Origin of the sequence: Segatella salivae F0493 (assembly GCF_000477535.1) — a bacterium.
In the GTDB taxonomy this organism is placed as follows: domain Bacteria; phylum Bacteroidota; class Bacteroidia; order Bacteroidales; family Bacteroidaceae; genus Prevotella; species Prevotella salivae.
In genome coordinates, this window is record NZ_AWGW01000015.1 from 1 (window position 1) to 87,790 (window position 87,790).

Annotated in this window: 72 protein-coding genes and 3 tRNA genes; 42 read left to right on the forward strand and 33 right to left on the reverse strand. The window is 39.5% G+C overall.

Annotation, left to right across the window (positions count from 1 at the left end; all coding sequences use genetic code 11):
- The first annotated feature begins 518 nt into the window (after nucleotides 1-518).
- The 17 genes from HMPREF9145_RS05050 (at nucleotide 519) to HMPREF9145_RS05130 (ending at nucleotide 18,676) form a co-directional block, all read left to right on the forward strand.
- Nucleotides 519-1,337 (forward strand): indole-3-glycerol phosphate synthase TrpC, encoded by an 819-nt coding sequence (locus tag HMPREF9145_RS05050; RefSeq protein ID WP_021825310.1) that lies wholly within the window; start codon nucleotides 519-521, stop codon nucleotides 1,335-1,337.
- Nucleotides 1,334-2,047, forward strand: a complete 714-nt coding sequence (locus tag HMPREF9145_RS05055; RefSeq protein WP_021825304.1) for a phosphoribosylanthranilate isomerase — start codon at nucleotides 1,334-1,336, stop codon at nucleotides 2,045-2,047. The genes HMPREF9145_RS05050 and HMPREF9145_RS05055 overlap by 4 nt, the downstream gene beginning before the upstream one ends.
- Before the next feature lie 213 nt (nucleotides 2,048-2,260).
- Nucleotides 2,261-2,692 carry an Hsp20/alpha crystallin family protein gene (locus HMPREF9145_RS05060; protein ID WP_021825282.1) on the forward strand — a complete coding sequence of 144 codons (432 nt, stop codon included), beginning with the start codon at nucleotides 2,261-2,263 and terminating at the stop codon, nucleotides 2,690-2,692.
- A 258-nt stretch (nucleotides 2,693-2,950) separates the two neighbouring features.
- Complete coding sequence (gene fmt / locus HMPREF9145_RS05065; RefSeq protein WP_021825326.1) at nucleotides 2,951-3,931, forward strand: methionyl-tRNA formyltransferase; 981 nt, start codon at nucleotides 2,951-2,953, stop codon at nucleotides 3,929-3,931.
- Nucleotides 3,932-3,994: 63 nt separating this feature from the next.
- Nucleotides 3,995-4,564 carry an L-threonylcarbamoyladenylate synthase gene (locus HMPREF9145_RS05070; protein ID WP_021825299.1) on the forward strand — a complete coding sequence of 190 codons (570 nt, stop codon included), beginning with the start codon at nucleotides 3,995-3,997 and terminating at the stop codon, nucleotides 4,562-4,564.
- Nucleotides 4,565-4,644: 80 nt separating this feature from the next.
- Nucleotides 4,645-6,366: a chloride channel protein gene (locus HMPREF9145_RS05075; protein ID WP_052026743.1), complete on the forward strand. Its 1,722-nt coding sequence runs from the start codon at nucleotides 4,645-4,647 to the stop codon at nucleotides 6,364-6,366.
- Between the two features lie 99 nt (nucleotides 6,367-6,465).
- On the forward strand, nucleotides 6,466-7,446 hold the full coding sequence (locus tag HMPREF9145_RS05080) for an ROK family protein (RefSeq protein WP_021825333.1): 981 nt from the start codon (nucleotides 6,466-6,468) through the stop codon (nucleotides 7,444-7,446).
- 65 nt (nucleotides 7,447-7,511) lie between these two features.
- Complete coding sequence (locus HMPREF9145_RS05085) at nucleotides 7,512-8,204, forward strand: LysE family translocator (RefSeq protein WP_007134063.1); 693 nt, start codon at nucleotides 7,512-7,514, stop codon at nucleotides 8,202-8,204.
- A gap of 33 nt (nucleotides 8,205-8,237) precedes the next feature.
- Nucleotides 8,238-8,789, forward strand: coding sequence for a DUF4924 family protein (locus HMPREF9145_RS05090; protein WP_021825343.1), 552 nt, complete (start codon nucleotides 8,238-8,240; stop codon nucleotides 8,787-8,789).
- Between the two features lie 34 nt (nucleotides 8,790-8,823).
- Nucleotides 8,824-9,696: a dTDP-4-dehydrorhamnose reductase gene (gene rfbD, locus HMPREF9145_RS05095; protein WP_021825331.1), complete on the forward strand. Its 873-nt coding sequence runs from the start codon at nucleotides 8,824-8,826 to the stop codon at nucleotides 9,694-9,696.
- A gap of 45 nt (nucleotides 9,697-9,741) precedes the next feature.
- Nucleotides 9,742-11,328 carry a peptide chain release factor 3 gene (locus tag HMPREF9145_RS05100; protein ID WP_021825309.1) on the forward strand — a complete coding sequence of 529 codons (1,587 nt, stop codon included), beginning with the start codon at nucleotides 9,742-9,744 and terminating at the stop codon, nucleotides 11,326-11,328.
- Nucleotides 11,329-11,349: 21 nt separating this feature from the next.
- Nucleotides 11,350-11,940: a UpxY family transcription antiterminator gene (locus tag HMPREF9145_RS05105; RefSeq protein WP_021825345.1), complete on the forward strand. Its 591-nt coding sequence runs from the start codon at nucleotides 11,350-11,352 to the stop codon at nucleotides 11,938-11,940.
- A gap of 22 nt (nucleotides 11,941-11,962) precedes the next feature.
- The gene (locus HMPREF9145_RS05110) at nucleotides 11,963-13,183 is read left to right on the forward strand and encodes a hypothetical protein (RefSeq protein WP_021825317.1); all 1,221 of its coding nucleotides are present in this window, start codon (nucleotides 11,963-11,965) and stop codon (nucleotides 13,181-13,183) included.
- A gap of 899 nt (nucleotides 13,184-14,082) precedes the next feature.
- A complete protein-coding gene (locus HMPREF9145_RS05115; protein WP_021825327.1) occupies nucleotides 14,083-15,327 on the forward strand; it encodes a DegT/DnrJ/EryC1/StrS family aminotransferase in 1,245 nt (414 codons plus the stop codon).
- 19 nt (nucleotides 15,328-15,346) lie between these two features.
- Nucleotides 15,347-17,284, forward strand: a complete 1,938-nt coding sequence (locus HMPREF9145_RS05120) for a polysaccharide biosynthesis protein (protein WP_036906695.1) — start codon at nucleotides 15,347-15,349, stop codon at nucleotides 17,282-17,284.
- A 36-nt stretch (nucleotides 17,285-17,320) separates the two neighbouring features.
- A complete protein-coding gene (locus HMPREF9145_RS05125; RefSeq protein WP_021825338.1) occupies nucleotides 17,321-18,433 on the forward strand; it encodes a nucleotidyltransferase domain-containing protein in 1,113 nt (370 codons plus the stop codon).
- Between the two features lie 27 nt (nucleotides 18,434-18,460).
- Entirely contained in the window at nucleotides 18,461-18,676 is a 216-nt protein-coding gene (locus tag HMPREF9145_RS05130; RefSeq protein WP_036906698.1) for a hypothetical protein, read from the forward strand.
- A 211-nt stretch (nucleotides 18,677-18,887) separates the two neighbouring features.
- Here the strand turns inward: HMPREF9145_RS05130 and HMPREF9145_RS05135 are convergent, their stop codons facing one another.
- From HMPREF9145_RS05135 to HMPREF9145_RS05150, 4 genes are read right to left on the reverse strand one after another with little or no spacing between them, the layout of a single operon-like run.
- Nucleotides 18,888-19,316 carry a BT0820 family HAD-type phosphatase gene (locus HMPREF9145_RS05135; RefSeq protein ID WP_021825336.1) on the reverse strand — a complete coding sequence of 143 codons (429 nt, stop codon included), beginning with the start codon at nucleotides 19,314-19,316 and terminating at the stop codon, nucleotides 18,888-18,890.
- Nucleotides 19,316-21,853 carry a GumC family protein gene (locus HMPREF9145_RS05140; protein WP_021825344.1) on the reverse strand — a complete coding sequence of 846 codons (2,538 nt, stop codon included), beginning with the start codon at nucleotides 21,851-21,853 and terminating at the stop codon, nucleotides 19,316-19,318. The genes HMPREF9145_RS05135 and HMPREF9145_RS05140 overlap by 1 nt, the downstream gene beginning before the upstream one ends.
- Before the next feature lie 56 nt (nucleotides 21,854-21,909).
- Entirely contained in the window at nucleotides 21,910-22,794 is an 885-nt protein-coding gene (gene rfbA, locus HMPREF9145_RS05145; protein WP_021825311.1) for a glucose-1-phosphate thymidylyltransferase RfbA, read from the reverse strand.
- Nucleotides 22,795-22,828: 34 nt separating this feature from the next.
- Complete coding sequence (locus HMPREF9145_RS05150) at nucleotides 22,829-24,235, reverse strand: undecaprenyl-phosphate glucose phosphotransferase (protein ID WP_052026744.1); 1,407 nt, start codon at nucleotides 24,233-24,235, stop codon at nucleotides 22,829-22,831.
- A gap of 1,060 nt (nucleotides 24,236-25,295) precedes the next feature.
- On the opposite strand from HMPREF9145_RS05150, the gene HMPREF9145_RS05155 reads away from it, so the two are divergent.
- From HMPREF9145_RS05155 to rny, 4 genes are all read left to right on the forward strand, one after another.
- Entirely contained in the window at nucleotides 25,296-25,928 is a 633-nt protein-coding gene (locus HMPREF9145_RS05155; protein WP_021825322.1) for a hypothetical protein, read from the forward strand.
- Nucleotides 25,929-26,116: 188 nt separating this feature from the next.
- A complete protein-coding gene (locus tag HMPREF9145_RS05160; RefSeq protein ID WP_021825278.1) occupies nucleotides 26,117-26,410 on the forward strand; it encodes a hypothetical protein in 294 nt (97 codons plus the stop codon).
- Nucleotides 26,411-26,417: 7 nt separating this feature from the next.
- Nucleotides 26,418-26,717, forward strand: coding sequence for a cell division protein ZapA (locus HMPREF9145_RS05165; protein WP_021825286.1), 300 nt, complete (start codon nucleotides 26,418-26,420; stop codon nucleotides 26,715-26,717).
- Between the two features lie 33 nt (nucleotides 26,718-26,750).
- The gene (gene rny / locus HMPREF9145_RS05170; protein ID WP_007134045.1) at nucleotides 26,751-28,289 is read left to right on the forward strand and encodes a ribonuclease Y; all 1,539 of its coding nucleotides are present in this window, start codon (nucleotides 26,751-26,753) and stop codon (nucleotides 28,287-28,289) included.
- A gap of 78 nt (nucleotides 28,290-28,367) precedes the next feature.
- Here the strand turns inward: rny and HMPREF9145_RS05175 are convergent, their stop codons facing one another.
- The 5 genes from HMPREF9145_RS05175 to HMPREF9145_RS05195 all read right to left on the reverse strand — a co-directional run bounded on the left by HMPREF9145_RS05175 (nucleotide 28,368) and on the right by HMPREF9145_RS05195 (nucleotide 34,534).
- Nucleotides 28,368-29,012, reverse strand: coding sequence for a response regulator transcription factor (locus HMPREF9145_RS05175; protein ID WP_021825308.1), 645 nt, complete (start codon nucleotides 29,010-29,012; stop codon nucleotides 28,368-28,370).
- A 26-nt stretch (nucleotides 29,013-29,038) separates the two neighbouring features.
- The gene (gene cls, locus HMPREF9145_RS05180; protein WP_021825342.1) at nucleotides 29,039-30,337 is read right to left on the reverse strand and encodes a cardiolipin synthase; all 1,299 of its coding nucleotides are present in this window, start codon (nucleotides 30,335-30,337) and stop codon (nucleotides 29,039-29,041) included.
- Nucleotides 30,321-31,301 (reverse strand): KpsF/GutQ family sugar-phosphate isomerase, encoded by a 981-nt coding sequence (locus tag HMPREF9145_RS05185; protein WP_036906701.1) that lies wholly within the window; start codon nucleotides 31,299-31,301, stop codon nucleotides 30,321-30,323. Before HMPREF9145_RS05185 ends, cls begins: the two co-directional genes overlap by 17 nt.
- Nucleotides 31,302-32,057, reverse strand: coding sequence for a 3-deoxy-8-phosphooctulonate synthase (gene kdsA, locus HMPREF9145_RS05190; protein WP_021825294.1), 756 nt, complete (start codon nucleotides 32,055-32,057; stop codon nucleotides 31,302-31,304).
- 95 nt (nucleotides 32,058-32,152) lie between these two features.
- The gene (locus HMPREF9145_RS05195; protein ID WP_021825325.1) at nucleotides 32,153-34,534 is read right to left on the reverse strand and encodes a mechanosensitive ion channel family protein; all 2,382 of its coding nucleotides are present in this window, start codon (nucleotides 34,532-34,534) and stop codon (nucleotides 32,153-32,155) included.
- A 215-nt stretch (nucleotides 34,535-34,749) separates the two neighbouring features.
- Here HMPREF9145_RS05195 and HMPREF9145_RS05200 point away from each other — a divergent pair, with 215 nt between their 5' ends.
- From HMPREF9145_RS05200 to HMPREF9145_RS05210, 4 genes are all read left to right on the forward strand, one after another.
- Nucleotides 34,750-35,721, forward strand: coding sequence for a tyrosine-type recombinase/integrase (locus HMPREF9145_RS05200; RefSeq protein ID WP_021825341.1), 972 nt, complete (start codon nucleotides 34,750-34,752; stop codon nucleotides 35,719-35,721).
- Nucleotides 35,722-35,955: 234 nt separating this feature from the next.
- Nucleotides 35,956-36,126: a hypothetical protein gene (locus HMPREF9145_RS13415; RefSeq protein ID WP_021825293.1), complete on the forward strand. Its 171-nt coding sequence runs from the start codon at nucleotides 35,956-35,958 to the stop codon at nucleotides 36,124-36,126.
- 18 nt (nucleotides 36,127-36,144) lie between these two features.
- Entirely contained in the window at nucleotides 36,145-37,854 is a 1,710-nt protein-coding gene (locus tag HMPREF9145_RS05205; RefSeq protein WP_021825280.1) for a hypothetical protein, read from the forward strand.
- A gap of 424 nt (nucleotides 37,855-38,278) precedes the next feature.
- The gene (locus HMPREF9145_RS05210; RefSeq protein WP_155945270.1) at nucleotides 38,279-39,316 is read left to right on the forward strand and encodes a DUF6261 family protein; all 1,038 of its coding nucleotides are present in this window, start codon (nucleotides 38,279-38,281) and stop codon (nucleotides 39,314-39,316) included.
- A 172-nt stretch (nucleotides 39,317-39,488) separates the two neighbouring features.
- On the opposite strand, the gene HMPREF9145_RS13420 is transcribed toward HMPREF9145_RS05210, so the two are convergent.
- Genes HMPREF9145_RS13420 through HMPREF9145_RS12745 form a run of 4 tightly spaced genes read right to left on the reverse strand, consistent with a single transcriptional unit; the run spans nucleotide 39,489 to nucleotide 40,422 of the window.
- Entirely contained in the window at nucleotides 39,489-39,677 is a 189-nt protein-coding gene (locus HMPREF9145_RS13420) for a hypothetical protein (RefSeq protein WP_155945271.1), read from the reverse strand.
- Between the two features lie 17 nt (nucleotides 39,678-39,694).
- A complete protein-coding gene (locus HMPREF9145_RS14105; protein WP_262502497.1) occupies nucleotides 39,695-39,829 on the reverse strand; it encodes a hypothetical protein in 135 nt (44 codons plus the stop codon).
- A gap of 43 nt (nucleotides 39,830-39,872) precedes the next feature.
- Entirely contained in the window at nucleotides 39,873-40,019 is a 147-nt protein-coding gene (locus HMPREF9145_RS13680) for a hypothetical protein (RefSeq protein ID WP_196809743.1), read from the reverse strand.
- Nucleotides 40,020-40,077: 58 nt separating this feature from the next.
- Nucleotides 40,078-40,422 carry a tetrahydrofolate synthase gene (locus HMPREF9145_RS12745; protein WP_231369756.1) on the reverse strand — a complete coding sequence of 115 codons (345 nt, stop codon included), beginning with the start codon at nucleotides 40,420-40,422 and terminating at the stop codon, nucleotides 40,078-40,080.
- Nucleotides 40,423-40,659: 237 nt separating this feature from the next.
- On the opposite strand from HMPREF9145_RS12745, the gene gyrA reads away from it, so the two are divergent.
- The 10 genes from gyrA (at nucleotide 40,660) to HMPREF9145_RS05270 (ending at nucleotide 52,724) form a co-directional block, all read left to right on the forward strand.
- A complete protein-coding gene (gene gyrA / locus HMPREF9145_RS05220) occupies nucleotides 40,660-43,263 on the forward strand; it encodes a DNA gyrase subunit A (RefSeq protein WP_021825296.1) in 2,604 nt (867 codons plus the stop codon).
- 25 nt (nucleotides 43,264-43,288) lie between these two features.
- Nucleotides 43,289-44,512 carry a tetratricopeptide repeat protein gene (locus HMPREF9145_RS05225; protein WP_036906725.1) on the forward strand — a complete coding sequence of 408 codons (1,224 nt, stop codon included), beginning with the start codon at nucleotides 43,289-43,291 and terminating at the stop codon, nucleotides 44,510-44,512.
- A 69-nt stretch (nucleotides 44,513-44,581) separates the two neighbouring features.
- A complete protein-coding gene (locus tag HMPREF9145_RS05230; protein WP_021825318.1) occupies nucleotides 44,582-45,658 on the forward strand; it encodes a tetratricopeptide repeat protein in 1,077 nt (358 codons plus the stop codon).
- The gene (locus HMPREF9145_RS05235; RefSeq protein WP_021825321.1) at nucleotides 45,655-46,857 is read left to right on the forward strand and encodes a tetratricopeptide repeat protein; all 1,203 of its coding nucleotides are present in this window, start codon (nucleotides 45,655-45,657) and stop codon (nucleotides 46,855-46,857) included. The genes HMPREF9145_RS05230 and HMPREF9145_RS05235 overlap by 4 nt, the downstream gene beginning before the upstream one ends.
- Complete coding sequence (locus HMPREF9145_RS05240; protein ID WP_021825290.1) at nucleotides 46,854-48,179, forward strand: DEAD/DEAH box helicase; 1,326 nt, start codon at nucleotides 46,854-46,856, stop codon at nucleotides 48,177-48,179. Before HMPREF9145_RS05235 ends, HMPREF9145_RS05240 begins: the two co-directional genes overlap by 4 nt.
- Nucleotides 48,180-48,557: 378 nt before the next feature.
- Nucleotides 48,558-49,631 carry a 3-phosphoserine/phosphohydroxythreonine transaminase gene (serC, locus tag HMPREF9145_RS05250; RefSeq protein ID WP_021825323.1) on the forward strand — a complete coding sequence of 358 codons (1,074 nt, stop codon included), beginning with the start codon at nucleotides 48,558-48,560 and terminating at the stop codon, nucleotides 49,629-49,631.
- 62 nt (nucleotides 49,632-49,693) lie between these two features.
- On the forward strand, nucleotides 49,694-50,611 hold the full coding sequence (locus HMPREF9145_RS05255; RefSeq protein ID WP_021825328.1) for an NAD(P)-dependent oxidoreductase: 918 nt from the start codon (nucleotides 49,694-49,696) through the stop codon (nucleotides 50,609-50,611).
- A gap of 93 nt (nucleotides 50,612-50,704) precedes the next feature.
- Nucleotides 50,705-51,952, forward strand: a complete 1,248-nt coding sequence (locus HMPREF9145_RS05260; protein ID WP_021825287.1) for a DUF1015 domain-containing protein — start codon at nucleotides 50,705-50,707, stop codon at nucleotides 51,950-51,952.
- Nucleotides 51,953-52,549, forward strand: a complete 597-nt coding sequence (locus HMPREF9145_RS05265; RefSeq protein ID WP_021825298.1) for an IMPACT family protein — start codon at nucleotides 51,953-51,955, stop codon at nucleotides 52,547-52,549.
- Between the two features lie 87 nt (nucleotides 52,550-52,636).
- A tRNA-Ser gene (locus tag HMPREF9145_RS05270) sits at nucleotides 52,637-52,724 on the forward strand.
- 226 nt (nucleotides 52,725-52,950) lie between these two features.
- On the opposite strand, the gene HMPREF9145_RS05275 is transcribed toward HMPREF9145_RS05270, so the two are convergent.
- Nucleotides 52,951-54,438, reverse strand: coding sequence for a PepSY domain-containing protein (locus HMPREF9145_RS05275; RefSeq protein ID WP_021825283.1), 1,488 nt, complete (start codon nucleotides 54,436-54,438; stop codon nucleotides 52,951-52,953).
- A 417-nt stretch (nucleotides 54,439-54,855) separates the two neighbouring features.
- On the opposite strand from HMPREF9145_RS05275, the gene HMPREF9145_RS05280 reads away from it, so the two are divergent.
- Together HMPREF9145_RS05280 and HMPREF9145_RS05285 are read left to right on the forward strand one after the other, a co-directional pair.
- A complete protein-coding gene (locus tag HMPREF9145_RS05280; protein ID WP_036906709.1) occupies nucleotides 54,856-55,335 on the forward strand; it encodes a MarR family winged helix-turn-helix transcriptional regulator in 480 nt (159 codons plus the stop codon).
- Nucleotides 55,336-55,780: 445 nt separating this feature from the next.
- A complete protein-coding gene (locus HMPREF9145_RS05285) occupies nucleotides 55,781-56,386 on the forward strand; it encodes a glutathione peroxidase (protein ID WP_021825291.1) in 606 nt (201 codons plus the stop codon).
- 110 nt (nucleotides 56,387-56,496) lie between these two features.
- Here HMPREF9145_RS05285 and HMPREF9145_RS05290 read toward each other — a convergent pair whose 3' ends face one another.
- From HMPREF9145_RS05290 to lon, 5 genes are all read right to left on the reverse strand, one after another.
- Nucleotides 56,497-57,828: an NADP-specific glutamate dehydrogenase gene (locus HMPREF9145_RS05290; RefSeq protein ID WP_021825314.1), complete on the reverse strand. Its 1,332-nt coding sequence runs from the start codon at nucleotides 57,826-57,828 to the stop codon at nucleotides 56,497-56,499.
- A 243-nt stretch (nucleotides 57,829-58,071) separates the two neighbouring features.
- Nucleotides 58,072-59,700 (reverse strand): DEAD/DEAH box helicase, encoded by a 1,629-nt coding sequence (locus HMPREF9145_RS05295; RefSeq protein ID WP_021825306.1) that lies wholly within the window; start codon nucleotides 59,698-59,700, stop codon nucleotides 58,072-58,074.
- Nucleotides 59,701-59,706: 6 nt separating this feature from the next.
- Nucleotides 59,707-60,981 carry an LptF/LptG family permease gene (locus tag HMPREF9145_RS05300; RefSeq protein WP_036906711.1) on the reverse strand — a complete coding sequence of 425 codons (1,275 nt, stop codon included), beginning with the start codon at nucleotides 60,979-60,981 and terminating at the stop codon, nucleotides 59,707-59,709.
- Between the two features lie 7 nt (nucleotides 60,982-60,988).
- On the reverse strand, nucleotides 60,989-62,116 hold the full coding sequence (gene tgt / locus HMPREF9145_RS05305; protein WP_007134016.1) for a tRNA guanosine(34) transglycosylase Tgt: 1,128 nt from the start codon (nucleotides 62,114-62,116) through the stop codon (nucleotides 60,989-60,991).
- Nucleotides 62,113-64,575 carry an endopeptidase La gene (gene lon / locus HMPREF9145_RS05310; RefSeq protein ID WP_036906712.1) on the reverse strand — a complete coding sequence of 821 codons (2,463 nt, stop codon included), beginning with the start codon at nucleotides 64,573-64,575 and terminating at the stop codon, nucleotides 62,113-62,115. Before lon ends, tgt begins: the two co-directional genes overlap by 4 nt.
- A gap of 146 nt (nucleotides 64,576-64,721) precedes the next feature.
- On the opposite strand from lon, the gene HMPREF9145_RS05315 reads away from it, so the two are divergent.
- Nucleotides 64,722-65,417 (forward strand): tRNA1(Val) (adenine(37)-N6)-methyltransferase, encoded by a 696-nt coding sequence (locus HMPREF9145_RS05315; RefSeq protein WP_021825334.1) that lies wholly within the window; start codon nucleotides 64,722-64,724, stop codon nucleotides 65,415-65,417.
- Between the two features lie 755 nt (nucleotides 65,418-66,172).
- On the opposite strand, the gene HMPREF9145_RS05320 is transcribed toward HMPREF9145_RS05315, so the two are convergent.
- The gene (locus HMPREF9145_RS05320) at nucleotides 66,173-67,204 is read right to left on the reverse strand and encodes a diacylglycerol/lipid kinase family protein (RefSeq protein WP_021825335.1); all 1,032 of its coding nucleotides are present in this window, start codon (nucleotides 67,202-67,204) and stop codon (nucleotides 66,173-66,175) included.
- A gap of 364 nt (nucleotides 67,205-67,568) precedes the next feature.
- Here HMPREF9145_RS05320 and spt point away from each other — a divergent pair, with 364 nt between their 5' ends.
- From spt to HMPREF9145_RS05335, 3 genes are all read left to right on the forward strand, one after another.
- The gene (gene spt, locus HMPREF9145_RS05325; RefSeq protein WP_021825307.1) at nucleotides 67,569-68,756 is read left to right on the forward strand and encodes a serine palmitoyltransferase; all 1,188 of its coding nucleotides are present in this window, start codon (nucleotides 67,569-67,571) and stop codon (nucleotides 68,754-68,756) included.
- Between the two features lie 149 nt (nucleotides 68,757-68,905).
- A tRNA-Pro gene (locus HMPREF9145_RS05330) sits at nucleotides 68,906-68,979 on the forward strand.
- Between the two features lie 26 nt (nucleotides 68,980-69,005).
- Nucleotides 69,006-69,079, forward strand: a tRNA-Pro gene (locus HMPREF9145_RS05335).
- Between the two features lie 77 nt (nucleotides 69,080-69,156).
- Here the strand turns inward: HMPREF9145_RS05335 and HMPREF9145_RS05340 are convergent.
- The 4 genes from HMPREF9145_RS05340 to mltG form a co-directional block, all read right to left on the reverse strand.
- Nucleotides 69,157-69,792 (reverse strand): DedA family protein, encoded by a 636-nt coding sequence (locus tag HMPREF9145_RS05340; RefSeq protein WP_021825300.1) that lies wholly within the window; start codon nucleotides 69,790-69,792, stop codon nucleotides 69,157-69,159.
- Entirely contained in the window at nucleotides 69,789-71,216 is a 1,428-nt protein-coding gene (locus HMPREF9145_RS05345; RefSeq protein ID WP_021825329.1) for a tetratricopeptide repeat protein, read from the reverse strand. The genes HMPREF9145_RS05340 and HMPREF9145_RS05345 overlap by 4 nt, the downstream gene beginning before the upstream one ends.
- 27 nt (nucleotides 71,217-71,243) lie before the next feature.
- Nucleotides 71,244-72,962, reverse strand: coding sequence for a glutamine--tRNA ligase/YqeY domain fusion protein (locus HMPREF9145_RS05350; RefSeq protein ID WP_021825301.1), 1,719 nt, complete (start codon nucleotides 72,960-72,962; stop codon nucleotides 71,244-71,246).
- A 337-nt stretch (nucleotides 72,963-73,299) separates the two neighbouring features.
- On the reverse strand, nucleotides 73,300-74,346 hold the full coding sequence (mltG, locus tag HMPREF9145_RS05355; protein WP_036906727.1) for an endolytic transglycosylase MltG: 1,047 nt from the start codon (nucleotides 74,344-74,346) through the stop codon (nucleotides 73,300-73,302).
- Nucleotides 74,347-74,528: 182 nt separating this feature from the next.
- On the opposite strand from mltG, the gene HMPREF9145_RS05360 reads away from it, so the two are divergent.
- The gene (locus HMPREF9145_RS05360; RefSeq protein ID WP_036906730.1) at nucleotides 74,529-75,170 is read left to right on the forward strand and encodes an HAD family hydrolase; all 642 of its coding nucleotides are present in this window, start codon (nucleotides 74,529-74,531) and stop codon (nucleotides 75,168-75,170) included.
- Between the two features lie 12 nt (nucleotides 75,171-75,182).
- Here the strand turns inward: HMPREF9145_RS05360 and HMPREF9145_RS05365 are convergent, their stop codons facing one another.
- From HMPREF9145_RS05365 to HMPREF9145_RS05405, 9 genes are all read right to left on the reverse strand, one after another.
- Nucleotides 75,183-75,896, reverse strand: coding sequence for a LytR/AlgR family response regulator transcription factor (locus HMPREF9145_RS05365; RefSeq protein WP_007134004.1), 714 nt, complete (start codon nucleotides 75,894-75,896; stop codon nucleotides 75,183-75,185).
- A 31-nt stretch (nucleotides 75,897-75,927) separates the two neighbouring features.
- Complete coding sequence (locus HMPREF9145_RS05370) at nucleotides 75,928-77,271, reverse strand: TolC family protein (RefSeq protein ID WP_021825330.1); 1,344 nt, start codon at nucleotides 77,269-77,271, stop codon at nucleotides 75,928-75,930.
- Nucleotides 77,272-77,626: 355 nt separating this feature from the next.
- Nucleotides 77,627-78,226 (reverse strand): riboflavin synthase, encoded by a 600-nt coding sequence (locus HMPREF9145_RS05375; RefSeq protein ID WP_021825319.1) that lies wholly within the window; start codon nucleotides 78,224-78,226, stop codon nucleotides 77,627-77,629.
- Between the two features lie 309 nt (nucleotides 78,227-78,535).
- Entirely contained in the window at nucleotides 78,536-80,149 is a 1,614-nt protein-coding gene (locus HMPREF9145_RS05380) for a glycoside hydrolase family 10 protein (RefSeq protein ID WP_036906713.1), read from the reverse strand.
- Between the two features lie 35 nt (nucleotides 80,150-80,184).
- Entirely contained in the window at nucleotides 80,185-81,012 is an 828-nt protein-coding gene (gene coaW, locus HMPREF9145_RS05385) for a type II pantothenate kinase (RefSeq protein WP_007133999.1), read from the reverse strand.
- Nucleotides 81,013-81,023: 11 nt separating this feature from the next.
- Nucleotides 81,024-81,356 (reverse strand): cupin domain-containing protein, encoded by a 333-nt coding sequence (locus tag HMPREF9145_RS05390; protein WP_021825324.1) that lies wholly within the window; start codon nucleotides 81,354-81,356, stop codon nucleotides 81,024-81,026.
- A 101-nt stretch (nucleotides 81,357-81,457) separates the two neighbouring features.
- Nucleotides 81,458-84,730, reverse strand: coding sequence for an outer membrane beta-barrel protein (locus HMPREF9145_RS05395; protein ID WP_036906715.1), 3,273 nt, complete (start codon nucleotides 84,728-84,730; stop codon nucleotides 81,458-81,460).
- A 334-nt stretch (nucleotides 84,731-85,064) separates the two neighbouring features.
- Nucleotides 85,065-85,772, reverse strand: a complete 708-nt coding sequence (locus HMPREF9145_RS05400; RefSeq protein WP_021825315.1) for an ankyrin repeat domain-containing protein — start codon at nucleotides 85,770-85,772, stop codon at nucleotides 85,065-85,067.
- Nucleotides 85,765-87,015 (reverse strand): hypothetical protein, encoded by a 1,251-nt coding sequence (locus HMPREF9145_RS05405; RefSeq protein WP_021825339.1) that lies wholly within the window; start codon nucleotides 87,013-87,015, stop codon nucleotides 85,765-85,767. Before HMPREF9145_RS05405 ends, HMPREF9145_RS05400 begins: the two co-directional genes overlap by 8 nt.
- Nucleotides 87,016-87,790 lie beyond the last annotated feature (775 nt).

The following is an 87,790-nucleotide window of genomic DNA, read 5'->3' on the forward strand; positions in this document are numbered from 1 at the left end:
AATGATAGGAAACATGGTTCGTTTCTATATGATTGATAATCAGTTTGTTCGGTGATTGTGTTCGGAGATGTAATGTGTTGGTAGATAAGTTTACTTCGAATTATTTAGCGTGTGATAGCCTTTGCGTATACGGACCATCGTTTTTGCGCTTTCAATTGATAGAACTTGGCAAAATCTTTCCGTCGCTTTGCTTCTGTTTTTGTATGGCTTTACAGGGTTCATGCAATCAATGTGGAATGTAATCTCTCTTGTTTTGGAATAAGAAAAGTGTTTTGTTATGCAGTTTCTTTGTTCAAAAAATCTTCTTATAACTACTTTTTTGTGTATTTTGTCGATAGATTTCAGAAAATAATGTATATTTGTAATTGTTTCATTTCAGCGGTGTTTAGATGAACGAACGACATATATTATAAGGTTATGTCATTTGAAGTCTGATGCCACCCTATGATTTTCTATTCATAAAGAAACTGAAAACAGGGTGAAGAATGAGATGTTGTGCAGAATAGAATAGATTAGAGATGAATTTATTAGAAGAGATTATAGCTCACAAACACATAGAAATTGACCAACGCAAACGCTTTATTTCTCCGCGTCAACTATATGCTTTGGTTGCTCAACAGATGGATAATCTATCACATAAGCCTTTAAAAGAAGAAGGTTTGTCATTTGCTTTGCAACACTCGGACATGGGAATCATAGCTGAATTTAAGCGTAAATCGCCTGTAAAAGGGTGGATAAACGAGGCTGTTAAGGCTTCGGGTGTGTGCTTGGCCTATGAAAAGAGTGGGGCTACGGCTTTGAGTGTAGTCACCGATATCGATTATTTTGCAGGCTATGATGAGTTTGTGCAAGAGGCAAGAGCGGTTGGAGTGCAACTTCCTATCCTTTATAATAACTTCATAGTTGACGATTATCAGCTTCTGCAAGCACGTTTTTGTGGTGCTTCGGCGATAGTACTGATAGCAGAGGTGCTATCGAAAGACGAGTGCAAACGCATGATATCGCTGGCTCATCAGTTGGAATTAGAGGTGATGATTGAACTGCATGAAGAGCGTAGTTTGGACTATCTTGAGCTTGAACCAGACTTGTGTGGTGTGAATAACTGCGACCTTCGAACCTTTGTTTCGGATGTAAACACCAGTTTAACCCTGGCAGACCATCTTCCAAAAGGACTCTGCAAGGTGAGTGAAAATGGTATTCCTGATGCGTCAACTGCCGCACGTTTGCGGTCGGCAGGCTACGATGGGCTGCTTGTTTCAGATGTGTTGATGAAACAACCTGTCCCCGGTGAAGCCCTGAAACAATTTATTCATGAACTTAAAAATACATCAATATGAACACAAAAAAGAGATTTTTAATTAGTGTTTGCGGTGTTTGTGATGGAGAAAACATCAGAGAACTGCTCGCAACGGATATTGATATACTGGGTTTTGTGTTTTGTTCTGACTCGCCACAAGTTGTGAAAATGATTCCCAGTAATTCCGGACTTATTCCAGATTACAGTCGGGATCGTTATCTGCAACAACGCGGTCAGGAGATAAATGATGTAGAAACTCAGCGTGTAAAGCGTCTTGGTATCTTTGCAGATGATATGCCACAGAATATCATCACACGCATTTATAACTATGATCTCGATTATGTGCAATTGCAAGGAGACGAGAGTCCTGTGATGATTGATAATCTCAGGCGGTCTGTTGACCCTGATATTAGGCGTGGAATCAAGATTATTAAGACTCTTGATATAGCTACTTTGGCTGATTTTGAAAGGTGCAAGTCTTTTGAAGGTCATGCTGATTTATTGTGCTTTCGCATAAAACGAGAAGGACAAAATCAAGAAGTTGTGTCATGGAATGAAACCTTGCTCGCGGCCTATCATGGCGAACTGCCTTTTATTTTGAGTGGAAATATCGGACTTAATGATGCTGAAGCTCTCCAAACAATTCGTTGTTCTAAATGTGTTGGCATAGAAATTAATCATGCGTTTGAACTGACTCCAGGCGTGAAAGATATCCAAGGAATCAATCGTTTTATCTCTTTAATAGAATAAGTCAACAGGTTCTGTTCTTTTAAAGCATAGCTATTTTCTGTCAAAATTGCAGACATTTCCTGGTAAAAGCTATAAAAATGGCTTAAAACTGCCATTTTGACACAAAATATTCAACGGCATATTAGTTGCATTTTAGGTAGCGGATTTCGAAGCTAATGGCTGAGAATCCAATACAAAAAGATTAAGTTGAATAAAAAATAGGAGGTATTTATTATGTTGTTTCCAGTAATTAGAACTAATAATGATTGGTTAGACAATGCTTTTAATGATTTCTTTAGTGACAACGCTCTATCGAGAATGAACGCTACTGCGCCAGCAGTTAACGTGAAAGTCAATGAGAATGGTTATGTGATGGAAGTCGCAGTGCCTGGCATTAAGAAAGAGTTTTGCCGTGTAAACATTGATGATAAGGGCAACCTTGAAATCGCTATAGAGAATAAGTTGGAGCATAAAGAAGAAGAAAAGAAAGAACATTATCTTCGCAGAGAGTTCTCTTATTCAAATTATCAGCAGAGTTATGTTCTCCCTGATGATGTAGATCGCGAGAAGGTTAGTGCTAAAGTGCTTGATGGTGTGCTTGAAATCGTGTTGCCAAGAGTGCGTAAAGAGGAACAGAAAGTACAGCGAAATATTGAAATTAAATAAGTATTGACATGCGCAGAGACTGAGTTTTATGGCTCAGCCTCTTGGGTATGATTTTATGAAGACCTTTGAATGGGGGGACGTTTTATGTCCTTTGAATATGGATAGTCGCCGTATTCAAAGGTCTTTTTTTATTTTATTATTTACTAATCGAGCTGGATTGGTGAGCATGAAACACACAAAATGTGACAAAAATCAATAGTTCTTGTCATGGCTTTTACAAAGAAATTTATTACTTTTGCGTAATAAACAATTTGCAGAATGAAAAAAGAAGAACTGAGAATTGTCTTCATGGGTACGCCCGAATTTGCCGTTGCATCACTCCAACGACTTGTAGAAGGCGGATATAATGTTGTGGCTGTGGTGACACAACCCGACAAACCAGTGGGCCGCCACCAACAACAAGTGCAAGCTTCACCTGTTAAACAATATGCAGAAGCACATGGTTTGCCAGTTCTACAGCCTGTAAAGATGAAAGATCCTGTATTTGTTGAGCAGTTGGCACAATATAAAGCAGACCTTCAAGTGGTTGTAGCTTTTCGCATATTACCCGAGATAGTATGGGCTATGCCACGCTTTGGAACCTTTAATGTGCATGCCGCTTTGCTCCCACAATATAGGGGTGCTGCTCCAATCAATTGGGCAGTGATTAACGGAGAGACAGAAACGGGTGTGACAACTTTCTTTCTTGATAAGAATATTGATACGGGACGAATTATCATGCAGAAGCATTTTAGCATACCAGATGATGCAGATGTGGAGTATGTTTATAACGGCTTAATGAATCTTGGGGCCGATATTGCTACGGAAACAATTGATAAGATGCTTGAGAACGATGGCAATATAGATAGTATTGCACAAAGTAACTTCATGCAATTCAAAGAAGACGAGTTACTGCCTGCACCAAAGATATTCAAGGAAACGTGTGAGATTGATTGGCACCTGCCAGTTAAACGTGTCTATGACTTTGTGCGTGGACTGAGTCCTTATCCTGGAACCTGGACGACAATCGATGAAAATGGTCAGCGAAGTGTGATGAAAATCTTTAAGACAGCAAAGACTTCAGAGACTTGGGAAGGTGAACTTGGGAGTGTAAGGACGTTGAAAGGCCGTCTGTTTGTAAGGTGTAGTGATGGTTGGTTGGAGCTATTGGAGTTGCAACCGGTAGGAAAGAAACGTATGACTGCACGTGATTTCTTAAATGGAATGCGTGATAGGCAGTTTAAATTTGTGTCAAAATGAGTAAGCTGTTATAGTAAAAAGATATTCATAACAGTATATATAGATAAAAAAATAACTAAGAAGATGACAAAAGAAGAGGATATTCGTAATGCAGTTGAATGCATGAGAAAAGGTGGAGTCATATTATATCCCACAGACACGGTATGGGGAATAGGGTGTGATGCGACCAATAAGGAGGCGGTAGCTAAGGTATATGCAATCAAGAAACGAGATGATTCGAAGGCGCTTATCTGTCTTGTTGATTCGGATGCACGTTTGCAACGTTGTTTCAGAAACGTGCCAGCAGTGGCTTGGGAGTTATTAGATGCGGCTGTAAAGCCTACGACAGTTATCCTTGATGATGCGGTAAATGTCGCTGAAAACCTTGTGGCAGAAGATGGAAGTTTAGCTGTTCGCATTACAAATGAACCTTTTAGTAAGGAACTTTGTTTTCGTTTTCAGAAACCGATTGTTAGTACAAGTGCAAATGTTAGTGGCGAACCTGCAGCAGCAAACTATGGAGATATTAGTGAAGAGATATTGAAAGCCGTGGACTATGTATGTTGGAGTAGACGTCAGGAGCATAAGCCTCATGTGCCAAGCTCTATTATAAAACTTGGTCGTGATGGTGAGGTTACCGTGATTCGAAAGTAGAATTATCGTTCAAAGCTATATTAAAATTGAAGATAATAGATTTAAGAAAGTGGTGTAAGGAACATTTGTCAGATCGACAAATGACCCTTATCCTTGCTTTTGTCATAGGCTTTTTTGCTTCTGTTGCAGGCTATGTGCTGCACAGTATGATAAAAGAGATTCAGCATTTACTAACGGCTGGCTTTGATAGAACAACCTTTAACTGGCTTTATCTGCTTTTCCCAATAATGGGAATCTACTTGACTTCGCTCTTTATTAAATATGTTGTAAAGGACAATATCTCGCATGGTATAACGCGTGTACTTTATGCTATCTCAACGAAACAATCGCGTTTAAAGGGTCATAACTGTTGGTCTTCGGTTGTAGCATCAAGTATTACCATTGGATTTGGTGGGTCTGTAGGAGCAGAAGCGCCTATTGTGCTTACGGGATCTGCCATTGGTAGTAACCTGGCTAAGCTTTTTAAGATGGATGCCCGGACTGCAATGTTGCTCGTAGGATGTGGTGCTACTGCAGCAATTTCAGGTATTTTTAAAGCTCCAATAGCTGGTTTGGTGTTCACACTTGAGGTATTAATGCTCGACTTGACAATGGCTTCATTGCTTCCTATCTTAATAGCGAGTGTCACAGCTACGTGTTTCAGCTATATCTTTGTAGGCAGCGAATCACTCTTCTCCTATCATATGGATAGTTCATGGGATATCCAGCGTGTCCCACCTTATATTATATTAGGTGTGTTTTGTGGTATCGTTGGCCTTTATTTCATGCGTACTATGACAGCATGCGAAAACATGTTTGCCAACATGAAGCGTCATCCTTATCTAAAACTCGCATTGGGTGGTCTGACACTTAGTGTGTTAATCTTCTTCTTTCCTTCGCTTTATGGAGAAGGTTACAATATGGTTAACATCTTCCTTGATGGGAAAACCGTTGCAGATTGGGAGCAAGTGATGAATGGTTCGATGTTTTATGGACATAGTAATCTGTTAGTTGTTTATGTCGGTCTTGTCGTTTTTACAAAAGTTTTCGCTACATCGGCCACCAATGGAGCAGGAGGTTGTGGAGGAACCTTTGCCCCGGCATTGTTTATCGGAGGCTTCTCGGGATTCTTCTTTGCTCGAATTTGGAATATATATCAACTTGGAGTGTATGCTCCAGAGAAGAATTTTGCACTCATGGGTATGGCTGGTGTTATGGCTGGAGTAATGCAAGCGCCTCTTACTGGCATATTCCTCATCGCCGAACTAACAGCGGGTTATCAGCTGTTTATCCCTTTAATGATTGTTTGTATCTGTGCATATCTGACCATAAATATCTTTGAACAGCACAGCATCTACGGCATGCGATTGGCTCGAGAGGGTAAGTTGTTGACGCATCATACCGACCAAGCCATCCTAACCTTAATGAGTTTAGACAGTATTATCGACCGACAGTTTACCTCAGTTGACCCAGATATGCAGCTTGGTAAATTGATTAATGCCATTAGTAAAAGCCATACGAGCTTCCTTCCTGTACTTGATAATGCAGGTACCTTGCTTGGAGAGATTGATATAACAAAGATTCGTCACATCATGTTTAGATCCGAATTATATAATCGGTTCACGGTAAAAGACATCATGACTCCTGTCCCTTCGTCACTTGTAAGAGAGGATAAGATGATCGATGTAATGAGGAAATTTGAGAAAGCTAATTGCAATTTCCTTCCTGTTGTCGATGTAAATGGGCACTTAGAAGGCTATGTTTCTCGCACACGTATGTATAGTATGTATCGTCATCTCGTAGCAGATTTCAGTTCAGAGTAATGTTTTTATCAAAAAATTTGCTACAATCAGAGAAATATAATATCTTTGCTTAGCGTTTAACTACTAACGATTGATAATAAACAATATAAATAATAGAACATGAACACAAACGAAACAATGAAACCGTATGTAATTGGTCTTGATCTTGGTGGAACCAATTCTGTCTTTGGTATCGTAGATTCACGAGGTGAAATCAAGGCTACTACTGCGATTAAAACGCAGGGATTTCCTAATGTTGAGGATTATGTTGATGCTTCAGTAGAGGCATTAAATATTATCATTGATCAGGTTGGAGGCATTGATACCATTAAAGCTATGGGTATAGGTGCACCAAATGGCAACTACTATACAGGTACAATAGAGTTTGCTCCCAATCTTTCTTGGGGACGAAGTGGTATAGTTCCATTGGCTGATATGTTCAGTAAGCGACTTGGAGGCATTCCTGTCGGTTTGACAAATGACGCAAATGCGGCAGCCATTGGTGAGATGACCTATGGTGTTGCGCGTGGAATGAAGAACTTTATTGTTATTACTTTGGGTACAGGTGTAGGCTCTGGAATCGTTGTTAATGGTCAAATGGTCTATGGTTGTGATGGATTTGCCGGTGAACTTGGCCATGTAATAGTTCGTCCAACCGATGGACGTTCATGTGGATGTGGTCGTAATGGCTGCCTTGAGGCTTATTGTTCAGCAACTGGTGTGGCTCGCACTGCACGTGAGTTCCTTTCAAAGAGTGATGAACCTTCATTGCTTCGAGACATGAATGCAGATGATATTACATCATTGGATGTTAGTATTGCTGCTGAAAAGGGTGATGCTTTAGCCAACCGAGTATACGAGTTTACCGGAGAGATGTTAGGCGAAGCATGTGCTAATTTCACTGCATTTTCGAGCCCTGAAGCCTTTATCTTCTTTGGTGGTTTGACAAAAGCGGGAAACTTGTTAATGAGACCTTTGCTTGAAAGTTATAACAAACATGTGCTTCCTGTGTTTAAGAATAAGGCAAAGTTCCTTATTAGTGGTCTCGAAGGTTCAAGTGCAGCAGTGCTTGGAGCGAGTGCCGTTGGTTGGGAATTATAAATTTTTCATATTTAAGCAGGTTGCTTTTTGCAATCTGTCTTTTTTTTTTTAACTTTGTGCCCTGTATGGATATGTCACTCCCTTTTCAAATAGATATCTTGGAACTCATATTCAAGGGAATCGTTATTGGAATATTAGCATCGGCTCCTATGGGTCCAGTTGGTATTCTATGTATTAATCGTACCCTTAAGAAAGGACGCTGGTTTGGGTTTGTAACGGGTGTAGGAGCAGCATTAAGTGATTTAATTTATGCTATTCTTACAGGTGTTGGAATGAGTTTTGTAATTGATTTCGTGAAAAATCCAAATACAAAATTCTATCTACAGATATTTGGAGCAGTGCTTATTTTGCTTTTTGGTATCTATAGTTTCCGTAGCAATCCTATGCAAAATGCACATACAAGTAATGGTAATAATCGTGGTTCCTTATGGCATAATGCCTTGACTGCCTTTGTTGTTACATTCAGTAATTTGCTTATTGTGCCTTATTTTATGATGCTATTTGCCTTGTTTGCATTCGTTACTCCAGCCCATAAGATTGAAATGTGCGTGGGATATATAAGTGTGTTATTTGGTGCATTACTTTGGTGGTACGGCCTAACGTGGTTGGTAGATAGGATTCGTGGTAAGTTTGATGATAACGGAATAGTTATCATTAACAAGGTAATTGGCTGCATAGTTATTATATTTTCTTTGATAGCGCTTGTCGGTACAATCTTTAATTTGTATCATCTTCCCGAACTTGCTTCGTTGATGTAGGAATGAAATCGACTCAAACAGTATTTATTCAACATGTTTATAGCAAAAGAATTAAGAACGAAATCTATCGCAGAATACTTGCTTTATATGTGGCAGATAGAAGATATCATCCGAGCAATGGGCTGTTCTCTTCCTTTGATTCGTAAGGCATATATCAGTAAATTTACTGATTATACTGATGAACAAAAGGAAGATGAGATTGACTGGTTTGGCAATTTGGTTCGCATGATGAATGAAGAAGGAAAGCGAGATCAGGGCCATCTCAATATCAATGATATCATTGTTCGTGATTTAGTAGACCTTCATCAACGCTTATTACAGAGTAATAGATTCCCCATTTATAACGCAGAGTATTATAAAGTGTTACCCTTTATCGTTGAATTACGTGGTAAAGGAGACAAGAATATAAGTGAAATCGAAACATGTCTTGATGCACTTTATGGTATTATGATGTTGAGAATGCAGAAAAAAGAGATATCTCCTGAAACAGAACATGCTATTAAAGAGATATCAACTTTTATAGGAATGCTAAGCGATTACTGTCTGAAAAATGAAACAGAAGGCTTGGATTTTGGTGAAGAATAGATTATACTAAACGATATAAAAGACCTAAAAATATATGAATATCTTAGTTACGGGTGCAAACGGACAGTTGGGTAACGAAATACAAAAGGTTTCCAAACATAGTCAAGACCATTATATCTTTACAGATGTATGTGATGGTTATGAGAAATTGGATATCACAAATCTTGATGCTATTCGTCAGATGGTAGCTCAATTAGATGTAAAGTGTATTATCAATTGTGCTGCTTGGACAAATGTTGACGCAGCCGAGACAGCGGGAGATATCGTAGAACAGCTCAATGCTAAGGCTCCAGAGAACCTCGCTATGGCTATGAGAGAGGTAGGAGGCCTATTGGTTCACATCAGCACAGACTATGTTTTCGGGGGCGACCCCTATAATACTCCATGCCGAGAAGACCAAAAGGGTAGTCCGACTGGGGTGTATGGACTGACTAAATTGCATGGAGAGCAGCGTATCTTAGCTACAGGAGTAAAGCATATCATTATCAGAACGGCATGGCTATACTCTGAGTTTGGAAAGAATTTCGTTAAGACTATGCTCTCACTTACAGCTACAAAGCCTCAATTAAAGGTTGTTTTTGATCAGTGTGGCACACCAACTTACGCTGGAGATCTTGCCGATGTGATTTATGATATCATAGAAAACAGAAAGTTTGATAACAATGAAGGAATCTACCATTTCAGTAATGAAGGAGTATGTTCCTGGTATGATTTCACTAAGGTTATCGCTCAAATGGCTGGTCATACGACATGCGACATCCAACCTTGTCACAGTGATGAATTCCCAAGTCCTGTGAAACGTCCCGCCTATTCAGTACTTGATAAGTCCAAAATAAAAGATACTTTCGGTATAACTATTCCTTATTGGACAGATAGTTTGAAGAAATGTATTGCTGCTTTGCAATAATATCATGATGCGGAAAAGCATGTAATACAAGGTAACAGAATTGATATGAACGAGATACAAAGAAGACGTACATTCGCCATTATATCCCATCCGGATGCTGGTAAGACTACGTTAACAGAAAAATTCCTGCTTTTCGGTGGACAGATTCAAGTGGCCGGAGCAGTTAAAAACAATAAGATTCGCAAGACAGCAACGTCAGACTGGATGGACATAGAGAAGCAACGTGGTATCTCTGTGTCTACTTCTGTGATGGAATTCGACTATCTTCCCGATGGAGAATCAGGAGAACCATATAAGGTTAACATTCTTGATACGCCGGGACACCAAGACTTTGCTGAGGATACTTACCGCACATTGACAGCTGTTGACTCTGCAATCATTGTCGTAGATGGAGCAAAAGGTGTCGAGACTCAAACGAGAAAACTCATGGAAGTGTGTCGAATGCGCAACACTCCTGTTATCATCTTCATCAATAAAATGGACCGGGAGGGGCGCGATCCCTTTGATTTACTCGACGAACTTGAAGAGGAATTACAGATTAAAGTGCGTCCTCTCTCATGGCCGATAGGGCAAGGTCAGCGTTTCAAAGGTGTCTATAATATCTATGAACAGCAATTAAACCTGTTCACACCCAATAAGCAGCGTGTCACGGAAAAGGTTGCTGTAGACATCAATTCCAAAGAGTTGGATGAAAAGGTCGGTGAACGTGAAGCACAACAACTGAGAGATGATCTTGAGTTGGTTGATGGAGTATATCCTGTTTTCGTTAAAGAAACCTACCGAAGTGCCGAGGTTGCCCCCGTTTTCTTTGGTTCGGCTCTCAATAACTTTGGTGTACAGGAGTTGTTAGACTGCTTTGTTGACATCGCACCAAGCCCCAAACCAACAAAGGCTGAAGAGCGAATGGTTGAACCAACAGAACCAAAATTCACAGGTTTTATATTTAAGATTACCGCCAATATCGACCCAAACCATCGCAGTTGTATAGCTTTCTGCAAGGTTTGTTCGGGCAAGTTTGTGCGTAATCAGCCTTATCTTCATGTGAGACAAGGCAAGACTGTGCGCTTCTCTTCCCCCACTCAGTTCATGGCACAGCGTAAAAGTACTGTGGAAGAAGCCTATCCTGGTGACATTGTTGGACTGCCAGATAATGGTATTTTTAAGATTGGTGACACGCTCACTGAGGGCGAATTGCTTCATTTCCGCGGTCTTCCCAGCTTCTCTCCGCTGTTGTTTAAGTATATCGAAAACGACGATCCAATGAAGAGTAAGCAATTCCAGAAGGGCTTAGACCAGTTGATGGACGAAGGTGTTGCACAGCTTTTTGTCAATCAATTCAATGGACGCAAGGTTGTGGGAACGGTTGGTCAGTTGCAGTTTGAAGTTATACAATATCGCCTTGAGCATGAATATAATGCAAAATGTCGTTGGGAACCTGTTCACCTTTATAAGGCTTGTTGGGTTGAAGCCGATGATGTGACCGAGTTTGATAACTTTAAGAAGCGCAAGTATCAGTACATGGCAAAAGATACTGAGGGACGGGATGTCTTTCTTGCAGATAGTAGTTATGTACTCTCTATGGCGCAACAAGACTTTAAGAACATTCGTTTCCACTTTACAAGTGAATTTTAATCTTTTTTGATTAGAAAGCCAATGTTAGAAGAAAACTCATCATTCAAGGAGCCGATGCGTGCCGATTTGTCGACAGAAGAAGACGAACGAGATAATCGTCCGTGGTATGCTATCAGACTTTTTACTGTTCGTCAGAAGGCGGTTGCTGAATTTTTTAAGGAAAATCAGTTTGAAGTCTTTATTCCAGAAGAGTATGTTGACGTCGAAGATAGCGACCATCATATCAAACATGTGCTTCGTCCTGTTGTACGCAATCTGCTGTTTATCAAGAAGGATAGAGACGAAAAGGAAGTCAAAAAGATTGTTACCGAGTCGTCATATAAGATGAGTGTTGTCACAAAAACACGCGAAGACCGGCGTTATTCAGAGATTCCTGCTCATCAAATGTATGAGTTCCAGGCCATGTGTAACCCTGAGTTAACGATGAAAAAGTTTCTAAGTGAACAACAGGCACACTTGAAAAAGGGAGATAAAGTACTTGTAAAACATGGTCCTTTGAAAGGGCTGACAGGACGATTGGTGCGTTCCAACAAAAAATACTATCTGTTAAAAGAGATTCCTGGCATGGCAATCATGCTCAAAGTAACACGTTGGTGTTGCGAAGCGCTATAACAATCACTTAAAAATTTATAACATGAAACACTATTTTTTCTTATTCCTCATGATTTGCTTTTGTCCTTTCTATGTGATGGGGCAAGACGATTCTTCTGTAAAAATGACTGAACTTACAGACGAAAGTCAGCTGGTAGATGGGGGAATCTATATCATGACAGGTTATGCTGACAATCAATATTTTGGGTCACAATATAAATTATTCAATGCAAGTTATTATTTCTCATCAGGTATAAAAGAGGGAAATAGGCCCTCTACTAAACTTAGTGACCTTCTTCCTTATTGCGATTTATTGTGTTTTGAACGTCACGAAGATGGCTGGTATGTACGGAATCTGACCTCTGAACGCATGGGGGTTAATCGTCGTTACTTATGTGCTGATAAAGATTATAAGGGTTTTCTGAAGCTCAATTATATGCCAAATAACCATAATATTCTTTCATTTAAGAAAGAAAATGGTAAACTTGAGGCGCTCATTGGAGGAGAAAAAATCCGTTATGATAAAAATTCAGGTCGCTATTTGCTGGGAAAGAATGTTGCAACAACATCGCCAGTATCATTCTATCAACTTGAAAATGCATCATTATTGCTGTGTGATACACTCGATATTTATAGCATTCATACAACTGCTCATGTTCGTTTGAAACGCCACTTCAAGTCTGATTGCTTCAATACCTTAATACTTCCGTTTAAGGTTGATAATTATAAGAAGGTGTTTGGAGAGGGAGCTTTAGCCTACCTTCCAATGGGAATATCTGACGGAAAGCTGCATTTTAAGAAGGTGGATGGACCATTGGAGGCGAACAAACCTTATCTTCTTTGTGGTAAGTTGGATGCAGTTGAAGATGATATCCATGATTTTGGGCTTGTGAAACTGTCTTATAATCAGGGTGTTTCTTTAGTATATCAGAAACAGGGGATTACTTGTCATGGCGTTTATAAGGCTGATGAATATAGGCCAAAGAGAGGAACTTATTTCTTTGGAGATAGTAAATTGTATAAGCAAGAAGCGGATGTGAAGATTAAAATGAAGGCTTTTCGATGGAGTTTTACAAGTAATGAGACCTTCAATGCTAAGGCTTTTTCTATGGAAGAGATTCTATCAATAATAAAAATCTCCAGTACTTTCAAGACCGAGTCTGCTAAAATCTATACGCTCGAGGGGCTATTTGTTGGTACTTCACTAAGAGCTTTGCCCAAAGGAATATACATTTCTCAGGGTCGAAAGATTGTGATAAAGTAGCATTGGTGAATGTTTTATTGGATGGTTAATAGTGGTTTACTTTCTATCAGAATAATGGTTTCATCGTATTTTCTTATAGCCGTTACAGAGTTTTTTGGGCTCAAAGATAATATGTTAAATCTTATCATATAACTTTACAATCTATCTTATAGAATGCTCCCATTCTTGTTGAGGAGTTATGCTGGGTAAAAGAAGTCCTATTTTCTTGTGTTTTATAAGATATTTATAGTCACAAAGTTAGAAGATTAAAGCTGAAACAAACTGTAAAATGATATGAAAAATTCATGCGTTTTGCGTCAAATGAGGGTTTAATTACATGGGTTTTGTCGTGTAGAATGACAGATTTAGCAGTGTGATTTGCCTTAGATTGCAACGAGGGTATATTCTTTTCTTTGATAAAAGTCAAAGAAAGGGGAATTTAAAGTCTTTTTTTCAATGTTTATTTCTCTATTTCAAGAGAAAATAAAATGTTAAATATTAGACCTTAATTTTACAGAATTAAGTTGATGTGTGAATATCTTTTCTTCATTCGTCGAATGAATATCAAATGATGGTGAGCTTGCTCTCTTATTGTGTTTAAACAGTGCTGAATTAATGATTCCATTCTAATTTTTGTTTAAAAATATGTTTTTAATTCGATAAAGCTAAGTATAAATTTGCATTTTACATTAAAAAAATCTAACTTTGTAAAATCATATAAGATTCAGATATGAAAGTTTAGGAAGTGGGATATCAGTGCGCACGAAAGGCAAATTACAAGTCTTCGTTTAGCAATATAAAATTTGTCAGGACTTGATTATTTTGTATTTTGAGCGCGATGAATATCTCGCGTAGTGACAGAGAAGAAATAGTAATTATACTAATAATTATTTTTCTATTGATTATAAGATTTTTATAATATGACACAGAAACGCATTTTGTTGTGTTTGGCCCATATGAGTGGCCATGAAATGAAGTTTATTCAGGAAGCCTTTGATACGAACTGGGTGGTACCATTAGGCCCAAATGTGAATGGATTTGAAAAGGATTTAGAGCAATATATGGGGCAAAATAAACGAGTAGTAGCCCTATCTGCTGGTACAGCTGCAGTTCATTTGGCTCTGATAGCATGTGGCGTTGGCCCCGGAGACGAGGTCATTGTGCAGACATTTACCTTCTGTGCATCTTCCCATCCTATAACATATTTGGGTGCAACTCCAGTGTTTGTAGACTCTGAAAGCGAAACATGGAACATGTCTCCTGAGCTTCTTGAAGAGACGATTAAAGACAGAATAGCGAAGACAGGACGTAAACCTAAGGCCATTATTCCCGTCTATTTATATGGTATGCCGGGTAAAATCGAAGAACTTTTAGACGTTGCTTCACGTTATGATATCCCTGTAATTGAAGATGCAGCAGAGGGATTTGGCTCACGTTATAATGGTCAAATGGTGGGCACGTTTGGCCGATTTGGCGTGCTAAGTTTCAATGGAAATAAGATGATTACGACATCGGGTGGGGGCGCGTTAGTATGTCCTGATGACGAAAGCTATAACAGAATAATGTATTTTGCAACGCAAGCTCGTGAGTCATATCCATACTATCAACACACTGAAATCGGTTATAACTATCGTATGAGTAATATCTGTGCTGGTATAGGTAGAGGCCAAATGATGATTCTTGACGAGCATATTAAACATCATCAACATATCGCTGAGCTTTATAGGGAAGCCTTTAAGCAAGTTGATGGGATAGAGTTTCATGACAATCCAGACGTGAAAATGAGTAGTAACTTCTGGTTAAATACAATTACAATTGCCCCAAATGTGAAAGTCAAAGGACAGGAAAATGCTTATAAAACAATTGTAAAAGGCGCCGTTGGTGGGGCTGCTGGCGTTGTACATCAGGCGTTAACAGCGCATACCGACTGTGAACCTAACGACAATGTTGAGGCAATGCGTGTTTGTCTTGATACAAATAACATCGAAAGTAGACCGCTTTGGAAACCTATGCACAAGCAACCTGTTTATAAAGATGCACCAGCATATATCAATGGAGTGAGTGAAAGTTTGTTCCGTCAAGGGCTATGTTTGCCAAGTGGTCCTATGGTTACAGATGATGATGTGGCACGGATTGTGAGCACAATCAAGGACTCTCTTTGTTAAACCTATAATCTTTTATCGTATGATAGTATTCAATAAATTAACAAATTGGTATTTTACCAAGCGCTCTTTGCCTTATTGGGCCATCCTTGCTATGGATATCTTGATTTGCTATTTGTCAGGAATCTTTGTGTTTTGGATGTATTATCGTGGTGCAGTAACATTGAAAAATATCGAGCTGTTGTCGAAAACGATATTTATGTATATGTGCTTTAACCTTATCGGTTTTAAGCTTTTTCATACCTATTCAGGCATCATTAGATACTCAAGTTTTGTTGATTTAAAGCGTGTGGGCTATGCCATGGTCGTGTCATTAGGTGTAGCTGAGGTGATGCATTATGTCATTTATAGTTGGGAATTAGATTTTGTTCGTCTACAAGGTCGTCAACTTGTGGTCATGTATGTAGTCGCAACGATGGCTATGTGGACTGCACGTGTTTTAATAAAATCGGTCTATGACATTTCATTTGCTAATGATGGTGCATCAAAAACATTGATTTATGGTGTTAGAGATGGAGGAATCGGCTTGGCAAAGAGCATTCGTAATGAGAAGCCATCACGCTATTTATTGAAAGGTTTTATCAGTCATAACCCGCAATACAAGTCGCATTTGTTGCTGGGTGAACACGTTTATCAAGTAAACGAGGGGTTACGTGCGTTCTTAGAAAGGGGGCATATCTCTACGGTTCTCGTCTCTCCATTGCAGAATGAGCGTTTTCGTAATGACCATTTTTTGCAGGATATGTTGATTGATGCAGGCATAAAGATTTTGATGTTGCCTGAAACGAAGGAGTGGGGGGCTGAAAGTGATGTGAAGGATCTACAGCCTGTGAGCATTAATGACCTGTTACCTCGGAGCGAGATCTCTGTAGATTTGAAGTCTGTTGGTGACATGTTGAAAGACAAGAAGATTTTAATCACAGGGTCAGCTGGTAGCATCGGAAGTGAGATGGTACGTCAGATTGCGTCGTTTAAGCCATGTAGTATGATGCTGATTGATCAGGCAGAAACTCCACAACATGACATTAAACTCTTGATGAAGAATAAGTATCCAGACATTAAATGTACGATAGTTCTCACCAGTATTACTAAGCAATCGCGAATGGAAAGGCTATTTAGCGAGTTCCGACCAGACTATGTTTTTCATGCAGCTGCCTACAAACATGTACCCATGATGGAGGATAATCCGAGCGAAAGTATACAGAATAATGTGTATGGAACAAAGGTAGTTGCAGACTTAAGTGTGAAGTATGGTGTGAAGAAATTCGTCATGATTAGCACAGATAAGGCTGTAAATCCGACCAATGTAATGGGATGTTCGAAGCGAATTTGTGAGATTTATACGCAAGCTTTGAATGAAAAGATTTTGAACGATTATAATAATGGTGGTATGAAAGGAGAGGCTCCGACTCAGTTTGTGACTACACGCTTTGGCAATGTATTGGGTTCTACGGGGTCGGTTATACCTTTGTTTGAGAAGCAAATAAAGGCAGGTGGCCCAGTAACCGTTACAGATCCGAACATCATTCGATTCTTTATGTTGATTCCTGAAGCTTGTAAACTTGTGCTTGAAGCAGGAACTCATGGAAAAGGAGGTGAGATCTTTGTTTTCGATATGGGTGAGCCTGTGAGGATTGCTGACTTGGCCCATCGCATGATTCAATTGAGTGGAGCTAAAGATGTGAAGATTGTATACACAGGTTTGCGTCCTGGTGAGAAACTATATGAAGAGGTCTTGGGTAATGCAGAAGACACTTTACCAAGTTTCCACAAGAAGATTAGGATAGCAAAAGTTAAGGAATACGACTTTAATCAAGTTAGTTCAGAGATTGACCAGCTTATAGAACTTGCAAAATCTTTTGATGAAATGAGTATTGTTCGAAAGATGAAAGAAATAGTTCCAGAATATATCTCGCAGAATTCTGTGTATTCTATGCTTGATACTACTAAAGATGTATAAAACTGATTTAGCTTACTAAGTTGTATAAATAATGATATGGAAAAGAAAGACGATGCTCTTCTGAAGATTGTTCGATCTGCTCTTTGGAAAAGAAGCTTGGCAGATGAGGATTTGTCGGGAATTGTTTTTCAAGATATACAGAGTGCTGCAATACGACAAACTGTTTTAGGTTTATTTATTCAAAGTCTGTTAGAAGAGCATCATAACATTAAACTAACAAAACAAGATGTTTTTAACATAATCGCATATCAAAATAAAATTCGTAGACAAAATATAAAGACTAATGCTGTTTTAGAAGAACTTTGTGATTTGTTAAAGTCACATTCTATCGATTTTTTGATTGTAAAAGGGCAGATTTTAGCACAATTTTATCCGGATTCTCTTATGAGACAATCTGGAGATATAGATTTCTACTGTAGTGAAAAAGATTTTGAGCGTGCACGTACTGTGATTTCTGAGGCGTGGAATGTAGTCTTTCATGAAAATGAAGAAGGTGATAATGAACAACATATAGCATTTGAATATAAAGACATAATGTTTGAAATGCATTTTTGTTTGCTTCGTTTTGCCTCGTCTAAGATACAGGAGAGTTTTGATAGAATGATTAAAGAGAGTACTCCATATACAATAAAGGTGGGAAAAACGAATGTTCCAACGTTGTCACCTGTTGAAAATATAGTCTTTACCTTCCTACATTTATATCATCATTTCATAGAACTTGGGATAGGATTGCGTCAGATTTGTGATATGACATTATTATTATATGGATATCGAAATATTTTATGTGAAGGAAAAGAAAAAGATGATTTATCGTATTGGCTTAGGCAGCTTGGGTACTATAATGCTTTCAATGCCTTTGGGAATATATGTGTAAAAGACTTAGGATTAGCAAAACCTGAGTATCCGTTTCCAATAACAAAACATATAGATTCGTATAGGAAGCCAATCTTAAATATTGTATTTAAACGTGGTAATTTCGGTATGTATGGACGTAGAAATAAGGTGCGTTCGGGAATTCTTTATTATTTAGAGACCTTTTATATAAAGTTGAATCATTATATAAGATTTTATACTTTATCTCGCAAAGAAAATCTTTTTGTTTTAATTTATGGCATCCCAAAGAAAATAATTTATGCGATTAAACGTTGAATAATAATAAACCATTTAATTAAAACCATGAAGAAACCTTATCTAAAACCAGTATCCATAGTGTACGCATTGGCTTATGAAGCAGTTTTGTTAACAGGAACAAATTTACAAACAAGTGGAGGAACACAAAGTAATGCAACAGAAGAATTAAACATAGATGTTTCTAATGCAGACAGGTTGCCTAAAAAATTTGAACCAAATGCAAAATCTTTTGAAGGGGCATCTGATTTTAATTGGGAATAAAAGAATGTCATATAGAATACAACACCAAAAGAGATCTTGAGTGCAAGAATGCGTAAGTCTATGTAATAAGAATCGAATATGGGAGTGAGAATGTATGTTCTGTTAAACTGAGATATACTCTAAAAGGCTATTATAAACTTGAGATCGTTGGAATTAAGCTAACTAATAAAAATGGAATCTGGATTTCTCCAGACTCCACAAATATTTATTTTTAGAACTGCCACCAATGTTTTTTATGATGTTTATGATGGGGAAATCCTTGAGATAATTGATCTTTTAGAAGATGATAATAGCTAACCCGATCATGAATCATTCTGTAGATCTGTCCCCAATCGGGTAAACCTCCTACATTTCTATCATCAATAAACATATCTACTTTAAGTTTTCTTGAGTAGTGATTGTTATTTTCAATTCTTTCTTCTGGATAATCTCGGTTTATAGCCCAAAACTCAATACCACGTTGTTTGCACCATTCAACTGCTTCATCTAAGGTTTTTCCCTCTCTGACGCTCCATAGGATAAGTTGATGTCCGTCTGCAATAAGTTGGCGAAGTGTATCTATTGCAAACGGAATCTCTTCTCCTATAGCTGGATATTCATGTGTAACAATTGTACCGTCAAAATCTACTGCTATCTTCATTACTGTTTAATCGAATTATCATTTTTATCTCGGTATGCTCCATCATCATTGTCGTAAGAACCATAACTGCTATAAGAGTTATATGATTTAGCCATGTATGCCCCGTTATGATAAGTGCCATAACCATATTTAGCATATTTACCATATTTGCTATATCGGCCATATCCATAGTAATAACCATACTTTTTCTTCGTCATATCAAGTCCATTGATGACGATAGACATATTTGGGAGTTTCTTTTCAGTAGCCAAATCATTTACTAAAATGAAGCTATCTTTAGGTGTATAATCGGCTCTACATAGGTATACTGTGGCATTAATGATACGAGAAACCTGTAGTGTATCTGTCACCAATCCTACGGGGGCAGTATCTATAATGATGTAATCATACATTTCCTTTAGGTTATCTATGATGTGATCGAGACTTTCTCTTGCCAACAACTCAGATGGGTTGGGAGGGATAGGACCTGACATTAACAGATCCAAACGCTCGTTTACACCCGATGGTAAGATTTGAGCTTTAATCTCTTCTTGCGTAGAATGACTGTGTGTTAATAGTCGAGTGATGCCATGATGATGATCTTTTATCTCAAACAACTCAGCTAAACGAGGTTTACGAATGTCGAGACCTACAAGGATAACTTTCCTTCCTAAAAGTGCGAAACTAACAGCAAGGTTAGCTGCAATAAACGTTTTTCCTTCTCCTGATGTTGTCGAAGTAAATGCTATTACCTTTTCATTCTCTTTGAGCATAAACTGTAGATTCGTTCGCATTCCACGGAAAATCTCTTCCATTAAGTTATTCTTATTCTCATGAACTACGATATCTGCTTTCATTTTTGCTTGTTCACTTGCAATAGGAACATCACCTAAGATTGGCAGTTTTGTTAGTTTAAGTACATCATTTCTACCTTCAATCTTATAATGGAAGAACTCTAAAATAATGATGATAACAGCAGGAATAGATAGTCCAATGATTAGAGCAATAAGATAAATCATTGAGTTATTCGGACTAACTTTACCACCAAATTCAGGTTCATCAATTAATTTTCCTTTGTCAGCTATTGCTGCAAGTGAGATAGAATTCTCTTCTCTCTTCTGTAATAACATTAAAAGTAGCCCGGATTTTACCTCTTGTTGTCTTCCTATTTGAGTTAGAATACGTTCCTGTTCTGGCGTTTCTCCAACCTGTCCACTGTACTTGTTGTATTGATTTAATATAGCATCTCTTTGTATCTCTAATCCCTTTTTGGCTTGTATTGAAGCCCGACGAATACTATTGTTTAAATCGTCAAGTTGTGCAGTTAGCGGTTGAATAATAGGACTTTTCTCGCTTGCACTACGAAGAAGACGATTTCTTTCTAAGGCAATCTCATTGTATTTCGTAATTAACGAAGAAGTACTCTGGTCTGAAAGTCCAATGTTCTCTGGAATCGGTTCATAGCGATTGATAGCTTTATTTTGATAGCTTGTAACTTCATTCAATAGAGCTATTTGCGTGTTTGCTTGCGTGAGGCGTTGACTAAACTCGTTTTGGTTGCTGAAAGCATTGCCTGCATTCATCTTCAGTTCAACCATATTATTACGCTTCTTGAAGCTCTCAAGCTGTCCCTCTGTAAGTCCTAATTCTGCACTTATCTTCTCTAAACGAGAGTTGATGAATTTATCCGTACGCAAAGCAATCTGATTTTTATCCTCATTTGCTTGTCGATTATAGCAAATTGAAAGTTGTTTCAGGTAGTCTATTGCTCTTTGTTGGTTCACATCTCTCAACGTTAGTTGTGCTATTGTTGTAGACTTTGCAGTCTGAGAGACGGTTAAAGCCTGTTGATATTGATAGGCTGCGATGTTTGGAGACGTTAGGAGGATATGTATTTTTGCATCGGGAGTCATCTTTACTGCATCGAGAGCAAGATTCTCTGTGATGGTCATTATACCAGCCTTTGTATAGATAATCGTTGGAAATCTATTGAAAGTCTTGTTCAATGTGTATGGACCTTTGGAGTGAGTATCATCAATTGGTACAGAGTAGGTACCTGTTAGATGATACTTTCCATCGTTATATGTGAGCTGCATGTTGAATGGACTATTGATCTTTTCTAAATTAACGGGATCAAGATCAATCTTTATCGGCTCGTTTTTATAAAGCAAAACCTCTTTAAATTTGCCTTCTGTTGTGTAAGTCACATATAGTTTTAAGTCTCTTACAACACTTTGTGCCAGCGTGTGAGAAGTAAGAATTTCCATCTCATTATCAATGCCGGTAGAATTTGAAATCACTCCAAGATTACTGGAATTTTGGATAGAATACCCTCTTCTTCCACTCTGTTCTTCCTTAATTAAGAGTTTTGCATACGCCTGATAAACAGGTGTTGTATACCTTAAATAAAGGTAAGCACATGCCAAACAGATAAGGGCTGATGCGACAAACCATGTCCAGTTCAAAATGAGCGATGTGTATATCGCCCTCAGATCAAAGAGTGTTTTTGTTACTTCTTGCTGATTTACCTCAGCTGTTTTTACTTTGTTATCGTCCATATGTCTACATTTAATCGTGTAGTGTTATCTCTAAATACGTTTAATTACTTTATATTTTATATTCGGTTCTCGTCTATAACCTCCATGAGATATTGCCCATAAGCATTCTTTAGCATAGGTTTTGCATCTTCAATCAGTTGCTCTTTGCTAATCCATCCTTGCTGATAAGCAATCTCTTCAAGACAAGCTATCTTCAATCCTTGACGCTTTTCTATAACCTCAATGAATGTACTTGCCTCTGAAAGACTATCATGTGTGCCCGTGTCCAACCATGCAAAGCCACGCTGAAGCGGTTTTACTTTCAGGCTGTCTCGCTTCAAATACTCTTGGTTGACCGTAGTAATCTCTAATTCTCCGCGGGCACTTGGTTTTATGTTTTTTGCAATTTCAACCACACTATTGGGGTAGAAATACAAGCCAACCACGGCATAATTGCTCTTCGGATGCTCTGGTTTTTCTTCTATACTCAGGCATTTGCCCTGAGAATCAAATTCAGCTACGCCATAACGCTGTGGATCATTGACATAATATCCAAAGACACTGGCTTGTTGTTTCTGTTCCGCATCAATGACACTCTCCTTGAGTAATCCCGTGAAGCCAGCCCCATGGAAGATATTATCGCCAAGAACCAAGCTCACAGCATCGTCACCAATAAACTTTTCTCCAATGATAAAAGCTTGTGCAAGACCATCAGGCGAAGGTTGTTCTGCATATTCAAATCTCACGCCAAGCTCATGTCCATCACCTAATAGGCGTTTAAATCCCGGCAAATCAAAAGGAGTTGATATAATCAAGATATCTTTAATACCAGCCAACATCAATACAGATATCGGATAGTAAATCATCGGTTTATCAAAAATAGGAATCAATTGTTTACTGACGCCCTTTGTAATGGGGTACAGACGCGTGCCTGAGCCACCAGCCAAAACAATACCTTTCATAACTTTCTATTTTATATATATAACTTTCTTTCTATTAATATGCATGCTTGTCTGGTTTAATGATGCTGAAAGCTGTTTTGAAAATGATTCGTAAATCCAGCCAGAATGTCCAGTGTTCAATATACCAAATGTCGTGTTCTACACGCTCCTGCATCTGCCAAAGTTCTTTAGTCTCGCCACGATAGCCTGTTACTTGTGCCCAACCTGTTATGCCCGGTTTGCAGAAATGACGTACCATGTACTTGTCTATCAAGTCACTATATATCTCCGTATGACGCAACATGTGGGGGCGAGGACCAACAATACTCATGTCGCCTTTTAGCACATTCCAAAACTGTGGCAATTCATCGATGTTCGTTTTACGCATGAATTTTCCGAAAGCAAATTTGCGAGGGTCATCCAAGGTGGCTTGCATCGTGTCTGCATTCTTATTCACATGCATGCTTCTGAATTTGTAACACTTAAATGATTTGCCTTCAAATCCCGTACGCATTTGCGTGAAGAAGATAGGACCTGGACTCTGAATCTTAATCAATAGGGCTATAATAGGGATTAATGGAAGCATACAAAGGCAGGCGATGAGCGACACTGCAATATCAAAACTCCGCTTAATAATGCGATTACTCATAATTGTAAGCGGTTCAACATGATTGGTATAGAGCAGCGTTTCGCCCATGAACTCGGGCTTTAAGCGCAATCGATAGGTACCAAACATTCGTGGAATATAATAGAAACGAATAACCCTTGCATCACAAAACTTCATGATTTGTGCAATAAAATCATTAAAATCATGACTTAAACAGCAAAAGATTTCGTCTGCAATCGATTGGTTTTCATGATGTATGATGTTGTTAAAGTCATCAAGTGTTCCTATGTGTTGAAGTGCTTGCGGACAATTTTCTATCTCCTTATTTGCATAATAACCTTTTATGTGATAGCCCATTGCAGCGTCTCCCGCCATAGTCTTGTAGAGCCCGATAAGTGCTGGATCATGTCCCACGAAAATCACTTTATGTGAATTGTAACCCTTCTGTCGGAAATAATTCAATACCCCACGTTCTGCAAAACGACTTAACATAACTACAAAAAAACTTATGATTCCGTAGAGAACTGATATATGGAAGAAGTTTTCTTCAGGGCAAATAAAACTCAAAAATATATAAGTTAGAATCACATGTGTAGTCACAAGTTGAAGTGTTCTGACAAAGATTTTATCGAAATCTATCTTGCGAACATGGACAATCGTACGGAAAAAATATTGTGCAACGCCCATCGCTGCGTTGGCAGCGAATAGAGTTATCTTGGTAGCAGTATGGAAATAAGAAGGAACATTCTTTGGTATTAGCAGAATGAAACAAACGAAAATGATATTGATAATCATAAAATCGTTTAGGGTTACCAGTCTACGTACGAAGTCGTTCCTGCTAAGATTCTGACTCATCGTGCACTATTTTTTATTTGAATATAAATTCGTTATCACTAATATTGTATAGTAACGTGCAAATATAATAAAAAAAACACAATTAAAAAACAATTGTTCTGTTTTTTGTTTTAATTGTACTAAAGTTTTGTATTCATTATCTTTATCTCATCAAAAACGATGTGTTATTCAATGTTTCCATTGGATTCTATTTTAGAAAAGAATCATTATGTCGATGAAAATAAAATAGAGGGTTGTTTTGTTTGTATTTATATTCATTTTGTTTGTTAATTCTTTTATTTTTGTAATGATATTCTTTTGGTTATTAATTTAGATTGTTAATCTTGTTTTTTGTGTAAAGTTTGATGATAGTTTTTAACATTTTTCGAAATCATAAAAGAGAAATTCTGAGGCCATAAAAATGGAGTTTTATATCAATTTTAGGTATCTTGAATTATACTTGCAGTCACTTTGTAATATGATATGATGTTATTCACTCTGTAAAGTGAGTCGTTTTGTCTGCTTAAATGAGATGTTTTACATTGGGAAAGTCTGTGTTTGCTTGCGTGGATAATTATGATTTGGCTTCTTTTATGATTCAATATGGGTGATTTTGTCATTGATTTTATTCTGCAAAATGATGCTGATTTTCTATTGTGTTGATATTCATAGTGTTACAATCCTATGAAATTTGGTCTGATTCTCCACAATATTGATGGTGTAATCAAATTTTAAGAATGTTGTGAAGTGTTTTGTAAAAACTAATGATAGAATTTAACATATACAATAATAGGAATGTTTGGGTATGTTGGATGGATTTGTTGTTGGGATTGTTTTGTATAGATATGTATTATGAATTGGAGTAGGGGATGACAGGGAAGATATCTTTAAGTACCATATTTTGTATACTATCTGAGTAAATGAATACGTAGTTGTTGTTTTGAAATGCCAGGTTTGTTGGTTTGTTTTAAATTGATTCTACCTATATTCTCCATGTAAAAATTAGGTTTATTGGTAAGAATATCGTACCTTTGCAAAGCATTTTAACAATAAAGTTCAATAACAAAGAATATTAAACAATATGGCATTTTTTTCTAAACTGTTTGGAAAGAAGGAATCAGAAGTTAAAGTTGGTGGCATGGAAGACTTCATGACACTGATTCGTGTGTATTTTGAGGCTTCACTTGCAGTTAATCTTGGCATCAATAATTTAGGCATGTTGCCTGATCTTCGCACTTTTAAGACAACGCTACGAGTACCTACTTTGAATAACAAATTAGGCTTAGGTGAGAAGAATCAATGTCGAAAGATGATGCGAGAAATGTATGGATTAGGAGACGATTTCTTTAAGGAGATTGATCAAAGTATGCGGAAAAACTGTCGGAAAATACAGGATGTACAACCTTATATGGTTCAGTTCCAGGGCTTTTCTCAAGACTTGATGATGCTCGTTGGTAATCTAATGAAGTTCAAGTTGCGTCTGCCTTCTTTTATGAAAAAGGCTATCTATACAATGACGGAGAAGACAGTGTCTGATTTATTCACAAAGAATGATTATACAGATCCTGGAGTTATTAAAGCAGTTATGGCTGTAAGGCAGTATGACAAGCGTTTAGGCTTCAGTCAGAAATGGATTACCGACTTTGTTTATCAAGTCGTGATGCTGGCTAAGAAAGAACCTCGTCAGGCTGATAATGATGCAAAACAAAAATAGAATGCACTGCGCTACTGATATATGTTTGTAGCGATTGCATTATAATGTTTGAAATAAGGTCGCTGAACGGCATGTTTTTTAGAATTTCACATGATGCTAATATCGTACATAAGGATGTGATAAAATGTGAAATTAAAATTTGGTTATTCCGATAAAATCAATTAAATTTGTAACCAAATTGTAAATTTATGGATGCAACTGAGCATGCTCTTAATTTGTTTTCTACGCGAGTAAGGCAGATGATTCTTCAGTATAAAGAGCTGAAGAAAGAGAATATTGAGCTTTATTCTATGGTAGATGAGCGTGACGAACAAATCAAAATGCTCAACAAAAAGCTTGTTCAGGCGCAGAATGATTACAATAGTCTCAAGATGGCTAAGATGTTAGAAGTAACTGATGGTGACTTAGAAAGTGCTCAGAAACGACTGCAACGGCTCATCAGAGACGTGAATAAATGTATAACGCTACTGAGTGAAAGATAACAGAGCGATGGCAGATGAGAATACAGATAAGTTGCATATAAAGCTGCATGTCTATGATACGGAGTTGTCGGTGAACATTGTTCGCGAAGACGAAAAACTCTATCGGGACGCTGCAAAGCTTATTACAACAACAGTAAATAATTATGCCAATGTGTTCAAAGGACGCAAAGGAGATAAAGATTTATTGTATATGGCCCTTATAGATATAGCTTTGCGCTATGAGCGTGAAGCCTTGCGCAATGATACAGAGCCTTTTAAGGATATTCTCGGAAAGCTTACTTCTGAAATCGAGGATGCGTTGAAATGAACGAACGAGAATATTATCAAAATCTAAATTATAATGAATGTAGTAACTATCATAATTGCTATTGTGGCCCTTTTGGCTGGATGTGCGATTGGATATGCCATTTTCCGTTATGTTATTAAAGGAAAATACAATGATTTAATTGAGGCTGCCAGCAAAGAGGCGGAGGTCATTAAGGAAAAGAAACTCTTAGAGGTTAAGGAGAAGTTCCTAAATAAGAAGAGTGAACTTGAGAAGGAAGTACAGCAACGAAACCTGAAGTTTCAGCAGAATGAAAACCGCTTAAAGCAGCGTGAAATCACATTAAATCAGCGTCAAGAAGAACTTGGTCGTCGCAAGATGGATGTTGATCAAGAACAAGTTCGGATTGATAATGAGAAGAAGTTGTTGTCTGTGAAGCAGCAAGAACTTGAGAAAATGCAGAAGCAAGAGCAAGCAAAACTTGAGGAACTCTCTGGACTTAGTGCTGAAGAAGCAAAGAAACGACTGGTTGAAAGCTTGAAAGATCAGGCAAAGCTTGATGCTGCAAGTTACATCAATGAGATTATGGACGATGCGAAACTCAATGCAAATCAGCAGGCGAAGAAAATCGTAATCCAAACCATTCAGCGTGTAGCAACGGAGACAGCTATCGAGAATTCGGTCAGTGTTTTCCATATAGATAACGATGAAGTTAAAGGCAGAATTATCGGTAGAGAAGGTCGAAACATCCGAGCTTTAGAGGCAGCTACTGGAGTGGAAATCGTCGTAGATGACACTCCTGAGGCTATTGTGATTAGCGCTTTCGACCCAATTCGTCGTGAAGTTTGTCGTTTGGCATTGCACCAGTTAGTAGCAGATGGGCGTATACATCCGGCTCGAATAGAAGAGGTTGTAGCTAAGGTGAAAAAACAACTTGACAATGAAGTAATCGAAACGGGTAAGCGTACAGCAATTGATTTGGGTATTCATGGCTTGCATCCAGAATTGATTCGTATCATCGGTAAGATGAAATATCGTTCAAGTTATGGTCAGAACCTTTTACAGCATGCACGCGAAACAGCCAATCTTTGCGCAGTAATGGCGTCAGAACTTGGCTTGAATCCAAAGAAGGCTAAGCGTGCAGGCTTGCTTCATGACATTGGAAAGGTGCCAGACGAAGAAAGCGAATTGCCGCACGCTTTATATGGAGCGAAGATTGCAGAGAAGTATAAGGAGAAACCAGATATCTGTAATGCCATCGCAGCTCACCATGATGAGGAGGAGATGACGACGCTTCTTGCACCGATAGTACAGGTTTGTGATGCCATCTCTGGTGCTCGTCCAGGTGCACGTCGAGAGATAGTTGAGGCCTATATCAAGCGTCTCAATGACCTTGAGGCAATAGCAATGAGTTATCCAGGAGTAACCAAGACTTATGCAATTCAAGCTGGTCGAGAGCTTCGTGTCATTGTAGGTGCGGATAAGATGAATGATGAAGAGAGCATCAAGCTCAGTGATGAGATTGCTACGAAGATTCAAAATGAGATGACATATCCTGGTCAAGTGAAGATCACTGTTATCAGAGAGACGCGCTCAATAGCCTATGCAAAATAATACTTTGAGTTTATATAGAAAAAAGGATGCATTCAAATGCATCCTTTTTTTATGACCTTTATAAAGAAAGTTGTTATCTTAAATCTTATTGATGTCTACATATCCGTGCATGACGGCATAGATTGTAAGTGCGCTAACACTTTTCATTCCAAGCTTTTCTACAATGTTTTTCCGATGACTGATAACGGTTGTAAGTCCTATATTCAGCTGGTTTGCAATTTCTTTATTGATAAATCCCTGTGCAATGAGAGATAAAACCTCAATCTCTCTGTCGCTAAGTAGCTTTGTCTTCAATGCTTTGGGCATAACGGGAAGATTCTTTCCACCAGCATGTCCATATTGTTCTAACTGGAGGAGAGCCTTCACAAGTTGTTCTTCTGATGTGTTTATGCAAAGACTTTTGAAGTCAGAAAGCTGTGAATTTGGGTTTGAAGAGGTTGTCAGTACTATTGTTTTATACTTGTGTTCAAGAAAGAAGTTACGATTTTCAAGCACAAATTTAATGGCAACAAAATAGTGCATGAACTTCTCTGGGTTACCTGCCTCAAGCTCATTAAACGAGCAAAAGGTCTCTATATCGGCAATAGGCATGACATTTTGTAACATGGTTTTCAGTCCAATCATAGCCAACATGTTATTGTCTATGATAGCTAATTTTGGTCTTCCTGTAGGCTTTTCGCCCATAGGATGATGTGGCATGTTATGTAAAACGTTCTCTTCCATATCTTAAGAATTTATATTTTTGATAATTAGAGGAATGGAGCAAGCAGGTGACTAAGCCAGCCTCGCATTCTTTGCCAAGGTGTTCGCCATTCTTTCCACTTCTTTTCGGTGAGATAAAAACAATCTTTCTTCTCGCCATCGAATAAATTGTCTAATTGCCGTGTCGTACATTTATCGAGGATAACAGCATTTTCTTCGTAGTCCCAATTAAGGCTTCGGGCATTTAAGTTTGCACTGCCAACAGTACAAACTTGTCCATCTACCATTATAATCTTTGTATGGTGGAAGCCTGGTGTGTACATCCAAAGGTTGCATCCAGCCTTCATCAGTTTGTGTGCATTATAGAAACCGCAGTCTGGAGTCAATGGAATATCACTCTTTGTACTCAGCATGATTTCCACTTTTACGCCGCGTTGAACAGCTTTTTTCAACGCCTTTTTGAGTTGATGGTTAAGCGTAAAATATGGATTTATTATCTTTATGCTGTCTTTTGCACGATTAATTGCAGATAGATAGAATTGTCGAATGATAGCATTACTTGTCCTTGGCTCACGATTTATGATACCAACAGTCTTGTGATATGCTGATTTGCAGCTATCTTCCTTTAAGCCTTTTATATATTCTGCCTTATTCCCTCCATGATAATATTGCTCACCATGAATATTTTGTTTTGACACTTTGTTCCAAATTTTAAGGAAAATGGCTTGTAAAGTATTGACTGCATCTCCCTCAATTCGGCAGTGCATATCATGCCATTCACCGACAACTTCCGTACCTTTAATATAATAGTCGGCAACATTCATTCCTCCTGTATAAGCTATTCTTCCATCAATAACAACAATCTTTCGATGGTCTCGTGAAAACACATGATTGACCCAAGGGAATGTTATAGGGTCGAATTTATAAATCTCTACACCCGAATCGCGAATGGTTTTGAGATGTTTCTCTTTCAAAGGACGATTGTTTGAAGAGTTACCGAAGGCATCAAATAGCGCACGAACCTCAACACCTTCTTTTGCCTTTTGTTCCAGAATATGAAATAAAAGACCTGCTATGGAGTCGTTGCGAAAATTAAAATATTCGAGATGTATACTTTTCTTGGCTTGTTGAATAGCCTTAAACATATCATCAAACTTCTCTTGTCCCGTTGTGAGTAAAGTCACAGAGTTGTTAGAAGAGAATTTAACCCCATATTGTTTAAGGTCGTGTGCTACCAGGGAGTCAGTCGTTTGAGCCACGCATGTCCCAATACTGAGCACCCCAAATATAATATATAATAATAGTTGTTTCAATCTATTCCTTTTTGTTTCAGACCATACAAGCATAATGATCGACAACGCCTAAGAGGTGTTTCTCTTCATCTACGACGAGAACGGTGTGTATCTTATGACGATGCATAATGCGTTGAATCTCGGTAATCTTTGTTGTTGGCAATACGAACTTTGGTGTCTTAGTCATGATATCGCTAACCGTGTGGTCGAAAAATTTAGCTTGCCATCGTTCCATTGCACGTCTGATGTCTCCATCTGTAATTAATCCAATAACTCGTTTGTCATCACCTAATGAAACGCCTAATCCCAATAAACCTTTACTTACGCAAATAATGGCTTCCCCTAAGTGCATATCTTGTGGAATGATAGGTAGGTCATTGGTTCGCATTACGTCTGCTGCCGTGGTAAGAAGTCGTTTCCCTAATTCTCCTCCAGGATGGAATTGAGCAAAGTCTTGTGGACGGAAATCACGCACTTGCATTAGTGCAATAGCCAAAGCATCGCCCATAGCGAGAGCTGCTGTAGTACTGCTTGTCGGTGCAAGATTAAGTGGACAAGCTTCCTTCTTGACATAAACCTTTATATGAACTTTACTATATTTGGCCAAAAGTGAATTGGAATTAGCCGTCATAGAGATAATCGGTATGTTCATGTGTAGCACCATAGGGATAAATCGAAGAAGTTCATCCGTCTGGCCAGAGTTGCTTAATGCCAACACAACATCATCTGGAGTCATGACCCCTAAGTCGCCATGATACACGTCCAAAGGATTGATAAAGAAAGCTGGAGTGCCAGTGGATGCTAATGTAGCTGCTATCTTTGCACCTATATTCCCACTTTTTCCTACGCCTGTTACGATAATCTTCCCATGACAATGAGCCATCATTTCGACAGCCTTTGTGAAGTTTTCATCGAGTTGTGGAATAAGATCAAGAATAGCTTGTGCCTCTTCTTTCAAGGCTTGACAGCCCCATTGGCAAACCATTCCCAATCTGTTATCAATATCAGTATTATTCATTTACTTTAATAATTGACCTATTAAATTCTCTAATTTATCAAGTTCCAGCATATTCGGGCCATCACTTAGTCCTTTATCGGGATTGGGATGAACTTCAAAGAAATAGCCTGTTGCACCAAAAGCTTTAGCTGCTAATGCCATAGAAGGAACAAATTTCCTATCCCCAGAAGTCTTTCCTTTGCCTGCACCTGGGCGCTGAACGCTATGCGTGCAATCCATAATCACCGTCGGAACAATTTCTTTCATGTCAGGAATATTGCGGAAATCAACAACCAGATTGTTATATCCAAAAGTGTTACCACGTTCTGTTAACCACACTTCTTTAGCTCCGCTTTGCAATGCTTTCTCCACAGGATAGAGCATGTCTGCACCACTTAAGAACTGTGCTTTCTTTATATTAACAATCTTTCCTGTCTTTGCTGCTGCAATCAAGAGATCTGTTTGACGACACAAGAAAGCTGGAATCTGCAACACATCACAAACTTCTCCTGCTGCTTTGGCTTGGTAACTTTCATGGATATCCGTTAATATCTTCAAGCCATATTTGGCCTTTACATCTGCAAGCATCTTTAATCCTTTCTCTAATCCTGGTCCACGAAAAGAGAGAATTGACGTGCGATTGGCTTTGTCAAATGAGGCTTTGAAGATAATATCAATGCCGTATTTGTGGTTTAATCTTACTAATTCTTCGGCAACAGTATTTAATAAATCTGCCGATTCTATAACGCAGGGACCTGCTATAAATATGGGTTGCATATTCGTTTCATTTTGCTTACCATGCAAAGGTAGACAAAAAGGAGGAAAATGACAAACTTTCTTATATATATTTATAAGGTGTAGGTGTCGTGCTGTTATGCATCTTTTTCCTCACTTAATATCTTCTCCACTTGCTCTGGCTTTGGGTGAATGATATGTATGTCACGTTGTGGGAATGGAATCTCAATGTTATTGGCATTCAATGTTTCGTAGATACATTCCATGATTCGGCCATCATCAACGTATTGAGTCATGACAGATACCCACACAAGTATCTTTAATGTAATGGCATTATCACCAAACTCTTTCAACACAATCTTTACTTCTCTCTTCTTTGAAGTAATCTTTAAGGCTGTGATAGCATCATAAAGCAACTTCTTCACTTGCTTGATGTCGCTGCCATAAGCTACGCCAACCTCCAATATATCTAATTCATAGCCATGATTCTTCGTCATGTTCTTATAGCTCTTGGTAAACAATTGGCTATTTTGGAAGGCGATGATAGAACCATCCGTCGCTTCAACGATAGTCGAAGTATAGTTGATTGAACTCACACGCCCACGTGTACCCTCGCACACGATGTAGTCACCAATCTTAACTCGCCCAGCCATTAGCGATATGCCGTAGTAAATATTCTCTAAGATATCTTTCATAGCAAAGCCGACACCCGTAGAGAAGCCACCTGATACGACAACCAACCAGGTGTTATCAATGTGGAACATCGCTAAAGAAATGATAATCCAGAAGCCCCAAACGGCAACCTGCACAACATTCTTTGCCATGATAAATCGACTTGCGGCAGTACTCTTGTCAGAGGTTTCAAAGTAAATCTTAAGCAAAGCTTTTATTGTTCGATTGAGATAAGCAAACAAGAAATATAGCGCCACAACCTCAGCAATCGACAGGATACTTGCCCTAAACCATTTCGTATTAATGAATGATTCACGATAGATTTCCCAAATCTTATCGCTTAGGTTGAATACATCAGCTGCCCAATAGAGTGCAAGTAAGAAAGATGCAACTGAAAGCACGGGCAACAGCACTTGATAAATCGCATAAAACAGCCACGTCTTTGTTATTCCTTGATGTTCATAATCACGCTTCTCAGCAAATTTCTTCAGCCAACCACGCAAACAAGTTATCGTCAAAATACAGGTCAACTGCATCGTCCACCATATCAATAACTGCACACTAAGCAGCGTGTATCCCATCCATGCGCTGATAAATGAAATGAGAAACACCACCAATGAAATATAAGTATAGGTGACATCACTCTTGGGAATCTTCGTGTTATTGCGCCTTATGGCCACCCATTGCCATATCAAACACACTAAAAGTATAGGACAAAGCGAAATGTTCACGAGGTTATCGGGCACTAAAACGATGCGGAAAGCAATCACAATAAAGCCCATGGCCATCAATGGCAGATATATGCGGAATCCGCTTTTAATCTGTTCGCCACTTAAACGCAATAGCAACGATATCAAGATAACACTCAACAACCATGTATATCCCACAAGTAGTCCACAGGCCATGATAATGAAATTCTGACCCATAAACACAATGCGTATCAAGCCCAATACTAATGCTAATGTCATCACAGAAGTTGTCATGATAATACAAGTGCGGCGGCTGACAAAAGCTGGTGTGCGGAATCGTTTCGGCACTAAGAAACGAATGACAACCATATTGATTGCTCCTGCAATAACAGCATAGAAGGCAATGAGAATAAACAGGCCGATGATATAAGATGCATCCCATTGAGATAGCACCTTTGTCTTTTCAAAATACTTCGTGGCTATTTCGTCTTTGGTTTCCTGAATGTTTGTCTTCAGCTTGGTCAGTATATCAAAATAGTTTTCACCTGCGTTTCTAAATATGTTCTCTTGGATGTTCTTATATCTCTTATTGGCATAATCGTTGAGCGTTTTCAACTGGTCTTCAATTTCCTGATAATAACCAATATAATCTTTGAATTGCTGACTGTTGTCGCTCAGCGTGTGTCTGATATTCACAGCCAACGTCAGGCATACACTCTTGTCTATCTGAGCCTTCTTGCTTAGCGTACTCACGTTCATTGTGCTAAGCGAGTTTATCAAGTAGTCGTATCGAGCAATCTCTGCTTTGTTTTGTGCAATGAGCGAACGGAAAGGTTGCACGTTTTGTTGGAAGTCTGCATATTGTTCTGTAGCCTCATGGCAAGCATAGGCCAAGTCAAACACATATTCTGGCTTCTGCGAATAGAGCATTAATGCATTCTGATTGCTTTGTCCCATGATGCTAAACAGCTTGTCTCTGATAGCTGTTTGCTGATCTCTCAGGTAACCCGATTGACGATCGAGCTCAGCACGATAATTGGTGAGTTCGGTACGGAGTATGGATAGTGTGCTTTCCAAATTCTCTTCTTTCAGCACCGCATTTGCCGGTAGTAGTGCCAATAGAAATGCAAAGACAAGCAATAAGGATCTTTTGTTCATTATTCTTTTATAACTTAATGGAGTTACAAAAATAATAAAAAGAAAAGATTAAGTAGAGTGCTTTAAACATAAATTTGAAATATTTTTTTATTTCTTAGCCTTACTTTCCAAGGATAAACTACTCGAACCTCAAGCGTTAATCATAATATCGAAACGAAGTTCAATATTTTGTCTATTCATTTTGCGATTAATCCTTATTACCTTTATCTCAAAAAATGAAGATCTTTAATTTCTTATTTCCATGGAAACATAACTCAAAGCAAAGGAGGAAATGTGCTGTTACAAGTCTAAGGCAGGGTGTTTCCATTATCTCAAAAGGTGTTTCTAAGGCCACGCAATTGAATTATCAAACGGCCGTGTGTTCTTTTCTCATGTTCAAGGCAAAGGATGATGTGTTATTTTCAACAATCACGCAGGCTGAGATTGTGCGTTATCAACAATGGTTGCAGCAACGGGCAATCAGTGCCAACACAACCACTTGCTATCTCCGTTCACTTCGCGCGTTATATAATAAAGCGGTGAAACGGCGCTTGGTGAAAGACATAAAGCCCTTTGAAAAGGTTCAAACGCGCAACAACAAGGTGGTGAAGGTGGCTTTAAAACCTATCCAACTGCAACAACTGCGTGAACTCCATGTGAAAGACAGGTCTTTTCAAGCCTTTGCGCGCGATCTCTTCCTCTTTTCTTGCTATGCCATGGGAATGCCACCGATAGACATGGCGCATTTGAAGTGGACTCAAATCAAACATGGCTTCATTCATTATCAACGGCAGAAAACGCATCGAAAAGTGATGGTGAAACTTGAACCCTGCATGCAAGCGATTATCGACCGATGGGGAAAGCCCGACAACAAGTATATATTCCCCATCTTGTCCTGCATGAAATATGACAGCTTCCTGCGCCAATACAATCGTGCACTCCATGCGCTGGGCGAAAAGATAAAACTCGGCTTTCCGCTCTCTTCTTATGTTGCGCGCCACACTTGGGCTTCGCTCGCCTATGAAAACAATGTGGCGTTGTCTATCATCTCGCAAGCTTTGGGACATTCTTCCTCGAAGACCACGCTCAATTATATCCATGAGATAGACCTTAAAATGGTGGCTGAAGCAAATCGAAGGGTATTAAATAAAATTGTCCACCTATTCATAAAAGGTGGACAAAAACCTTGCAAACGCCTGCAAAATTAGACTTTTTAAGCGAAACAAACAAATATTTTATTGTCTTTTTGCAGTGAATGTTGGTATAATCATGCAGTATGAATTACTCATAAATCTACTTCGTAGCTTTCTCAAAGCCTTTATATAAAGCATTCTCAGAAAGTTTGTATCTACCTTTAACTTTTCATTTTTTCTTGTTGTCCGCCTTTTATGAATAAGTGGACACTCTAAGCAAGATAACTAGATGATAATTAATTAAACAAAATGGAAAAGGGTACAAAGCGGGTGTATACACCCCCAATTAGTCTGATTATTCCTGTTTGTACGGAGTATTTATTGCAAAAAACATCTGTAACTCACGCTTATTCGCAATCTTCTGAGGAAGAATGGGGAAATGAAGAAGTGATTGCAGACGAAGAATTTGATATTTATTGATAATTAAAAAGAATGGTTATGGATTATAAGTTTTATTCATGGGCGGCGTTCAGTCTCTCCGCGCTTTTAGCGTTCAGCGCCTGCGCAAACGATGACATTGCGAATTCTGAAAATGAAGTTACATTGAATGGACATAAACTCAACATCACGATCAATGAAGAGACTTTCGAGGCCGAAAAGCCTACTCGTGCTGCACAAGTATTATATCGTGACACTGTTGACATGGGGGATGGTCTTGTCGCCGAAGTCTCTGTTGAGCCCGACAAAGAAGAGCCACTGCCCGCAAAGACACGTGCAGCAATGAGCGAGGGACATTACACGATATATGCCGTTGATGCTGCAGGCAACCGTGTTGCCGACGAACTGTCGGGGACTGTGGCAAGCGGGAAATTCGTTCCAGATGCAAACAAAAGAATACGTTTAGCCCCGGGCACATATACTTTCGTATGCCATAATGATGAGGTTAAGAAAACCCCTACGGGATTAGAAGTATCTGATTACATGAAGACTTATCCCATGATAGGCACCGTTACGAAGACACTCTCCGGAGGCGTTGAAACGGTAACGTTCCACATGAAGCATTTAGCCGCGCGCTTTCGTGCACAAATTACTACATATACAGCCTATGCAGAGATGCTTGAGGGGTCAACTACGTATTTCTCTGTGCCTGGCGGAGATCTTTCTACAATGCATTTAGATAAGAAGGGACAATTAACAAGCAGAGAGCTCGGCACGACAGCATATACCTGGGACACTCTTGACAAATTTAAGCACGTAGGGAATAAGCCCTTTTCATCCATTGTCGAGCCTTTCGAGGTTATCAACAGCCAACACACATATATCGCTTTAGCTGAAGGGGAAAATATCCCTGCGAACAAGATAAACTATGTTTTCTATGGTTCTTTTCATGGAAAAATTAATCAACGTGGCATTAATATCAAAACTCCATTAGAGCGCAATCACACCTATCTCGTGAAAGTGACGATGAAGACTAAGGACCCTCTATACCTTTATCAGGATGGAACAGTGGGCTATCTTGGCGATAAAGAGGTCGGAACACGTGAGCCGATAGCCCTTGTCATAAATGAAAAAACTGCTACCGAAAAAGGTATGGCGGTCGCGTTGAAGGATGCTGGACAACGTGGAACACCTGGTTTCGGATATTATAACGTAGGAATCGGAGGAGACGATGGTACAATTAATAATATGCAGGGATATGAAATAACCTATACAACGAATTATTGTTATTATCCAGGTCCCACTCCTACAGTTCCACCGGCGGACATAAAAAGCGCACCATATGAAACTTATGGCTATGCTTATTATCTGGCTGCTCATTATAATCCTGGGATACAAGTTACAGGAAGTAATGTGGGAAAATGGTTTTTAGCAAGTTCTGGTCAATGGACACGTTTATTGGTGAAATATGGTGAACTTGATAAGTCTAAAATGCCATCAGATTTTAATATACCAACTTATACGGGAGAATTACACCCTTGTTTTGCTGTGAATAGTACAACGCCGTTAAATACAGCAAAGTTGGCAAGCGCCTTTACACAGGCTGGTGGAACATTTTCTATGGATGATCAATATCCTGTAAGTGGTACCGTGCATGGAGGAACGGCTGGTTATATTGGTTTTACCCCTACGAAAGTTGGGTGGGGGTATGATATATTTGTTCGCCTTGGAACTGGAGCAGGGCTTGTTCATCCTTTTGTATATTTTTAGAAAAGAGCAAACTATGCAATAATATATATTGAAAAAAGAGTAAATCATAAACCCTCTCTAAGAATATGCCCCCAAGGTAGCCTATATAAGGGCTACGTGGGGGCAAAAATACAAGAAAATGTATGATTCTAATGCCAAAAATCAAAATTTAGTGCCAGATACGATAGTTCTAACACCAAAAATCAAAATTTAGTGCCAGATACGGCGGTTCTAACACCAAAAATCGAAATTTAGTGCCAGATACGGCGGTTCTAATGCCAAAAATCGAATTTCCATGCCAGATACGATGGTTCTAACACCAAAAATCAATTTTTCATGCGAGATACGATGGTTCTAACACTAAAAAACGATTTTCGGATAAAAGAATTAAAGAAAAAAGTGACCAATAGTCACTAATATAAAATATCAATAAAAATTTATTACTATGGAAAAATTTAAAATTACAATTCCTAAAATGGCCTTGGTGAAAACCAGCCTAAGTACTCATTACAGCAATTCTCACCACCTGCAATTCATGTTCAACGTGCATGCACTCGTGAAAGCTGTCGACAAACTGAAGTTGCACCTCACCGACGAGTTGTTGAAGAGTTGGGCCGATTGCATCGACATGGAAACCGAACTCAACAAGGTTGCAAATGCCACCTTGCATGCTGAGCAAATGACCGCGCTCGACCGCCAGCGCGACACGCTGTTGACCAACCTCTTTGGCGTTATCCGTGTGCAACAGAAATCGCCTGTTCAGGCTGTGGCCGAGGCTGCTCGAAAGCTTAACAAGGCCCTTGCGGTTTATTTGGGCATTCAGGGTAAGGCGGCTGATGCCGAGACGGCCGAAGTACGTGGGTTGCTGAAAGATTTGGAGCGTTTTTCGGCCGAGATGACCGCCTTGAGTCTTGCGCCCGTCATGGCAGAGTTAAAGGCCGTGAACGAAAAGTTTCAAACCATCTACAATGAGCGCCAAGTGAAGGCCGTAGATGAGAAACTGCCTGCCTTGAAAGAGGTGCGCGCGATGACCGATGCCGTCTTTGCTGTGGTTTGCCGCTATATTGAGGCCAGTTATCTGCTTGCAGCAACCGAAGACGACCGCAGCCCGATAGAGCGTTTGGTGGATCAAATCAATCAGGAGGTAGACCACTTCAAAACAGCTCACAAACAGAGTGCGGCGCAGAAAAAGCCGTCGCCGGCTGTGAAAGAACGCGAAGAAAAGCTCAAAGCGGCCATTCCGGCCTTCGCAGAAAAGGCTGGCTATGACGAAGGCGCCCTCACCTACACGGGTAAAGGCAAGGGCGCAGGCATGAAACGCCAATATGAACTTGCCATAAAAGACCGCAAGGGCGCTGATGGCAAGCCCGCCACAATTTGGGTGGTCATGGGCAAAGATGGCTCGCTAAGCTTGGTGGAAAATGTGGAAAAGAAGGCTGAACCAAAGGAAAATACCGAGTTTGGAATAAAGCCGAAGCATTAAAGCCTCACCCCCAACCCCTCTCCAAGGAGAGGGAGTGCCGGCAGAGGATGTTTGCAGAATAGACGAACCCCATCGGGACTTCCACTTTTGATAGCCATTTCAAAAGGAAGAGCGACGCAAAGGATGTTTGCAAATTGACAAACCCCATCGCCTTCTGCTTTTGATAGCCATTTCAAAAGGAAGAGCGGCGCAGAGGAAGTTCATGAGGACGACGAACCCCATAGGGGTTCTGCTTTTGATAGCCCAGGGTTGCCAAACGATAGTGCAGGCTACCCTGGGTTAATGCGTTAAGTGGAACACAACGCCGTAGGCGTTGCGCTTTTTTAATTAATCCGCCATGAATCCCCCTCGCTATCCCCATGTTTTCTCGGAAAAAGCTCAACACCTATGGCGTTGAATCTCCTTGCGAACGCTTACCCAGGGTAGGCTTGTTCCTCGCCAACCCTGGGCTATCAAAAGACAACACCTACGGCGTTGCATCGTTGCAACATTCGCAATTATGGATTCATTCATGGAAATGCCGACATAATATCTATGGCGTTGCGCTTTTTTAATTTCATCTCTTGTCAAAAGGAGGAGCGGCGCAAAGGATGTTTGCAAATTGACGAACCCCATCGGGGTTCTGCTTTTGATAGCCCAGGGTTGCCAAACGATAGTGCAGGCTACCCTGGGTTAGGGTATGGTTTGTGGAGAACAACGCCATCGGTGTTGCGCTTTTTTAATTAATCCGCCATGAATCCCCTCGCTATAATCATGTTTTCTTAAAAAAGCTCAACACCTATGGCGTTGAATCTCCTTGCGAATGCTTCCCCAGGGTAGCTCGCTATGCTCGCCAACCCTGGGCTATCAAAAGAACAACACCTACGGCGTTGCGTGGTTATAACATTCGTCATGGTGGATTCATTCATTAAAATATTGGCATAAAACCTACGGCGTTGCATCGTTGCAACATTCGCAATTATGGATTCATTCATGGAAATGCCGATATAATATCTATGGCATTGCGTGGTTGTAACATTCACCATGGTGGATTCATTCATGGAAACGCCGACATAACACCTACGGCGTTGCGTCGTTGCAACATTCGTCATGGTGGATTCATTCATGGTTTTAATTTCTTCTGCTGAAATTCTGGACACAAATTATGAATTTCTTTCGTCAATAAATCGTAATTTATTCGATTTTAAGGCTTCAGTCGACTTGGTTATCAAAAAAAAGTAGTAAATTAGCACCCTTGAAAAAAGGTAGAAAATCGCTTAGAACGAAAATAAACGCCCTTTGAGGCATTTTTGTTTTACTTTTGTTTTATAGCAAACAGCTAATAATAACGATCAATTACATCAATGGACGAAAATCAAACAATTGACAATGACAGGATTTTAAGAATCAACATTGAGGAAGAAATGAAGTCCTCTTACATCGATTATTCGATGTCAGTTATCGTGGCTCGTGCGCTTCCAGATGTTAGAGATGGTTTTAAGCCTGTGCATCGTCGTATTCTTTATGGTATGCTGGGAATCGGCAATACCAGTGATAAACCTTATAAGAAGTGTGCACGCGTTGTAGGTGAGGTGTTGGGTAAATACCATCCTCACGGCGATTCATCAGTGTATGGTGCGCTTGTTCGCATGGGGCAGGACTGGAATATGCGTTATACGCTTGTTGACGGTCAGGGAAACTTCGGCTCAATCGATGGCGACTCACCAGCTGCCATGCGTTATACGGAGTGTCGACTAAGCAAGATGGGTGAGCACATCATGGACGACCTGGAGAAAGATACCGTAGACATGACGAACAACTTCGATGATACCCTTGTCGAACCGAGCGTCATGCCGACAAAGATTCCGAATCTTCTTGTAAACGGAGGTAATGGTATTGCCGTTGGTATGGCTACGAATATGCCGACCCACAACCTTAGCGAAGTTATCGAAGGATGTTGTGCTTATATTGACAATCCCGACATAGACCTTGATGGCTTGATGCAGTATATCAAGGCACCAGACTTCCCAACGGGTGCATATATTTATGGTATACAGGGAGTGCGCCAGGCTTACGAGACCGGTAGAGGGCGTATCGTGATGCGTGCTAAAGCCGAAATCGAAAGCGGCGAAAGCCATGACAAAATTGTTGTTACCGAGATTCCTTATGGGGTTAACAAGCAATTGTTGATTGAAAACATTGCAGACCTGGTGAAAGAAGGTCGCATTGATGGTATCAGCAACGCCAATGATGAGTCTGGTCGACAGGGAATGCGCATTGTGATAGATGTGAAGCGTGATGCAAATGCAAATGTTATCTTGAACAAACTCTTCAAGATGACCGCTTTGCAAAGCTCTTTCTCTGTAAACAACATCGCGCTTGTAAAAGGCCGTCCACGGCTGTTGAGCCTGAAAGAATGTGTGAAATACTTTGTTGAACATCGTCATGATGTGACTATTCGACGCACAAAATACGATTTGAAGAAGGCGCAAGAGCGTGCTCATATCCTTGAAGGCTTAATCATCGCTTGTGATAACATCGATGAGGTTGTACACATTATCCGAGCAAGTAAGACTCCTGCCGATGCACAACGGAACTTGGAGCAGCGCTTCAATCTTGACGAATTGCAGAGTAAGGCCATTGTAGATATGCGTTTGAGTCAGCTGACCGGACTGCGTATGGACCAATTGCATGCAGAGTATGAAGAGTTGGAACGCCAGATTGCTTATTTGCAACAGATTCTTGATGACCCAGAACTTTGCAAGAAGGTGATGAAGGATGAGCTCAACGAAGTAAAAGAGAAATATGGTGACGAGCGTCGCACAGAAATCAAATATTCAAGCGAAGAGTTCAATCCTGAAGACTTCTATCCAAATGATCCAGTGGTAATCACTGTGAGTCACATGGGATATATCAAGCGCACACCGCTGAGTGAGTTCCGCGAACAGGCTCGAGGTGGAGTGGGAGCTAAGGCTGCACGTCACCGCGAACAAGACTTCACGGAGTTTATTTATCCTGCAACAATGCATCAAACGATGCTCTTCTTTACGAAGAAAGGACGCTGTTACTGGCTCAAGTGCTTTGAAATTCCAGAGGGAGATCGTAATAGTAAGGGCCGAGCAATACAGAATATGCTCAACATTGAGAGTGATGATGCCATCAATGCAATACTTCGTTTGACCACATTAACAGACGAATCATTTAATAATTCTCATTATGTTATCTTCGCAACCAAGAACGGAACAGTGAAGAAAACAAGTCTCGAAGCATATAGTAGGCCACGTGCTAACGGCGTGATTGCTATCAATATTGTGGACGGAGATGAGGTGGTTGACGTGCGCTTGACTAACGGATCAAACGAACTTATCATGGCAAACCGCAACGGACGAGCTGTGAGATTCAATGAGAATACCATCCGAACCATGGGACGAACCGCTACGGGTGTTCGTGGTATGCGACTCGATGGAGGCGACGATGAAGTTGTAGGCATGGTGACAGTCAACGAAGCTGAGAGCGAAAGTGTTATGGTTGTCAGCGAACAAGGCTATGGAAAACGTAGCCAGGTTGAAGACTATCGTGTCACAAACCGTGGTGGAAAAGGTGTTAAGACCTTAGCCATTACAGAGAAGACGGGCCGACTTGTGAGCATTAAGAACGTTACAGATGAAAACGATTTAATGATTATCAACAAGAGTGGCGTAGTGATTCGTTTGGCTGTTGCTGACGTTCGTGTGATGGGACGCGCTACACAAGGTGTTCGTTTGATAAATCTTGCAAAGAAAAATGATGTCATTGCCAGTGTTTGTAAAGTCATGAGTTCAGAACTTGAGGCTACTGTTGAAGAAGAAAGTCGTGCGCAATGGGCCAACAAGACAGAGGAAATAAAGAAAGATTCTTTGTCTGAAACCAACAGTGATGCCGAAGATGAGCCACTCGTTGACTTCGAAGACGATGATAATGAAGAATGATAAACCTTTTAATAACAAACGTAATATGAAAAAGTTAATGATTGCAGCAATGATGCTGCTTACCACATCAGCAGCTTTTGCAGGTGACAGTGAGGCTTTAAAAGCCATACTTAAGGCAAAGACTTATGCTGAAGCACAAGAGTTGGTAAAGGCAAACCTCAACCAACTTGCTAATGATGCAGAGAAAGCAAAGGCTTATAATAAGCTTGTAGATCTTGCAATGGAGAAAGTATCTAAAGAGCAAGCGACCATTACCGCAAATCAGATGGCCAAGCAGTTTGGTCAAGGTAAGGAGACTGCTTATGACACTTTAGGTTTCAACAAAGCAGTTTATGATGCTATTAATGATGCAATTCTCTGTAACGAATACGACCAGAAGCCGAATGAAAAGGGCAAGGTGAAACCAAGATTCGAAAGCAACAATGCCAATCGTCTTTATGGTTTGCGTCCTAATTTGATTAACGCTGGACAGGCTGCAGGCCAACAAAACAATCAGCCTGAAGCCTTGAAGTTCTTCGGTATGTATGTAGAAAGTGCTGAAAATCCATTGTTCGAGAGCATCGATAAGAGCAAAACTCCTGATACTTACTTAGGAGAAGTTGCACGCGTTGCTGGTGTTTACGCTTTCCAGGCAAAAGATATGGATCGCGCAAACAAGTATATTGATGTTGCAATGAAAGACACTGCAGCTTATAAAGACGCGCTAAACTTGAAGCTTTATATCATGCAACAGGGCCTTAAGACTAAGGAAGACTCTGTGAAGTATGTAAATACGCTGAGAGATCTCTATGCAAAGGATGCTAACAACGAACAGATTTTCTCTAATCTTGTAACGCTTTGTGGTAGTCTGAAGATGACAAGTGAGCAGGATAAACTGTTGAATGACAAGCTCGCAGTAGACCCAACAAATGCCTTAGCATGGGCGTTGAAAGGCCAAATTGAGATGAATGCTAATAAGCCTGCAGAGGCTGTAGAGTGTTACAAGAAGTCAATTGCAAAGGATGGAAAGAATGTTATCGTTCTCACATACCTTGGATTCTGCCTCAATGCACAAGCTGCTAAAGACGGAGTAAGCAAAGCTGAGCAGCAGAAACTCTACAAAGAGAGTGAGGGTTACCTTGAGCAGGCACGCAGCCTTGACCCAAATCGTGAGAAGGCAAACTGGAGTTATCCTCTCTATGCCGTATATTACAGCCTCTATGGTGCAGCAGACAGCCGTACCAAAGAGATGGAAGCATTGAATAAATAATATTCTATTATAGGGGATAGTACATGGCTTTGGCTGTGTTACTATCCCTTTTTTCATCTGAAATAATATATGAAAGGTCGTATTCTCATCTCATTCCTTCTTGTTAGTTTTGTCTTCTCGTTCCAAGGTTATGGGCAAGATGCACGCAAAACTGCCAAGAAACTCAATGCTGGAATTGACAGAAAACTTGATAGTTTGACTGCCATTAAAGCTGATACGATTGCTTATTATAAAGCAATCAAGCATTTGATGCGAGATGCAGTGCTATGCGATCATTTTGATGCAATGGCAGATAAGAAGGGAAGAAGCGATCCCCGTTATCGCTTTTTGAATCAAAAGCGGCTTTCATCTTTCCTCCCTTTACTTGTCGATGCAGGCATGTATGAATATGGTTTGCGTAAGAATGATGAGGCTATGCAGTATTTCAAACTCTATCTTGATTGTATAGATGGTCCTCTTTTCCATGGGAATGACAATCACCGAGGGTTAGTGGCTTATTATGTAAGCTTGCTTTCCTATGGAAAAGAGAACTATGCAGAAGCCGAACGCTATGCAGATGTCGCATTAAAAGATGCAAACTATGCTAAAGGTGCAGCCGAAATAAAGATTAATTGCATGAAGACTCATCTCTACACAGAGGTCGATTCAGCGAAATATATCACGGCCTTGACATCGCTCTATGACATGGCACCATCGAATGATATCTATTATAAGATGCTCATAGATTACTATTCTGGGCTGAAAGATAAGCAGCAACAGCTGGCTAAGTTTGCTGAAATGGATCTTCAAAAACATCCGAAGAACCGACGTGCATGGGTCTTGAAAGGAGACATCGAGATGCAAAAGAAGCGATGGGATGATGCTATCGAGAGTTTCAAACAGGCCATTGCTATCGACAGTAACTATGTGCAGGCAGTCTATAATATAGGGGTTTGCTATGTTTCTAAAGCCGAAGAGCTCCGTGATAGCTTGATGAATGGACGGCGAAAACTTCCCAAGAAAGATAGAAACCAAGTGAAAGAACTCTATCAAACCGCACGCACATGGTTGATACAGACCTCTGTTTTGGATGACAAACAACAGGTTGTGGCGTGGAAAAGATTACTCAACGAAGTAGATAAAGTATTAGGATTACAAACAAAATGAAAAGATTTCTGATTCCGTTATTACTCTGTTTCCCAATGATTCTTTGGGGACAGAAGAAAACAATAACACAAGCAAAAGACTATATCAAGAGTGGAAAGAACCTTAATCAGGCTGAAAAACTTCTCACTGACTTGCTGAACGATTCGTCGTCTCGTAGTAATGAGAAGTTATGGATACTGCTTTTTGAGGCTCAACGCAAACAATATGAACAGGGAAATGAAAAGCTTTATCTGAAAGAAAAGTATGATACTACGGCTTTATTCCTTGTTGGCAAACGAATGTTTGATACGCTTGAGGCCTTGGATTCACTGGACCGACAGCCCGACTCGCATGGAAGAGTGAAACTGAAACACCGCGCGCGCAGTGCAGAAGCCCTCAATCTAATCCGTCCAAACCTCTTTAATGGGGGGGCGTTCTTTATGAAGAAGCAAGACTTTACACGTGCTTTCGACCTGTTTGATACCTATATCAACACGGCTTCAAAGCCAATGTTTGAACAGTTACATTATGCACAATGCGATAAACGCTTGCCCGAGGCTGGTTATTGGGCTTCATATTGTGGCTATAAACTACAGAATCCGCAACTCACTTTGCGCCATACTTATTTGGCATTAAAGGATAGTTTGCATCTGCCTTATATGTTACAATATCTTGCCGAGACTTATAAGCTCGAGCAAGATACGGCTCGTTATGTGCAGACGCTAAAAGATGGCTTCCAAAGTTATCCGAAGTTTCCTTTCTTTTTCCCACGTTTGGTAGACTATTATAGTCATAACGGCAGTTATAGTGAAGCCATGAAGACGTGCAATGAGGCGTTGAAGATTGATTCAACAAGTACTCTTTTCCGTTTTGCCAAAAGCACCTTGTTGTTGACAATGGGGCAATATAAGGAGTGTTTTGCTTTGAGTGAGCAACTGATAGCTGAAAACGACACACTTGCTGATGCCTATTTGAATGCTGGTTTGGCGCTGTTTGATCAGGCGATAGAGTTGGATAAGAATAGAAAAACAGGCGGAAAGAAATACAATCAAGTGTATGATCTCTTTAAAAAAGCCTTGCCTTATTTAGAGAAATATCGTGCATTGGCTCCTGATCAAAAGGAAAAATGGGCACTTCCTCTTTATACAATATATTTAAATTTGAATATGGGGAAGCAGTTTGATGAAATAGATAAGTTGATGAGAGGACTGAAAAGATGACTCAAAATATAGAGAAGATAACCAAGAAGTTGGGCATAACGCTCAACAATATGCAACAGGCAGCCCAACAAACCCTGTTGGAGGAGAATGAAAACGTTATTATTTTGTCTCCAACAGGCTCTGGAAAAACGCTGTCTTATTTGCTTCCACTCACACAATTACTCGACAAAACGTCAGATGAAGTGCAGGCGGTTGTTGTTGTACCAGGCCGTGAACTAGCCTTGCAGTCGGCCAATGTGCTCAAAGATATGAGCTGTGGCTTGCGTGGAATGGCGTGCTATGGTGGGCGCATGACAATGGAAGAACATCGTCATCTGCGTGACCTCAAACCACAAATTGTGTTTGCTACGCCCGGACGCCTTAACGATCATCTTGATAAAGGCAATATCGTTGCTGAAGGAATCCATTATCTTGTGCTTGACGAATTTGACAAATGTCTTGAAATGGGCTTTCAAAAGGAGATGGAAGCACTGACAAACAAACTGCCGAAACAAGTGAGATGTATTCTTCTTTCGGCTACTCCAGCAGAGGAACTTGGGGAGCAACAGCTTATAAATGCAGCGTTTAAGGTTCTTGATTTCTTACCAAAGACGGAACAAGTGCCTGATCGTGTACATATATATAAGGTGGAAAGTCCAGACAAAGACAAACTCGATACCTTAAAACAATTGTTGCTTTCGTTTGGCGAACAAAGCACAATAGTGTTTCTGAACTATCGGGATGCGGTGCAACGAACTGCCGATTTTTTGATGGATGCAGGCTTTAGTGTCAGCTTTTTTCATGGAGGAATGGAACAAAAAGAACGTGAAGTTGCGCTTTATCGGTTCTCAAATGGCAGTGCAAACATTATGGTCAGCACTGATTTAGCTTCGCGTGGTCTTGACATTCCTAACATTGAGAACATTGTTCATTATCATATTCCAGAGAGTGAAGACGGATATATTCACCGCGTTGGACGCACTGCACGGTGGGATAAGCATGGACGTGCTTTCTTTATTCTAAATACTCAAGAGCAGATTCCTGCTTATGTAGATGCTGAAGTAGAAGATTATGTGCTTCTAAATGAACGACTTCGTCCGGCTCTTCCTAAGAATAAAACCCTCTATATCGGTAAAGGAAAGAAGGACAAAGTAAGCAAAGCAGACATTGTAGGCTTTCTATGTAAGAAAGGAGGACTGCGGGCTGACGAGATAGGCCGTATTGATGTGAACGACCGTTATAGTTATGTGGCTGTTGTCAGGGCTAAGACTCAGCAGGTTTTACGCCTTACAAAAGGCGAGAAAATAAAAGGAATCAAAACCATTGTTGAGGAAGTTCGCTAAGTCGATGCTGTGTAAAGATGATTCATAAGGAAACAGATTGATACTCAATGTGTTTTATTCTTATTTATAGAATGCCCCATTTCATGTGCTGAAGTGGGGCGTTTTGCATCGTGATTTGCCTCATTTTACTCGGTGAAATGGCATTTATTACGAGACGAAATGAGGTGAAGATAAATATACTTTCTTTTTCCTTTCCTTTCCAATCAAATGAAGGAATAACTTCCTTAAAATGAGATTGTTTCTTAAAATTAATGTTTATTTCTTGATAGTTGATGTAAAATAACAGGAATTTATTTGCTTTTTTGAAAATAAAGGTGTACATTCGCATTTGTAAAACTATTTATATCACGCATTAACAGAACTTAAAATTTAATTCAGATGAAGAAGTATAACTTTAATGCAGGACCGTCAATGCTTCCTCGAGAAGTAGTAGAAAACACAGCAAAGCAAATCCTTGATTTCAATGGTAGTGGTCTTTCGCTGATGGAAATAAGTCATCGTACGAAGGACTTTCAGTCAGTTGTCGATGAAAGTGTAGACCTTTTTAAAGAGCTTTTGAGTATACCCGAGGGATATTCTGTCGTCTTTTTAGGAGGTGGAGCATCGTTACAGTTCATGCAGATTCCAGCCAACTTCCTCATCAAGAAGGCTGCTTATGTGAACTCAGGTGTATGGGCTAAGAAGGCAATGAAAGAGGCAAAGTTCTTTGGAGAGGTAGTAGAGGTGGCTTCATCTGCAGCTTCTAACTATACTTATTACCCTAAGAACTTCGAATCAAATGTGCCATCTGATGTTGACTATCTACACATAACAACGAACAATACGATTTATGGCACGGAGTATCGCGGTGATTTTGATGTTAAGGTTCCATTGATTGCAGACATGAGTTCGGATATCATGAGCAGACCAGTTGACGTTAAAAAGTATGATGCTATCTATGCAGGTGCACAGAAAAATATAGCAATGGCTGGTGTAACGGTAGTCATTTTGAAGGATAAAGCCTTAGAAAAGAGGGTGCGAGAACTACCTACAATGATAGATTATCACACGCATATTGATAAGGGATCTATGTTTAATACGCCTCCCGTTGTACCCATTTATTCTATGTTAGAGAACCTCCGTTGGTTGAAGAAACATGGTGGATTAGAGGCTGCCGACAAGCGAGCTCACGAACGGGCTGATGCACTTTATAGTGAGATTGACCGCAATAAGCTCTTCAAAGGGACTGTAGAAGTTGACTCACGTTCGTTAATGAATATCTGCTTTGTAATGAATTCAGGTTATGAAGAGCTTGAAAAGGCCTTCCTTGATTTTGCAGTTGAGCGTGGTATTGTAGGTATTAAAGGACACCGTTCTGTAGGTGGTTTCCGTGCAAGTTGCTACAATGCACAGACTATGGAGGGTGTAAATGCCTTGATAGAAACAATGAAAGCTTTTGAAGCAAAACATTAATCATAACCTTATTTGCAGGAAGAGTGCTTCACTTTTCCTGCTAAACATTAAATCAAATCACTATGAAAGTATTAGTTGCAACCGAGAAACCTTTTGCAATTGCAGCCGTTGAAGGGATTAGAGAAGTAGTAGAAGCTGAAGGACATGAGTTGATGTTGCTCGAGAAATATACTGATAAGGCTCAACTTCTCAGTGCTGTTGAGGATGCAGATGCAATGATTATCCGCTCAGATAAAGTTGATGAAGAAGTTTTTAACGCTGCAAAGAAGCTGCAAATCGTAGTTCGTGCTGGTGCGGGATATGACAATATAGACTTGAATGCAGCCACTTCACATCATATTGTGGCTGAAAACACGCCGGGACAAAACTCAAATGCTGTAGCAGAACTTGTGTTTGGATTACTCGTTATGGCTGTACGTAACTTCTATAATGGTAAATCTGGTACTGAGTTAAAAGGCAAACGACTTGGCATTTTGGCTTTCGGTAATGTGGGACGCAATGTTGCTCGCATCGCAAAAGGCTTTGATATGGAAGTCTATGCCTATGATACTTACTGCCCGAATGATGTCATTGAAGCAGCAGGAGTGCATGCTTGTAAGAGCCAAAATGAGTTGTTTGAGAACTGCGATATTGTGAGTTTGCATATTCCTTCAACCCCCGAGACAATCAAAAGTATAGGAAGTGGGCTTGTTGGTCAGCTTCCAAAGGGGGGTATTCTCATAAATACGGCTCGTAAAGAAGTTATTAATGAGGATGAGTTATTAGAGTTGTTGGCTAACCGAACCGACCTAAAATTCATCACAGATATTATGCCTGATGGTGACACTGAATTCAAAAAGTTCGAAGGACGCTATTTCTCTACGCCCAAAAAGATGGGTGCACAGACAGCCGAAGCAAACATAAATGCAGGTATTGCGGCTGCAAAGCAGATAATTTCTTACTTTACTGACGGGTGCACGAAATATCAAGTGAACAAATAAATCTATTGATTAACGCAATGGACTCGGGCCTTGTATGACTTCATATGAGGCTCGAGATAGCTTGTTTAACTTAAAAACATATATTCTTTTACTATGGCACAGATAAAACCTTTTAGGGGATTGCGTCCTCCAAAGGCTCTTGTTGAGTTGGTAGAATGTCGTCCTTATGACGTGTTGAGTTCTGAAGAAGCTCGTCAAGAGGCTGGAACCAACGAGAAAAGTCTTTATCATATCACACGACCTGAAATTAATTTCGAAATAGGTACAGACGAACATGACCCAAGAGTCTATGGAAGTGCAGCCGAACACTTTAAGAAATTCGTCGACAAGGGATGGTTAAAGCAAGATGAAAAGGAGCATTACTACATCTATTCTCAAACAATGAATGGTAAGACTCAATATGGTTTGGTCGTGGGAGCAAGCGTTTCAGACTATATGGAGGGTGTAATTAAGAAGCATGAACTAACTCGTCGTGAGAAAGAAGAAGACAGAATGAAACACGTTCGCGCTTGTAATGCGAACATGGGACCCGTATTTTTGGCCTATCCTGATAACGAAACACTCGACAATTTGCTTTCGCGTTATGCGCAAACTCCGCCAGAGTATGATTTCATTGCACCCATTGATGGGTTCAGACACCAGCTATGGGTGGTCGAAGATGAATCAGATATTGCGACCATTACAGACGCTTTCAATCGCATGCCGAGTCTATACATCGCCGATGGACACCATCGTTCTGCCGCCGCTGCACTCGTTGGAGCAGAAAAAGCGAATCAAAACCCTAACCATAAAGGCACAGAACCCTACAACTTCTTTATGGCAGTGTGCTTTCCCGCAAGTCAATTGACCATCTTAGATTATAACCGTGTGGTGAAAGATCTTAACGGAATGTCGCCTAAAGAGTTTCTACTTGCACTCGAAAAGAACTTTATTGTCACTCCAAAAGGAACGGAAGAATATCGTCCTCAGCGACTACATGAGTTCTCACTTTACTTAGATAAGCAATGGTTTAGTTTGAAAGCAAAAGACGGAACATACAATAATAACGACCCAATCAGCGTTTTAGATGTAGACATCTCAAGCAGATTGATTCTCGATGAGCTTCTTGGCATAAAGGATTTAAGGTCAGATAAGCGGATAGATTTTGTTGGAGGACTTCGCGGATTGCAAGAACTCCGCCGTCGGGTGGATAGTGGTGAGATGCAAATGGCATTGGCTTTGTACCCTGTAAGCATGCAACAGATTATGGATATTGCTGATAGTGGGAAGATAATGCCACCCAAAGCGACTTGGTTTGAGCCTAAACTTCGCAGCGGACTCGTTATCTATAAGTTAGAATAAATGGTCGAAGATCAGTATAAAACGATTGTAGAAGAAACTATAGGCGAGGGATATTACACGGAGAAACGCAGTAAATTCCTCGCCTTTGCGCATCATATTGAATCGGTAGATGAGGCAAAAGAGCTTGTAATTGCCTATCGTAAGCAATATTATGACGCCAGACATTGCTGCTATGCCTATATGCTTGGCCCCGAACAAAAGGCATTTCGTGCCAATGATGATGGCGAACCAAGTTCTACAGCAGGTAAACCCATCTTAGGACAGATTATTAGTCATGAGCTGACTGACGTCATTGTTTTCGTCATTCGCTATTTCGGTGGAGTGAAATTAGGTACAAGTGGACTCATCAATGCTTATCGAACAGCTGCTAATGAGGCTCTTTCGAATGCCTCAGTTATCGTGAAACAGGTAGAAGAAACAATAGATTTCGACTTCACTTATCCTATGATGAACGATGTGATGCGTGTGGTAAAAGAGATGCAACCACGTGTTATTGACCAAAAATTTGATAACACGTGCAGTATCAAATTAAGCATTCGAAAGAGTGAAGCAGAACAGTTGAGGATGCGATTAAGCAAACTTTCTTTTGAAGGTTGAATGTATAATGTCTGTTAAAACAATGTTTTCAGAAGGTTTTACAGCTTTCTTTTTCAGCTTTTTTCATTACTTTTGCATTGCAATTTAGGAAGATTGGCAGAGTGACCGAATGCGCTGGACTCGAAATCCGGTATACGCCTTTCGCGTATCGGGGGTTTGAATCCCTCATCTTCCGCTTGATTCAACATAATAAAAACGCTGTAAGATTAAGTCTTACAGCGTTTTCTTATTCCATGTTTAGAATCTTTCCTACTACAAAATCATTTCTTTTCGCAGGATGAGAAGGCGTTATTTAAGCCTTAAACACATTTTTATTGCTTTGTATTTCTAATGAATTTATTTCACAAAGAAAGCTATTATAAGCTCTTTTTTGAAGGATTCAGTGTTGTAATCCGATAGGTTTAATCATTTGATGAGTCAACATCCGTTTTCTGTACTACTTTATTTGAATCTTTCTTTCGTTTCTGATAGCGTATCTTCCAGCCGCTCCAAAGACACCAAATAACAGCAAGTCCGATGATAAAAATATAGAAAATGCTGGCTGAACCAAGGAAAGTGTAGAGCCTACCCGTGTGGAGTTCTAATGCAACATTACGCAAAGACATTGGCAGTTGCTTCATCTTTGCCGGCATTTTCAGTGCTTCACTTCCGATGTTATAATCGATTACATGTTCAAATTCGCCAAAGTCGTTTGTGTAACCCGACACCGCATGCGCACTAATGGGTATGCCTCCAGTCTGTTCAGCCAGTCCATGTGTGTAGTAATCTGCAATGATACCTGACTTTCTTTCCCATATATACATGCCACTAAACGAGCCAATCAGCCAATAACCATTCTCATCTTGCGTTTCAACATTAATGCCCATGACACTCACCGGCGGTTGCATTTTCACGGGATAAGGTGTTGATTGAAGCGTTTTTAAGCTGTAAAAACCATTTGAAGTATATAAAAGCCAGTCGCCTTCTGCCTGATCATATCGGAGTGAGCGCAACTGATCATTCCAACTATTGTCGCTATCTAACGTTGAAAAAGGTATAGCTGGAACTCTTCCTGAAGCGATAGCAAGTAGTGCTGGCGGTCGAAGAAGCCAGCCAGTAATGCTGAGTAGAAGTGCTAAAACAAAGCTAATACGTCCTATTTCGTTGTGCCATGAGCCTGCCTTTCGATGCAACCAAGCCGATGTTTTGCCTTTAGGATGAATCCAATAAAATATTCCTGTGACAATCAACAGAATGAAAACAATGGCTATCATGTCTACAATCAGCACGCCAATAAGCCCAAACAACTCACCACTATGTAGTAGCCATACCGTGCGAAAGAGGGATACTTTGCCATCCGAATCACTTGCTTTTTGAAGGCTTATGCGTTGAAATTGCTGATAAGGTGGTTTACTTAAATAGACAAAAGAGCGTGTAGTGAACAACAAAGAGTCACCTTTTGAAGTGATATCACAAAGCTTTTCATCACTGCCAATAGACAAATTGACCGATTGCCATTGATTGTTTGCATAAACATATAGTCCATATTGTCCCGCAGCAAAAAGCTTTCCTGAAGGTAAAATGGCCATTCCTTTGATGTTTCTTGCATCAGCTCCTGTGGGCAATCCTTGATTAAAATCATCAAAATGCTTAGCCGTTGTATCAGTTCTCCATATTCCTGAATTGCCATAGACTAACACTTTATTATGCCATTTGATGCTTCCGCGCAGCAAACCTAAGTTCCATTTGTCATATTGATAACGCTTAGGAAGCCATGATCTGCTGATATTACAATTGGAAAATAACGTTGGATGATTGAGTATTAGCCCTGAAATGCAAAACATTAGCAAAAAGAAACTGACAACAATGCCTATCCATTTGTGATGTTTATACCATGTATTCTTTTTCATTCTGAATGAGTTTTAATGTCAATTGGGGTGTAAAGGTACAATGTTTTTGGGTAAAATAGGGTGTAGAATGCTATTTTTTGTTCTTGATATTGATGTGTATTAGGCTATCATTCAATTTTACTTCTCATGACTTCAGCTTGTATTGATGAGGGTTAATAAGGCTTAAAACTATAGGAGTTGATTTGTTTTCCTGCTTTTTTCTCGTTATCTTTGCATCGAAGACGATATAAAGCGTTTGTAAATGAGTGCTTTACGACAAGCAGACCCTACACTCACTGCAATGTGAAGTGTATTATCTTTTGATGCCTCACCAGGCAGAAAAGTTATTCTGATGATAGCTATCTTGTGATAAGATTAGTCATTTAGAATCATTGTTTATCTGTGTTTGCGTTTAGCTTTCATCCTAAATATTTATCTATGGCATTCGAACAATTAAAATTAAGCAGTCAACTCTGTTTTAGATTGTATTCAGCAAGTAGGCTTGTTACCCAGACTTATAATCCTTTTTTGGATAAGTTGGGCATCACATACCCACAATATTTGGTGATGATGGTGCTTTGGGAGACAGACAATCAGCCTGTAAATGACATTGCACATAAACTTCTTTTAGAGACCAACACGGTGACTCCACTCATTCAGCGCATGGAGAAAATGGGGTTAGTCATACGTACTCGTGGAATGGTTGATTCCCGTCAACGCATCGTTTCATTGACAAAAGAGGGCAAGAGTATGGAGAAAGAGGCGGCTAAAGTGCCTCAATGTATGCTCAATCACTTTAGTAAATGTGGGCTTAGTAAAGAGGAAGTGTTTCAATTAGTGCCACTTTTGGATAAGTTGATAGATAGTTTAAAGGACCACACGAAAGACAATTTTGAAGACGAAGTTGAAGAAAAGTAGGACCATTTGGTAGTCTATCTTATTGTCGATTGGTGTATTTTGTTGGATAATCTGAATCTTATTTTTAATTCATAGAAATGGGATGAGGGTAGTTTTCAATGCTTATGTCATCAAGATGTGAGGCAGAGTGTTTTGTAATATGCATCAAATGAACTTATGAAGTGCCTCATTTCACACGATAAAGTGGCTGAGATCGCGCAGTAAAATGGCTTGATTTGTTTTGTAAAATGATTAGAGCCATGAAATGATAAGGGCACAAGTGTATATTCGTTAGAATCAAGGATTTGGGTAAAGTGTTAAGGAAACATGAGAAGATAGGATTGTGGAGTAGGGTATTCTGCTAACATAAATCAACCAAAGTAGCTTTTGTCATGGGATTGGCTGTCTGTATCTGTAATGTATTTTAGTTTATTTAGCTCAATAAAAATCTTTATATTAATAAGTGATGAGAAAATATTTATTCCTCTTATTGGTCTTTTTTGCACTTCAAGCTGTTGCACAAAAGAATGTTTATGCTTTCAAAGTGGCTGACAATCAGGGTAAGATGGTCTCTCTAAAGAAATGGAAAGGCGATGTTTTACTAATAGTTAACACTGCAACAAAATGTGGTTTTACGCCTCAGTATAAAGCGTTGGAAGCCTTATATGAGAAGTATAAGGCAGAAGGTTTCAGCATTTTGGATTTCCCTTGCAATCAATTTGGGCAACAAGCACCTGGAAGTGCGGCAGAGATTCATGAGTTTTGTACCTCTAATTACGATGTACATTTTCCGCAGTTTGCTAAGATTGATGTAAATGGTTCACATGAGATTGCGCTCTACTCTTACTTGAAACGTGAGCAAGGATTTCATGGTTTTGGTATAGGAACGATGGCAGAAGCCATGGACAAGATGCTGAAAAAGCAAGATGCTTTGTATACTTCAAATTCGGATATCAAATGGAATTTCACTAAGTTTCTGGTCTCAAGAGAGGGCAAGGTGATAGCGCGTTTCGAACCAACTGACGATATGGATATGGTTGAAAAATGTATTGTGGAGGCGCTTCACAAATAAAGAGTTTCAGCTTTTGTGTTTTTCTATAGCATTATTGATGATACAAAAGGGGCTGAAATCATTGTGATTTCAGCCCCTTTTCTAATTTATTTGATGATGATTTTATTCTTTTATACGATTCCTTGCGCCATCATGGCCTTTGCAACTTTAAGGAAGCCCGCAATGTTTGCACCCTTAACATAGTTGATATAGCCATCAGGCTCTGTGCCATATTTGACACAATTAGCGTGAATATCGTCCATAATAGCATGAAGTTTGGCATCAACCTCCTCACGTGACCATTTCATTCGCTCAGAATTTTGACTCATTTCAAGTCCTGAAACAGCTACACCACCAGCATTAGATGCCTTTCCTGGGCAATAAAGAATCTTTGCATCTTGAAACACTTTCGTTGCTTCTGGCGTGGTAGGCATGTTTGCTCCCTCCGTAACAGCAATGACTCCATTGGCCACTAAGGCTTTGGCTGCCTCTTCATTAATTTCATTTTGGGTTGCACACGGAGATGCAATGTCGGCCTTTTCAAACCAAGGTTTGCCCTCAGAATACTTGACTCCATAGCGTTCTGCATATTCTTTTATGCGGCCTCTCTCTACATTTTTCAGCTCCATGATATAGGCAAGCTTCTCTTTATCGATGCCATCGGGGTCGTAGATATAGCCATCTGAGTCGGAACAACTGACGGGTTTTGCACCTAATTCTAATAGCTTTTCAATCGTATATTGAGCCACATTGCCAGCTCCTGACACGAGTACAGTCTTTCCCTTTAGACTGATATTGCGAGTCTTAAGCATGTTTTCTAAGAAGTAAACATTGCCATATCCCGTTGCTTCCGGACGTATAAGTGAGCCTCCAAACTCCTGTCCTTTGCCCGTAAGTATACCCGAAAATTGATGTGTAAGCTTCTTATATTGTCCGAAAAGATAGCCAACTTCGCGTCCACCTACACCGATATCTCCTGCCGGGACGTCTTCATTTGGACCAATATGTCGATAGAGTTCATTCATGAAAGCTTGGCAAAAGCGCATCACTTCTGCATTACTTTTCCCACGAGGTGAGAAGTCTGAACCACCTTTTGCGCCACCCATTGGGAGGGTAGTCAAGGCATTTTTGAAAGTCTGTTCAAAGGCAAGGAATTTCAAAATGGAAAGCGTTACAGAGCGATGAAAGCGTAATCCACCTTTATATGGGCCTATAGCGTTGTTGTGTTGAATTCGATATCCCATGTTAGTTTGCACCTTTCCTTTGTCATCTACCCATGTTACACGAAATTCTACGAGTCGGTCGGGAATACAAAGTCGTTCAATAAGGTTCGCCTTCTCAAACTCGGGGTGCTTGTTATACTCCTCTTCAATAGTGCCAAGTATTTGACTTACTGCCTGAATGTACTCGGGTTCGTTTGGGAATCTGACTTTTAGTTTTTCTAAAACTTCACTTGCATTCATACGCTTTACCTTTTTCTGATTACCTATAAAAGAATTAATGTTATTCTAATTGCAAAGTTATAGAAAAATCATTGGAATTCAAATAAAAACAAACAAATTTATTTTATTAGGTTGAGAATAATAAGTTTATTAAATAAAATAGCTTTAATTAGAAATGAAACAGATAATCATTGGAAGCTGCATAAATACAAAAAGAGAGGACACTTTAGGCCCTCTCTCTGTTCATTTGAATCGGATGATAATTTATTTGATTCTGAAAATCTTCTTAAAGAACTTCTTTATACCGCTTTCAGCTTGTTTTTTCTGCACGTGAGCAGTATTCTTGTGCGTTGTCTTAGGACGATTTTCAGTCTGTGGACGATTGCGTTTTTTGTAGTTTCCTTCTACATTTGCGCGGCGTTTCTTGTGCTGTTGTTGTTCTGAATTACGAGAGTTTGTAGCATTTCTAACCTCATTAGGTCTGTTGCTTCGTTGCTCGTTGTTTCGTTTTTCACCACGTGGCTGATATGTTTTTTCGCCTCTTTGATTTCTATTTCTTTGTGAATTACGTTCCTTATTGTTGTGAGAATCCTTTGCAACCTCATTATTTTGAGATTGTGAGTCAGCTGCATTATTGCGCTGACGGCGGTTCTGTTGCTTCTTATCTTTATGTGCAGTTTGTTCGCGATTAGTGCGTCTTCTGCTCTTCGCTGAAGTTCCACGTTTGGGTTTTCCGGCTGATTTGTATTTAGGACCTTTGCCTAATCCTTCGGGAAGTGGCGTCTTATCAACTTGCTTTCCAAGGAATTTCTCAATCTGTTGGAAGTAATAAATATCATCATCCGATACGAATGTTATCGCTGAACCCTCGCGAGCTGCACGTGCAGTACGGCCAATTCGATGCACATAGTCTTCGGCATCATGGGGTACATCGTAGTTGATAACCATAGAGATATCGTCAATGTCAATGCCGCGCGCAACGATATCAGTGGCTACTAAGACATCAAATTGACCACTCTTAAACTTGAACATGACCTCATCTCTCATTGCTTGATCAAGGTCAGAGTGCATTTCTCCACAGTTGATATGCTTGCGTTGGAGAGCTCCCGCCACTTGTTTTACTTTCATCTTACTACCACAGAAGATGATAACTCGCTTAAGATCGTCACCCTTAAAGATGTCCTTTATTATACCCATCTTTTGTGTTTCATAACACACATAAGCGCTTTGTTTAATCTTTTCTGCAGGCTTACTAACAGCCAGTTTAATGACTTTAGGATTCTTTAGCAGCGTTTTTGCGAGCTCTTCTATCTTGTCTGGCATCGTCGCAGAGAACATAATTGTCTGACAAGATTGGGGTAGTTTCTTTGCAATCTTAAGGATGTCATCAGAAAATCCCATGTCAAGCATGCGATCAGCTTCATCGAGAATGAAGAATGAAACCTTACTTAAATCTACATTTCCTAAGCTGATATGCGAGATAAGACGACCAGGAGTGGCAATTACAACGTCTGCACCTAATTGGAGACTCTTTAGTTCTTGGTCATATCGATTGCCGTCATTTCCGCCATAAACTGCCACACTACTAACCCCATTTAGATAGTAACCAAATCCTTGCATGGCTTGATCAATCTGCTGAGCAAGCTCTCGAGTGGGGCTCATAATAAGACAATTAATGGCCTTCTCTGGATAATTTCCATCGTCAAGTTTACTTAAAATAGGCAGTAAGTAGGCTGCCGTTTTGCCGGTTCCTGTTTGTGCTACGCCTAACACATCATTGCCATTGAGGATTTCCGGAATACATTTCTCCTGCACAGGAGTGCACTTTTCAAAGCGCATATCATAGAGTGCATCGAGAACACTGTTGTTTAATTCTAATTCGTCAAAGTACATATTATTTTAATTTGGTGCTTGTTTGTAGCAGAAATATGCCACAATAGCAAAGATAATATTTGGTATCCATGCAGCAATAATCGGTGGAAGATTGGCATTGATAGCAAATGTTGATGATACGGTTTGTAACATTATATAACCGAAACTAAGTGCCAAGCCGATGCCAAGATACATTCCCATACCTCCTTTTCTCTTTTTAGCTGAGAAAGAAAGACCAATGATAGTAAGAATGAAAGAAGCTAAACTGGCAGCTATCCTCTTGTGATATTCCACTTGGTATTGAACCACATTACTCGATCCTCTGTCGATTTGTTTGGAGATATAATCACTCAGTTCAGGGTTTGTAAAGGTCTCTTGTTGTCCCTTAGAATATACGAGATCATTTGGTTCCATGAGTATAGTTGTGTCTCGTTTTGCTCCATTTTCGATCTGTTCTCGATAGCCATTGAACTTCCGAATCTTGTAATTTTGTGCAGTCCAATGATACTTAGAATCGCTTATAGTGTCGTATTGTATCTCCATAGCTGTCATGTGACTGACAAGCTTTTTGTCTTGAAACTTATCCAAAGAAAAGCCATAACCCCGCTTTGTATTATTGTCATAATGTTGTATATAGGCGATAGTTCCTTTACCAACATTAAGCATAACATTGTCTGCTGCTGTTGTTTTCTTCTTATTCTTATATAGAGATTCGAAGTTTTGTCGAATGACATTACTATGTGGGATGACATATCCACTGAGATAGAATGATACAACTGAGATGAGAATACAAGAGATCATGTAAGGTCGCATGAGTCTTTTGAATGACACACCAGCAGCTAACATGGCAATAATCTCACTATTTCCTGCCAACTTAGAAGTAAAGAATATCACCGCAATGAATACGAAAAGAGGGCTAAAAAGATTAGCAAAATATGGGATAAAGTTCATGTAATAATCGAACACGATGGCTTTTAATGGCGCATGATATTCGCTAAACTTTGCCAAATTTTCATTGATATCAATAACTATCGAGATACTGATAATCAGTGCAATCGAATAAATGTAGGTGCCGATAAACTTCTTAATGATATACCAATCCAATCGTTTGATATAACGAAGGGGATTGATATAGCGAAACCATGTCAGCCTTTTACCAACCCATTTTGCCATGAATTGCAGCATCAATGTATGTGCAACAATCCACTGAAACAGACGATGTAAGCATGCAGGATGCCTACTTAGCCATCTCAACATGCGGTATCTTGTCAAATGTCTCCTTATTTTTCCGAATTCAATCATTTATGTTTTACAAACGTTGTCCAAGCCGATCGATAACTGATTTCTTCCATGAAACGAAGTCACCTTGTTCTATATGGTGCCTTGCATCAGTCACTAAACGAAGATAAAAGGCCAAGTTATGAATACTTCCGATTTGCATTGCCAACAACTCCTTAGCCTTAAAGAGATGGTGAAGATAGGCTTTGGTATAGCGTTTATCAACATCACACCCCGCAGCATCAATCGGAGTAAAATCGTTTTCCCACTTTTTGTTACGCATATTCATTGTTCCATCATAAGTGAAAAGCAAAGCATTGCGTCCATTTCTCGTTGGCATTACACAATCAAACATGTCTACACCACGTTCAATGGCTTCCAGAATATTTTGTGGAGTACCTACACCCATGAGATAACGTGGCTTTTCTTTTGGTAGAATTTCATTGACAACCTCTATCATCTCATACATAACCTCTGTTGGTTCGCCTACAGCCAACCCTCCAATTGCATTCCCATCTGCTCCTTTATCAGCGATATATTTGGCAGCTTCCTGTCGTAAGTCCTTGTAGGTACAGCCTTGTACGATGGGGAAGAGGCTTTGGTTATATCCATAAAGCGGTTCTGTTTCGTTGAAACGCTTTATGCATCGGTCAAGCCAACGCTGTGTCATAGCCAGACTTTTCTTTGCATATTGATAGTCGCTTTTACCGGGTGGGCATTCATCGAAAGCCATCATGATGTCTGCTCCAATGATTCTTTCTGTGTCCATCACATTTTCCGGTGTAAACATGTGTTTGCTTCCGTCGATATGTGACTGGAAAGTACAACCCTCTTCTGTTAGTTTTCGAATCCCTGTTAACGAGAAAACTTGAAATCCTCCACTATCAGTCAGTATGGGAAGTTCCCATCCATTGAAGCCATGGAGACCTCCTGCTTGACGTAATATGTCAAGTCCTGGACGCAAATATAAATGATATGTGTTGCCAAGAATAATCTGAGCTTTTACCTGTTCGTGCAATTCGCTGAAATGAACACCCTTCACTGTTCCTGCCGTTCCTACAGGCATAAAGATTGGAGTCTTTATCGTTCCGTGGTCAGTAGTGATGAGTCCAGCCCTTGCGTCACTGGCGTTATCGGTATGTTGAACCTCAAATGTCATTGCTTTTCTTCTTTTTCATCTGGAATTGTGAGTGGGGCCGCATGTTCTACAAGCTCATCTGTAAGGGCGAAATCCCACACCTGTTGTATGTTTTCAACATAATGGAATGTCACTCCACTGCGATATTTCTCAGGGATTTCCTCGATATCCTTCATGTTTTCCTTACACATCACGATATCTGTGATACCCGCACGTTTTGCAGCCAATATCTTTTCTTTGATACCTCCCACAGGGAGTACCTTTCCACGTAATGTAATCTCTCCCGTCATTGCTGTGTTCTTACGCACCTTGCGCTGTGTAAGTGCAGAGGCAATCGACGTTGCAATAGTGATACCTGCTGACGGGCCATCCTTCGGAGTTGCACCCTCGGGCACATGAATGTGGATATTCCAATTGTCAAAGATGCGGTAGTCAATACCTAATTTGTCTACATGTGCTTTCACATATTGTAGGGCTATCATGGCCGATTCTTTCATTACATCGCCTAAGTTGCCTGTCAATGTGAGCTTACTGCCTTTTCCTTGGTTAAGAGATGTTTCAATAAATAGAATCTCTCCACCCACACTTGTCCATGCTAAGCCAGTAACCACACCCGCATAATCATTGCCTTGATAGATGTCGCGATAGAAAGGAGGTTTTCCAAGCAAATCCTCTATCTTGTCAGCTGTGATATCTGAGTATTCAATATTTCCTTTTATAGCTTTCTGATAAGCTAATTTTCGGAGTGCTTTATTAATTTGTTTCTCTAATTGTCGTACGCCACTTTCACGCGTATACTGTTCAATAATCTTCTCCAATGAAGCTTTATTGAACTTTATTTTTGGTTCGTTGTCCGCTAAACCATTATTTTCGAGTTCACGAGGAACGAGGTGACGCTTGGCAATCTCTATTTTCTCTTCAGTGATATAGCCACTCACTTCAATCACTTCCATACGATCTAATAATGGTCGTGGAATGGTATTGAGGTCATTGGCCGTAGCAATGAAGAGCACTTTTGATAGGTCATAGTCAACATCAAGATAGTTGTCATGGAACGCATTGTTCTGTTCGGGGTCGAGAACTTCAAGTAAAGCAGATGAAGGATCACCGTTAATCGTGTTCTGAGTGACCTTATCTATCTCGTCAAGTATAAAGACCGGATTACTCGAACCAGCCTTTTGGATGTTCTTAATGATGCGTCCTGGCATTGCTCCTATATAGGTTCTGCGGTGTCCTCTGATTTCAGATTCATCGTGAAGTCCACCCAATGACATACGTACATACTTGCGATTCATAGCCTCTGCAATGCTCTTTCCCAAAGAGGTTTTACCCACTCCAGGAGGACCATAAAGGCAAAGGATAGGAGATTTCAAGTCACCTCGCAATTTCAAAACAGATATATATTCAAGTATTCTCTCCTTAACTTTCTCCATACCATAGTGGTCATGGTTAAGTATTCTTTCTGCTTTCTTGAGATTGAGGTCATCTTTTGTATAAACTCCCCAAGGCAGATTAACCATGTTTTGCAGATAGTTAAGCTGCACACTATACTCTGGACTCTGTGGATTATATAGCTCTAATTTCTCAAGTTCCTTGTAGAATGTTGTTGCAACATCCTCATTCCATTTCTTGGTTTTAGCCTTTTCTAATAGTTCACGATGTTCAGGTGAACCCTCACCATGGCCAAGTTCTTCCTTGATATTCTTGATTTGTTGTTGCAAGAAGTATTCACGCTGCTGTTCATCAAGGTCCATGCGTGTCTTCTGTCGTATCTCTTGTTTGAGTTTCAACAGTTGAGTTTCTCGGTCAAGTATCTTTAATAAGCTATAAGCACGCTTTTCTGTATCATCAATTTCAAGTAGTTTAATCTTGTCTTTGATGCTAAAAGGTAGTGTGCTACATACATAGTTGACGGTAACAACTTTGTTCTGAATACTTGATAAAGCAAATTGTGCCTCGTCAGGCATATCTTCATTCAGGCTGATATAGTCTTTGGCACTCTTCTTTACGGTTTCACAAACCGTCGAAAACTCCTCACTTGTTTCGGCTGGCAGATGCTCCTCACTTGGTGAAACAATACCTGCATAGAAGGGTTTCATCTTTGTGATGCTCTCCAACAGACATCTTCCGAGTCCCTGAACGATAGCCGTGAGGTTCTTTCCTGGCCCTGGCATCTCAATGACTTTTACCACTTTGGCATATACACCTGTAGTATAGAGGTCTTTGAATATTGGAGTATCAACATTGGAATCACGTTGACAGAAGATGCCAAAGATGGTATCTGGATGCTTGTCGAGATACTTAACGAGCTTCACACTGGCTTCTCTACCCACCAGAATAGGGGATACTACGCCTGGGAAAACTACCAAATTACGCGTGGTAAGAATAGGAACCTCGCCTAAAACATTGGTATTAAGCAGATTCGAAATATCGCCTTCGTAGTCGGCAATCATTTGTATTGAAGTATTTTTATTGTTCATTTGCTACTTGAAAACTAATGGTTTGCAAAGATACGCTTTTTTCATCAGAAACTGGCAAACGTCGGTATAAAAAGCAATTATTAATGTGTAAATCCGTAAAAACGATAAAATATTAGGCGATTTTCAACGTTTATATATCAAGAAGTATGAGTAACAATGTTTTCAAATTTAAGCAGTTTTCTGTTCATCACGACCAGTGTGCAATGAAGGTTGGCACCGATGGGGTGCTCTTGGGTGCATGGTCGCGTGGTGGAAAGCGTTTGCTTGATATCGGAACAGGCACAGGACTGATTGCAATGATGATGGCCCAGCGCTTTCCTGAGGCTGAAATTGTGGCTATTGACATTGATGAAGAAGCCTGTTTACAAGCAAAAGAAAACGTGGAGAATAGTCCTTTTGCCACTCGTGTGCGTGTTATGCACACCTCCTTGCAGCAGTTTGATGGTGAGAATTGCTTTGATTGTATTGTTAGCAACCCTCCCTTTTTTGTCAATTCACTACCAAATCCTGATGAAAAACGCAGTGTTGCACGCCACACAGCAACGTTATCTTATGAGGCGCTTTTTACAGAAGTGAAACGTCTACTAACTGAAACGGGGCGATTTTCTGCCATTATTCCAGCTGAATGTCAATCGGATTTTGTGGCTGAAGCAACCTTCATGAATCTCTCTTTGATACGTGTTTGTGCAATAAAGACAGTCGAACGAAAACCCGTAAAACGTTTCATGTTAGAGTTTCAAAAGGCTGGTGTCTCATCTAATGAGATGCAAACTGTTTGTTTGATGCAACAAGGTGAACGGTCGGATTGGTATCAACGGCTTACTGCTGATTTCTATTTGTAAGCTCTTATTGGTGTTTTTGTACATCGTTTTCTTTCAAAACTCCTTCATGTTTCCTTTTCATTTCAAACATAATACGTGTCTTTTACATGGGCTATGTAGGTAAATGAATACGTGTTTTGTACTCTTGTTAATGTAGGTTCCTTATATTCCTTTTGTATAATTCATTTGTTTTGATGAATAAATATTGTAAAATAAGGAGATGATTTTTAACACTTTGGAATAGTAATATTGTGCGCTTGTAAGGTGGAAAAATAAGTGTGATGATGTGTTTCTAAGCAAAGTTTCTTTAGTTTTGGATGATTGCTAAATGCAAAATGGGGCATATCGTGTTTCCATTTGCGTCATTTCCCCTTCCAAAATGGCGGTGTTTACTATGTAAAATAGTGCAGTTTGTGGTGTGATTTAAGGGGTATCGTTGGATGATATTATCTCTCTCTTGCTAACAGATTGATATAAAGTAATTTGCAAATGCATGAAAAGTAGGCTTGTTTTATACAACTTCGTTTGTTGGTCTAAATCTAATTGTGTTTTGAAATATATCGTAAAATTAAATGATGAAATTTAACACATGAATCCGTTTGGTTTCAGTATGTCGAAATAAGGTGTTTCTTTCATAAACTATTACAGGCATAGAAATTAGGTCTATGCCTGTAATAATCTATAGTTAGGTTACAAATCGTGGGATGTTTTCTTTATTTCTTGAAGTTCAATTCATTGTTTGTGAGTTGAAATAGGGTAGGAGACAGCTGATAATCTTATAAGTTTAGTTTCCTAAGCATCATTTTATTGAGTGCCTTAATGCGTCGTCCTTGGCGGTTGATGTCAGAGCGTAGGTCGTTGAGTTGATTGAAAATATCTGCTGCTGCATTTTGGAGCGTGTTGGGTTTGCGCCTACGTTTGTCAGCGAAAGGATTAACAATAACTTTTATTCCTTTTTCAATCAGTTTGATTTCAATGTCTTCTCCCGTCATGGCAGGGTCGCCATCAAAATGTATATAACCAGGATTGTTACGATGAACGCGTAGCTGTTTGGTGCGAAAACTCTTGATTTTAGAGTTCTTGTCAAGGGTTTTGTTGAACATATCAATGCTGATTTGTGTTGCTTCGAAAGCATCGAAAGGTTCCATTACAATAACATCCATGAGCCCATCACTCATTGAAGCCTGTGGTGCAATATAGGCATTGTTTCCATATTGTGATGCATTTGCACATGAGATGAGGAAGGCTTTGAGTTTTGTTGCACCATTTTCATCGTATATTTCGTAGGTTTCGGGCTTATAGTTGAGGCCTGCTTTTAATACATTTTCTACATAAGTTATCGGGCCACGCTTACCTGCTTCCGCAAACTTATGACTGATAAAGGCATCAAATCCCATACCGCAGGTGCAGAAAAATGGATGTTCGTTGATGACGCCGTAATCGAGTTGATGAACTTCTGCAGCGTTGATAATCTCGATAGATTTAGCCAAATTGAGAGGTAATAACAGGTGACGTGCAAGACCATTTCCTGAACCACATGGAATGATTCCTAAGGCTGTAGATGATTGAACAATAGCGCGTGCCACCTCGTTCACCGTGCCATCGCCGCCCACTGCAACAACAATATCTGTATGATTGTCTTTTGCTTCTGCCGCAAGTTCAGCTGCATGGCCTGCATACTCGGTGAGTTTAATCTCATAATCGAATTTGTTGGTGTCAAGATATCGCTCAATGAGTTTCGGAATCCCGGCCTTGCTGGCAGTTCCCGAAATAGGGTTCATAATGAAAATAATCTTTTTTTTCTCCATTAGTGCTTTTTGTTTTTGAAAGAGAAATATGTTTTCCACATGAAAAGAACTTTCAAATCGTGGGTTGTAGTGTCTTTAATTCTCTTGTGATTTGGTTGAGTAGATACTCATTCCAAGTCTTTTTGCGCTGAGATAAGCTATTTTTGAGATTGTTTTCTTCAGCTATCGTTAATCTATTTTGAATGGTTGCAACCATACAAAGATTTCTCTTCTGCAAAGATAATCATTTACATTTTACAACCATCAGATATGCTTTATAATTTGATTAAATCGCATATTTCTTTTGAAAAAGTATACTATATTGCCGTTTTTTTGTATCTTTGCAGCCTATTAGTATTAAAAGTAGTTTTCTACACCTATTAAAATGGGACAATTACAAGAAAGATACAAGAATTATCGTGAGCCTCAAAAGTATATAGAGGCAGGCGTATACCCATATTTTCGCGCTATAACCAGTAAGCAGGGTACAGAAGTTGAAATGACTGGTCACAAGGTTTTGATGTTTGGTTCAAATGCTTATACAGGCTTAACCGGTGACAAACGTGTGATAGATGCCGCAAAACGCGCATTAGATAAATACGGTTCAGGCTGTGCAGGAAGTCGTTTCTTGAACGGAACTCTTGATATCCATGTGCAATTGGAAAAGGAATTGGCCGAATTTATGCATAAGGATGATACACTTTGCTTCTCAACTGGTTTCTCTGTTAACCAGGGTGTATTGGCACAAGTGGTAGGTAAAGGCGACTATATTATCTGTGATGATCGTGATCATGCAAGTATTGTTGATGGTCGTAGACTTTCTTTTGCGCGCCAACTTCATTATAAGCATAACGACATGGAGGACTTGGAACGCGTGTTAAAAGCGCTTCCTCATGACGCAATCAAGCTGATTGTGGTTGATGGTGTGTTCTCTATGGAAGGTGATTTGGCTAAGTTGCCAGAGATAGTTGCATTGAAACGCAAGTATAATTGCTCGGTAATGGTGGACGAAGCACATGGCTTGGGCGTGTTTGGAAAGCAAGGACGTGGCGTATGTGACCATTTCGGACTGACAGACGAGGTTGATCTTATCATGGGAACATTCTCAAAGAGTTTGGCTTCTATTGGTGGATTCATCGCAGGAGACAAGGATACTATCAATTTCTTACGCCATACTTGTCGTACGTATATCTTTAGTGCATCAAATACTCCAGCTGCAACAGCAGCAGCATTGGAGGCTCTCCATATCATTCAGAATGAGCCGGAACTTATCGAGCACCTTTGGGAAGTAACACGATATGCTTTGGATCGTTTCCGTGAAGAAGGCTTTGAGATTGGTGAAACAGAAAGTCCTATCATTCCATTGTATGTACATGACGTTGAAAAGACATTCCTTGTAACGAAGCTTGCCTTTGATGCGGGAGTATTTATCAACCCAGTAATTCCTCCAGCTTGTGCTCCTCAAGATACTTTAGTGCGTTTTGCACTTATGGCAAACCATACTAAGGATGAGGTTGAACGTGGTGTTCAAGCACTAAAAAAGATTTTTGTTGAACAGGGAATTATTAAATAAGAGCATATTCTTTATAAGTGATAAAAGAGGGGCTACATAAAAAATGTAGCCCTTTTTGTTACTACATAAAATAAAAAGTAATGATTTTATTTGGTCACATAAAATAAAAATATTACCTTTGCAGACGCAAAAGAGAAACGGATATAAAGCGGGGTGTAGCGCAGCCCGGTAGCGCTCCTGGTTTGGGACCAGGCGGCCGCAGGTTCGAATCCTGTCGCCCCGACTTTTAATATCTAACTCTTCATGCAGCGGGGTGTAGCGCAGCCCGGTAGCGCTCCTGGTTTGGGACCAGGCGGCCGCAGGTTCGAATCCTGTCGCCCCGACACAAAGACAATCTCAATTAGAGATTGTCTTTTTTGTTTTATATTCTATTTGATGATATGTTTTGGTTGAGAGGTATTTATAGTTTGGCTTGTTTCTTGCGCTTAAAATACCATTTCAAGACAAAATAAACAAAGGCAATAATCACTACAATCAATATGAAGACCTTGATATACTCACCATATTCAGCAATCTTTTCCGTGAGTTGATCTTCTGGTACAGCAGAATGAAGATACCAACCAAGTGCTGCCAGAATGCAGTTCCAGGCGCCAGCACCAATTGTAGTGTAAAGAAGGAATTTCCAATAATTCATCTTTGCTAAGCCCGCTGGAATGGAAATAAGATGTCGGATGCCAGGAATCAGTCGGCCGGTAATCGTTGCTATCATGCCATGATCATAGAAGTACTTCTCACTTTTCTCTACTTTCTGTTGATTTAATAGGCACATTTTCCCCCATTTACTATTGGCAAAGCGATAGATAATGGGCCGACCTAAGTAGTGACCTGCAACATAATTGATTGTTGCTCCACAATCAGCGCCGATTGTAGCAAATAGAATGACAAGCCAAATATCTAAATTTCCGCCTGCAGCATGATAGGCGGCAGGTGATACAACAAATTCAGATGGGACGGGGATTACCGTACTTTCGAGTAACATTAATAGGAAGATTGTACCATAATTTAGGTTTCCTAATAGTGCTGATAACCAGTTCATGAGAGTTTATTATTATTGTTTTTAAGATATTTATAATAGTCTTCAGGCTCCATTTTGTCAGGAAAGTATGGACTTAGGACAATTTTTGACTCTACGGGTGAATAGTATGTAGCTTTTTTTACGGCTTCTTCATATTCCTCTTTATAGCCTAATTCTAAGCAGCATACAGCCAAATAAGGGTATATAGGCACTTGAGTATATGCTGTCGAATGAGCTATATAATTAAGAATTTCATAGGCTGAGTCCGTATAACCATTGTCAAGAAACGATACAGCTATTTTCAAGTAAAGCTCTGGAGTGTTATTACTTTTTATCAGAGCTGCATGAAAAACTTTGGCCGCCTCAGCTGTTTCTTTATGTTCAAGATATAGATGTCCACGTAATAATGATAGTTCAAACGGGTCATCTGGTGGGATTTGCTCGCATCGATCAACATAGACTAAGGCTTCATCGAGTTTATTTTGCTTTGAAAGTAGATAAGCAAGCTGCTCATAAATTTGTAGAAGAAGATAGTCGTTCTTCTTACAAAGGGATTCAGCCTTGTAGAAATGAGGCAATGCTTTGCTATACGCTTTCATGTCAGCCAATACCATTCCTTCCATCAGATGACCGTTAGGTTCTTCTGGAGCAAGTTCGCTGACTTGCTTGAAACACTTCAGTGCTTCTTCATTCTGTCCTAAGCCGTAGAGTGCATTCCCTCTATTGAAGAGCGCTTCTGACGATTTCGGGTTGATTGCGAGAGCGTATTCACAACTCATAATGCAATCAGAGAACTTATTTTGCAGTAGTTGTGAAGCGGATAAACGATTCCAATATTGTTCTGAAAAAGGATCTTTGTCAATTAAATCAGTAAAAATCTGTTCACTCTCTTCTAAGTGACCGTGTCCCATTTCAATTCGCCCCATAGTATCCCAATAGTCAGGATCGTCTGGGTTTTCGCATCGATTGATCCATTCTTCAGCAATTTCAAATTCCTCATAGTCTGCAAACAGAATAGCTACCTCTATATAATAACTGTCAAGTTCGTCGTCCTCTACGTCTGGAATATGGCTGTAGAGGTATTGATTTGCATCTTTTGGAGCCCCTTCTGTAATCAAAACTTCTGCAGAAGTGTAGTAGAACTCTAAGCAATTTTTATCCTCTACGTTTGATAAATAGCGCTTTGCTGCCTCAAGATCATCCTCAATCATCATCGCCATTCGTGCTCGAAAGACGAGTGGAAACACTGAACCTGGGAATAAATGAATGGCATAATCAATCGTTTCTATAGCCTTTTTGGTCTGGTGATGATGGTCATAGTAGTCGGCAATATCCGTAAGCACGTCAGCGTCAAGATATATCTCTTCTCCTGACCTGCGTGCTTGTTCGTATTGCTTTAAGACATTTTGAAAAGCTTCTTTATCGAAATGCTCTTGATGATTCAATGTTTTTGTGTGCCCTACAACGCGAGTTTATTTCTTGTTATTTTGCTTTGCCCAAGTATCTTTCAGTCCAACGGTCTTGTTGAATACGGGATGTTCAATAGTAGAATCAGCGTCGGCCATGAAATATCCCGTACGTTGGAACTGCAAATATTCACCAGGTTTCCTACTTGCTGCATAGTCTTCAACATAACAATTCGTATCAATCTTAAGACTTTCTGGATTGAGTAATTCACGGAAATCACGCTCATCAGCAGATGGATTTTCTATATTGAAGAGACGATCATATTCGCGTACCTCTGCTTTATGACAGTGATCAACTGATACCCAATGTAGAGTTCCCTTCACTTTTCGGTTAGAACCTTCCATTCCTGTCTTACTATCTGGATCGTATTCTGCCTGAATTTCAACGATGTTCCCTGCTTCATCTTTCTTACATCCAGTACACATGATGATATAAGCATTCTTTAATCGTACCTCTTTTCCTAGTGTCATACGGAAGAATTTCTTGGGTGCATCCTCCATAAAGTCGGCGCGTTCAATCCATAAGTTCTTTGAGAAAGTAATCTTGTGGCTACCACTTTGTTCATCTTCTGGATTATTAATGGCATCCATTTCTTCGGTCTTTCCTTCTGGATAGTTAGTGATAACAAGTCTCACTGGGTCAAGAACGGCGCTGACACGAGTAGCTTTTTTATTCAAGTCTTCACGCACACTGGCTTCCAATAAGGCCATATCATTGAGTGCATCAAACTTGGTATAGCCAATAGAGTCAATGAACATACGAATACTTTCGGGACTATAACCACGACGACGCATTCCACATAATGTCGGCATGCGTGGGTCATCCCACCCATTTACAAGATGTTCGTCAACTAAAGTATGAAGCTTTCGTTTGCTCATCACTGTATAAGTGAGATTCAAACGGTTAAATTCTATCTGGCGAGGACGATTATCATGCAAGTTGTCTGCAGTGCCATTCTTCTCTTTTAAGAAATCAATGAACTTGTCATATAGTGGGCGATGAGGAACAAACTCTAACGTACAGATAGAATGAGTGACGCCTTCGAAGTAGTCACTCTGCCCATGTGCGAAGTCATACATTGGGTAACAGTGCCACTTTGTGCCTGTTCTGTGATGTGGAGTCTGTATAATTCGGTACATGATTGGGTCGCGGAAGTGCATATTTGCATTTGCCATATCGAGTTTTGCACGTAAAACCATACTACCTTCCACTGCTTCTGGTGTGTTCATTTGGTTGAATAGTTCGAGACTTTCTTCAATAGGGCGATCACGATATGGGCTTGGTGTTCCTGGAGTTGTAGGTGTTCCTTTTTGTGAAGCAATCTCTTCACTGGTCTGTTGGTCAATATATGCATGGCCTTTTTTAATCATCCAAACAGCAAACTCCCATAGCTTTTCGAAATAATCTGAAGCATAATAAATCTGTCCCCATTTGAATCCAAGCCATTTAATGTCGTTAAGGATGTTTTCAACATATTCATTATTTTCCTTACTTGGGTTCGTGTCATCGAATCGGAGATTACAAATGCCATTATATTTTTCAGCAACACCGAAGTCCATGCATATTGCTTTTGCGTGTCCAATATGCAGATAGCCGTTAGGTTCTGGCGGAAAACGTGTTTGAATACGACCGCCATTTTTTCCTTGTGCGAGGTCTTCTTCAACAAGTTGCTCTACGAAACTAATGCTTTTCTTTTCTTCGTTGTTTTCTTCTTTAATTGCCATGATGTTGAAACATTATTTATTTTATATTGCAAAGATAATGTAAACGGCTGGAAAAGCAAAGGAAAAAGGTGTTTTTCTTGTGGCTTGTGCATGAGGTAATCATGTATTTTGCAGCTTATTCTTCATTATTTTATAAAATCATCTCATAGATATCAAAAAACATGTTTAGTAACATAAAAAAATATTTGCACATAGAATAAAATCGCCTTACCTTTGTAATCGTTATCCTGAATACAATCTTTTTACCTTAAAAAAGCTAATACCTATTGAGAATAATACCGCTCTCTGTGAAGAAAGTGGTATTTTTGTTTACTTTTCTAAAAGCTTATTCGTTAAATCATTTGATTCCTCTTGCGTTCAAAGCTTTTGAATATTTCTCTGCATTCTTCATGTGTTCATCGTATGTACGAGCGAAGTTATGTGTACCACTAAAATCTTCTTTTGCACACATATATAAATAGTCGTGGTGTACTCGATTGAGAACAGCATCAATACCTGCTACAGATGGAATACGAATTGGCCCTGGAGGAAGTCCTGGATTCTTATATGTATTGTAAGGACTATGTATAGAAAGCAAGTTATTATAAATGCGTTTAAGATCAAAACGCTTCCATGCGAACTTAATAGTTGGGTCTGCTTGCAAGGGCATTCCATGTGGATACTTGGCATCACGCAACATGAGTCGGTTGTAATACATGCCTGCAATCATAGGCTTCTCAGCATTATTAGCCGTTTCCTCGTCAATGATACTTGCTAATGTAATGACCTGTTCGGGAGTCAAACCTAACTGTTTTGCTTTCTGCATTCGATCGAAATTCCAGAATTTTTTGCTCTCTTTCTGCATACGATCCAAGAATTTATCGATTGAAATATTCCAATAGATGTCATACGTATTGGGGATAAACATGCACGCAATTGTGGCTGTATCGTAGCCATATTTACGGCAAACATCTTCATTGGACAATGCTTTATAGAGTTTTGTACTATCGATCATGAGTCGTTTTGAAACCTCTGCAGCTAATCGATTCAATCTTCTAACACTTGGAATCGTTAGGTTTACCGGTGTTTGTAGGCCATTCTTCATGTGTCGAAAGACTTTTAATGCGCCATCACCTTTATCAATTGCATAACGACCAGTTTTGATTCTCTTGCCATAATCAAAGTGGCGAGCCATCATTCTGAAAGCACACATCCCATGTTTCGATGCAAATGGCTCGAGTTTGTGATATACAGAGTCCACATTATCATCGTTATCAATGTAGACATATTCAGTCTTATTCTTCGTTGAGAAGTCAGAGAAGAAATAATAATAAACCACTCCTAATATGACTGTTACACAGGCAAGGGCGGGAATGAAGTACTTTTTTCTTAATTCTTTTTTCATCATTTTATATTGAATGTCGCGCACAAAGGTACACCATTTTTTTTATCTATGAGAGGAGAATGACGTTTTTTTATTACCTTTGCAATTGATATCACAGTGTCTTGCAATTCTAATAGGCTTGCTGGTTGCTGTTTTCTGCGATGTGTTCGCAAGATTATGGAATAAAGATTTTATTTAGGATGATGAAATATCAAACTTATATTTTTGATTTAGATGGTACACTTTTAGATTCATTGACTGATCTTGAACTTAGTTGTAACTATGCACTTCGCGTAAATGGTATGCCAGAGCGTACCCTTGAAGAAGTCAGAATGTTTGTGGGAAATGGTGTAAAGAAGTTGATGGAACGTGCAATTCCTCATGGACTTCAAAATCCTTTGTTTGATAAAACCTATGAAGATTTTCGTCAACACTATTTGGTTCACAACCTTGATCATACGCATCCTTATGCTGGTATTGAAGAAATGCTTCAGCATTTGTTAGATGCCAATAAACATATTGCCGTTGTTAGCAATAAGTTCTATGCTGCAACGCAAGACCTTGTACGCCATTTCTTTGGAGAAAAGATACAGGTTGCCATTGGTGAACGCGTGAATATACGTAAGAAACCAGCACCCGATACTGTCAATGAAGCTTTGCGTTTGCTTGGGGTTAGTCGTGAAAATGCTGTTTATATAGGTGATAGTGACGTTGACATTATGACCGCAAAAAACAGCGGAATGCCTTGTATAAGTGTGTTGTGGGGCTTTCGTGACAAACGGTTTCTCATCGAACATGGTGGTGAAACCTTCGTTGAGAAACCGTCTGAAATATTAGATATTTGAAATGTTCGCGTCTTATACGATGCTGTGATGGTCTACAAAGCGGAACACCTCATCTTTATATGATTCAGAGATTGGAATAGATCCTTTACTGAAAATCAGTTTCATACGTTCTATTCTCCTTACTTTGCGCATATTGACAATGTAAGAACGATGTACACGTAGAAACTCATCACCTGTCATCTGATGTTCAAGTTTCTTCATGTTCATCAGAGATAGGATAGGCGTTTCTTCGTTATCAAGGTGAAATTTCACATAATCCTTAACGCCTTCAATGTAAATGATGTTGTCAAAGTCAAGTCTTAATACCTTGTAATCGCTTTTTACAAACAGGAATCTGTCTTTCTTCAATTCATGAATTTCCTCTTCGCGTTCACAGATTTCATGCACTTTGTGCATGTCTTCAATGAAAGCTGTCTTGCTGATTGGCTTTAATAGGCAGTCTACTGCATCGGCTTTATAGCCTTCTATGCCAAGAGAGCGGTCGTCGGTCATGAAGATTTTGATTGCATTTCGTGGCAGCATACTTGAAAATTCAACGCCGCTCATCTCCTGTAATCTTAGGTTGATGAAAGCCAATTGAATGTCGTTCTGCTGTAAAAGCCTAATGGCTTCGACAGCATTACTGCAACTTCCTGTCAGTTTTACACATGGCGTGTCTGCCATGTAGCTTTTTAACGTCTCTACTGTTTGTTGATCGTCATCAATAATAATACAATTCAATTCCATAAATTCTATGTGGTTAATGAGTGTCTTTTTCTTATTTTATCATACCATTTTGATAGTATTTCAACATGTTTATGTTCAGAATAGCAAGATACTTGCTTTGAAGTTCATTTTGTTCAGCCTTCAAAAGATTATCTTTTCCAGTCATTAATTCAATGATGTTCTTTAGTCCTAATCTGAATTGTTCACTTAGAAGTGCGTAACTTTCCTTTGCACTTTCCGTGCTGATTCTTGCACTTTTGAACATACTTTGATTATTATTAGCCTGTAGCCAATAGTTCTCTATGGTAGAGTAGAGGGCTGTTTGCTTGTCTTTCAAATCAAGCATATTGTTCTGTCGTTGTATTTCTGCTTTGCTGATGGCTGTCTTTGCTTGACGATTGTCAAGCAGCGGTATACTGATATTAATGCCTCCACCAATCACAAAGTTATTTTTCATCTGTTTATCCCAGCCATTTTTGTTCATGGTTGAGGTATTAGTGCTGATGCCAGCAGACATTGCTACGGTAGGCATTCGAAGTGATTTTGCCAGCTTTATGTTTAGTTCGCTGCTCTGAATGCTTAATTCTGCATTCTTAATTTCAGGCCGAGTTGTCAGTGCTTGCTCGTAAACACTGCTGACATTTGGAATCAGTTCCAATGCCATATCGTCTGTTGTTTCGGGAACAACAACATTAAACGCTTCACCATTTGTTAGTTGCAATAACTGTTTTAGTTGGCGTTTATACTCTTTTAAGTTGCTTTCTGCCTGAACAATTGCATATTCATCTTGGGCTCGTTGGGCTGTAAGTTGTGCTAAATCAGCCTTACTCATTTTTCCAACGGCAAGCATATCCTTACCCCGTTCTTCGTTCTTTGCACTTGTGGCAAGGCTCTCTTGATTGACTTTTATAGCCTCATTAGAGTATAATATCTGAACAAACAACTGTGTAATTTGTTCTGTTAATGTGTTAATGTCACTTGCAACGGCAAGGTCGGCCTGCTTTTCGGCAAATTTGTTCAATTTTACTTGATTATGGTTTCGATTGCCATTCCAGATGGTCCAATTTGCACTTAGTGAATAACCTCCATTATAATATGCTTTGTCTACACTTGTTTCAACTCGGTTTCCAGCAACAACATAGCTGTTGGTTTCAGGCCATGGATTGTAGGAAACGTTTTGCGAAGTCGCAAGAGATAGTGATGGTAACAAGGCTGCTTGACTTTCTTTGATATCTTCTTTGGCTGCCAATTGATTTAATCGGCTCTTTTGAAGTGTGATGTTGTTTTGCAAAGCGTAGTCAATACACGCTTTCAATGTCCAGTCTTTTGCCATAAGCTGTGCTGGCAAAGCCATGCATACAGCTGTTATGATGAGGTTTCTTGTGATATTCTTCATAATTCATTGCAATTTTAATTAGATGAAAGAAGTTTACTAATATATAGACTTCTCAAAAGATAAAAAGGTTTACACGTAGATGACAACCTTAACATTATTTAGTGTGTTTCATGTCTTGGTATGTCATTCTAAATCTCATCGTTCTGTGCTTCATGAGAGACTAAATTGCAATCTCTATCAAATCGTGTTGTGATTTGTATCTGATTGCGCAATAATCTGCGTCAAAAGAAGCTGTGAAATACGTCAAACAAAAAGTCTCTTCTTCATCATTTATTTCATGGGGTACCGGGAGCTGACACACCACTTGTTGTTTATGAAAATATATTTTCAATTTTGTGGTGTGCCAAGTAGTCTTTTACAAGGCTTGAAGTCTCGCAATATATTTTCCCAATATGTCAAATTCAAGATTGACAACGCTACCAATTTCTATATCTTTGAAGTTCGTATTAGCCCGTGTGTAGGGAATAATGGCTACCGTGAACGTGTTATCTGTAGGTTCACACACAGTGAGAGAAACGCCATTTACGGTAACCGAGCCTTTGTCAACTGTGAAGTATCCCTTCTTAGCCATAGCCTCGTTATGTGGGTATTCAAATGTGAAGTACGTACTTCCATCTGCATCTCGTATTCCAATACATTTGGCAGTTTCGTCAACATGGCCTTGAACAATGTGCCCATCAAGACGCCCATTCATCAGCATTGAGCGTTCAATGTTCACATGATCACCAACTTTTAACAAGCGAAGATTGGAGCGATCAAGTGTTTCTTTCATTGCCGTTACGGTATAAGTGCCATTTTCTAAACTTACAACGGTAAGGCAAACACCATTATGTGCAATGCTTTGGTCAATCTTAAGTTCATCAACAAACGAGCATTTAAGCGTAAAGTCGATGTTCTCTTTATCTTTTGTAATCGCTACAAGCGTAGCCATTTCTTCTACAATTCCACTAAACATGAATTTATTTTTTATTCTTTTTAATCAAAAAGAAAAAAGGGGTTGCTCGATGATGTGATGAAACTCCGAGCATTTCAATAGTTGAGTGCTCTCCGCCTTTGTAATCCACTGGCCTTAAGGCTTAGTTCCGAAGGAATTTATGTGGCCCGCCATTAACAAGAGAAGCATTCTCGGTTTTCGAATTTATTTGATGAGTATCCCGATCAAACCGACACAACCCCCAATATCTTTCCTTCTTGGGTATCGCTATAAAATAGTCTATCTACGTGCAAAGTTAATTTGTTTTTGCTGATTGACCAAATGTTTCGGCTAAAATCTTTTCACTAAAATAAAGCCTAATCTATGGCTAATTCCATTGGCGTTAAGGCTTCTCAATTGATAGAAACCATCAGTAATCTGTTTGATATTCACGGCATTTCCCGTCTGTTGTAGACGTTTAATAGGGATGCCATTAATATCACATAGCATGACAATTCCATCACATTCATTTATCCAATTAGGTAGTATTGCGCGGTTACCATCATTGGGAATAAGGCTACTTTGGTTAGCTTTGGGCTGGTTTTGGCATTGCACCACATCACTTTCATTACCATATCGGTCCATAGCTGTAAGCGCATAATAATGTGAAGGGTCATCAGGAATGTCTACACTGTTGGTCTCTTGTCGATAGAGCATAAGGTTTTCAGCCTTTGAAATGTCTACAGGCCAAGTGCGACTGCTATAGAGATTATAAGTCGTATTGTTCTGTTTCTGCCATTCAATTCTATTCTTTTCGACCATAATCAGTGTGGGTTTTTGTAGTTTTTCTACGTTTACCCATGTCATAGTGGGCACCAAAGCAGGTTGTCGGTCAATTTCGTTTAGCGCAGCATCATATATCCCTTTAAGATTATCAGTAAAGAATTTACTTCTGAAATATGCGTGCCCCATGCCCATAGAACGAGTGAAAAACATTTCTCGTGTGATATCATCGAGGTTCCAATCTTTTTCGCGTGGCGACATGAAATATATGCCAAGACCTGGCACAATCATCTTTCCTTGTGCCTGTTCTTGCCAGTCAATGGCAAATGGATAGAAGTTATTTCCCTTGAAATACATCATGGGATAGAGTTGATCCATTAGTCCATTGCGTAACCAATATTGAGCATTTTGTAACACCTTTGAGTAGGCATTCCAGCCATGACTCCAATATCTTGCTAAGTCATCAGCCTTTCCAATTGGCGAACAACTCATCTTTACCCAAGGTTTTTTGCCTTTTACAACATCGTGAATCTTTGTAACAATGTCTGTGATATAAGCTCTTCCTTGGTCAGAAGATACCTTTATTTTCCATGTTTCTGGATAGCGAATGTAGTCAAGATGAATGCCATCAATATCATAACGCTCGGTGATTTCTGAACAGATTTGAGCGAGATAGTCTCCTGTTTGTCCTTTTTCAGGGTTGAGATATCCGTCTTCTCCAATCTTCACTACTAAGTTAGGGAAGCGTTGACGAAGTCGTTTGCATCCTAAACCATTCCATTTTCCAATAGGTAAAGTGACTATCCATGCATGAAATTCCATACCTCGTTTGTGGCATTCATCAATGGCAAACTGGAGTGGATCATATCCTGGTGATGTGCCAGGAATGCCACTTAGGCAGCCATCCCATGGTTCATAGTCTGATGGATAGATTACAGTTCCGCGAATACGTGTTTGAAACAATATTGTGTTTATACCTGCTTTTTGAAGTTTATCGAGGATGTTTCGCAACTCTTGTTGCTGCTTTTCCATCGATAATCTCTGTTGGGAATAATTGTGAGGCCAGTCAAGTCCGCCAATTGTTGTTAGCCAAACAGCTCTTACTTCGCGCTTAGGATGAGCACAAAGGGATTGCATGAACAATAAGAAAAATAGAAAACAGGAGAAAAGTTTCTTATTCATTGTGATGATTCGTGAATTGTATCGCGGCGCGTCAATTATCGATTTTGAATATAACAAAGTGCAGCTCCGATGGCTGTACAGAACTCGCTGTATTTCGGAATGCGGAAATGTACACCATAAAGTTTCTCCATAGCGTGGAATACTTCCTTGCATTGGGGGAGTAGTGTGAGGTTACCGATGAGCACAAAGTCCTTGATTCCACTTTCTAAACTGCTAAGAATCGTGCTGGAACCAACGGCTTGTAATACCATATAGATAAGGCCAATAGCGATGTCTTCACGTGTGGCATTGGTCTTGGCATTACTGAAAAGGCTTGCTGTTGCATTCATAGGAAGTCCTGGAAGCGGTTTAGCACTGATATCACCAATCAGTAAATTGATCTTTGAAATGTCGCCGTTCATTGCAAGACTGGCTACTTGTTTGATGTCATCTGTTTTGAGCATGATGCGTGATAAGCCTTGTAGTGTTCCACCACCGATACCGATTCCTCCAATGTGTCGGATGTCATTTCCATCACATTTTACAAGACTTGTGCCTGTACCCATGCTGACAACAATCATGCGTTTGAGCTTACTTTCGTAGCGAGCACCAAGTCCATCGGCAATAAACTCTTGCGCTTTGCTCGTTGGACGACCATAAATGTTCTCATCAATATAGGCTGAACCAACTCCTGTAAGCATAATCTTTTCGACATCATCAAGCTTGATTTTATTGTCATGAAGATATTTTCCAAAAGCTCCATACAATGAAGTTATGGGGTCGGTAGCCTTTATTCGGAAGGGATTTACTACAATTCCGTGTTCATCAACGCCTACAATCTTAGTTGTACTAATACCAACGTCTATGCCAATTACTATGCTCATGAGATTTGAAATTAATGGTGTTCGGGAACGATAGCTAAGTATTCTACATCTTCATTGGTTCGATTCTCAAAATAATGATTATGTCCCATTGGGCAATAATGTACTTGTCCAGCATGTGCCACCTCTATTTTTCCATCGTAATGATAGGTGAGCTCGCCTTTAAGTATATACATTACTTCGCAGTTTCCTTCGTGAGTATGTAGGCCACTGCAGGCTCCAGGCTTGAGAATACTTTTCATTATCTTTATCTTTTCATCGACAAAGTTGCGGGTGTCGAGTTCACCTTGCCCACCTTTGAAACCATTAATCTTTACTTCTTTTATATCTTTGAAATCTATAATCATATTTATCCGTTATCTTCTTGATTTGCGCAAAGTTAATAAAAAAAAGGTAATCTCTGAAAAGATTACCTTTTTTATATGTGAATCAGTCTATTCTCGTTCCTTTAGAAAGTCACACGTAGACCTAATTGCATGTGCCAACGACTTGTGAAGTCGCTGAGGTCAAGGCGAGGTGCACCATAAATAAATGATGGAGTCATCTTTCCTGCAACCTTCTTCACATCCTGTACGGTGATAACTGGCACGTTGTAAGTGTTTGCGTAGTATTCACCCCAGTGCTTGTTGATAAGATTTCCTACATTGAGAATATCGAATACGAGGCTAACTTTGCTTCCACGTGTTCTGTCATAGAAGAAGTCCTGTGCGAAATGGAAGTCAAAATGATTCTCCCAAGGTGCTATATTGCTGTTTCTTTTTGCATATTGACCACGATGGTTCTTTGCATATTTGTCGTTTTCAATCCATTCTTCGAAGTTCTTACGACTTTCTGCAGCTGTCATTTTGATGTGATGTGTTGTGCGATCAACATTATCAACGAAGTTCATATTCTGCAATTCTTCTTTCGTTGGGATATAAAGAAGGGTGTTTCCTTTTGCATATTCACCATTGAATGAAGCACTTGCATTATCATTCATTGTGAGACTGTAACGCTGTCCGCTGTTTCCATTGTAGGTAAGTGTTACATGGCTCTGCCAACGACCATTGCCATAACGCTTAGTATTGTAGGCTGCTTGGAACATTAGTCGGTGAGGCATGTCGAACATAGAATAAGAAACGTCAGCCTTATTAGGATCTACACAATAATAATACTTCCAGTTTGACATTGCAACAGATGAAGTTCCATCATTAACAGAATAGGAATGACCGAAAGTATAGCTTGCCATAAGGTCGAGACCGAAATCAAAGCTCTTTTCAAATTTAGCACTCAAACTATAACTATGACCACGATTGATGTTCTTCAAGTTAATAACTGAATTAGCATAGTACTTTCCTGTTGTGCCATTAAGAGTGTAAGTATCGTTCTGATTACTCTTATAATAGGTGGTCTTTGAAGCTTCAACGCCATCAACTGCATAGATATCGCCATTTGGTTGAAGTGCGATGTTATTGAACCAAACAGCGTTCAACTGGCGAGAATAGAGAGCTTCGAGAGTCATCTTAACGCCATAAGGTAGCTGTTGCTCCCAAGCAAGGTTTGCACGGAAAGCTTGTGGAAATTTGAAATGACGATCAATTGTTACGATATCTGGATTTACACCTCCTGCATTGCCATAGGTTGCACGAATTTGATCAGGTGTCTTTCCACCATCAGCCAAGAAGGTTGGAGGAAGCGGACTTGTAGAATTTGAGCGAATATTAATACCGCGCATCTCCATACCTGTATTTGCCCATGCATTCTCAATCCATACAAATGGTGCACGGCCATTGAAGATACCGACGCCACCACGCAGTAATGAAGTATGATCTTCATTCATAAACCAACGGAATCCAACACGAGGAGATACCATTACGCATGAGGCTGGGCGACGACCAACCACAACTCCTGTCTTAGCCCAATTGTCTGTAGCATTAAATTTGTCATTGATTGAAATTTTGTTGCTATAGAATGGAATATCGAAACGGATACCATAGGTGAGTTGGAAGGCTGTTGACATATCCCATTTATCTTGTACATAGATGCCAGCCATACCAGCTTTGAATGGGGTCCTCCATTGTGTTGTGCCAGTAAAGGCTTCATCTGAGTATTTCATCTGATAGCCTGAGTTTGGAATAATGCCTTGATTATTGAGGAAACCTCCAGCTGTTGGAGTAAATACCTGTGTAGCTCTATCAACAGAACCTAATTGGTTGAAGTTATAAGCAAAGTTACCGAAAGCTGCCTGGATAAAGCCATTCTTCATATCGTAGAATTCATTGTGTGTACCTACGGTAATGTTGTGGTTGCCGGTATAAATAGAGAAGTTATCTTCTAAGGTCCAAATATCCTGATCAAGTGAGTTTACGCCTGAAGAATATTCTGTACCCATATTGACAGTATAATTATCTCCGCTGAAATAGAGTGTAGGACCTGAATAAGGAGTAGCACGTTTATCACGAACAGAAGTCAAACCGAGGCGGAACTCATTATAAAGACTGTTACTGATGTGTGAAGTTAATTCAGCAACAAAAGAGTTTGTGCGGTCCTTCATGCGATAACTTGAATTATTGAAGAAGAACGACTGTTTGCCATTACCAAACTTATCAGCATAAGAGAAGTTGCCTTGATAACGCAATGTGAAGTGGTTCTTATTATTGATATTCCAGTCTAAACGACCTAAGAGTGAAGTAGCTTCTTGATTGATATTGCGACGTTCAAATGATTCTTCAATACCAGTGATATTCTTATAAATGTCAACCAGTTGCTGAGCTGTTTGTGTGTTCATGAAATAGCCTGGTGCACCAGCATAATAGGTTGAAGGATAGCTGTTCTTTTTATATTCCAATGAAGTGAAGAAGAACAATTTGTCCTTAATGATAGGACCACCAAAGGTGAAGCCGTAAGTTTTGGTGCTTTCATCAGAAAGCTTTTGTGTTTTCTTGTAGACTTGGCTATAACGACCATAAAGGTTTTCATCAGTATAGTATGTGAAGGCTGTACCTGTGAATTTATTTGTACCCGACTTTGTAATAGCATTGATAGCACCACCTGTGAAACCACTTTGACGAACATCGAAAGGTGAAACTGCAACTTGGATTTGCTCGATAGCATCCATTGAAATTGGATTTGCGCCAGTTTGACCACCATTTGTACCAGATGAAGTTAGACCAAACACATCGTTGCTGACCATACCATCGATTTGGAAAGAATTGTAACGGTTGTTGGTTCCTGCGATAGAGATACCTCCAAACTTGTTGTTATTTACAAGAGGAGATAGTTTTGCAACATCATAGACATTACGATCTACGGTTGGTGCATTCTCAATCATTTGCTTAGAGAAGTTAGAAGTAGCACCATTTCCACCATGTCCTGCGCGTCCTGTTACGGTTACTTCGGTCAAGGTTTTAGCATCTTCTTTCATGTCTGCATTGATAACGGTGGGTTCACCCAATGCTAAGAAAATGTTTGTGCGGTTGTCATCCTTAAAGCCGATATATGAAATCGTAACTTTGTAAGGACCACCGACACGCATACCTTGAATGGTGTAACGTCCATCGGTGTTGGTAACAGCATTATAGGTTGTTCCTGATGGAACGTGAACGGCGGTCACGGTTGCTCCGATGACGGTTTCACCGCCTGCGACAACTTTTCCATTAATGCTTGATGTGGTTACCTGCGCCATGAGGGATGTTGTAAAAAACAACATAAGCGCCATTAATAAATGCAATTTTTTTTGCATGACTGTTAACTGAAATTTAATGAATAATTTGAGGGGATAAACCCAGTTAATACTTAGATGATGCAAAATTAGTTAAATATTGCCAAAGTTGTATGGATATCGTGTTAAAATTTTAATTAATGTTGAATTTAATTCTAAATCACTCTGTTATTTCCTTAAAACTGCATTTATGTTCTTTACTTTGCGCCTTTTTCTTACTTCTAAACATGTCATTGAGCTTCAATGAATTCTTACGCTGAAATCATTTTGTGTGGATTTAGTTGTTAATCCTAATTGTTTATGATAAAAGGTAGGCTTGGATTTCAGTTGGTGGTAAAGCTTATTTTTATATGGATTAAATCTTTTTCTTTCGAGCTTTATTTTCCAATAGTCTGACAATTTCCGTATATCCTAATCTTCGTGCGAGAGCAAGTGGTGTAAGTCCTTCTTCACCTTTCACATTTTTTCTTGCACCATGTTTCAGTAGTAGTTCAACCATGGCTTTGTTTCGGTTTCCAACTGCTATGATGATAGGGTAGCTTGTATAGTCTGCGCCAAGGTTTCCCATTCCATCTGCTTTAGCCCCACTGCTCAGTAATAATGCTGTTATCGGAAGATTATTTGTAAGACAACTAAAGACTAATGGGCATTCGCCTTCTTCGGTGTAGGGCTGGTTTACTTTTGCACCTTTAGAAATAAAATACTTTGTCAAGACGTAATTGCCATTATCAATCGCCATATAGAGTGCATCGTAAATGTATATATCATCAGAATATGCATAGTCGATGTTTGCCTTCTGTGCAATGAGCTTTTGGATTGCCGCCTTGTTTTTGTATAGACATGCATAGCCAAGTAAGGTGTAAGATGTTGATTCGTCTTTCCTTATCAGCGAATCAATATTTTTAATATGCTTGAGCTGTGCATCAAGTTCCGAAAGATTGTTTGCCTTTATGGCTGCTATCGCTAAATTATAATGATTTTGCTTTGCCACATTCTTTTGACTATATCCCGACACCAATGCCAAGAGTAGAAAAGCAAGCAAGAGTGTTATTTTCTTATTCATCGTAAGTGTTTTTTAGTTTCTCACTATTTGCAACATTGTTATAAACTTTGTTACAGAGCGCTTTATATCCTTCTAAATTAAAATAATTTTTATCGGCGATATAATCTCTGAATGCTGTATCGTTATAAAGGGCTTCTCCAAGGAGATCGGTTTCTTCAACGCCAAATTTTTTGCAAAATCTATACTGATAATAACATAGGTATGCCGCAACTTTATAGCGTTCTTCCTTATTAAATTCTTTTGCCCAATTAGGCGTATCTTCTTCGTCTTCATGCAACATATATTTTATATAGGTATTCATGAGCGAACTGATTTTGATGTTTTCTGCTTTTGCAGGCAGTTTCAAAACACTTTTCAGCAGTCCCTCTCTGATTTCTACATGTGGCCATTTTGTTTTTTTCTTGATGGCGAAGGTCTCATCAAGGATGTGTGATTTCGCCACAGTGGCATATTCCATTACCATCCATTCAAGCAGCAACCTATTAATCTCCTCGTTTTTGTCATAACCATACTTTTGTAATAGGTTGGTAAGAAATCCCCATTCATTTTTTTTCAGCCACGCAAATGCTTTCTTGCTATCATGAAAAATAAATTCATTTTCATAATATGGTTCTTTGCGACTGAGGTCATAATAGAGCTTTCCTGTCTTAAACAATCTCACATCATAGTCTTCTTCGAAGATATCGGGTAGCCCTTTAATATCTACAACTTCATGAATAGTAGGGTGGGGAAAGATGTAGTTATAATTCGGCACATAGATAGTTTTATTCCAGAAATAGCTTGGTTTCTCATAGGAAGCAGAAATCATTGCATTGGTTTGCTTTCTTCGTTCGGTAGGATTTCCATTCTTAAAGATATAAGTTCGAAAGCCTTCTTCGGCTAAGGCATTGTTGTTTTGAGAAATATCCACACCATAGTATTTCAGAATAGCCTTACGGGCTGTCTCGTTGTTAACAGCTCTGTATCCATGCTTTTTCAGAGCTTCGTAGATAAGTTCAATGGCAATATCCGTATATTCAACTTGATGTTTGCTGGGCATAATCTCAATACCATCCATACCTACATCCGAAAGTTCTTCATAAAAAGCTCGGATTTGTTTGTCATACACTTTCAGTAAATCTCTTTTTGCATGCACTATCGTGTCGTTGGCATTTACCGACTCTTTTTTCTTAGATTGCTTTCCACAACTCAAAAGTCCAATGAGCAGTGATGCAAACAAAAAATATTTAATATTGATTTTCATCTTTCTGTATGGTTTCTTATTTTAATTTTGGTGTTATCATCATCATAGGTTTTACGGCATAGGTTCTTAAATTTCTCATGCGCCTTTGTACAACTGCTCGTAAGCATAATGAGTTGAAGAAGCATGAGTAAGCTTGTGAGACATTTCGTATCATTCTTGTGTTCCATGTGGAATTTCTAAGTTAAGTAAATCTTCATTTGCATACAAAAATAAAGATTGTATGGTAATCTTGCAAATAATTTTCTTGTTTTCATGCTTCTGAACGTTTCAGAAAGGCCAAAAAGAGGTTTTTCATGCTTCTGAACGTTTCAGAAAGGCCAAAAAGAAGATTTTCATGCTTCTGAACGTTTCAGAAAGAGCAAATGGCGGATTTTCATGCTTCTGAACGTTTCAGAAAGGCCAAATGGAGGTTTTTTATGCTTCTGAACGTTTCAGAAAGGGCAAATGAAGGATTTTCGTGCTTCTGAACGTTTCAGAAAGGCCAAAAATTGAAAATAATCGTTTCTGTCAACGACATAAGCATGAAAAAGAGAAAATAGGTGTTTCTGTCAACGACATAAGCATGAAAAAGAGAAAATAATCGCTTCTGTCAACGACATAAGCATAGAAAAAGAGAAAATAGGTGTTTCTGTCAACGACATAAGCATGAAAAAGAGAAAATAGGTGTTTCTGTCAACGACATAAGCATGAAAAAGAGAAAATAGGTGTTTCTGTCAACGACATAAGCATGAAAAAGAGAAAATAATCGCTTCTGTCAACGACATAAGCGCGAAAA

What these genes read in the sequence shown, in the direction of transcription:
- HMPREF9145_RS05320 (WP_021825335.1), bottom strand. Translation starts at nt 67,204, where the DNA reads ATGGAGAAAAAAAAGATTATTTTCATTATGAACCCTATTTCGGGAACT.
- HMPREF9145_RS05050 (WP_021825310.1), top strand. Translation starts at nt 519, where the DNA reads ATGAATTTATTAGAAGAGATTATAGCTCACAAACACATAGAAATTGAC.
- HMPREF9145_RS05110 (WP_021825317.1), top strand. Translation starts at nt 11,963, where the DNA reads ATGAAACACTATTTTTTCTTATTCCTCATGATTTGCTTTTGTCCTTTC.
- HMPREF9145_RS05295 (WP_021825306.1), bottom strand. Translation starts at nt 59,700, where the DNA reads ATGTACTTTGACGAATTAGAATTAAACAACAGTGTTCTCGATGCACTC.
- HMPREF9145_RS05395 (WP_036906715.1), bottom strand. Translation starts at nt 84,730, where the DNA reads ATGCAAAAAAAATTGCATTTATTAATGGCGCTTATGTTGTTTTTTACA.
- HMPREF9145_RS05240 (WP_021825290.1), top strand. Translation starts at nt 46,854, where the DNA reads ATGACTCAAAATATAGAGAAGATAACCAAGAAGTTGGGCATAACGCTC.
- HMPREF9145_RS05200 (WP_021825341.1), top strand. Translation starts at nt 34,750, where the DNA reads ATGAAGATCTTTAATTTCTTATTTCCATGGAAACATAACTCAAAGCAA.
- HMPREF9145_RS05080 (WP_021825333.1), top strand. Translation starts at nt 6,466, where the DNA reads ATGAACACAAACGAAACAATGAAACCGTATGTAATTGGTCTTGATCTT.
- HMPREF9145_RS05175 (WP_021825308.1), bottom strand. Translation starts at nt 29,012, where the DNA reads ATGGAAGAGAACGTTTTACATAACATGCCACATCATCCTATGGGCGAA.
- HMPREF9145_RS05165 (WP_021825286.1), top strand. Translation starts at nt 26,418, where the DNA reads ATGGCAGATGAGAATACAGATAAGTTGCATATAAAGCTGCATGTCTAT.
- rfbD (WP_021825331.1), top strand. Translation starts at nt 8,824, where the DNA reads ATGAATATCTTAGTTACGGGTGCAAACGGACAGTTGGGTAACGAAATA.
- HMPREF9145_RS12745 (WP_231369756.1), bottom strand. Translation starts at nt 40,422, where the DNA reads ATGAATGAATCCACCATGACGAATGTTGCAACGACGCAACGCCGTAGG.
- HMPREF9145_RS05135 (WP_021825336.1), bottom strand. Translation starts at nt 19,316, where the DNA reads ATGAAGATAGCAGTAGATTTTGACGGTACAATTGTTACACATGAATAT.
- HMPREF9145_RS05405 (WP_021825339.1), bottom strand. Translation starts at nt 87,015, where the DNA reads ATGAAAATCAATATTAAATATTTTTTGTTTGCATCACTGCTCATTGGA.
- cls (WP_021825342.1), bottom strand. Translation starts at nt 30,337, where the DNA reads ATGCTTGTATGGTCTGAAACAAAAAGGAATAGATTGAAACAACTATTA.
- HMPREF9145_RS05055 (WP_021825304.1), top strand. Translation starts at nt 1,334, where the DNA reads ATGAACACAAAAAAGAGATTTTTAATTAGTGTTTGCGGTGTTTGTGAT.
- HMPREF9145_RS05370 (WP_021825330.1), bottom strand. Translation starts at nt 77,271, where the DNA reads ATGAAGAATATCACAAGAAACCTCATCATAACAGCTGTATGCATGGCT.
- HMPREF9145_RS05380 (WP_036906713.1), bottom strand. Translation starts at nt 80,149, where the DNA reads ATGAATAAGAAACTTTTCTCCTGTTTTCTATTTTTCTTATTGTTCATG.
- HMPREF9145_RS05340 (WP_021825300.1), bottom strand. Translation starts at nt 69,792, where the DNA reads ATGAACTGGTTATCAGCACTATTAGGAAACCTAAATTATGGTACAATC.
- tgt (WP_007134016.1), bottom strand. Translation starts at nt 62,116, where the DNA reads ATGACATTTGAGGTTCAACATACCGATAACGCCAGTGACGCAAGGGCT.
- HMPREF9145_RS05060 (WP_021825282.1), top strand. Translation starts at nt 2,261, where the DNA reads ATGTTGTTTCCAGTAATTAGAACTAATAATGATTGGTTAGACAATGCT.
- HMPREF9145_RS05230 (WP_021825318.1), top strand. Translation starts at nt 44,582, where the DNA reads ATGAAAGGTCGTATTCTCATCTCATTCCTTCTTGTTAGTTTTGTCTTC.
- HMPREF9145_RS05235 (WP_021825321.1), top strand. Translation starts at nt 45,655, where the DNA reads ATGAAAAGATTTCTGATTCCGTTATTACTCTGTTTCCCAATGATTCTT.
- HMPREF9145_RS13415 (WP_021825293.1), top strand. Translation starts at nt 35,956, where the DNA reads ATGGAAAAGGGTACAAAGCGGGTGTATACACCCCCAATTAGTCTGATT.
- HMPREF9145_RS05090 (WP_021825343.1), top strand. Translation starts at nt 8,238, where the DNA reads ATGTTTATAGCAAAAGAATTAAGAACGAAATCTATCGCAGAATACTTG.
- HMPREF9145_RS05290 (WP_021825314.1), bottom strand. Translation starts at nt 57,828, where the DNA reads ATGAATGCAAGTGAAGTTTTAGAAAAACTAAAAGTCAGATTCCCAAAC.
- HMPREF9145_RS05100 (WP_021825309.1), top strand. Translation starts at nt 9,742, where the DNA reads ATGAACGAGATACAAAGAAGACGTACATTCGCCATTATATCCCATCCG.
- HMPREF9145_RS05155 (WP_021825322.1), top strand. Translation starts at nt 25,296, where the DNA reads ATGGCATTTTTTTCTAAACTGTTTGGAAAGAAGGAATCAGAAGTTAAA.
- lon (WP_036906712.1), bottom strand. Translation starts at nt 64,575, where the DNA reads ATGAACAATAAAAATACTTCAATACAAATGATTGCCGACTACGAAGGC.
- gyrA (WP_021825296.1), top strand. Translation starts at nt 40,660, where the DNA reads ATGGACGAAAATCAAACAATTGACAATGACAGGATTTTAAGAATCAAC.
- HMPREF9145_RS13420 (WP_155945271.1), bottom strand. Translation starts at nt 39,677, where the DNA reads ATGGGGATAGCGAGGGGGATTCATGGCGGATTAATTAAAAAAGCGCAA.
- HMPREF9145_RS05125 (WP_021825338.1), top strand. Translation starts at nt 17,321, where the DNA reads ATGGAAAAGAAAGACGATGCTCTTCTGAAGATTGTTCGATCTGCTCTT.
- HMPREF9145_RS05150 (WP_052026744.1), bottom strand. Translation starts at nt 24,235, where the DNA reads ATGAGTCAGAATCTTAGCAGGAACGACTTCGTACGTAGACTGGTAACC.
- HMPREF9145_RS05265 (WP_021825298.1), top strand. Translation starts at nt 51,953, where the DNA reads ATGGTCGAAGATCAGTATAAAACGATTGTAGAAGAAACTATAGGCGAG.
- HMPREF9145_RS14105 (WP_262502497.1), bottom strand. Translation starts at nt 39,829, where the DNA reads ATGAATGAATCCATAATTGCGAATGTTGCAACGATGCAACGCCGTAGG.
- HMPREF9145_RS05365 (WP_007134004.1), bottom strand. Translation starts at nt 75,896, where the DNA reads ATGGAATTGAATTGTATTATTATTGATGACGATCAACAAACAGTAGAG.
- rfbA (WP_021825311.1), bottom strand. Translation starts at nt 22,794, where the DNA reads ATGAAAGGTATTGTTTTGGCTGGTGGCTCAGGCACGCGTCTGTACCCC.
- HMPREF9145_RS05360 (WP_036906730.1), top strand. Translation starts at nt 74,529, where the DNA reads ATGAAATATCAAACTTATATTTTTGATTTAGATGGTACACTTTTAGAT.
- HMPREF9145_RS05115 (WP_021825327.1), top strand. Translation starts at nt 14,083, where the DNA reads ATGACACAGAAACGCATTTTGTTGTGTTTGGCCCATATGAGTGGCCAT.
- fmt (WP_021825326.1), top strand. Translation starts at nt 2,951, where the DNA reads ATGAAAAAAGAAGAACTGAGAATTGTCTTCATGGGTACGCCCGAATTT.
- HMPREF9145_RS05120 (WP_036906695.1), top strand. Translation starts at nt 15,347, where the DNA reads ATGATAGTATTCAATAAATTAACAAATTGGTATTTTACCAAGCGCTCT.
- HMPREF9145_RS05390 (WP_021825324.1), bottom strand. Translation starts at nt 81,356, where the DNA reads ATGATTATAGATTTCAAAGATATAAAAGAAGTAAAGATTAATGGTTTC.
- HMPREF9145_RS05075 (WP_052026743.1), top strand. Translation starts at nt 4,645, where the DNA reads ATGACCCTTATCCTTGCTTTTGTCATAGGCTTTTTTGCTTCTGTTGCA.
- spt (WP_021825307.1), top strand. Translation starts at nt 67,569, where the DNA reads ATGGGACAATTACAAGAAAGATACAAGAATTATCGTGAGCCTCAAAAG.
- HMPREF9145_RS05300 (WP_036906711.1), bottom strand. Translation starts at nt 60,981, where the DNA reads ATGATTGAATTCGGAAAAATAAGGAGACATTTGACAAGATACCGCATG.
- HMPREF9145_RS05210 (WP_155945270.1), top strand. Translation starts at nt 38,279, where the DNA reads ATGGAAAAATTTAAAATTACAATTCCTAAAATGGCCTTGGTGAAAACC.
- coaW (WP_007133999.1), bottom strand. Translation starts at nt 81,012, where the DNA reads ATGAGCATAGTAATTGGCATAGACGTTGGTATTAGTACAACTAAGATT.
- mltG (WP_036906727.1), bottom strand. Translation starts at nt 74,346, where the DNA reads ATGAAAAAAGAATTAAGAAAAAAGTACTTCATTCCCGCCCTTGCCTGT.
- kdsA (WP_021825294.1), bottom strand. Translation starts at nt 32,057, where the DNA reads ATGCAACCCATATTTATAGCAGGTCCCTGCGTTATAGAATCGGCAGAT.
- HMPREF9145_RS05225 (WP_036906725.1), top strand. Translation starts at nt 43,289, where the DNA reads ATGAAAAAGTTAATGATTGCAGCAATGATGCTGCTTACCACATCAGCA.
- HMPREF9145_RS05205 (WP_021825280.1), top strand. Translation starts at nt 36,145, where the DNA reads ATGGATTATAAGTTTTATTCATGGGCGGCGTTCAGTCTCTCCGCGCTT.
- HMPREF9145_RS05255 (WP_021825328.1), top strand. Translation starts at nt 49,694, where the DNA reads ATGAAAGTATTAGTTGCAACCGAGAAACCTTTTGCAATTGCAGCCGTT.
- HMPREF9145_RS05375 (WP_021825319.1), bottom strand. Translation starts at nt 78,226, where the DNA reads ATGTTTAGTGGAATTGTAGAAGAAATGGCTACGCTTGTAGCGATTACA.
- HMPREF9145_RS05280 (WP_036906709.1), top strand. Translation starts at nt 54,856, where the DNA reads ATGGCATTCGAACAATTAAAATTAAGCAGTCAACTCTGTTTTAGATTG.
- HMPREF9145_RS05400 (WP_021825315.1), bottom strand. Translation starts at nt 85,772, where the DNA reads ATGAATAAGAAAATAACACTCTTGCTTGCTTTTCTACTCTTGGCATTG.
- HMPREF9145_RS05275 (WP_021825283.1), bottom strand. Translation starts at nt 54,438, where the DNA reads ATGAAAAAGAATACATGGTATAAACATCACAAATGGATAGGCATTGTT.
- HMPREF9145_RS05285 (WP_021825291.1), top strand. Translation starts at nt 55,781, where the DNA reads ATGAGAAAATATTTATTCCTCTTATTGGTCTTTTTTGCACTTCAAGCT.
- HMPREF9145_RS05350 (WP_021825301.1), bottom strand. Translation starts at nt 72,962, where the DNA reads ATGGCAATTAAAGAAGAAAACAACGAAGAAAAGAAAAGCATTAGTTTC.
- HMPREF9145_RS05105 (WP_021825345.1), top strand. Translation starts at nt 11,350, where the DNA reads ATGTTAGAAGAAAACTCATCATTCAAGGAGCCGATGCGTGCCGATTTG.
- HMPREF9145_RS05140 (WP_021825344.1), bottom strand. Translation starts at nt 21,853, where the DNA reads ATGGACGATAACAAAGTAAAAACAGCTGAGGTAAATCAGCAAGAAGTA.
- HMPREF9145_RS05130 (WP_036906698.1), top strand. Translation starts at nt 18,461, where the DNA reads ATGAAGAAACCTTATCTAAAACCAGTATCCATAGTGTACGCATTGGCT.
- HMPREF9145_RS05185 (WP_036906701.1), bottom strand. Translation starts at nt 31,301, where the DNA reads ATGAATAATACTGATATTGATAACAGATTGGGAATGGTTTGCCAATGG.
- HMPREF9145_RS05160 (WP_021825278.1), top strand. Translation starts at nt 26,117, where the DNA reads ATGGATGCAACTGAGCATGCTCTTAATTTGTTTTCTACGCGAGTAAGG.
- HMPREF9145_RS05070 (WP_021825299.1), top strand. Translation starts at nt 3,995, where the DNA reads ATGACAAAAGAAGAGGATATTCGTAATGCAGTTGAATGCATGAGAAAA.
- HMPREF9145_RS05315 (WP_021825334.1), top strand. Translation starts at nt 64,722, where the DNA reads ATGAGTAACAATGTTTTCAAATTTAAGCAGTTTTCTGTTCATCACGAC.
- rny (WP_007134045.1), top strand. Translation starts at nt 26,751, where the DNA reads ATGAATGTAGTAACTATCATAATTGCTATTGTGGCCCTTTTGGCTGGA.
- HMPREF9145_RS05260 (WP_021825287.1), top strand. Translation starts at nt 50,705, where the DNA reads ATGGCACAGATAAAACCTTTTAGGGGATTGCGTCCTCCAAAGGCTCTT.
- HMPREF9145_RS05085 (WP_007134063.1), top strand. Translation starts at nt 7,512, where the DNA reads ATGGATATGTCACTCCCTTTTCAAATAGATATCTTGGAACTCATATTC.
- HMPREF9145_RS13680 (WP_196809743.1), bottom strand. Translation starts at nt 40,019, where the DNA reads ATGGCGTTGTTCTCCACAAACCATACCCTAACCCAGGGTAGCCTGCAC.
- serC (WP_021825323.1), top strand. Translation starts at nt 48,558, where the DNA reads ATGAAGAAGTATAACTTTAATGCAGGACCGTCAATGCTTCCTCGAGAA.
- HMPREF9145_RS05195 (WP_021825325.1), bottom strand. Translation starts at nt 34,534, where the DNA reads ATGAACAAAAGATCCTTATTGCTTGTCTTTGCATTTCTATTGGCACTA.